This is a genomic window from Pseudomonas sp. MDT1-85, assembly GCF_054898065.1.
Map to the genome: position 1 here is coordinate 115,343 of NZ_CM142715.1, position 115,343 is coordinate 230,685.

The 115,343-nt window shown below is 59.0% G+C and carries 104 protein-coding genes and 1 pseudogene (2 of these 105 running past the window's edge); 54 read left to right on the forward strand and 51 right to left on the reverse strand.

The genetic code is table 11. The features are described 5' to 3' along the window. From ACYZT2_RS00565 to ACYZT2_RS00575, 3 genes are all read right to left on the reverse strand, one after another. Positions 1-224: the 5' portion of an HU family DNA-binding protein gene (locus tag ACYZT2_RS00565; protein ID WP_003213368.1), read on the reverse strand. Its footprint begins 52 nt before the window's first position; the window shows 224 of its 276 coding nt (coding positions 1-224); its start codon is at positions 222-224; its stop codon lies beyond the left edge, outside the window. A 192-nt stretch (positions 225-416) separates the two neighbouring features. Next, a complete protein-coding gene (locus ACYZT2_RS00570; RefSeq protein WP_461969241.1) occupies positions 417-1,565 on the reverse strand; it encodes an NAD(P)/FAD-dependent oxidoreductase in 1,149 nt (382 codons plus the stop codon). An 18-nt stretch (positions 1,566-1,583) separates the two neighbouring features. Continuing rightward, positions 1,584-1,751 (reverse strand): rubredoxin, encoded by a 168-nt coding sequence (locus ACYZT2_RS00575; RefSeq protein WP_007896465.1) that lies wholly within the window; start codon positions 1,749-1,751, stop codon positions 1,584-1,586. Between the two features lie 199 nt (positions 1,752-1,950). Here ACYZT2_RS00575 and ACYZT2_RS00580 point away from each other — a divergent pair, with 199 nt between their 5' ends. After that, the gene (locus ACYZT2_RS00580; RefSeq protein WP_461969244.1) at positions 1,951-2,511 is read left to right on the forward strand and encodes a chorismate--pyruvate lyase family protein; all 561 of its coding nucleotides are present in this window, start codon (positions 1,951-1,953) and stop codon (positions 2,509-2,511) included. Then, positions 2,511-3,401, forward strand: a complete 891-nt coding sequence (gene ubiA, locus ACYZT2_RS00585) for a 4-hydroxybenzoate octaprenyltransferase (protein ID WP_461969246.1) — start codon at positions 2,511-2,513, stop codon at positions 3,399-3,401. The genes ACYZT2_RS00580 and ubiA overlap by 1 nt, the downstream gene beginning before the upstream one ends. Before the next feature lie 66 nt (positions 3,402-3,467). On the opposite strand, the gene ACYZT2_RS00590 is transcribed toward ubiA, so the two are convergent. Beyond that, positions 3,468-3,860 carry a COG4315 family predicted lipoprotein gene (locus ACYZT2_RS00590; RefSeq protein WP_461969248.1) on the reverse strand — a complete coding sequence of 131 codons (393 nt, stop codon included), beginning with the start codon at positions 3,858-3,860 and terminating at the stop codon, positions 3,468-3,470. Positions 3,861-4,012: 152 nt separating this feature from the next. Here ACYZT2_RS00590 and phoB point away from each other — a divergent pair, with 152 nt between their 5' ends. From phoB to ACYZT2_RS00605, 3 genes are all read left to right on the forward strand, one after another. Then, positions 4,013-4,702: a phosphate regulon transcriptional regulator PhoB gene (phoB, locus tag ACYZT2_RS00595; RefSeq protein ID WP_007896474.1), complete on the forward strand. Its 690-nt coding sequence runs from the start codon at positions 4,013-4,015 to the stop codon at positions 4,700-4,702. 74 nt (positions 4,703-4,776) lie between these two features. Beyond that, the gene (gene phoR / locus ACYZT2_RS00600) at positions 4,777-6,063 is read left to right on the forward strand and encodes a phosphate regulon sensor histidine kinase PhoR (protein ID WP_461973296.1); all 1,287 of its coding nucleotides are present in this window, start codon (positions 4,777-4,779) and stop codon (positions 6,061-6,063) included. A 123-nt stretch (positions 6,064-6,186) separates the two neighbouring features. After that, on the forward strand, positions 6,187-7,527 hold the full coding sequence (locus ACYZT2_RS00605) for a hemolysin family protein (RefSeq protein WP_461969250.1): 1,341 nt from the start codon (positions 6,187-6,189) through the stop codon (positions 7,525-7,527). 117 nt (positions 7,528-7,644) lie between these two features. Here the strand turns inward: ACYZT2_RS00605 and ACYZT2_RS00610 are convergent, their stop codons facing one another. From ACYZT2_RS00610 to ACYZT2_RS00645, 8 genes are all read right to left on the reverse strand, one after another. After that, a complete protein-coding gene (locus tag ACYZT2_RS00610) occupies positions 7,645-8,541 on the reverse strand; it encodes a peptidoglycan DD-metalloendopeptidase family protein (protein WP_461969252.1) in 897 nt (298 codons plus the stop codon). A gap of 208 nt (positions 8,542-8,749) precedes the next feature. Then, positions 8,750-9,700 carry a response regulator gene (locus ACYZT2_RS00615; RefSeq protein WP_461969254.1) on the reverse strand — a complete coding sequence of 317 codons (951 nt, stop codon included), beginning with the start codon at positions 9,698-9,700 and terminating at the stop codon, positions 8,750-8,752. Positions 9,701-9,866: 166 nt separating this feature from the next. Further along, on the reverse strand, positions 9,867-10,628 hold the full coding sequence (gene phoU / locus ACYZT2_RS00620; RefSeq protein WP_007896483.1) for a phosphate signaling complex protein PhoU: 762 nt from the start codon (positions 10,626-10,628) through the stop codon (positions 9,867-9,869). A gap of 71 nt (positions 10,629-10,699) precedes the next feature. Beyond that, positions 10,700-11,533, reverse strand: coding sequence for a phosphate ABC transporter ATP-binding protein PstB (gene pstB / locus ACYZT2_RS00625; protein WP_461969256.1), 834 nt, complete (start codon positions 11,531-11,533; stop codon positions 10,700-10,702). A gap of 145 nt (positions 11,534-11,678) precedes the next feature. Then, entirely contained in the window at positions 11,679-13,349 is a 1,671-nt protein-coding gene (gene pstA, locus ACYZT2_RS00630; RefSeq protein WP_461969258.1) for a phosphate ABC transporter permease PstA, read from the reverse strand. Between the two features lie 15 nt (positions 13,350-13,364). Next, positions 13,365-15,398, reverse strand: coding sequence for an ABC transporter permease subunit (locus ACYZT2_RS00635; protein WP_461973298.1), 2,034 nt, complete (start codon positions 15,396-15,398; stop codon positions 13,365-13,367). 501 nt (positions 15,399-15,899) lie between these two features. Continuing rightward, positions 15,900-16,898 carry a phosphate ABC transporter substrate-binding protein PstS gene (locus ACYZT2_RS00640; protein WP_461969260.1) on the reverse strand — a complete coding sequence of 333 codons (999 nt, stop codon included), beginning with the start codon at positions 16,896-16,898 and terminating at the stop codon, positions 15,900-15,902. 233 nt (positions 16,899-17,131) lie between these two features. Further along, positions 17,132-18,430 (reverse strand): MFS transporter, encoded by a 1,299-nt coding sequence (locus tag ACYZT2_RS00645; protein WP_253545932.1) that lies wholly within the window; start codon positions 18,428-18,430, stop codon positions 17,132-17,134. Positions 18,431-18,953: 523 nt separating this feature from the next. Here ACYZT2_RS00645 and ACYZT2_RS00650 point away from each other — a divergent pair. Together ACYZT2_RS00650 and ACYZT2_RS00655 are read left to right on the forward strand one after the other, a co-directional pair. After that, positions 18,954-19,358, forward strand: coding sequence for an acyl-CoA thioesterase (locus ACYZT2_RS00650; protein ID WP_007896491.1), 405 nt, complete (start codon positions 18,954-18,956; stop codon positions 19,356-19,358). Between the two features lie 102 nt (positions 19,359-19,460). Then, positions 19,461-20,360, forward strand: a complete 900-nt coding sequence (locus tag ACYZT2_RS00655; RefSeq protein ID WP_461969263.1) for a D-hexose-6-phosphate mutarotase — start codon at positions 19,461-19,463, stop codon at positions 20,358-20,360. 133 nt (positions 20,361-20,493) lie between these two features. Here ACYZT2_RS00655 and ACYZT2_RS00660 read toward each other — a convergent pair whose 3' ends face one another. The 5 genes from ACYZT2_RS00660 to ACYZT2_RS00680 form a co-directional block, all read right to left on the reverse strand. Further along, positions 20,494-21,030 carry a DUF3299 domain-containing protein gene (locus ACYZT2_RS00660; RefSeq protein ID WP_461969265.1) on the reverse strand — a complete coding sequence of 179 codons (537 nt, stop codon included), beginning with the start codon at positions 21,028-21,030 and terminating at the stop codon, positions 20,494-20,496. Positions 21,031-21,115: 85 nt separating this feature from the next. After that, positions 21,116-21,367, reverse strand: coding sequence for a GlsB/YeaQ/YmgE family stress response membrane protein (locus ACYZT2_RS00665; RefSeq protein ID WP_461969267.1), 252 nt, complete (start codon positions 21,365-21,367; stop codon positions 21,116-21,118). A gap of 106 nt (positions 21,368-21,473) precedes the next feature. Continuing rightward, complete coding sequence (locus ACYZT2_RS00670) at positions 21,474-22,556, reverse strand: 5-(carboxyamino)imidazole ribonucleotide synthase (RefSeq protein ID WP_461969269.1); 1,083 nt, start codon at positions 22,554-22,556, stop codon at positions 21,474-21,476. Positions 22,557-22,567: 11 nt separating this feature from the next. Continuing rightward, positions 22,568-23,059 (reverse strand): 5-(carboxyamino)imidazole ribonucleotide mutase, encoded by a 492-nt coding sequence (gene purE / locus ACYZT2_RS00675; protein WP_008150032.1) that lies wholly within the window; start codon positions 23,057-23,059, stop codon positions 22,568-22,570. A gap of 333 nt (positions 23,060-23,392) precedes the next feature. Continuing rightward, entirely contained in the window at positions 23,393-24,301 is a 909-nt protein-coding gene (locus ACYZT2_RS00680; RefSeq protein ID WP_448725638.1) for a LysR substrate-binding domain-containing protein, read from the reverse strand. A 181-nt stretch (positions 24,302-24,482) separates the two neighbouring features. On the opposite strand from ACYZT2_RS00680, the gene aspA reads away from it, so the two are divergent. The 6 genes from aspA to ACYZT2_RS00710 all read left to right on the forward strand — a co-directional run bounded on the left by aspA (position 24,483) and on the right by ACYZT2_RS00710 (position 32,683). Further along, positions 24,483-25,907: an aspartate ammonia-lyase gene (gene aspA / locus ACYZT2_RS00685; RefSeq protein WP_283182249.1), complete on the forward strand. Its 1,425-nt coding sequence runs from the start codon at positions 24,483-24,485 to the stop codon at positions 25,905-25,907. A 519-nt stretch (positions 25,908-26,426) separates the two neighbouring features. After that, positions 26,427-27,878 (forward strand): alanine/glycine:cation symporter family protein, encoded by a 1,452-nt coding sequence (locus ACYZT2_RS00690; protein WP_461969271.1) that lies wholly within the window; start codon positions 26,427-26,429, stop codon positions 27,876-27,878. Between the two features lie 166 nt (positions 27,879-28,044). Further along, positions 28,045-29,049, forward strand: a complete 1,005-nt coding sequence (locus ACYZT2_RS00695) for an asparaginase (RefSeq protein WP_461969273.1) — start codon at positions 28,045-28,047, stop codon at positions 29,047-29,049. Between the two features lie 151 nt (positions 29,050-29,200). After that, entirely contained in the window at positions 29,201-30,193 is a 993-nt protein-coding gene (locus tag ACYZT2_RS00700) for an AraC family transcriptional regulator (protein WP_461969275.1), read from the forward strand. A gap of 329 nt (positions 30,194-30,522) precedes the next feature. Continuing rightward, positions 30,523-31,554 (forward strand): histone deacetylase family protein, encoded by a 1,032-nt coding sequence (locus ACYZT2_RS00705; protein ID WP_461969277.1) that lies wholly within the window; start codon positions 30,523-30,525, stop codon positions 31,552-31,554. Between the two features lie 13 nt (positions 31,555-31,567). Then, a complete protein-coding gene (locus ACYZT2_RS00710; protein WP_461969279.1) occupies positions 31,568-32,683 on the forward strand; it encodes a polyamine ABC transporter substrate-binding protein in 1,116 nt (371 codons plus the stop codon). A gap of 15 nt (positions 32,684-32,698) precedes the next feature. Here ACYZT2_RS00710 and pdxR read toward each other — a convergent pair whose 3' ends face one another. Beyond that, positions 32,699-34,252 (reverse strand): MocR-like pyridoxine biosynthesis transcription factor PdxR, encoded by a 1,554-nt coding sequence (gene pdxR / locus ACYZT2_RS00715; RefSeq protein ID WP_461969281.1) that lies wholly within the window; start codon positions 34,250-34,252, stop codon positions 32,699-32,701. Between the two features lie 90 nt (positions 34,253-34,342). On the opposite strand from pdxR, the gene ACYZT2_RS00720 reads away from it, so the two are divergent. Genes ACYZT2_RS00720 through ACYZT2_RS00730 form a run of 3 tightly spaced genes read left to right on the forward strand, consistent with a single transcriptional unit; the run spans position 34,343 to position 36,111 of the window. Further along, positions 34,343-34,966 carry an FMN-binding negative transcriptional regulator gene (locus ACYZT2_RS00720; RefSeq protein WP_461969283.1) on the forward strand — a complete coding sequence of 208 codons (624 nt, stop codon included), beginning with the start codon at positions 34,343-34,345 and terminating at the stop codon, positions 34,964-34,966. Positions 34,967-34,975: 9 nt separating this feature from the next. Further along, on the forward strand, positions 34,976-35,422 hold the full coding sequence (locus tag ACYZT2_RS00725) for a GNAT family N-acetyltransferase (RefSeq protein WP_461969285.1): 447 nt from the start codon (positions 34,976-34,978) through the stop codon (positions 35,420-35,422). Positions 35,423-35,439: 17 nt separating this feature from the next. After that, positions 35,440-36,111, forward strand: a complete 672-nt coding sequence (locus ACYZT2_RS00730; RefSeq protein ID WP_461969287.1) for a GNAT family N-acetyltransferase — start codon at positions 35,440-35,442, stop codon at positions 36,109-36,111. 121 nt (positions 36,112-36,232) lie between these two features. On the opposite strand, the gene ACYZT2_RS00735 is transcribed toward ACYZT2_RS00730, so the two are convergent. Next, positions 36,233-37,132 (reverse strand): homocysteine S-methyltransferase family protein, encoded by a 900-nt coding sequence (locus ACYZT2_RS00735; RefSeq protein WP_461973300.1) that lies wholly within the window; start codon positions 37,130-37,132, stop codon positions 36,233-36,235. Positions 37,133-37,243: 111 nt separating this feature from the next. Here ACYZT2_RS00735 and ACYZT2_RS00740 point away from each other — a divergent pair, with 111 nt between their 5' ends. Then, positions 37,244-38,065, forward strand: a complete 822-nt coding sequence (locus ACYZT2_RS00740; protein ID WP_461969289.1) for an ABC transporter substrate-binding protein — start codon at positions 37,244-37,246, stop codon at positions 38,063-38,065. Further along, positions 38,062-38,898, forward strand: coding sequence for an amino acid ABC transporter permease (locus ACYZT2_RS00745; protein ID WP_461969291.1), 837 nt, complete (start codon positions 38,062-38,064; stop codon positions 38,896-38,898). Before ACYZT2_RS00740 ends, ACYZT2_RS00745 begins: the two co-directional genes overlap by 4 nt. A gap of 16 nt (positions 38,899-38,914) precedes the next feature. Here ACYZT2_RS00745 and ACYZT2_RS00750 read toward each other — a convergent pair whose 3' ends face one another. Both ACYZT2_RS00750 and ACYZT2_RS00755 read right to left on the reverse strand, forming a co-directional pair. Continuing rightward, positions 38,915-39,193, reverse strand: coding sequence for a helix-turn-helix domain-containing protein (locus ACYZT2_RS00750; protein WP_461969293.1), 279 nt, complete (start codon positions 39,191-39,193; stop codon positions 38,915-38,917). Further along, on the reverse strand, positions 39,190-40,542 hold the full coding sequence (locus tag ACYZT2_RS00755; RefSeq protein WP_461969295.1) for a HipA domain-containing protein: 1,353 nt from the start codon (positions 40,540-40,542) through the stop codon (positions 39,190-39,192). Before ACYZT2_RS00755 ends, ACYZT2_RS00750 begins: the two co-directional genes overlap by 4 nt. Positions 40,543-41,001: 459 nt before the next feature. On the opposite strand from ACYZT2_RS00755, the gene ACYZT2_RS00760 reads away from it, so the two are divergent. Next, a complete protein-coding gene (locus ACYZT2_RS00760) occupies positions 41,002-43,233 on the forward strand; it encodes an autotransporter outer membrane beta-barrel domain-containing protein (protein WP_461969297.1) in 2,232 nt (743 codons plus the stop codon). Positions 43,234-43,454: 221 nt separating this feature from the next. Here the strand turns inward: ACYZT2_RS00760 and oadA are convergent, their stop codons facing one another. After that, positions 43,455-45,278: a sodium-extruding oxaloacetate decarboxylase subunit alpha gene (gene oadA, locus ACYZT2_RS00765; protein ID WP_461969299.1), complete on the reverse strand. Its 1,824-nt coding sequence runs from the start codon at positions 45,276-45,278 to the stop codon at positions 43,455-43,457. Between the two features lie 11 nt (positions 45,279-45,289). Beyond that, positions 45,290-46,705, reverse strand: coding sequence for an acetyl-CoA carboxylase biotin carboxylase subunit (locus ACYZT2_RS00770; RefSeq protein ID WP_008156643.1), 1,416 nt, complete (start codon positions 46,703-46,705; stop codon positions 45,290-45,292). A gap of 190 nt (positions 46,706-46,895) precedes the next feature. Between ACYZT2_RS00770 and ACYZT2_RS00775 the strand changes: the two genes are divergently transcribed. Then, the gene (locus ACYZT2_RS00775; RefSeq protein ID WP_461969301.1) at positions 46,896-47,858 is read left to right on the forward strand and encodes a LysR family transcriptional regulator; all 963 of its coding nucleotides are present in this window, start codon (positions 46,896-46,898) and stop codon (positions 47,856-47,858) included. Here ACYZT2_RS00775 and ACYZT2_RS00780 read toward each other — a convergent pair. Then, positions 47,800-48,012: a PA3496 family putative envelope integrity protein gene (locus ACYZT2_RS00780; RefSeq protein ID WP_461969303.1), complete on the reverse strand. Its 213-nt coding sequence runs from the start codon at positions 48,010-48,012 to the stop codon at positions 47,800-47,802. The two genes, ACYZT2_RS00775 and ACYZT2_RS00780, sit on opposite strands and share 59 nt — an antisense overlap. A 226-nt stretch (positions 48,013-48,238) precedes the next feature. Beyond that, positions 48,239-49,105: a transcriptional regulator HexR gene (hexR, locus tag ACYZT2_RS00785; protein WP_038980535.1), complete on the reverse strand. Its 867-nt coding sequence runs from the start codon at positions 49,103-49,105 to the stop codon at positions 48,239-48,241. Positions 49,106-49,714: 609 nt separating this feature from the next. On the opposite strand from hexR, the gene ACYZT2_RS00790 reads away from it, so the two are divergent. Further along, positions 49,715-50,098, forward strand: a complete 384-nt coding sequence (locus ACYZT2_RS00790) for a DUF6531 domain-containing protein (protein ID WP_461973301.1) — start codon at positions 49,715-49,717, stop codon at positions 50,096-50,098. A 335-nt stretch (positions 50,099-50,433) separates the two neighbouring features. On the opposite strand, the gene ACYZT2_RS00795 is transcribed toward ACYZT2_RS00790, so the two are convergent. Further along, a complete protein-coding gene (locus ACYZT2_RS00795; RefSeq protein ID WP_461969306.1) occupies positions 50,434-53,325 on the reverse strand; it encodes an EAL domain-containing protein in 2,892 nt (963 codons plus the stop codon). 258 nt (positions 53,326-53,583) lie between these two features. On the opposite strand from ACYZT2_RS00795, the gene uvrD reads away from it, so the two are divergent. From uvrD to ACYZT2_RS00810, 3 genes are all read left to right on the forward strand, one after another. After that, on the forward strand, positions 53,584-55,767 hold the full coding sequence (gene uvrD / locus ACYZT2_RS00800) for a DNA helicase II (protein ID WP_461969308.1): 2,184 nt from the start codon (positions 53,584-53,586) through the stop codon (positions 55,765-55,767). Positions 55,768-56,082: 315 nt separating this feature from the next. Next, positions 56,083-56,958 carry a Tim44 domain-containing protein gene (locus ACYZT2_RS00805; protein ID WP_461969310.1) on the forward strand — a complete coding sequence of 292 codons (876 nt, stop codon included), beginning with the start codon at positions 56,083-56,085 and terminating at the stop codon, positions 56,956-56,958. 136 nt (positions 56,959-57,094) lie between these two features. Continuing rightward, entirely contained in the window at positions 57,095-57,502 is a 408-nt protein-coding gene (locus ACYZT2_RS00810; RefSeq protein ID WP_008007803.1) for an SMI1/KNR4 family protein, read from the forward strand. 18 nt (positions 57,503-57,520) lie between these two features. Here the strand turns inward: ACYZT2_RS00810 and ACYZT2_RS00815 are convergent, their stop codons facing one another. Next, on the reverse strand, positions 57,521-59,278 hold the full coding sequence (locus ACYZT2_RS00815; RefSeq protein WP_461969312.1) for a cation:proton antiporter: 1,758 nt from the start codon (positions 59,276-59,278) through the stop codon (positions 57,521-57,523). A gap of 197 nt (positions 59,279-59,475) precedes the next feature. On the opposite strand from ACYZT2_RS00815, the gene ACYZT2_RS00820 reads away from it, so the two are divergent. Beyond that, positions 59,476-59,958 (forward strand): acyl-CoA thioesterase, encoded by a 483-nt coding sequence (locus ACYZT2_RS00820; RefSeq protein ID WP_007896533.1) that lies wholly within the window; start codon positions 59,476-59,478, stop codon positions 59,956-59,958. 115 nt (positions 59,959-60,073) lie between these two features. Here ACYZT2_RS00820 and pdxY read toward each other — a convergent pair whose 3' ends face one another. Beyond that, positions 60,074-60,946, reverse strand: coding sequence for a pyridoxal kinase PdxY (gene pdxY, locus ACYZT2_RS00825; protein WP_461969314.1), 873 nt, complete (start codon positions 60,944-60,946; stop codon positions 60,074-60,076). A 120-nt stretch (positions 60,947-61,066) separates the two neighbouring features. On the opposite strand from pdxY, the gene ACYZT2_RS00830 reads away from it, so the two are divergent. Further along, entirely contained in the window at positions 61,067-61,480 is a 414-nt protein-coding gene (locus tag ACYZT2_RS00830) for a DUF3301 domain-containing protein (protein ID WP_095052328.1), read from the forward strand. Between the two features lie 72 nt (positions 61,481-61,552). Here the strand turns inward: ACYZT2_RS00830 and ACYZT2_RS00835 are convergent, their stop codons facing one another. Next, positions 61,553-62,518, reverse strand: coding sequence for a CobW family GTP-binding protein (locus tag ACYZT2_RS00835; protein WP_461969317.1), 966 nt, complete (start codon positions 62,516-62,518; stop codon positions 61,553-61,555). 27 nt (positions 62,519-62,545) lie between these two features. Here ACYZT2_RS00835 and ACYZT2_RS00840 point away from each other — a divergent pair, with 27 nt between their 5' ends. Then, the gene (locus ACYZT2_RS00840) at positions 62,546-62,902 is read left to right on the forward strand and encodes an NADH:ubiquinone oxidoreductase (RefSeq protein WP_461969319.1); all 357 of its coding nucleotides are present in this window, start codon (positions 62,546-62,548) and stop codon (positions 62,900-62,902) included. 4 nt (positions 62,903-62,906) lie between these two features. Here the strand turns inward: ACYZT2_RS00840 and ACYZT2_RS00845 are convergent, their stop codons facing one another. The 3 genes from ACYZT2_RS00845 to dksA are packed head-to-tail and all read right to left on the reverse strand — an operon-like array spanning position 62,907 to position 65,198. Beyond that, positions 62,907-63,557 (reverse strand): DUF1826 domain-containing protein, encoded by a 651-nt coding sequence (locus ACYZT2_RS00845; protein ID WP_461969321.1) that lies wholly within the window; start codon positions 63,555-63,557, stop codon positions 62,907-62,909. Further along, positions 63,557-64,765: a zinc metallochaperone GTPase ZigA gene (gene zigA, locus ACYZT2_RS00850; RefSeq protein WP_461969323.1), complete on the reverse strand. Its 1,209-nt coding sequence runs from the start codon at positions 64,763-64,765 to the stop codon at positions 63,557-63,559. Before zigA ends, ACYZT2_RS00845 begins: the two co-directional genes overlap by 1 nt. Positions 64,766-64,793: 28 nt before the next feature. Further along, positions 64,794-65,198, reverse strand: a complete 405-nt coding sequence (dksA, locus tag ACYZT2_RS00855; RefSeq protein WP_448094337.1) for an RNA polymerase-binding protein DksA — start codon at positions 65,196-65,198, stop codon at positions 64,794-64,796. Between the two features lie 123 nt (positions 65,199-65,321). Here dksA and ACYZT2_RS00860 point away from each other — a divergent pair, with 123 nt between their 5' ends. The 8 genes from ACYZT2_RS00860 to ACYZT2_RS00895 all read left to right on the forward strand — a co-directional run bounded on the left by ACYZT2_RS00860 (position 65,322) and on the right by ACYZT2_RS00895 (position 72,012). Continuing rightward, on the forward strand, positions 65,322-65,699 hold the full coding sequence (locus ACYZT2_RS00860; protein WP_461969325.1) for a glutamine synthetase: 378 nt from the start codon (positions 65,322-65,324) through the stop codon (positions 65,697-65,699). 163 nt (positions 65,700-65,862) lie between these two features. After that, the gene (folE2, locus tag ACYZT2_RS00865; RefSeq protein WP_461969327.1) at positions 65,863-66,759 is read left to right on the forward strand and encodes a GTP cyclohydrolase FolE2; all 897 of its coding nucleotides are present in this window, start codon (positions 65,863-65,865) and stop codon (positions 66,757-66,759) included. Then, positions 66,756-67,424: a metal ABC transporter ATP-binding protein gene (locus tag ACYZT2_RS00870; RefSeq protein ID WP_461969329.1), complete on the forward strand. Its 669-nt coding sequence runs from the start codon at positions 66,756-66,758 to the stop codon at positions 67,422-67,424. Before folE2 ends, ACYZT2_RS00870 begins: the two co-directional genes overlap by 4 nt. Further along, entirely contained in the window at positions 67,424-68,290 is an 867-nt protein-coding gene (locus ACYZT2_RS00875; protein WP_305447561.1) for a metal ABC transporter permease, read from the forward strand. Before ACYZT2_RS00870 ends, ACYZT2_RS00875 begins: the two co-directional genes overlap by 1 nt. A gap of 11 nt (positions 68,291-68,301) precedes the next feature. Continuing rightward, positions 68,302-69,177 (forward strand): metal ABC transporter substrate-binding protein, encoded by an 876-nt coding sequence (locus ACYZT2_RS00880; protein ID WP_461969332.1) that lies wholly within the window; start codon positions 68,302-68,304, stop codon positions 69,175-69,177. After that, positions 69,174-69,734, forward strand: coding sequence for a gamma carbonic anhydrase family protein (locus ACYZT2_RS00885; RefSeq protein WP_030132513.1), 561 nt, complete (start codon positions 69,174-69,176; stop codon positions 69,732-69,734). The genes ACYZT2_RS00880 and ACYZT2_RS00885 overlap by 4 nt, the downstream gene beginning before the upstream one ends. Positions 69,735-69,737: 3 nt before the next feature. Then, on the forward strand, positions 69,738-71,075 hold the full coding sequence (locus ACYZT2_RS00890; RefSeq protein WP_461969334.1) for a dihydroorotase: 1,338 nt from the start codon (positions 69,738-69,740) through the stop codon (positions 71,073-71,075). Positions 71,076-71,109: 34 nt separating this feature from the next. Continuing rightward, the gene (locus tag ACYZT2_RS00895; RefSeq protein WP_461969336.1) at positions 71,110-72,012 is read left to right on the forward strand and encodes a His/Gly/Thr/Pro-type tRNA ligase C-terminal domain-containing protein; all 903 of its coding nucleotides are present in this window, start codon (positions 71,110-71,112) and stop codon (positions 72,010-72,012) included. Between the two features lie 78 nt (positions 72,013-72,090). Here ACYZT2_RS00895 and ACYZT2_RS00900 read toward each other — a convergent pair whose 3' ends face one another. Beyond that, positions 72,091-72,612, reverse strand: coding sequence for a DUF3617 domain-containing protein (locus ACYZT2_RS00900; RefSeq protein WP_461969338.1), 522 nt, complete (start codon positions 72,610-72,612; stop codon positions 72,091-72,093). A 131-nt stretch (positions 72,613-72,743) separates the two neighbouring features. Here ACYZT2_RS00900 and cls point away from each other — a divergent pair, with 131 nt between their 5' ends. Further along, on the forward strand, positions 72,744-74,183 hold the full coding sequence (gene cls / locus ACYZT2_RS00905) for a cardiolipin synthase (RefSeq protein WP_461969340.1): 1,440 nt from the start codon (positions 72,744-72,746) through the stop codon (positions 74,181-74,183). On the opposite strand, the gene cfaB is transcribed toward cls, so the two are convergent. From cfaB to ACYZT2_RS00935, 6 genes are all read right to left on the reverse strand, one after another. Beyond that, positions 74,180-75,367, reverse strand: coding sequence for a C17 cyclopropane fatty acid synthase CfaB (gene cfaB / locus ACYZT2_RS00910; protein WP_461969342.1), 1,188 nt, complete (start codon positions 75,365-75,367; stop codon positions 74,180-74,182). The two genes, cls and cfaB, sit on opposite strands and share 4 nt — an antisense overlap. Before the next feature lie 197 nt (positions 75,368-75,564). Then, positions 75,565-77,475 carry a cation-translocating P-type ATPase gene (locus ACYZT2_RS00915; protein ID WP_461969344.1) on the reverse strand — a complete coding sequence of 637 codons (1,911 nt, stop codon included), beginning with the start codon at positions 77,473-77,475 and terminating at the stop codon, positions 75,565-75,567. Beyond that, positions 77,472-78,530 (reverse strand): protease modulator HflK, encoded by a 1,059-nt coding sequence (gene hflK / locus ACYZT2_RS00920; protein WP_461969346.1) that lies wholly within the window; start codon positions 78,528-78,530, stop codon positions 77,472-77,474. Before hflK (ACYZT2_RS00920) ends, ACYZT2_RS00915 begins: the two co-directional genes overlap by 4 nt. Further along, positions 78,527-79,576, reverse strand: coding sequence for a protease modulator HflC (hflC, locus tag ACYZT2_RS00925; RefSeq protein WP_461969348.1), 1,050 nt, complete (start codon positions 79,574-79,576; stop codon positions 78,527-78,529). Before hflC ends, hflK (ACYZT2_RS00920) begins: the two co-directional genes overlap by 4 nt. Beyond that, the gene (hflK, locus tag ACYZT2_RS00930) at positions 79,573-81,528 is read right to left on the reverse strand and encodes a protease modulator HflK (protein ID WP_461973303.1); all 1,956 of its coding nucleotides are present in this window, start codon (positions 81,526-81,528) and stop codon (positions 79,573-79,575) included. The genes hflC and hflK (ACYZT2_RS00930) overlap by 4 nt, the downstream gene beginning before the upstream one ends. Positions 81,529-81,738: 210 nt before the next feature. After that, positions 81,739-82,212: an Lrp/AsnC family transcriptional regulator gene (locus ACYZT2_RS00935; RefSeq protein ID WP_449438355.1), complete on the reverse strand. Its 474-nt coding sequence runs from the start codon at positions 82,210-82,212 to the stop codon at positions 81,739-81,741. A gap of 145 nt (positions 82,213-82,357) precedes the next feature. On the opposite strand from ACYZT2_RS00935, the gene ACYZT2_RS00940 reads away from it, so the two are divergent. Then, complete coding sequence (locus tag ACYZT2_RS00940) at positions 82,358-82,987, forward strand: LysE family translocator (protein ID WP_461969351.1); 630 nt, start codon at positions 82,358-82,360, stop codon at positions 82,985-82,987. Between the two features lie 17 nt (positions 82,988-83,004). Here the strand turns inward: ACYZT2_RS00940 and ACYZT2_RS00945 are convergent, their stop codons facing one another. From ACYZT2_RS00945 to ACYZT2_RS00975, 7 genes are all read right to left on the reverse strand, one after another. Further along, positions 83,005-85,137 carry a hypothetical protein gene (locus ACYZT2_RS00945; protein WP_461969353.1) on the reverse strand — a complete coding sequence of 711 codons (2,133 nt, stop codon included), beginning with the start codon at positions 85,135-85,137 and terminating at the stop codon, positions 83,005-83,007. Then, positions 85,124-86,320, reverse strand: coding sequence for a DUF3142 domain-containing protein (locus ACYZT2_RS00950; protein ID WP_461969355.1), 1,197 nt, complete (start codon positions 86,318-86,320; stop codon positions 85,124-85,126). The genes ACYZT2_RS00945 and ACYZT2_RS00950 overlap by 14 nt, the downstream gene beginning before the upstream one ends. Before the next feature lie 153 nt (positions 86,321-86,473). Then, positions 86,474-87,310, reverse strand: a complete 837-nt coding sequence (locus tag ACYZT2_RS00955) for a class I SAM-dependent methyltransferase (protein ID WP_461969357.1) — start codon at positions 87,308-87,310, stop codon at positions 86,474-86,476. Next, positions 87,304-88,458 (reverse strand): acyltransferase family protein, encoded by a 1,155-nt coding sequence (locus ACYZT2_RS00960; protein WP_461969359.1) that lies wholly within the window; start codon positions 88,456-88,458, stop codon positions 87,304-87,306. Before ACYZT2_RS00960 ends, ACYZT2_RS00955 begins: the two co-directional genes overlap by 7 nt. Further along, entirely contained in the window at positions 88,455-89,348 is an 894-nt protein-coding gene (locus ACYZT2_RS00965) for a class I SAM-dependent methyltransferase (protein ID WP_461969361.1), read from the reverse strand. The genes ACYZT2_RS00960 and ACYZT2_RS00965 overlap by 4 nt, the downstream gene beginning before the upstream one ends. Then, positions 89,345-90,649: a glycosyltransferase gene (locus tag ACYZT2_RS00970; RefSeq protein WP_461969363.1), complete on the reverse strand. Its 1,305-nt coding sequence runs from the start codon at positions 90,647-90,649 to the stop codon at positions 89,345-89,347. The genes ACYZT2_RS00965 and ACYZT2_RS00970 overlap by 4 nt, the downstream gene beginning before the upstream one ends. Beyond that, positions 90,643-92,208: a glycosyltransferase gene (locus ACYZT2_RS00975; RefSeq protein ID WP_461969365.1), complete on the reverse strand. Its 1,566-nt coding sequence runs from the start codon at positions 92,206-92,208 to the stop codon at positions 90,643-90,645. The genes ACYZT2_RS00970 and ACYZT2_RS00975 overlap by 7 nt, the downstream gene beginning before the upstream one ends. Before the next feature lie 427 nt (positions 92,209-92,635). Between ACYZT2_RS00975 and ACYZT2_RS00980 the strand changes: the two genes are divergently transcribed. Genes ACYZT2_RS00980 through ACYZT2_RS01015 form a run of 8 tightly spaced genes read left to right on the forward strand, consistent with a single transcriptional unit; the run spans position 92,636 to position 101,624 of the window. Beyond that, positions 92,636-93,550: a GDP-mannose 4,6-dehydratase gene (locus ACYZT2_RS00980; RefSeq protein ID WP_461969367.1), complete on the forward strand. Its 915-nt coding sequence runs from the start codon at positions 92,636-92,638 to the stop codon at positions 93,548-93,550. Next, on the forward strand, positions 93,547-94,518 hold the full coding sequence (gmd, locus tag ACYZT2_RS00985; protein ID WP_461969369.1) for a GDP-mannose 4,6-dehydratase: 972 nt from the start codon (positions 93,547-93,549) through the stop codon (positions 94,516-94,518). Before ACYZT2_RS00980 ends, gmd begins: the two co-directional genes overlap by 4 nt. A 3-nt stretch (positions 94,519-94,521) precedes the next feature. After that, complete coding sequence (locus ACYZT2_RS00990; RefSeq protein ID WP_461969371.1) at positions 94,522-95,964, forward strand: mannose-1-phosphate guanylyltransferase/mannose-6-phosphate isomerase; 1,443 nt, start codon at positions 94,522-94,524, stop codon at positions 95,962-95,964. Continuing rightward, positions 95,965-96,762 carry an ABC transporter permease gene (locus tag ACYZT2_RS00995; protein WP_461969373.1) on the forward strand — a complete coding sequence of 266 codons (798 nt, stop codon included), beginning with the start codon at positions 95,965-95,967 and terminating at the stop codon, positions 96,760-96,762. It abuts the gene before it with no gap. Further along, entirely contained in the window at positions 96,762-98,015 is a 1,254-nt protein-coding gene (locus tag ACYZT2_RS01000) for an ABC transporter ATP-binding protein (protein ID WP_461969375.1), read from the forward strand. The genes ACYZT2_RS00995 and ACYZT2_RS01000 overlap by 1 nt, the downstream gene beginning before the upstream one ends. Next, positions 98,012-99,379, forward strand: a complete 1,368-nt coding sequence (locus ACYZT2_RS01005; protein WP_461969377.1) for a glycosyltransferase family 4 protein — start codon at positions 98,012-98,014, stop codon at positions 99,377-99,379. Before ACYZT2_RS01000 ends, ACYZT2_RS01005 begins: the two co-directional genes overlap by 4 nt. Beyond that, positions 99,363-100,493 (forward strand): glycosyltransferase family 4 protein, encoded by a 1,131-nt coding sequence (locus tag ACYZT2_RS01010; RefSeq protein WP_461969379.1) that lies wholly within the window; start codon positions 99,363-99,365, stop codon positions 100,491-100,493. Before ACYZT2_RS01005 ends, ACYZT2_RS01010 begins: the two co-directional genes overlap by 17 nt. Further along, the gene (locus tag ACYZT2_RS01015) at positions 100,494-101,624 is read left to right on the forward strand and encodes a glycosyltransferase family 4 protein (protein WP_461969381.1); all 1,131 of its coding nucleotides are present in this window, start codon (positions 100,494-100,496) and stop codon (positions 101,622-101,624) included. 113 nt (positions 101,625-101,737) lie between these two features. Here the strand turns inward: ACYZT2_RS01015 and ACYZT2_RS01020 are convergent, their stop codons facing one another. Further along, positions 101,738-102,115, reverse strand: coding sequence for a DUF6124 family protein (locus ACYZT2_RS01020; protein WP_461969383.1), 378 nt, complete (start codon positions 102,113-102,115; stop codon positions 101,738-101,740). Positions 102,116-102,612: 497 nt separating this feature from the next. Between ACYZT2_RS01020 and ACYZT2_RS01025 the strand changes: the two genes are divergently transcribed. Next, positions 102,613-104,165, forward strand: a protein-coding gene (locus ACYZT2_RS01025) for an IS3 family transposase (RefSeq protein WP_461966318.1) whose coding sequence is annotated in 2 segments (ribosomal slippage) — positions 102,613-103,075 and positions 103,075-104,165 — 1,554 coding nt in all. Because the reading frame shifts where the segments join, the coding sequence is not laid out codon by codon here. Positions 104,166-104,327: 162 nt separating this feature from the next. Here ACYZT2_RS01025 and ACYZT2_RS01030 read toward each other — a convergent pair. The 3 genes and pseudogenes from ACYZT2_RS01030 to ACYZT2_RS01040 all read right to left on the reverse strand — a co-directional run. Next, a pseudogene (locus ACYZT2_RS01030) lies at positions 104,328-105,278 on the reverse strand (pyridoxamine 5'-phosphate oxidase family protein); the annotation flags it as partial. 62 nt (positions 105,279-105,340) lie between these two features. Then, positions 105,341-105,967, reverse strand: coding sequence for a glutathione S-transferase family protein (locus tag ACYZT2_RS01035; RefSeq protein ID WP_461969385.1), 627 nt, complete (start codon positions 105,965-105,967; stop codon positions 105,341-105,343). A gap of 130 nt (positions 105,968-106,097) precedes the next feature. Beyond that, the gene (locus ACYZT2_RS01040; protein ID WP_461969387.1) at positions 106,098-107,000 is read right to left on the reverse strand and encodes a LysR family transcriptional regulator; all 903 of its coding nucleotides are present in this window, start codon (positions 106,998-107,000) and stop codon (positions 106,098-106,100) included. Between the two features lie 435 nt (positions 107,001-107,435). Between ACYZT2_RS01040 and ACYZT2_RS01045 the strand changes: the two genes are divergently transcribed. The 8 genes from ACYZT2_RS01045 to ACYZT2_RS01080 all read left to right on the forward strand — a co-directional run bounded on the left by ACYZT2_RS01045 (position 107,436) and on the right by ACYZT2_RS01080 (position 114,299). After that, positions 107,436-107,612: a hypothetical protein gene (locus ACYZT2_RS01045; protein ID WP_158225654.1), complete on the forward strand. Its 177-nt coding sequence runs from the start codon at positions 107,436-107,438 to the stop codon at positions 107,610-107,612. Between the two features lie 85 nt (positions 107,613-107,697). Further along, on the forward strand, positions 107,698-108,915 hold the full coding sequence (locus ACYZT2_RS01050) for a YcaO-like family protein (protein ID WP_461969390.1): 1,218 nt from the start codon (positions 107,698-107,700) through the stop codon (positions 108,913-108,915). Next, on the forward strand, positions 108,896-109,597 hold the full coding sequence (locus ACYZT2_RS01055) for a TfuA-like protein (protein WP_461969392.1): 702 nt from the start codon (positions 108,896-108,898) through the stop codon (positions 109,595-109,597). The genes ACYZT2_RS01050 and ACYZT2_RS01055 overlap by 20 nt, the downstream gene beginning before the upstream one ends. A 23-nt stretch (positions 109,598-109,620) precedes the next feature. Continuing rightward, positions 109,621-110,337, forward strand: a complete 717-nt coding sequence (locus ACYZT2_RS01060; protein WP_461969394.1) for a hypothetical protein — start codon at positions 109,621-109,623, stop codon at positions 110,335-110,337. A gap of 3 nt (positions 110,338-110,340) precedes the next feature. Then, positions 110,341-110,613: a MoaD/ThiS family protein gene (locus ACYZT2_RS01065; RefSeq protein WP_461969396.1), complete on the forward strand. Its 273-nt coding sequence runs from the start codon at positions 110,341-110,343 to the stop codon at positions 110,611-110,613. A gap of 1 nt (position 110,614) precedes the next feature. Beyond that, the gene (moeB, locus tag ACYZT2_RS01070; RefSeq protein ID WP_461969398.1) at positions 110,615-111,751 is read left to right on the forward strand and encodes a molybdopterin-synthase adenylyltransferase MoeB; all 1,137 of its coding nucleotides are present in this window, start codon (positions 110,615-110,617) and stop codon (positions 111,749-111,751) included. A gap of 35 nt (positions 111,752-111,786) precedes the next feature. Continuing rightward, complete coding sequence (locus tag ACYZT2_RS01075) at positions 111,787-113,091, forward strand: MFS transporter (RefSeq protein ID WP_461969400.1); 1,305 nt, start codon at positions 111,787-111,789, stop codon at positions 113,089-113,091. 47 nt (positions 113,092-113,138) lie between these two features. After that, a complete protein-coding gene (locus tag ACYZT2_RS01080; protein ID WP_461969401.1) occupies positions 113,139-114,299 on the forward strand; it encodes a spermidine synthase in 1,161 nt (386 codons plus the stop codon). A 411-nt stretch (positions 114,300-114,710) separates the two neighbouring features. On the opposite strand, the gene ACYZT2_RS01085 is transcribed toward ACYZT2_RS01080, so the two are convergent. Next, positions 114,711-115,343 carry the 3' portion of an autoinducer binding domain-containing protein gene (locus tag ACYZT2_RS01085; RefSeq protein WP_461969403.1) on the reverse strand. The gene runs 87 nt beyond the window's last position, so the window shows 633 of its 720 coding nt (coding positions 88-720); its start codon lies beyond the right edge, outside the window — the gene reads right to left on this strand; it ends in the stop codon at positions 114,711-114,713.

Sequence of the window (115,343 nt, forward strand, 5' to 3'; positions counted from 1 at the left end):
TTGCTGGCCTTGATTTTGACTGGCTCACCGGTCTGCGGGTTTTTGCCCGTACGTGCACCGCGATGGCGTTGCAGGAAAGTCCCGAAGCCCACCAGCGTGACGCTGTCTTTGCGGTGCAGAGCGCCGGTAATTTCTTCGAGAACGGCGTTGAGAACGCGGTTGGCCTGTTCTTTGGTGAGGTCTGCTTTTTCCGCGATTGCAGCGGCGAGTTCTGGTTTACGCATGAGTGAAGCCCCTTTGACGGTTTTTTGTTGTTATGTCCGTGCTGTTCTCGTTGGAACAGCGCCCAAGGCGCCGCAGGTGCTCTACTCTGCGGCAGACGGGAGTGAGAATGGCACGCGCTTAAGAGCGGCGCCAGTCTCCGCGCGACCTTTGCGGGGGCAAAAGCGGGGTGATTCCGACAGAACGACCGCTATTTACGCCAGCAAGGCTGGAAGCTCTTTGTTCAGAGCGAGTTTTTCCATTACCGCCGCCCCTGTCAGGGCATAGCCCAGCAGTTTGCCGGCGCTGTCGCGGCACAATACCTTGATGTCCGCGCCCTGCCCTTCGACCGTCCAGACGCCCTCCGCGCCCCGTGGCGGCGGCGAAACCACCAATGGGCAGACCGGGGTTTTCACGGTGATCGGCATCGGGCCATAACTCACCGCTGTAGGGTTGCCGGCGAGGGTTTGGGCCAGCGCTCTCGCACAGCTCATGAGGGGCATGACGTACAACAGATTCAGCCCATCGACCTCGGCGCAGTCGCCCAAGGCATAGATGTTGGCGTGAGAAGTTTTCAGATGACGGTCGACCACTACGCCACGGTTGACCTGCAGCCCGGCAGCAGCCGCCAGGTCGATGCGCGGGCGCAGACCGATGGCCGACACCACCACGTCGCACGGGATCACCTGGCCATCGGACAGATGCGCTTCCAACCCGTCTGCCACTCGTTGCAGGCGATGGAGCACCGGCCCGAGGTGGAAGCGCGCGCCCAGGCTTTCCAGGCCGGCCTGGACCGCAGCGGCCGCCGCTGGGTGCAGCAAGGTCGGCATGACCTGTTCGCACGGTGCAACCAGTTGCACCTCGTAACCGCCAAGGATGAGATCGTTGGCGAATTCGCAGCCGATCAAACCGGCGCCCAGCAGCAATACCCGACGCTTGCCGGCCGCAGCCGCGCGAAAGCGTGCGTAGCCTTCAAGATCATTGATCGGGAAAACGGCGTCAGCCGCGTCGCCTTCGATCGGCACCCGCACGGTTTCCGCGCCCCAGGCCAGGATCAGGTCGCGGTAGATCACCGCCTCTTCGCCGATCCACAGTCGTTTATGGCCCGGATCGATACCGCTGATGCGCGTGTGGGTGCGCACTTCGGCCTTCAATTGCTCGGCCATGGCGCCCGGTTCGGCCATGCTCAGGCCGTCGGCGTCTTTGTTCTTGCCGAAGCCGGTGGAGAGCATCGGCTTGGAGTAGGAGCGCCCATCATCGACGGTAATCAGCAGCAGGGGGGTTTCGCCATCGAGTTTGCGAAACTCCCGGGCCAGGTTGTAGCCGGCCAGCCCAGTGCCGACGATCACGACAGGTGCGTTCATTCCTTGCTCCTTTGACTCTTAGTTGATCTCGATCATTTCGAAATCCATCTTGCCCACGCCGCAATCCGGGCACAGCCAATCTTCCGGCACATCCTGCCACGGCGTGCCCGCCGCAATACCGTCGTCCGGCCAGCCCTCGGCTTCGTTATAGATCAGGCCGCAGACCACACATTGCCACTTTTTCATTCAGGTACTTCCTCAGATTCAGGCTTTTGCCGGCGCGAACGGTCGATAGGTGAAGTGTTGCCGTCCGGCTCAGGGGCGTTTTGTACTGATCGGGCCGTGCAGATGCAAGCCTGTTCGGCGTAACGGCGGGCCGGTCAATCAAAATCGGCGCCTGACATGGTAAGCTCGCCGCCTCATTTGCTGCCAATAATGACTCACTGTGCCGCACTCACCCCCCCCCCCAACGCCGGTCTGGCTCCCTCGAAGCCAACTGACGTCCCTCCCCGACACGTCTACGCTCGATTGGCTGTTCGATGAAGGGTCGCTGACTCGGCGTCTGATCCGCCTGTCGAATGATGGCTTCAGCGTCACGCCGCTGTTCGAAGGCTGGCAATCGCTGCGCGCCGACGAATGTGCGGCGCTGGAACTGGCCGAAGGCAGCGAAGGCTGGGTGCGCGAGGTGTATTTGCGCGGCCACGGTGAAGCCTGGGTGTTTGCCCGCAGCGTGGCGGCGCGTAGCGCGCTGCAGGGGGACGGGTTGCATATGGATGAATTGGGCAGCCGCTCGCTGGGCGAATTACTGTTTTGTGATCAGGCATTTCAGCGCCGGGCCATCGAGGTTTGTCACTATCCTCAAGCATGGTTACCAGTGGATGCCCGGGCGCCTGAACTGTGGGCCCGGCGCTCGCGTTTCCAGCGCGGTGCCTTGAGCGTGCTAGTGGCCGAGATTTTCCTGCCGACCTTGTGGAACGCCACCCGCGCCCATCCGGAGAACTGCTGATGTACCAAAGCCTGCTCAAGTCCCTGAACCGCGTGAATCCTCGGGCCTGGGATTTCATTCAGCTGACCCGCATGGATAAGCCGATCGGCATTTATTTGCTGCTGTGGCCAACGTTGTGGGCACTCTGGATTGCCGGTGAAGGCTCGCCGTCATTGGCCAATATCGTGATTTTCGTGCTCGGCGTGGTGCTGACCCGTGCCGGCGGTTGCGTGATCAATGATTGGGCAGACCGTAAGGTCGATGGCCACGTGAAACGCACCGAACAGCGGCCACTGGTAAGCGGCAAGATCAGTTCGAAAGAAGCGCTGGTGTTCTTCGCGATGCTGATGGGCGTGAGTTTCCTGCTGGTGTTGTGCACCAACGCAGCGACTGTCTGGCTGTCGCTGGGCGGTTTGGCCCTGGCCTTCACTTACCCGTTCATGAAGCGCTACACCTATTACCCGCAAGTGGTGCTGGGCGCGGCGTTCTCCTGGGGCATGCCGATGGCGTTCACCGCAGAAACCGGTGAACTGCCGGCGGCGGCCTGGTTGCTGTGGATCGCCAACCTGCTGGTGACCGTGGGCTACGACACCTATTACGCCATGACCGACCGCGACGATGACCTGAAGATCGGGGTGAAATCCACGGCGATTCTGTTTGGCGATGCCGACAGGGCGATCATTCTGACTTTGCAGGGGTTGGCGTTGGGATGCCTGCTGCTGGCGGGTTCGAAGTTCCAGCTCGGCGGCTGGTTCCATCTCGGGCTATTGGCGGCGGCGGGTTGTTTTGCATGGGAGTTCTGGTACACCCGCAGCAAGGACCGGATGCGCTGCTTCCAGGCGTTTTTGCACAATCACTGGGCGGGGTTGGCGATTTTTGTCGGGATTGTGCTGGATTACGCGTTGCGCTGAAGCGACTGACGCCTTCGCGGGCAAGCCTCGCTCCTACAGGAACGAGGCTGTGGCTCCTGAACTCGCTTACTTCTTCGGTCCTGTATTGGTGATGATGTGCCAGACATCTTTCATGCCGTCACCCTTCATTTCTCCAGGTTTTTCGTCCTTCATAAACGTATATAGCGGCTTACCGTCATAAGCCCATTGCATCGTGCCATCATCCCGTTTGATGGTCGTCCATTTGCCTTCGGCCTTGGCGCCCGCCGGGGCCATCATCGGTGGCCAGTTCTTGGCACAATCATCGTTACACATCGACTTGCCGCCCGTGTCCTTGTCGAACGTGTAAACGGTCATACCCTTATGGTCGACCATCATGTCGCCTTTCATCATCGCCGGTTCGGCGGCGAAAGCCATCGTCGGCAAAATCAAGGCAGCGGCCAACATCAGGGTTTTGAAGGAAAAAGTGTGCGGTGCCATGGAAACCTTCCTTTTGTGGTTGTCAGGATTCGGACTTAGAGCTTAGTTCAGGATCACGCCAATCGCAGGACGGCTAAAATACTGTCACACGACTGCAATAATTCCGTTATCTAATGCGGCGCAAGACAGTTAAATGACAAGAGGATTAACGCATGGTTGGCAGGAGCATTCTGATCGTCGACGACGAAGCGCCCATTCGCGAAATGATCGCCGTTGCGTTGGAAATGGCCGGCTATGACTGCCTGGAGGCAGAGAACTCGCAGCAGGCCCATGCCATTATCGTCGACCGCAAACCGGACCTCATCCTGCTCGACTGGATGCTGCCCGGCACTTCCGGCATCGAGTTGGCCCGCCGCCTCAAGCGAGATGAGCTGACCGGGGATATCCCGATCATCATGCTCACCGCCAAGGGCGAAGAGGACAACAAGATCCAGGGCCTGGAAGTCGGCGCTGACGACTACATCACCAAACCGTTTTCCCCCCGCGAACTGGTGGCGCGCCTCAAAGCCGTACTGCGCCGCGCGGGACCGACCGATGGCGAAGCGCCGATCGAAGTCGGTGGACTGCTGCTGGACCCGATCAGCCACCGCGTGACCATCGACGGCAAACCTGCCGAGATGGGCCCGACCGAATACCGTTTGCTGCAATTTTTCATGACCCACCAGGAACGTGCCTATACCCGTGGCCAGTTGCTGGATCAGGTCTGGGGCGGCAATGTCTATGTCGAAGAGCGCACGGTCGATGTGCACATCCGTCGCCTGCGCAAAGCCCTCGGCGATGCCTATGAAAATCTGGTACAAACCGTGCGCGGCACCGGCTACCGGTTTTCCACCAAGGCCTGAGCCGACCGCCAGATTCGCTGACAAGGACGCATTTTTCCGTGAACCAAAACTGGCATGGCACCCTGATTCGCCACATGCTGTTGCTGGTCACCGCCTGCTTGGTGATCGGTCTGATTTCCGGCTACTACGGCTGGAGCCTTGCCGTGGGCCTGGGCCTTTATCTGGCCTGGACCCTCAAGCAACTGCTGCGCCTGCACGAATGGCTGCGCCTGCACAAAGCCGATGAAGCACCGCCCGACGGCTACGGCCTGTGGGGTGAAGTGTTCGACAGCATCTACCACCTGCAACGCCGTGACCAACGGGTGCGCGGGCGCTTGCAAGCGGTGATCGACCGGGTCCAGGAATCCACCGCTGCGCTGAAAGACGCGGTGATCATGCTCGACAGCGACGGCAACCTGGAATGGTGGAACCGCGCCGCCGAAACCCTGCTGGGTCTCAAGACTCCTCAGGACAGTGGCCAGCCCGTGACCAACCTGGTGCGCCATCCGCGCTTCAAGGAATACTTCGAGCAGGACAGCTACGCCGAGCCATTGGAAATCCCCTCGCCGATCAATGATCGCCTGCGCATTCAGCTGTACATCACTCGCTACGGCAACAACGAACACTTGATGCTGGTGCGCGATGTGACGCGTATCCATCAGCTGGAACAGATGCGCAAAGACTTCATCGCCAACGTGTCCCACGAGCTGCGCACGCCTCTAACGGTGATCTGCGGCTATCTGGAAACGCTGCTCGATAACGTCGAAGAAGTGAATCCGCGCTGGACCCGTGCCCTGCAGCAGATGCAGCAGCAAGGCGGGCGCATGCAGACCTTGCTCAACGATTTGCTGCTGCTGGCCAAACTGGAAGCCACCGATTACCCGTCGGACAATCAACCGGTGTCCATCGACGGCCTGTTGCAATCGATCAAGGGCGACGCTCAGCAACTGTCCGGCCAAAAAAACCAGCACATCACCCTGGAAGCCGACCCGACGATTCTGCTCAAAGGCAGCGAAGCCGAATTGCGTAGCGCCTTTTCCAATCTGGTGTTCAACGCAGTGAAGTACACCCCGGCCGAAGGCAATATCCGCATTCGCTGGTGGGGCGACGATCAAGGCGCACACCTGAGCGTGCAGGATTCTGGGATCGGCATCGACAGCAAGCACTTGCCGCGCCTGACTGAACGCTTCTACCGCGTCGACTCCAGCCGCAACTCCAACACCGGCGGCACCGGGCTGGGGCTGGCCATCGTCAAACATGTGTTGCTGCGCCATCGGGCGCGTATGGAAATCAGCAGTGTGCCGGGCCACGGCAGCACGTTTATTTGCCATTTTGCGCCAGCCCAGGTGTCAAAATCCCGCGTCATCAGCGCCGCCGATTAATACCGGCCAGCACTCGCCACTAGGCAAGCCAAGAGTCAGCCGCTACATTGGCTGACTTGTGCCTGCCCTTCAGGCACTGTATTTCCTCCTTTTTTGAATACACGGAACCCGCAAAACTCCATCATGGACCCTTCCCCTGGCTTGACCCTCGCAACAATATTCGCCGATTTCGGCATGATTCTTTTTGCTCTGATCCTGGTTTTGCTCAACGGCTTTTTCGTTGCGGCGGAATTTGCCATGGTCAAATTACGCTCGACCCGGGTCGAAGCCATCGCAGAACAGCACGGCTGGCGCGGACACATCCTGCGCACCGTGCACAGTCAGCTCGATGCTTACCTGTCGGCGTGCCAATTGGGTATCACCCTCGCCTCCCTTGGCTTGGGCTGGGTCGGCGAACCGGCGTTCGCGCACCTTCTGGCACCTGTACTGACTGCCGTAGGCGTCGATTCCGCCGAAGTGGTCAAAGGCGTGTCGTTCTTTACGGCGTTCTTCATCATTTCGTACCTGCACATCGTGGTCGGCGAACTGGCCCCCAAATCCTGGGCCATCCGCAAGCCCGAGTTGCTGTCGCTCTGGACGGCGGTGCCGCTGTACCTGTTCTACTGGGCCATGTACCCGGCCATCTACCTGCTCAACGCCAGCGCCAACCAGATCCTGCGCATCGCAGGACAAGGTGAACCCGGCCCGCACCACGAGCACCATTACAGCCGTGAAGAACTGAAACTGATCCTGCACTCCAGCCGCGGCCAGGACCCGAGCGACCAAGGCATGCGCGTTCTGGCCTCGGCGGTGGAAATGGGCGAGCTGGAAGTGGTCGACTGGGCCAACTCCCGGGAAGACCTCGTGACGCTGGAGTTCAACGCACCGCTCAAGGAAATTCTGGCGATGTTCCGTCGCCACAAGTTCAGCCGCTACCCGGTGTACGACAGCGAGCGCCAGGAGTTCGTCGGCCTGCTGCACATCAAGGACTTGCTGCTGGAACTCGCGGCACTGGATCATATTCCCGAGTCGTTCAACCTCGCCGAACTGACCCGCCCGCTGGAGCGCGTGTCTCGCCACATGCCCCTGTCGCAGTTGCTGGAACAGTTTCGCAAGGGCGGTTCGCATTTCGCCGTGGTCGAGGAAGCCGACGGCAACATCATCGGCTACCTGACCATGGAAGACGTGCTGGAAGTGCTGGTCGGCGACATTCAGGACGAACACCGCAAGGCCGAACGCGGGATCCTCGCGTATCAGCCGGGCAAGCTGCTGGTGCGGGGCGATACGCCGCTGTTCAAGGTGGAACGCCTATTGGGCATCGACCTGGACCACATCGAAGCCGAAACCCTCGCCGGGCTGGTCTACGAAACCCTGAAACGGGTGCCGGAAGAGGAAGAAGTGCTGGAAGTCGAAGGCTTGCGGATCATCATCAAGAAGATGAAAGGGCCGAAGATCATTTTGGCCAAGGTGTTGATGCTGGATTAAGTGCAATGCGGGAAACCGCATTGCCCCTAAAAGATCGCAGCCTTCGGCAGCTCCTACAGGGGATTGGTGTATACCCGTAGGAGCTGCCGAAGGCTGCGATCTTTTGACTTTGATGTTTCACTGCTTGCCCAACGCAAAATTGGGCAACGCGCCTACCGGTTTATTGAACTGGTACGGAATCGATACCAGCCCCAACCCGGTATTGCGCTGCACCACGAAGTGCAGGTGCGGACCGCTGCTGTTGCCGGTATTGCCCGACAGCGCCAGTGCACTGCCCACCACCACTCGCTGACCTTCCCGCACGCTGACCGAACCTTGCTTGAGGTGCAGGTACACGCCCATGGTCCCGTCATCATGTAATACCCGCACGAAATTACCCGACGGATCATTGCCGCGCCCGGTCTGGCGATTCTCGGTTTTCACCACCATCCCGCCACGCGCCGCGATGATCGGCGTGCCTTCGGGCATGGCGATGTCCATCGCATAACGGTTCTTCGGCCCATAGTGGCTGTATTGGCCATTGGCGCCCTGACTCAGCCGAAACGGCCCACCGCGCCAGGGTAATGGATATCGATAGGCCATGGCGGCCCCTGCGGGGTCGCCCAGGGAATATTCGAACCTTGGGGTATACGTCAGCGGCCTTCCGGCCTTCGTCGCCTTGAGCAGCGCCAGACGAATGTTACTGCGCGCCGGCAGAACCCGACGGATCGGCCGGCTCGGCGCGCCGCTGACGTTATTGAGCCCGGCGAAACTCAGCTCGATCTCGACCGGTGCATACAGATCGTTACGCACGAACACACTGTCCATGCCCCTCTGCTTCTTGATATCGAGGTACACCTGCCGCTCGAGGCGTTCGACCATCCGGTCCCGAAAAACGAACACCTTCGCACCTTTGGTGGGGCGGTCGCTGTAAGAGACCACGCCACTGGCGTCGGTGGAGCGGTAAATCGTCATGGCCACAGCCGAGGTGGAGGCCATGAGCAGACCACAGAAAAACAGCAGGCGCGCGAGCATGGGCAAGATTCTGTCGAGTAAGGCCTGGAAAGGAGCCTAGCAGCTGAAATGGACCAGCGTAGTCGGCAGATGTTTCAGAATGGGTGGTTCAGGGGGATGTGTGGTGAATGTGATGGCCCCTTCGCGAGCAAGCCCGCTCCCACATTGGAATGCATTCCAATGTGGGAGCGGGCTTGCTCGCGAAGGCGGACTAACAGGCGACGCTATATCAAGCACCCGGCACAAAATGCTTCTGCGCGGTGCCACGGGCGATCAGGCGGGAAATGTAGTCGAGCTTCTGCGCATCCTGGTCGACAAAACGGAAAGTCAGTTGCAGCCACTCGCTGTCAGGTTTCGGCTCGAAGGCGACGATGGCATGCAGGTAGCCGTTGAGGCGGGCGATTTCGGCGTTATCGCCCTGTTCCAGGTCGAGCACGGCGCTGTCGAGGACTTGTGGCAGTGTGTCGGTGCGTTTCACCACCAGCAGCGCTTCCTTGATGCTCAAGGCCTTGATCACGCATTGCTGAGTGCCGCTCGGCAGGCGCAGTTGGCCTTGGCCACGACCGCCAACTGATGCTGCGGAGGCAGCAGGCGCCTTGACCGGCGGGCTGTTAAGCAGGCCGCGAGACGGTGCGGCAGCCGGGGCTGGCGCGGCGGCGACAGGTTTGGCGAACGGGTTGACCGGTGCTGCCGATGGCGCAGTGATCGCTGCCTTGCCGCCAGTGAGTGCGCTGAGGGAGTCGTTGCCGAACGCCGAGTTCATTTTGGTCGGCGCGCTGTTCATCAAGGTGTCGAGCTTGCCGACCTTGTTCAGCGCCTGCTTGACCTTGGTCAGCAGTTGCTCGTTGGTGAACGGCTTGCTGACGTAGCCGGAAACCCCGGCCTGGATCGCCTGGACGACGTTCTCTTTGTCGCCACGGCTGGTGACCATAACGAACGGCATGGTCTTGAGGTTGTCCTGTTCGCGGCACCAGGTCAGTAGTTCCAGACCGGACATTTCCGGCATTTCCCAGTCGCACAGAACCAGGTCGAACGCTTCTTTGGCCAGCATGGCCTGGGCCTTTTTGCCGTTGACTGCATCTTCGGTCCGGATTCCGGGGAAGTAGTTACGCAGGCACTTCTTCACCAGGTCACGAATGAACGACGCATCGTCCACGACCAACACACTGATCTTGCTCATCCAACCACCCCTTTAAAAATCCCGGCAAGCATAACGCTGGCTGATGGCACTTTGCCAAAACTCTTCAGTCACGCCGGGACTTTTCGTTCGCGGGTGCTGCTTTTAACGTCGACAACCACACACAAAAACGCCCGGCCAAAGGACCGGGCGTTTTTCTTGGGCAGTCTTACTTATCGTCAGCTTTGCCCGGAACATTAGCGGTTTCGGCACTTGTGCCTTCAACTTCTTCCTTCATGCGCTTGAGGCCCAGGTGACGCACGTCGGTGCCACGCACCAGGTAAATCACCAGTTCGGAGATGTTGCGCGCGTGGTCGCCGATTCGCTCCAGCGAGCGCAGCACCCAGATAATGCTCAAGACCCGCGAGATAGAGCGCGGGTCTTCCATCATGTAGGTGGCGAGTTCACGCAGTGCCGTCTTGTATTCGCGGTCGATGATCTTGTCGTACTGCGCCACCGACAACGCCAGGTCAGCGTCGAAGCGGGCAAACGCGTCCAGAGCATCGCGAACCATGTTGCGCACCTGGTCGCCAATGTGGCGAACCTCGACGTAACCGCGTGGCGCTTCGCCTTCTTCGCACAACTGAATGGCACGACGGGCGATCTTGGTGGCTTCGTCGCCGATGCGCTCCAGGTCGATCACCGATTTGGAGATGCTGATGATCAGACGCAAGTCCGACGCTGCCGGCTGACGACGAGCCAGAATGCGCAGGCATTCTTCGTCGATGTTGCGTTCCATCTGGTTGATCTGGTCGTCGATCTCACGCACTTGCTGGGCCAGACCGGAGTCGGCCTCGATCAGCGCGGTGACCGCGTCGTTGACCTGCTTCTCAACCAGCCCGCCCATGGCCAGGAGGTGGCTGCGAACTTCCTCCAGCTCAGCGTTGAACTGCGCGGAGATGTGATGGGTAAGGCCTTCTTTACTAATCATGTTGGCGTCCTTGGAGCGTCCGGTAAGGTGCGGTGAACCGCAGCGTCAGTTCAGTGAGCAACCACGGCTTCCTAGCCATAGCGACCGGTGATGTAGTCTTCGGTCTGCTTCTTCGCCGGATTGGTGAACAGGGTATCGGTGTCGCCGAATTCCACCAGTTTGCCCATGTACATGAACGCCGTGTAGTCGGAAACCCGCGCGGCCTGTTGCATGTTGTGGGTCACGATAACAATGGTGAACTTGGATTTCAGTTCGTAGATCAGCTCTTCGACTTTCAGCGTCGAGATCGGGTCGAGTGCCGAGCACGGTTCGTCGAGCAGCAGCACTTCCGGCTCTACGGCGATGGTGCGGGCAATCACCAGACGTTGCTGCTGACCACCGGACAGACCGAGCGCCGACTCGTGCAAACGGTCTTTGACTTCCTCCCACAGGGCCGCGCCTTTCAACGCCCACTCGACCGCTTCGTCGAGCACGCGCTTCTTGTTGATGCCCTGGATACGCAGGCCGTAAACCACGTTCTCGTAGATGGTTTTCGGGAACGGGTTAGGCTTCTGGAACACCATGCCGACACGACGACGCAGCTCGGCTACGTCTTCGCCCTTGCGGTAGATGTTGTTGCCGTAGAGGTTGATCTCGCCTTCTACGCGGCAGCCGTCCACCAGGTCGTTCATGCGGTTGAAGGTGCGCAGCAGCGTGGACTTGCCACAGCCGGACGGGCCGATGAAGGCGGTCACGCGCTGTTTCGGGATGTTCATGCTGACGTCGAACAGCGCCTGTTTGTCGCCGTAGAACAGATTCAGGCCCGGCACTTCGATGGCCACGGTTTCCTGCTCGAGACTCAGGCTCTGTTTGTCGCGGCCCAGGGCCGACATGTTGATGCCGTGGGTATGTGCTTCGTGCTGCATGGGAGGCTCCCTGTGCTAACAAATTCGGTTCGGTTTTTGTGGGAGCGAGCCTGCTCGCGATTCAGGCGATGCGGTTTAACTTGAAACCGCGGTGATGCCATCGCGAGCAGGCTCGCTCCCACATAGAAATCAGTGCTGCTTCAAATCAGCTATCCAGTGCTTTGTATTTTTCGCGCAGATGGTTACGGATATAAACGGCCGACAAGTTGAGCGTGGCAATCACCAGCACCAGCAGCAATGCAGTGGCGTACACCAGCGGCCGCGCGGCTTCGACGTTCGGGCTCTGGAAGCCAACGTCATAAATGTGGAAGCCCAAGTGCATGATCTTCTGGTCCAGGTGCAAGTACGGGTAGTTGCCGTCCAGCGGCAGCGACGGCGCCAGTTTCACTACGCCCACCAGCATCAGCGGCGCCACTTCCCCGGCGGCACGGGCCACGGCGAGGATCATGCCGGTCATCATCGCCGGGCTGGCCATTGGCAGCACGATCTTCCACAAAGTTTCAGCCTTGGTCGCGCCAAGGGCCAGCGAGCCTTCGCGAACGGTGCGAGGAATCCGCGCCAGGCCTTCTTCGGTGGCCACGATCACCACCGGCACCGCCAGCAGTGCCAGGGTCAGCGACGCCCAGAGCAGGCCCGGCGTACCGAAGGTCGGTGCCGGCAGTGCTTCAGGGAAGAACAACCGGTCGACCGAACCGCCGAGCACGTAAACGAAGAAGCCCAGACCGAACACGCCGTAAACAATGGCCGGAACACCCGCCAGGTTGTTCACCGCGATGCGGATCAGCCGCGTCATCGGCCCTTGCCGCGCATATTCACGCAGGTAAACCGCCGCCAGCACGCCGAACGGCGTCACGATCATCGCCATGATCAACGTCATCATCACGGTGCCGAAAATCGCCGGGAAAATCCCGCCTTCGGTGTTCGCTTCACGCGGGTCATCACTGAGGAATTCCCAGACCTTGCTGAAGTAGAAGCCGATCTTGGTGAGGGTGCCCATGCCGTTCGGCTGGTAGGCGTGAACCACTTTACCGATGCCGATCTCGACCTCTTTACCGTTCGCGTCGCGAGCGGTCAGGCTGTCGCGGTTGAACTGAGCGTGCAGATCATTCAGACGCGCTTCGATGTCCTGATAACGGGCATTCAACTCGGCGCGCTCGGACTCCAGGTCCGCTTGTGCGGCAGCGTCGAGACGGCCGGCCAGTTCCAGTTTGCGACCGTGCAGACGCACACGTTCGAGCCCTGCGTTGATCGCGCCGATGTCGACCTTTTCCAGAGTCTTGAGCTGTGCGGCGAGTTGGTTGACGCGTTCCACGCGTGCCTGCAACTCAGGCCATGCGGCCTCGCCTTCAGCAATGACCTTGCCATCCTGTTTGACGTTGACCAGGTAGCCGTAGAAGTTGCCCCACTCGCGACGCTCGACAGCCATCAGCTCAGGCGGGGTCGTTTGGTTAGTTAGCCACTCGCCGACAATCCAGGTGAAGTCAGTGCCGTTCAGATCACGGTTGCCGACCTTGATCAGCTCGCGCGTCATGAACTCCGGGCCCTGATCGGGCACCGGCAGGCCAGCGCTTTTCAGGCGCTCGCGTGGCACTTCTTCCTTCTGCACCACTTCGCCGATGACGAGGTGGTTGGCTTGACCTGGCACGTCGTAACTGGCGTGGATCAGGTCCGCCGGCCAGAAGTGACCCAGACCGCGCACGGCAATCACTGCCAGCAGGCCAATGGTCATGATGACTGCAATGGACACCGCGCCACCGCTGATCCAGACGCCGGGGGCGCCGCTCTTGAACCATCCATTCAGGGAGTTCTGTTTCACAGACTTCTACCTTTCTTAAAGCGACGAGTATTTCTTGCGCAGACGCTGACGAATCAGTTCCGCGAGGGTGTTCATGACGAAGGTGAACAACAACAGCACCAGCGCCGAGAGGAACAGCACGCGGTAGTGGCTGCCGCCGACTTCCGATTCGGGCATTTCCACTGCGACGTTGGCCGCCAGGGTGCGCAGGCCTTCGAACAGGTTCATTTCCATGACCGGGGTGTTACCAGTGGCCATCAGCACGATCATGGTTTCACCGACCGCGCGGCCCATGCCGATCATCAGCGCCGAGAAGATGCCCGGGCTGGCGGTGAGGATCACCACGCGCGTCATGGTCTGCCATGGCGTGGCACCGAGGGCCAGGGAGCCCAGGGTCAGGCCGCGAGGCACGCTGAACACGGCGTCTTCGGCGATGGAGTAGATGTTCGGAATGACCGCAAAGCCCATGGCCAGACCGACCACCAGAGCGTTGCGCTGGTCGTAGGTGATGCCCAGATCATGGGAGATCCACATGCGCATGTCGCCGCCGAAGAACCAGGTTTCCATGTACGGGCTCATGTACAGCGAGAACCAGCCCACAAACATGATCACCGGAATCAGGATCGCGCTTTCCCAGCCGTCCGGCACTTTCAGCCGAATGGACTCAGGCAGACGACTGAAGACGAACCCCGCCACCAGAATGCCGATCGGCAGGAGAATCAGCAGGCTGAAGATGCCCGGCAAATGCCCTTCCACATAAGGTGCGAGGAACAGGCCGGCGAAGAAACCGAGGATCACCGTCGGCATCGCTTCCATCAACTCGATCACCGGTTTGACCTTGCGGCGCATGCCCGGAGCCATGAAGTACGCGGTGTAGATCGCCGCGGCGACGGCCAGTGGCGCGGCCAGCAGCATGGCGTAGAACGCAGCTTTCAGGGTACCGAAGGTCAGCGGCGAGAGGCTCAGCTTGGGTTCGAAGTCGGTGTTGGCCGCGGTCGATTGCCAGACGTATTTAGGCTCGTCATAGTTTTCGTACCAGACTTTGCTCCACAACGCGCTCCACGAGACTTCCGGGTGCGGGTTGTCGAGCAGCAACGGTTGCAGCTTGCCGCCCTGCTCCACGATCACGCGGTTGGCCCGTGGCGACATGCCGAAAAGGCCTTGGCCGTCGACCACCTGGTCCACCAGCAAAGTGCGGTGAGCGGTGCTGTGGAACACGCCGAGCTTGCCAGATGCATCCAGGGCAACGAAGCCTTTGCGGCGCTCTTCGGCGGTGATTTCAACGATCGGCGTAGTGCCCATCTGGAAGGTACGGATCTGCTTGAGGCGTTGTTCGCCATCCGGATCGCGAGCCATGAACCACTGGGCGAGGCCGCCCTTGGAGTCGCCGACGATCAGCGAGATGCCGCCCAACAATTGAGTGCTGGCGGTCACTTCTGCATCGCCGTTTTCAAGCAACTTGTAGCGACCGTTGAGGCTCTTGTCGCGCAGGCTGAAAACGTCGGCCTGAGCACGGCCGTTGACTACGTACAGCCACTGCTGACGCGGGTCGACGAAGATGTTCTTCACCGGCTCGGCCATTTGCGGCAGGTCAATGCGCTTCTGCTCGCTGGTGATTTCGCCGGTCATCATGTTTTCTTCGCTGGTCAGCGACATAACGTGCAGCTGCGCACCAGAGGAACCGGCCAGCAGCAGGGTCGAATCATTAGCGTTGAGGCTGACATGCTCCAGAGCACCGCCCGCCTCGTTAAGCACAATGGGTGTTTCGCCGTACGGATATTCGATGGCCGGCGAGATGGTTTTCTTGCCTTCCGGATAACTGACTTTGTACGTGTGACGGAACACCAGCGCCTGACCGTTGGACAAACCCACCGCCACCAATGGCTGGCCGGGTTGATCTTCACCGATGGAGGTCACGCTGATGCCAGCCGGGATCGGCAGGTCGACACGGCGCAGCTCAGCGCCAGTGTCGATATCAAAGAACAATGCCTGGCCCTTGTCGGAAACCCGCATGGCGACCTGGTTCTGCTCTTCGAGGGAGATCATCAGCGGCTTGCCGGCGTCTTGCATCCAGGCGGGCGTAATGGCGTCTTTGGCGGTCAGGTCGGCACCCTGGAACAGCGGCGCGACGACGTAACCGAGGAAGAAAAAGATCAGGGTGATCGCGCCAAGAACGGCGAGGCCGCCGACGAGGACGTACCAGCGGGTCAGGCGATCTTTCAGCGCACGAATACGGCGCTTGCGTTGCAGCTCAGGCGTATTGAAGTCAATTCGCTTGGGGGGATTTGTAGTCATGGTGGAGTTGGCCAGATCATTCATGCGCACACCCTAGCGATCCTGTATGACAGAAAGATGACAATGCAGTGACGCAACAAATCCGCCGCCTATGGGAACAGGCAGCGGATCGGAAATTTGGGGGGGCCGGGTTGCCATCGTGGCAACCCTGAGCCTTTGTAGGAGCGAAGCTTGCTCGCGAAGGGATCGCCTCGGTTCTCCCTTGAAAACGCAGCGATCCCTTCGCGGGCAAGCCTCGCTCCTACACAGGTCCGGGTTTAGCCCGGACCTAGGGCTTTACTTTTTTACGACGTTGCCACCTTCCGACAGACCCAGGTCAGCCAATGCTTTGGCAGCAACCTTGGCTGGCAGCGGGATGTAGCCGTCTTTCACAACCACTTCCTGACCCTGTTTGGACAGAATCAGTTTCACGAACTCGGCTTCCAGCGGGGCCAGAGGCTTGTTCGGAGCCTTGTTGACGTAAACATAGAGGAAACGCGACAGCGGATACTTGCCGTTCAGCGCGTTTTCTTCAGTGTCTTCAACGAACTCGGTGCTGCCTTTCTTGGCCAGGGCCACGGTTTTCACGCTGGCGGTCTTGTAGCCGATGCCCGAGTAACCGACGCCGTTCAGCGAGGAGCTGATCGACTGCACGACCGAAGCCGAACCTGGTTGTTCGTTGACGTTTGGCTTGTAGTCGCCTTTGCACAGAGCTTCTTCTTTGAAGTAGCCATAAGTGCCGGATACCGAGTTACGACCGAACAGTTGCATCGGCTTGTTGGCCAGGTCGCCGGTCACACCCAGGTCGCCCCAGGTTTTCACGTCGGTTTTAGCGCCGCACAGACGCGTCGAGGAGAAAATCGCGTCGACCTGTTCCATGGTCAGGTGCTGGATCGGGTTGTCTTTGTGTACGAAGACAGCCAGGGCGTCCACGGCAACCGGAATAGCGGTTGGCTTGTAGCCGTATTTGGTTTCGAAGGCTTGCAGCTCGTTGTCCTTCATCTTGCGGCTCATCGGGCCCAGGTTAGCGGTGCCTTCAGTCAGCGCAGGTGGCGCGGTGGAAGAACCGGCAGCCTGAATCTGGATGTTTACGTTCGGGTATTCTTTTTTGTAGTTCTCAGCCCACAGGGTCATGAGGTTAGCCAGGGTATCGGAGCCGACGCTGGACAGGTTGCCCGACACACCAGTGGTCTTGGTGTAGCTCGGGATAGCAGGGTCAACAGCGGCAACCGCATTGGCAGTCGCAACGCCAGCAGCGACAAAAGTCATTGCCGCCATCAAACGCTTCAGTTTCATGCCTTACTCCTAGCAGATAGGTGTGTTAAGTCGGGGCCAAGTATCAGCAGGCCGTGTGAACACTCTATGGCTGAAATATGACAATTGGATGAAAGGCCAGCATTTGGTTTTTCGCAGGTATACCGCGTTATCGTTCTTCGCGGGCAAGCCTCGCTCCTACAGGTCATGCGCCAATTTTGAAATGACGCTAATCCATGTAGGAGCGAGGCTTGCCCGCGAAGGCGTCGGCCGGCTTACCGCCCCTTCTTCCAGAGATACCCACCCACCACAATCCCGACGCCACAAATAATCGCCACGTAATAAGCCGGCCCCATCGGGCTTTCCTTCAAGAGCAACGTCACCACCATCGGCGTCAGGCCACCGAAAATCGCGTAAGCCAGGTTGTAGGAAAATGACAACCCGCTGAACCGCACCACCGCCGGGAAGGCTTTGACCATCACATACGGCACCGCACCGATGGTCCCGACCAATAAACCGGTCAGCGCATACATCGGGAACAGCCAGTCGGGATGGTTGAACAGGCTGTGATAAAACGTCCAAGAACTGATCAACAGCGCGGTGCTACCGAACACGAATATCCGACCGGCGCCGAAGCGGTCAGCCAATACACCGGAGGCCACACAGCCCAGGCTCAGGAACACGATCGCCAGGCTGTTGGCCTGCAACGCGGTAGTCGGCGAGAAGTGATAGACGGTCTGCAGCACGGTCGGTGTCATCAGGATGATCACGATGATGCCCGCGGACAGCAGCCAGGTCAGCAGCATGGAAATCAGAATCGCTCCACGATGGTCACGTAACACGGCGCGCAGCGGCACTTCCTCGGCCAGGGCCTTGCGCAACTGCAGTTCGGCGAACACCGGAGTTTCGTGGAGCCAGCGACGCAGATAGACCGAGAACAAGCCAAACACACCGCCCAGCAGGAACGGAATCCGCCAGGCGTAATCCGAGACTTCAACCGGCGTGTAAATGCTGTTGATTGCGGTAGCGACCAAGGAGCCCAAAAGAATACCGGCGGTCAGACCGCAGGTCAGCGTGCCGCAGGCATAACCGATGTGCCGCTGCGGCACGTGTTCGGAAACGAATACCCAGGCCCCAGGCACTTCACCGCCAATCGCCGCGCCCTGAATCACCCGCATCAGCAGCAACAGGATCGGCGCCCACATGCCAATCTGCGCATAGGTCGGTAGCAAGCCCATGATCAGGGTCGGCACTGCCATCATGAAAATGCTCAAGGTGAACATCTTCTTGCGTCCCAGCAGATCACCGAAGTGCGCCATGACGATGCCGCCCAGCGGCCGCGCCAGGTAGCCGGCGGCGAAGATGCCGAACGTCTGCATCAGGCGCAGCCATTCGGGCATGTCAGCGGGGAAAAACAGTTTGCCGACCACCGTGGCGAAGAAAACGAAAATGATGAAGTCGTAAAACTCCAGCGCGCCGCCCAGGGCAGACAGCGATAACGTCTTATAGTCGTTGCGGGTCAGCGGACGTGCGGATTGGGTGGGCTGCGCGATGCTCGAGGGCGCTGTGGTCATGGCAAGGGCTTCTCTTATAGTCGGATCTGCAACCTCGACAACGCTGGCAGAGGCTTGGGCAGGTTCGGCACGATAGCAAATTGTTCGAAAAAGCACATAGAGGCGCGTATTTGACGGTCAAAATGAGAACCGGACGGTCGTCTCGGAGTCTACCGATCGATATACTCGTAACATTGCAACGGCTTGTAAGGGGTTGCTGTGCGAAACCGTCGTTGGCACCTGTCAGCCGATTTCGCAGAGTTTCCCTTTAGGCGCCTTACGAAAAACGTGACGAACGTAGTATGTTCGGGGCTGAATCGTTTTTCCAAGGCTCCAGTGCGCAAAGTCGCCGAGCGAAGGTCAGGCAAGGCAAAAACAGGCGAGGACCGGCTGGGGTCGCACCCGACTTTACTGCTGTAAATGAGCGTCCGAGCCTGTTTTTAACGCAGCATGACCGAGCGCAGGCACTTTGCGCGCGGAGCCGTAAGACGGCTATTCAACCTGAAGTACAAATGAAGAGTCACGGGTCAGAGGCCCCCCCGGCATGATAGAGCTCGAACAAGAAGATCCAATCCCGCAAGGCGACCTGGCCCTGCAAATCACCGCGCTTCCGCGTGAAACCAATGGTTTTGGCGATATTTTCGGCGGCTGGCTGGTGGCGCAGATGGATTTGGCTGGCACTGCGATGGCCAGCAAGGTGGCTGGTGGCCGCGTGGCCACCGTGGCGATCGATCGAATGGCATTCCTGGTGCCGGTAGCGGTGGGGGCTCAGCTCTCCTTCTATACCCAGGCCCTGGAAATCGGCCGCAGCTCGATTCAGATGATGGTCGAAGTCTGGAGCGACGATCCACTGTCCAGCGAATGGCGTAAAGTCACCGAAGCCGTCTTCGTGTTCGTCGCCATCGACGGCAGCGGCCGCACTCGCTCGGTTCCGCCTAGAGCTCGTTAAAACGGAGCTCGTAAAAACCGGAGCCCGTAAAAAAGATGGGCGTTAAACCCGGCGACCGTTTTGCGGTCCATTGCAGTCCTGTTCCTGATCGAGAGTTGCCCCATGAGCACGCCCAACGTTGAAGCCGTGAAACTGGATGAACTGAACTGCTGGCGCATCCGCCACGGTCAGGCCGAATTACTGGTGGCCCAGCAAGGCGCGCACATCCTCAGTTATCAACTGGCCGGCGAGCCGCCGCTGATCTGGCTCAACGACGAAGCGGTGTTCAAGGCCGGCAAGAGCATCCGCGCCGGCGTGCCGGTGTGCTGGCCGTGGTTCGGCAACCTGCCGCGCAACCCGCAAAGTGTCCAGGCCATGCGCGTCGGCAATGAACCGCCAACGGCTCACGGGCTGGTGCGAGCGATGGATTGGGAATTGCTCGGCATCGAAACCGAGGGCGAAAGCCTGAAGGTGGAGTTCGTCCTGCCCTACCCAGAAGAAGGTCTGCCGGGATGGCCGCATCAGGTGGACTTGAAACTGAGCATTCGTCTGGATGAGCAGTTGCATATCAGCCTGACGAGCGAAAACAAGGGCGCTGAACACGTCACGATCAGCCAGGCGCTGCACAGCTATTTCGCGATCAGCGATGTGCGCAACGTGCATGTCGAAGGGCTGGATGGCTTGAGCTATATCGAAACCCTGAACGACTGGAAAACCGTCACCCAGACCGGTGATCTGCGTTTTACCGGCGAGACCGACCGCATCTATCTGAGTACCCCGCCGACGCTGAGCATCGTTGATCCGCACTGGGAGCGACGCATCGAACTGACCAGCAGCGGTTCGCGCTCTGCGGTGATCTGGAACCCTTGGATCGACCGCGCCGCAGCGTTCAGCGACATGGCTGACGATGGCTGGCAGCGCATGCTGTGCATTGAAACGGCGAATGTGATGGGTGATGTGGTGACGCTGGCAGCGGGCGCCAGCCACACCCTCGGCGTCAGCATCGGCAGCAAACCTTTATAGCAACACCGTAACCAATGTGGGAGCGAGCCTGCTCGCGATGAGGCCATAACATCCAACATCAATGTTGACTGTTAAACCGCCATCGCGAGCAGGCTCGCTCCCACAGTTGGTTTATATCGACCTGACCTACGCGTTACAAATCCGACTCTTTCACAACCCGCACCTTCGCCGCATCCAGCGCATACGCCGCATCGGCCAGGTCGTTGTTGACCTTTTCGATCTTCAGCGTGCCGGTCACCCACAGCGGCGTGTAGATATCGTTCAGCTTCAAGCCTTTTGGATAACGTACCAGCACCAACTGGTTAGGTGGCGGTGGCGGCACGTGGATGCAAGCGCCTGGATACGGCACAAGAAAGAACAGCGTGCTGTGGCCCTTGGCGTCGGATTCCAGCGGTACCGGATAGCCGCCAATGCGAATGTGCTTGTCGTTCATCGACGGCACGGTTTTGGTCGAGTACATCACCGCCGGCAAGCCCTTGCTCTGCTTCATGCCACCTTTTTGGGTAAAGGTGCCGTTGGCTTCGGGGGAGTTGTGGTCGAGTTCGGGCATGGCCTCGAGGGCTTTCTGGTCTGACTTGGGCATCAGTTCGAGCCAGTCGGTTTCCGGCAGTTCGCCGGCATGGGCCAAACCACTGCCCAGGAAGAGAAGAGTCAACAGAAGACGGCGCATGAAAGTGCTCGGCAAAGGAAAGGAACGATGTAAAGCCGAGCATTCTAGCCCTCTCCGGCGATGGCGCAGAGAGGGCTTTGTCGCTTCAATTAGTTCTTTTTTTGATCAGGCCGTAGATCACCAGCAATACCACCGCGCCCACCAGCGCACCGATGAAACCTGCGCCTTCGCCAGCGCGGTAAATGCCCAGGGCCTGGCCGCCGTAAGTGGCCGCCAGCGAACCGCAGATACCGAGCAGGATAGTCATGATCCAGCCCATGCTGTCATCACCCGGTTTCAAAAACCGAGCTAGCAGGCCGACGATCAAGCCGATAAAGATGGTTCCGATAATTCCCATGGCATTTCCCTCTGATTGAATGGCAATGCCCAAAGCCTAGTCAGACTTTGGCATCCTGCCATCAGAGAACGGCGGTCCCTGAAGGTTCCGCCGCCGCCACATGAAACTATTCGGCGATGAGCGCTTCGACCTTGAGGATCTGCGCAGCCAACGTATCACGGTCTGCACAGCGCAGATTGGCGTGACCGACCTTGCGGCCGACCTTGAAGGCCTTGCCGTAGTGATGCAAATGGCAATCGTCGACCGCGATCACTTTCTCTACCGGTGGTACAACACCGATGAAGTTGAGCATCGCGCTCTCACCGACCTTGGCCGTCGAACCCAGCGGCAGACCGGCGACGGCCCGCAGGTGGTTTTCGAACTGGCTGCACTCGGCGCCTTCGGTGGTCCAGTGCCCGGAGTTGTGTACGCGCGGGGCGATTTCGTTGGCCTTGAGGCCGCCGTCGACTTCGAAGAACTCGAACGCCATCACGCCGACGTACTCCAGTTGCTTGAGTACCCGGCTGGAATAATCTTCAGCCAACGCCTGCAGCGGGTGATCGGTACTGGCCACGGACAGTTTGAGAATGCCGCTGTCGTGGGTGTTGTGAACCAGCGGATAGAACCTGGTTTCGCCATCGCGAGCACGCACGGCAATCAGCGAGACTTCGCCAGTGAACGGCACAAACCCTTCCAGCAAGCAGGCAACGCTGCCCAGCTCGGCGAACGTGCCGGCCACGTCTTCAGGCTTGCGCAGGACTTTCTGGCCCTTGCCGTCGTAACCCAGGGTGCGGGTTTTCAGCACGGCCGGCAGGCCGATGGAAGCCACGGCGGCGTCCAGATCGGCTTGCGACTGGATGTCGGCGAACGCGGGAGTCGGAATCCCCAGGTCCTTGAACATGCTCTTTTCGAACCAGCGATCGCGAGCGATGCGCAGCGCTTCGGCGCTCGGGTACACCGGGACGAATTGCGACAGGAATGCCACGGTTTCGGCCGGGACGCTTTCGAACTCGAAGGTCACCAGATCGACTTCATCGGCCAACTGACGCAGGTGATCCTGATCGCCGTAATCGGCCCGCAGATGCTCCCCCAACGCGGCTGCGCAAGCATCCGGCGCCGGGTCGAGGAAAGCGAAATTCATGCCCAGCGGAGTGCCCGCCAGCGCCAACATGCGACCCAACTGGCCGCCACCGATTACACCGATCTTCATCGTCAACAACCTCAGGCGATGCGTGGGTCTGGATTTTCCAGGACGCTGTCTGTCTGCTCAGCGCGGAATTTTTTCAGCACCGCGTGGAACTGCGGGTGCTTGGCGCCGAGGATGCTCGCCGAGAGCAGCGCTGCGTTGATCGCGCCGGCCTTGCCAATGGCCAGGGTGGCGACCGGAATGCCCGCGGGCATCTGCACGATAGACAGCAGCGAATCGACGCCCGAGAGCATCGACGACTGCACCGGCACGCCCAGTACCGGCAGGTGGGTCTTGGCCGCACACATGCCTGGCAGGTGGGCCGCGCCACCGGCACCGGCGATGATCACCTCGATGCCACGGGCCTCGGCCTCTTCGGCATACTGGAACAGCAGGTCCGGGGTGCGGTGGGCAGAGACCACTTTCACCTCGTAAGGAATGCCGAGCTTTTCCAGCATATCGGCGGTGTGGCTAAGGGTGGACCAATCGGACTTGGAGCCCATGATCACGCCAACCAGTGCACTCATCGTCGTGCCTCTTCTCTCTGGGCGCCCGCAGGCGCGTCAAAAAACAACAAGCCACGCAGAAATGCGTGGCTTGATTGTACGAAAAATGGCCGGGCGAACCGGCCGAAGGCCGCGCAGTATACCTCAATGAAGCAGATAAACAGCCCCCGATACGACCATCTGTCATACGGCGCAAAGTGCCGGTTTTATTGACCCGAAGGTCAGCTGAAACGCATCACAAATCCCCTTGTGGGAGCGAGCCTGCTCGCGATGGCGTCGGCCCGGTCGACATTTGTGTTGAATATTAGTCCGCTATCGCGAGCAGGCTCGCTCCCACAGGGTTAGTCGACATGTTCAAGAACTCTGCGCCGCACCGCCTTCAAGCTTGCGCCAAAGTAACCGCACGTTGGCCTTGCGCACCAGCGCGCAGCGATACAGACGAATTTCCAGTGGCACATGCCATTGCGGGCCGCCGCAGACCACCAACTCACCGCGAGCCAGTTCGGCGCGCACGCTCAGTTGCGGTACCCAGGCGATGCCAAGGCCTTCCAGCGCCATGCTTTTCAGGCTGTCGGCCATGGCGGTTTCGTAAATGGTGGTGAACCTCAGGGCACGCTGGCGCAGCAACATATTGACCGAGCGCCCGAGGAACGCGCCGGCGCTGTACGCCAATAGCGGCACACTGGCCTCGCCTTCCAGGTCGAACAACGGTTTGCCATCAGCATCAGCGGCGCAGACCGGGAGCATTTCGGTGTCCCCCAAGTGCAGCGACGGGAAAATCTCCGGGTCCATTTGCATGGCCGCATCCGGGTCGTAAAACGCCAGCATCAGATCGCAGCCGCCTTCGCGCAATGCATGCACCGCATCACCAACGTTTGTCGCCACCAGCCGCGTGGCGATATTCAGCCCTTCATTGCGCAACTGCGCGATCCAGCGCGGGAAGAAACCCAGTGCCAGGGAGTGAGCAGCGGCAACCTGCATCACCTCGCCCTGCCCACCTTCCAGGTGATGAAGGTGGCGCAGCACTTCGCCCAACTGCTCGACCACGGTTCGCGCGGTGACAAGGAATAGCTGTCCCGCCGCCGTCAGCTCGACCGGCGTGCGGGAGCGATTGACCAGGGTCAGCCCCAGCGCCGCTTCGAGGCTGCGGATCCGCCGGCTGAATGCGGGCTGGGTCACGAAGCGTCGTTCAGCCGCCTGGGAGAAGCTGCGGGTGGCGGCCAGAGCACTAAAGTCCTCGAGCCATTTACTTTCCAGATTCATTACGCCCTCCCGGGGCACGCACCAATTTAGGTCACACGCTCGCCGCACACGCGGCGTCACACGGACATTATGCCGAATGTGCATAGGCTAGTGTTTAACAGCATTGGCCCAAAATTCTTCACAAGCCTAGCATTTGCAGTGTTCCGGCGCAGACCGGGTCCCTATCGAGATGATTTCTATCATGTCTTCCGCTGCATCTTTCCGCACAGAAAAAGACCTGCTTGGCGTACTCGAAGTACCTGCTCAAGCGTATTACGGCATCCAGACCCTGCGAGCGGTGAACAACTTCCGTCTCTCCGGTGTTCCGATTTCGCATTACCCGAAACTGGTTGTCGGCCTGGCAATGGTCAAACAGGCCGCCGCAGACGCCAACCGCGAACTGGGTCACCTGAGCGAAGCCAAGCACGCTGCTATCAGCGAAGCCTGTGCCCGATTGATCCGCGGCGATTTCCACGAAGAGTTCGTGGTGGACATGATTCAAGGCGGCGCTGGCACTTCGACCAACATGAATGCCAACGAAGTCATCGCCAACATCGCGCTGGAGGCTATGGGCCACCAGAAGGGCGAATACCAATACCTGCACCCGAACAACGACGTGAACATGGCGCAGTCGACCAACGACGCCTACCCGACCGCGATCCGTCTGGGTCTGCTGCTGGGTCACGACGCGCTGCTGGCCAGCCTTGACAGCCTGATCCAGGCGTTCGCCGCCAAGGGCCAGGAATTCAGCCACGTATTGAAGATGGGCCGTACCCAGCTGCAAGACGCCGTGCCGATGACCCTGGGTCAAGAATTCCGTGCCTTCGCCACCACATTGAGCGAAGACCTGGCACGTCTGAAAACACTGGCACCTGAACTGCTGACCGAAGTGAACCTGGGCGGCACCGCGATCGGTACCGGCATCAACGCCGACCCGCGTTACCAGCTTCTGGCCGTTCAGCGTCTGGCGCTGATCAGCGGTCAACCGCTGGTTCCGGCCGCCGACCTGATCGAAGCCACCTCCGACATGGGCGCCTTCGTGCTGTTCTCCGGCATGCTCAAGCGCACCGCCGTCAAGCTGTCGAAGATCTGCAACGACCTGCGTCTGCTGTCCAGCGGCCCACGCACCGGCATCAACGAAATTAACCTGCCAGCACGTCAGCCAGGCAGCTCGATCATGCCAGGCAAGGTCAACCCGGTTATCCCGGAAGCCGTGAACCAGGTTGCTTTCCAGATCATCGGCAACGACCTGGCCCTGACCATCGCTGCCGAAGGCGGCCAGCTGCAACTGAACGTGATGGAGCCGCTGATCGCCTTCAAGATCTTCGACTCGATCCGTCTGCTGCAGCGCGCCATGGACATGCTGCGCGAGCACTGCATCGTGGGCATCACCGCCAACGAAGAGCGCTGCCGTGAACTGGTCGAACACTCGATCGGCCTGGTCACCGCGCTGAACCCCTACATCGGCTATGAAAATGCCACCCGCATTGCCCGTATCGCGCTCGAAAGCGGCCGCGGCGTGCTGGAACTGGTGCGCGAAGAAGGCTTGCTCGACGACGAAATGCTCGCCGACATCCTGCGCCCGGAAAACATGATTGCTCCGCGTCTGGTGCCTCTGAAGGCTTGACCAAACGCCGGCTCCTTCTCTTTTAACGAAGAGCATGAAGAGCCACGCTCACCAGGTCGAGGGACTAGACACCTCTCACCTTTTGAGGGCTTGGGGATTTATTCCCTCAAGCCCTTTTTTTTAACTATCTGACAGGACAAACGTCTTCTGTGGGAGCGAGCCTGCTCGCGATGAACGATAACGCGGTGCCTTTGATGGACCGCGGCGCCTGCATCGCGAGCAGGCTCGCTCCCACATGAGCCTGACTCAAAAAAGTCAGGTGTTTCAAAGCTTCGTTTCGTCGCTTGCACCACAATCGTGCAGACGGACGGCACTCTCCTAGGTATAGTGCCGGCCCTCTTCGCGTGAGCGGTCGTCGTTAACGAGGCCCAAACCCATGCGAAACCCGAACTAATAACAACCCGCGATATGGAACCGGAACGAGCCTCGATCCACCGTTATGCCACGCGAAAGCCGGTGTAACGCGATGTGTCGGACCCTCCAGTATCTGCACACACAAAAAATAGCGAGGAATACTCCATGCTCGAAGTCATCAACGACTTCCTCTCAGGGAAAGTACTGATCGTGCTCATTGTCGGGCTCGGTAGCTACTTCACGATCCGCTCGCGTTTCGTTCAGTTCCGCCACTTCTTTCACATGTTCGCGGTGTTCCGTGACAGCCTCAAAAGCAGCGCCGGCCAACTCAGTTCGTTCCAGGCCCTGATGCTCAGCCTCGCCGGCCGCGTCGGTGCGGGCAACATCGCGGGTGTCGGCATCGCCGTGACCCTGGGTGGCCCCGGTGCCGTGTTCTGGATGTGGGTGACCGCGCTGGTCGGCATGTCCAGCAGCTTCTTCGAATGCTCCCTCGGCCAGCTCTACAAGCGCTGCGACTCCGAAGGCCAGTTCCGTGGTGGCCCGTCCTTTTACATTCAGCACGGCCTGCAGAAACGCTGGTTGGGGATGATCATGGCGTTCCTGCTGCTGATCACCTTTGGCTTTGCCTTCAACGGCCTGCAAGCCCACGCTGTAACCCACTCGCTGAACAATGCCTTCGGCCTCGACACCACGTACACCGGCCTTGGCCTGGCGGTATTGCTGGGCCTGGTGTTCATCGGCGGTATCAAGCGGATCGCCAAGGTCGCTGACCTGCTGGTGCCGGTGAAAACCCTGGTGTACATCGGCGTGACCATCTACGTGATCGTGCTGCAGTTCGACCACGTTCCGGGCATGTTGATGACCATCGTTAAAAGCGCCTTCGGTCTGGACCAGGCCTTCGGCGGCCTGATCGGCAGCGCCATCGTCATGGGCGTGAAACGCGGCGTGTTCGCCAACGAAGCAGGCCTTGGCAGTGCGCCAAACGTGGCTGCGGTCGCGTCGGTCGAGCACCCGGTTTCGCAAGGTGTGGTTCAGGCGTTCAGCGTATTCCTCGACACCTTCGTGATCTGCACCTGCACCGCATTGCTGATCCTGCTGTCGGGCTTCTACACCCCGGGCTTCGAAGGCGACGGCATTGCCCTGACCCAGAACTCCCTGGCTGCCGTGGTCGGCGAATGGGGCCGGATGTTCATCTCCGTGGCCCTGGCGTTGTTTGTGTTCACCTCGATCCTCTACAACTACTACTTGGGCGAGAACAACCTGCGCTTCATGATCGGCGAAAACCGCAAGGCGCTGATCGGCTATCGCGCGCTGGTATTGGTGTTGATCTTCTGGGGTGCCATCGAAAACCTCGGCACCGTGTTCGCCTTCGCCGACATCACCATGACCCTGCTGGCGTTCGTGAACCTGATCGCGCTGTTCCTGCTGTTCAAGGTCGGCATGCGTATCATGCGTGACTACGATGACCAGCGCGCTGCCGGCATCAAGACTCCAGTGTTCGATTCGAGCAAGTTCCCGGATCTGGACCTGGACCTGAAAGCGTGGCCGGCTAATCCGCCAGCAGCCGCTGGCAAGACCGAAGCAGAGCCGCAAGGCGTACCTGCAGCGCAACGCTGACCGGTAAAAGACGGGCGCACCCCCTGCGCCCGTCAGTTAAAGTGAATCACCTGTGGGAGCGAGCCTGCTCGCGAAAGCGGTGTATCAGCCAACATCAATGTTGAATGATTGACCGCTTTCGCGAGCAGGCTCGCTCCCACATGTCATCTCTTGTGGAGACCTCCAGATGATCCCCAATAGTTACCCAGCCGCCCAGCTCGTCATGGTGCTCTACACCGGTGGCACCATCGGTATGCAAGCCAGTGCTCACGGCCTGGCGCCAGCGTCCGGATTCGAAGCAAGGATGCGCGAGTATCTGCACAGCCAGCCTGAGCTGGTAGTGCCGCAGTGGCGCTTTCGCGAGATGTCGCCGCTGATCGACAGCGCCAACATGACGCCCGCCTACTGGCAGCAATTGCGTGAAGCGGTGGTCGACGCCGTTGATCTCCAGGGCTGCGACAGCGTGTTGATCCTGCATGGCACCGACACCCTGGCCTACAGCGCCGCAGCCATGAGCTTTCAGTTACTCGGTTTGCATGCCCGCGTGTGTTTCACCGGCTCCATGCTGCCGGCCGGTGTGACCGACAGTGATGCCTGGGAGAACCTCGGCGGTGCGTTGGTTGCTCTTGGTCAGGGCCAGGCGCCGGGGGTTCATCTGTACTTCCACGGCGAACTGCTCGACCCGACCCGTTGCGCCAAGGTTCGCAGTTTCGGTCGTCATCCGTTCAAGCGGCTGGAGCGTCAGGGCGGCGGCGTGAAGGCGACTTCCGTGCCGGCGCAGCTGAACTACAACCAGCCTAAACAGCTGGCGAAGGTCGCGGCGCTGCCGCTGTTCCCGGGCATCGGTGCTGATCAGCTGGATGGTCTGCTCAACAGCGGTATTCAGGGTCTGGTGCTGGAATGTTATGGCAGCGGTACCGGGCCAAGCGACAACCCCGAGTTTCTCGCCAGCCTGGAACGGGCGCGGGACAAAGGTGTGGTGATGGTGGCGGTGACGCAATGTCATGAAGGTGGTGTGCAGCTCGATGTGTACGAGGCGGGCAGCCGCTTGCGTGACGCCGGGGTGTTGTCCGGTGGCGGCATGACTCGCGAGGCGGCATTCGGCAAATTGCATGGGCTACTGGGTGCAGGGATTGAGACGGCTGAAGTTCGGCGGTTGGTTGAACTCGATCTGTGCGGCGAGCTTATCTGACACAACACAAAACCTTGTAGGAGCGAGGCTTGCCCGCGAAGGCGTCCTCAAGTGCGCCAAAAGCTTCGCGGGCAAGCCTCGCTCCTACAGGGTTGGTCACAACCGGCATATAACTTGCTCCCGTTCCAGCATCCCAATGCTGGAACACTCCATGCTCCACTCCCACCTCACCACCCTTAACGCCGTCTCCTTGGTGCTCAACACCTTCAAAGCCGACGGTCTGTCGAGCGAGGCGTTATTGGCCGGCAGCGGCATCAGCGCGGCGGATCTGAGCCGGGCGGACACGCGCATCACTACCAACCAGGAGATGCTGGTTTGCGCCAACGCCGTCGCGTTACGCCGCGATATCGGCCTGGAGTTGGGCCGGCGGATGCACGTTTCTTCCTACGGCCTGCTCGGGTACGCCTTACTCACCAGCGCCACTTTCGGTGACGCCTTGCGGTTGGCGCTGCACTATCCGGCGCTATTGGGAACACTGTTCGAGTTGAGCCTGGAGGACGATGGCGAGCGCATCTGGCTCACCGCCGGCGACTATCGGGAAAATCCGGCGCTGGCGCCGTTCAATGTCGAGTTTTGCCTGGTCTCGATGAAAGTCACCTGCGAAGACTTGCTTGGCCATCCTCTGCCTCTGCTCGGCGCCCGCTTCGAACACCCGGCGCCGGACTATCAGGCGCGCTACGCCGAGCGTTTCGACTGCCCCTTGCTGTTCGATGCTGTGTCCAATGCCTTTGCCTTCGACAAATACTGGCTTGAACAACCTTTGCCTCTGGCCGATGCCATCACTCACCAAGCCATGGCTGAACGCTGCCGCAAGCAAAATACCGAGTTCACCGGGCGTCAGGCCTGGCTCGGACGTATCCGCCAACTGCTCGCCGCGCAGCTCAACGCGGCGCCGGGCCTGGAGGGGCTGGCCGAACAGCTGAACTGCTCGGCGCGCACCTTGCGGCGACATCTGAAGGACCTGGGCTGCGGCTACCAGGAACTGCTTGATGAGTTGCGCTTCGAGCAGGCCAAGCGAATGCTCTGTGAAGATCAACTGCCTGTCTACCGGATTGCCGAGGCATTGGGGTTCAGCGAGACCGCGAGCTTCCGCCATGCGTTTGTGCGCTGGAGTGGTGTGGCGCCGAGTCAGTTCAGGCCTTGAGGATGGCGGCGTCCTGAATGCCGCCATCGCGAGCAGGCTCGCTCCCACAGTGGTTTTGCGTCGGACGTAAATACGGGATTCTCTGAAGATCCGAGGTGGGAGCGAGCCTGCTCGCGATGGCATCCTCAAGAACGCCAAAAGCTTCGCAGGCAAGCCTCGCTCCTACAGGGTCGGATGCGTCATTCGAGGGCGCCGGCGTGCCATTAAGGGGCGAATTTCGGTCAAATCTTTTGGCCATATCGATCCCCTTTTGGCCTTTCCTGCCGTTCTCCCAAACGGCCCCCCGCCGCAAGACTGTGTGCAACCGAATCAGCCTGCGGAGAACAAGAATGCTGACGATCTACTCGGACGATCACCACCTGCATCACGGCCGTTGTGAATTGATGGACGGGCAATTGATGCCCTGCTTCGAAATGCCCTCCCGGGCCGACCATGTGCTGGCACGCGTACAGTCCCGCCATCTGGGCCCGGTCGAGGCGCCGCAGGATTTCGGGCTCGGACCGATCGAGCGCATTCACAGCCGCGACTATCTCGACTTCTTCAAAGGGGCCTGGGCGCGCTGGACCGAATTCAATACCGACGGCGACTTGCTGCCCTACACCTGGCCGGCCCGCACCTTGCGTCGGATAATGCCCACCAGCCTGCACGGCCAGCTCGGCTATTACAGCTTCGACGGCGGCGCACCGATTACCGCCGGCACCTGGCAAGCGGCGTATAGCGCGGCGCAAGTGGCATTGACCGCGCAGGCGGAAATCCAGCGCGGAGCCCGCAGTGCTTTCGCCTTGTGCCGTCCACCGGGACACCATGCCGCCAGCGACTTGATGGGCGGTTATTGCTACCTCAACAACGCCGCCATCGCCGCTCAGGCATTCCTCGATCAAGGCCACAAAAAGGTCGCGATCCTCGACGTCGATTACCACCACGGCAACGGCACCCAATCGATTTTCTACGAGCGCAGCGACGTGCTGTTCACCTCGATCCATGGCCATCCGGAAGCCGAGTTTCCGTTCTTCCTCGGCTACGAAGACGAACACGGTGAAGGCCCCGGCGAAGGGTTCAACTTCAACTACCCTTTGCCCGCCGGTTCAGGCTGGGACCGTTGGAGCGCGGCGCTGGAGCAGGCCTGCAAGGAGATCGAAAAGTACGGCGCCGACATCGTCGTCGTGTCCTTGGGTGTGGATACGTTCAAGGACGACCCGATCTCCCAGTTCAAACTCGACAGCCCGGATTACCTGGCGATGGGCGCGCGCATCGCGGGCCTCGGCAAGCCGACGCTGTTCGTGATGGAAGGCGGTTACGCGGTAGAAGAAATCGGCATCAATGCCGTGAACGTTCTCGAAGGTTTTGAAAGCGCCCAATGAGGAATTAGAACAAATGAACCGACTCAAGCGTCTGATCGCGCCAACGCTCTTCCCCACAGTGCTATGCGCCACATTGCTCAGTGGTGCCGTTCACGCTGAAGAACGCACATTGCGGGTATACAACTGGTTCGACTACATCACCCCCAAAGCGCTGGAAGATTTCAAGACCCAGAACACCCAGACCAAACTGGTCTACGACATCTTCGACACCAACGAAGCGCTGGAGGCCAAGCTGCTGACCGGCAACTCCGGTTACGACGTGGTGGTGCCGTCCAACGTGTTTCTCGCCAAGCAGATCGAAGCCGGGGTGTTCCAGCCGCTGGACCGCAGCAAACTGCCGAACTGGAATCACCTGGATCCGAAGCTGATGAAGCTGATCGAAGCCAACGATCCGGATAACAAATTCGCCGTGCCGTACATGTACGGGACCATCCTGATCGGCTTTAACCCGGACAAGGTCAAGGCAGCTTTGGGCGACAACGCACCGGTGGACAGCTGGGACCTGATCTTCAAGGAAGAGAACATCAGCAAGCTCAAGCAGTGCGGCGTGGCGCTGCTCGACTCGCCGTCAGAGATCCTGCCGCTGGCCCTGCAACACCTGGGCCTGGACCCCAACAGCCAGAAACCGGCGGACTACGCCAAGGCTGAAGCGCTGCTGATGAAGATTCGCCCCTACATCACCTACTTCCATTCTTCCAAGTACATGGCCGACATTGCCAACGGTGACATCTGCGTCGCAGTCGGTTACTCCGGCAGCTTCTCCCAGGCCGCCAACCGCGCCAAGGAAGCCAAGAATGGCGTGATCGTCGACATGCGCCTGCCCAAAGAAGGCGCGCCGATCTGGTTCGACATGCTGGCGATCCCCAAAGGCGCGAAAAACCCGCAAGACGCCTACACCTTCATCAACTATTTGCTGCAACCCCAGGTGATCGCACCGGTCAGCGATTTCGTCGGCTACCCGAACCCGAACAAGGACGCCACGGAAATGGTCGACCCGACGATCCGCAACAACCCGAACCTGTACCCGACCGAAGCGGCGATGAGCACGCTCTACACCCTGCAACCGTTGCCTCGCGATGCCGAACGGGCACGGACCCGCGCCTGGACCAAGATAAAGTCCGGCACCTGATCCGGGCGGCGCAGCTCACACTGGGTTCCAGATCTCTTTGAGCCTCGCCAGTGCCGATTCGATAGCCGTCTCCGGCACTGCGGCGAACCCCAGGACCAGCCCCGCTCGCTGGTCCTCGGGGAGCGTCGTGTCTGGCAGCCAATAACTGCTCAAACCGTTGATCTCCACCCCGACGCTGGTGGCTTGTTCGATCAATTCGCGCTCACGGGCCACGCTGTCGACACGTACCGTCAGGTGCAAACCGGCCGCCACACTGGGCAGCTTGCCGACGCCCGGGATATCCACAGGCCAGCCATTGAGCAGGACGTTACGCCGACTCAACGCAGCACGGCGCATACGCCGGATGTGTCGCTGGAAGTGCCCGGCCGCCATGAACTCAGCCATTACCGCTTGAGTGCTGACCTCCGAATGCCGCACGTCCACCGCACGACGCTGGGAGAACGCCTCAACCAATCCGGGCGGCAACACCAGATAACCCAGTCTTAATGCCGGGAATGCGACCTTGCCGAAGGTGCCGACATACAGCACCCGCCCCTGCCGATCGAGTGCCGCCAACGGCGCCAATGGCGCGCCGCTGTAACGGTATTCGCCATCGTAGTCATCCTCGACGATCCAGCCTTGGGTGCGTTCAGCCCAGGCCAACAATTCAAGACGTCGCGCCAGACTCATGACCACCCCGGTCGGGTACTGATGCGACGGCGTGACGTAAGCCAATCGACAATCGCTGAGCCCCGCCAATTCGGTGCAATCAATGCCCTCACTGTCCACCGCTATCCCGTGCAATCGCGCGCCGGCTACAGCGAACGCATGACCCGCTGCTCGATACCCCGGATTTTCAATGCCCACCCCATCGCCAGGCTCCACCAGCAACTGTGCACAAAGGCTAATCCCCTGTTGCGCGCCACTGGTGATCACTATTTGCTCAGCCGAGCACTGCATGCCCCTCGAACTGCGCAAGTACGCAGCAATCAGCCCACGCAATCGTGCATCACCCGCAGGGTCGCCGTAACACAGTTGCTGTAAATCCGGCTTACGCCAGAAAGCCGCGTTCAGCTTGGCCCAGACCTCGAAAGGAAATAGATCAAAGGCTGGAACGCCGACACGAAATGCCCGAGGTGGACCACTGGGAGGCAAGGCCAAATGGTTCTTTTCAACCCGGGCCAAAGCACCGCTGTGGATAACTTTACTGGACGAAACCACAGGTAAATCCAGCCAATTTGTGGATAAGGTTGTGGGTAACCCTGTTGAAAACCTTGTGGATACTTTTGTGGATAATTTTTTTACCGACACCGCGGCTTGAGGCAATTGCGCGACATAAGTCCCGTCGCCAACACGCCCTTCGATGAAGCCCTCAGCGTAAAGCTGATCGTAGGCACGGACCACGCTGTTACGGGAAATCGATAACGCCGCCGCCAGATCGCGACTGGCCGGCAGTCGCGTGCCGCTGGCCAATCGTCCGTCGAGCACTCGCACCCGCAACGCTTGATAGAGCTGACGACTCAGGCCTTGGCGGCGGTCGAGTTCGATACCCGCCGGATTGAACGACGAGGGAAGCGGCGGATTCGGCATGATAATGGACCTATGAAATTGGTCATTAATGGCTCTTACAACAGACCAATAGCCTGCCTAGGATGAACGCATTCGCCAAGGAAAATTTCCATGTACACGCCCAGCAATTTCGCCATCGATGATTTGAATGAACTGCATCAGCAGATACTCGACACTCGTCTCGCTGTCTTGGTCACCCACGGTGAACAGGGCCTGCAAGCCAGTCATCTGCCGCTGCTGCTGAATGTTGACCAAGGCCCGAACGGCACCCTCTACGGCCACCTCGCCCGGGCCAATCCACAATGGCGGGAATTGCAGAACGGCGCCGAGGCGCTGGTGATTTTTGCCGGTGCCGATGCCTACGTCAGCCCAGGGTTTTACCCGAGCAAAGCCGAGCACGGCAAAGTTGTACCAACCTGGAACTACGTCGCCGTGCACGCTTACGGTGCCGCCGAAGTTTTCAGCGACGCTGACCGCTTGCGCAATGTGGTCAGCGGCCTGACTGACCGTCATGAGTCAGGCCGCCCTAACCCATGGAAAGTCGCCGACGCTCCAGCCAACTACATTGATGGCATGCTCAAGGCCATCGTCGGTTTTGCCTTGCCGATCCAGCGTCTGGAGGGCAAACGCAAGCTCAGCCAGAACCGCAATGCTGCAGACATCGCTGGTGTGCGCGAGGGGCTGGCCGCCAGCCCTGATGTGCACGACCAGGCCCTCGCCCACTTGATGCGTTAAGGAACCCACATGAGTCAGATCGACATCCGCCAGGTCACCGCCGACGATCACGCTGCCTGGTTGCCGTTGTGGCAAGCCTACTTGCGCTTCTACAACACTGAATTGCCCGACGCAGTCACCCAGAGCACCTGGCAGCGCCTGCTCGATCCGAGCGAACCGACCCATGGAGCGCTGGCCCGGGCCGAGGGCAAAGCAGTGGGCATGGTGCATTTCATCTACCACCGCTCGAACTGGAGCATCGAAAACTCCTGCTACCTGCAAGACTTGCTGGTGACGCCGGAAACTCGCGGCACTGGTGTCGGTCGGCAATTGACTGAATTCGTCTACACCACGGCCAAGGCCGATGGGTGCTGCAAGGTCCATTGGCTGACCCACGAAACCAACGCCACCGCGATCCAGCTCTATGAGCGCATCGCCGAGCGCCCCGGTTTCATCCAGTTTCGCAAAGCCCTTTAAGGTTCAAGGAGAGCAGCATGTCGACTTCACTCGCGGACTGGAAAGGTGTTCCGCCGCCCTCGGTTCAACTGATCGAAGGGCGTTTCATCCGTTTGGAAAAACTTGACCCGGCGCGTCACGCCGACGGCTTATGGAAAGCCCTCGAAGGCCCGGGCTCGGATCCGAAACTCTGGGACTATTTGCCCTATGGTCCTTTCCCGGAGCGCAGCGCTTTCAACGATTGGCTGAACAACCATGCGGCCAACAGCGACCCGTATTTCCTCACGGTGATCGACCGCGCCAGCGGCGACGTGCAGGGTATTCTCAGCCTGATGTCGATTGTCCCTTCGCAGGGCCGCATCGAAATCGGCCATGTGACCTTTGGCGCACCGATGCAACGTTCACCAAAAAGTACCGAGGCCGTTTACCTGCTGGCCAGGGAATCCTTTGCGTTGGGTTACCGGCGTCTGGAGTGGAAGTGCAACAACGGCAATGCCCGTTCCAAGTATGCGGCGGAGCGGTTGGGATTCAGTTTTGAAGGGGTTTTCCGGCAGCACATGGTGGTCAAGGGTCAGAACCGAGACACGGCGTGGTATTCGATTCTGGATTCGGAATGGCCGGCGATTGGCGCGGGGTTTGAGCGGTGGCTGTCCGATGAGAATCAGACGGAATCGGGGCAGGTGAAAACTCTGGTTGAGTGCCGCCAGTAATCTTCGGCGCCCGGACGGACGCTATCGCGAGCAGGCTCGCTCCCACCTTGGATCGTTGTCGAACACAATATACGTGTCCACTGAAGATCTATTGTGGGAGCGAGCCTGCTCGCGATTGGCGTCACGCCAATTTCTGGGCCAACACCGCAATATGCTCCGGCCCGATCCCACAACACCCGCCCAAATGGCTGGCCCCGCGCTTCTGCCAATCGGCCGCCCATTGTAGATAACCCGGTGGGTCGAGATCGTCGCGCAACGGGTCCAGACCGTCATTGGCCGTGGCCTCTTTCGGCTGCGGCGGGAAGGCATTGGCGTACGCGCCGATGTGAATCTTCACCCCCAAACGTTCGAAAGTTTCCCGCGCCGCATCAATTGCAGCGCCGATCACCTCTGGCTGGCTGCAGTTGAACAGCAAGGTCTCGACGCCCAACTCAGCCGCCACCGCGGCAGCCTCAGCCACCGGCTCACCGGAACGCAGACGCGGCACTTCGTCGGTGTCTTCATCCTTCAAGGTAAACGACAGCCAGAACGGCTTGCCGTCCTTCGGCAGACCGGCATGGATCGCCCGTGCCTCGATAATCGAGCTCTGGGTTTCGGCCAGCCACAGGTCGACATGCGGCGCCAGTCCCTTGACCAGGGGTGCCAGCAGTTCAGTCACCCGCGCGGCGTCAAACAGGTCCGGGCGATAGGAGCCAAACAACGGCGGCAATGAACCGGCCACGCGCACCGGTTTACCCGCCGCATCGACGGCACGACGGGCCAGCTCACCGGCCAATGCCGCGAGCGCCTGACCCTCAGCGGCAAAACGCTCTTCGCCAATGTGGAATGGCACCACCGCGTAACTGTTGCTGGTGATCACGTCGGCACCGCTTTCGATATAAGCCGCGTGCACCGCCTCCACCGCTTGCGGCGCTTCGCTCAAGGCCAATGCCGACCACTCGGGCTGTCTGAACGGCGCCCCTCGGCGTTGCAGCTCACGACCCATGCCGCCATCCAAAATTACCGTGCTGCCTGCGCCCATATGCTTTTCACTCATAAGCTTATGAAAATAACTCACTACCAGAGTCGTTCTTATAACTATTTAATACGCACCACCCGGTTAATAACAACCTCTTTTTTTCAGGGATCAACTGTGAAATTTCAACCACTGCTGGCCCTGGGCCTGACGATTTTGGCTGCCTCTACCCAAGCCTTTGCGGGCGCCACCCTGGATCGCATCGAGCAAAAGAAAGAACTGGTAGGCGTGTTGATGGAAAGCTATCCGCCCTTCTCATTCCTCAACGATCAAAACCAGCTCGACGGTTTCGACGTCGATGTGGCCAAGGCCGTTGCGGACAAACTGGGCGTCAAGCTGCGCCTCGAAACACCGTCCTGGGACGTGATCGCCGCCGGTCGCTGGAGCGGGCGTTACGACATCTGCATCTGCTCCATGACCCCGAGCAAGGCCCGCGCCGAAGTCTTCGACTTCCCGGTCGAGTACTACGCCTCCCCAGCGGTGATTGTGGTCAACGCCAAGGACGACAGCATTCACAGCGCCAAGGACCTGAGCGGCAAGAAAGTCGGCCTCACCAGCGCCTCCAGCTATGAAAGCTACCTGAACAAAAACCTGGTGATCGAAGGCGCCGAAGACACCCAATTGCAGTACCCGTTCGAAGACGTGCAGATCGCCCCGTATGACACCGACAACGTCGCGTTCCAGGATTTGGGCCTGGGTGCTGGCGTACGACTGGACGCGATTCTCACTAACCTTGTCACCGCCCAACCGCGCCTGACCGAAGACAAACGCTTCAAGCTCGCCGGCGAACCGCTGTACTCGGAACCGAACTCGGTGGCCATCGAAAAAGGCGACGCCCAGTGGGACGCCAAAGTGCGTGATGTGTTTGCCGAGCTGAAACAGGACGGCACCTTGAGCAAGCTGTCGCAAAAATGGATCGGCGCCGACATCAGCAAATGACTTCTTTCCCCAAACCACCTCAGCCACCGCAGCCGGTGGCTGAGTCGTTGCTGCAACGGATCTTCGGCTTCCGCACCCGCCTGTACCTGACCTGGGCAGCGATGTTCGGCTTGTTCGCGAGTTTCTTCCTGAGCTTCGACCTGAAGTTCTCGATCATCCTCGACAAACTGCCGAACCTGATCGGCCTGCACCTGGCACCCAACGGCTTTCTGCAAGGCGCGGCGCTGACGTTGTTCTTGTGCGTGTGCTCAATCGTGACGTCATCGCTGCTGGGCTTCATCACGGCTTTGGCGCGCCTGTCGAAAAGTGCGGTGGCGTTCGGTATCGCGAGCTTCTATGCCTCGTTCTTTCGCGGCACACCGCTACTGATTCAGATTCTACTGATCTACCTCGGCTTGCCGCAATTGGGCATCGTACCGGGCGCCATCGCCGCCGGCATCATCGCGCTGTCGCTGAACTACGGCGCCTACCTGAGCGAAATCTTCCGCGCCGGCATCCTCGGCGTCCCCCATGGCCAACGCGAAGCGTCGCTGGCTCTGGGCATGCGCGAAACCGTGATCTTCTGGCGCGTCACCCTGCCCCAGGCCATGCGCACCATCATCCCGCCCACCACCAACCAGTTCATCTCCATGCTCAAGGACTCGTCACTGATTTCGGTGATGGGGGTTTGGGAAGTGATGTTCCTGGCACAATCGTATGGGCGCTCGAGCTATCGCTATATTGAAATGCTGACCACGGCTGCGGTGATCTACTGGGTGATGTCGATTGGGCTGGAGCTGATTCAGGCGCGGATGGAGCGGCATTATGGGAAGGCGTATTTGAAGCGCGGTTAGCAAAAAGATCGCAGCCTTAGCTGAAATCACGTCGAATCCTGACAACGCCCATCTTCAACCCAAACGGCTTGAATACGGCATTCAACGATTTCAGCGTCTGATTTCCTTCCCCATGTTCCATATGCACCAACGTGCGCACCGAGATTTTGCACATCTTTGCAAATTGGGTTTGATGCAAACCGGTGACTTCCACACGCAAACGGCGAACAGCCTCGCCTATTTCAAGAGTGCCTTGGGCCAGTGCCTCTTGAATGCTTTCTATGAGCACAGTGCGCTCGGCAACGGTCATGCTCATTTCAGATTCCACTCTTTCAAGCGCTGCTCCAGATTTTTCAAAGCTATTCGCGGGTGATTCATCGTTACGTCGGGCAATCCGCCGTCAGCCAGAATGTCTGGAAGTGTCATCAAGCGTTTGGCATCCTCGCGCAGGCGTTCAAAAGAGTCCGGCGAGTCAATCAACGCTGCCAGCGGATCATTCGGATCAGCAACATCGGCCAGTGCCTGGCACACACCAAGCCAATTTACATCCCCGGCTCTTTCCAACTCCTTTGGCCACTTGGTGGTTCTTGTTACGCCTTCGTCGTCCATCACCATTGGCGCCAAGTCATAGATCGGTGCCAGACGAAAGGAGGCCGTATCGCGGATAATTGCGGTGTTGCGCCCATGGTTATCCGAGTTGCCGAGGATTTTATTTAGCAGATCCCGACGCAAATAGTCAGCAACTAGATCCGGGATCTGGTCCGACTGCCCCGCATCACGCCAGAGTCCGGCGAGCAGCCGAATAACTTCCATATGGTTCATCGGGCTACCGGGCGTGGTTATTTGCGCCAGTGAGTAGATCGACTCCACAGCAAAACGCTCGACACCCTGAAGGGTTACCTGACGGTCAAAGCGCTGCATCCACAAGCTGGGTTTGGTCGCTTCTTCCAAGGCCAAGCCCTGTGCTGCCACCGTTTCGATGCCTAGTGTTTGTAGTGCCTTGTAGTAGTGGTACTCGCTTCTGAGGATGTCCTGATCGTTCCTGGTTCCTTTGTTGCGAGAGAACTTCACGAACCAGTGCTGGGTAACGTTTGCGTCGTCCAGTACTGCATCGGGGTATAGATTTCCGTCCTTAGCCTGAGCCAGCAAGAGTTTCGGCGCCTCGCCACCTGCCCCCATTGCCCCGCCAATCGCAGCGCCCTGCTCATAGGCATACTCGAGAAACCGGTTATCGCGACTAATGACGTCCTGACGCTCAAACCCCATCGCCTCACGTTGACCGACTACATCGACAGATTCCTTTATCCGCATATTGCCAATCGGCGCCGGAGTGCTTCTGGCCAGAAGAAAAAGATCCTCACTGATGCCAGCTGGCTTTTCTCGGCCTACCCGTTGCAGAAGAAATCGTTTTGCCGCGCCAGCAGGCGCAATGTCATGCAGGAACGCAGGAGCATTGGATCGCTTTCCTTCCCACTCCAATGGAAACCTGGCACTCACTGCCTTCGCAAAAGGAGTTGGAATGTCCGCATAGTTATCGACCAGATAGGTCTGTTCATAGCCGAAGCTGCATCGACTTTCGAAGCCCTTTTCAGGACTGTCGAAGCTCAAAACCATGGCGTCATGCCATTTCCCACCCGTATAAATCTGTAAAGTCAGGTCGTACATATGTCATTACCTGCATTTAAATGCATTTCTTGAAGGCCGCCTCACCTCGATAATGCAATATAGTGCATATTCGTTGATGTAGTCGCACCAAAAAACGCAATAAAATGCATATGACACTATTAGGACAGTATGTTGCTGGAGGCTGAATTGGGCTGGGTATCTCGGCGCGCCATACCCTCGGCGTTGGCTACAGCGGTGAGATCGGCAGCAACAGCCGCAGTCATGCGGTTGATTAGGCAATGGGCAGATGAGTTTTTGATATTTCGCCAATGGAAGTTTCCGGGATTGCTGTAAGGAAAAACGTCTGATGACAGGGTGAAACCGGACGCGGCCGAAGCGCACCGGTGATTCGGCTACAAGCGACGTCTCTGCGCCTTGCGCAACACTCGGAAATGCCCGGCATCCGGGCATTGGCATCGATTTTAGAGTTTGGTCTCCCTTTACGAGAGGCTGAACCCGATGTCCATCCGACACACTTTTCGACCGCCCTACATGACTCTGGCGATTTCCATCGCCCTCGGCCACGCCGCTTCCGCGAATGCTCAACAGCCAACCACCATCCTGCCGTCACTCGCCGATCACATGGCTCGGATCGAGACACTCATCAATGATCCAGTCACCGTTAAAACACCGGTAATCAAGACAGAATCAGGTTCTGACGGTGTTGCATTAAAACTGGGTGATTCCAATGATCTGGTCACCGTCAGCAGACGCGGACGCTTCAATGGGGTGGTCGATGGGGGCGGCGGCACCAACGCATTGCAACTCGATGTCGTGAGCGGCGGCGAACTGGGGGAAAGCCGGAATTTTAACTACCTGCACGTCAATCGAGGCGAGTGGACTCTGACAGGGACAGGTGACTTCTCCGAAGGCGCCATAGTGAAGGAAAAAGCTGCGTTAACTAATCGCGGGCACATTTTCGGCCAAGTGTCGGTTGATAAAAAAGCGACTTTTCGAGGCAATGGGCAAGTCGGTCACTTGCTGGTCGCAGGTCGGCTTGAGGTCAATGCAATGCACGGCGCACCGCGGATAAGTGGCAACCTCGAACTACAGAACACTGCCGAACTGGCCTACGAGGTGAATGCCGATGGTCGCAGCGAAACAATCCAGGTCGACGGCACCGCCAAACTTGGCAACGCCACACTGAAAATCATCGCTGTACCGGGTGAATACCCATTGAGTAGCCAGTACATCATTATTAAGGCCGGCAAAATCGAAGGCGAATTTGGCAAGGTTCTCAACGACCTGGCCTTCATGGCCCCAGACTTTCAATACGAAAAAAAGACTGTTGGCTTTATCCTCACTCGCAATGATGTGCCGCTTGAAAGCGCCGCCAGAACCGAAAACGGACGGGAATTCGCCAACAGCGTTGATGAGCCAAAAGAGATTCCACAAGCAGAGTTGTCATCTGACACGATAAACAACCTCAGCACTGCTCCGAATCTGATCCCGACTCCACCATCTGGCATTGAAACGGCAGCCACTGTTCCAGCTCCAACTCCTGCTACCGAAACTGCCGTCACTCACCTGAACGTCGCGCAAACGTCCACCGCAGCTTCGCTTGCACCGCCTGCCAGCGAAACATCCGGCACTATTCAGGCGCAATCCCCTGCCCCCCAACCAACTGTTGCAGCTGTCTTGCCATCCACCTCGACGAACGCCGCTATCAATGCCCTGCTTGGCGCCAACAAAGCCACTGCCGCCCGGGCCATTGAACAATTGGCCGCAGGCAGCAACGCCAATCTGGCCAACGCCACGTTAAGCAGTGTCCATCCGGTCAGCGCCAGCATGCTGGCAGCCATGCGCCAACTGGATAATCCCGATGGTCTGAGCGCTCTGGTGCCGCGTGTTGCGGCAGACAGCGAAACCAGCGGCAGGCTCTGGGTTCAAGCTCTGGGCAGCGGAGGCACTCTGGACCGCAACCGGGGCAGCAGCACTCTGCAACACTCCACCAAAGGCCTGGTGCTGGGCGCGGATTGGGCGCTCGATGAGCAATGGCGTGTGGGCGTCATAGGTGGTAAATCGCAGACGCGTCTGGACGGCAGCCAACTGGACGGCGATCTGGACAGTTGGCACTTGGGGGCCTACGCCCTGCGCCAAAGCGGTCCGCTGGCATTGCGCCTGGGCGCGACTCACAGCAACCATAATGGCAGCACCAAACGACGAGTAGCTTTCAACGGTTTCAGCGATCGCCCAAAAGGCAGTTACGACGCCAACACTCAACAAGCCTTTGCAGAGCTCGGTTACAACCTGGGCAGCGGAACTATCAGCGCCGAGCCTTTTGCCAATCTCGGATACCAGCGTTATCAGCGCGACAGCTATACCGAGAAAGGTGGCGCGGCGACATTGCAGGTCCATGGGCAAACGCAGAACAATTTCAGCAGCACCTTCGGCCTGCGCCTGGCACAGCTCAATACGCTGGACAACGGTATGCAACTGACGCCACGATTCAGCGCTGGCTGGAAACACACCTACGGGGATCTCGACAGCAGGACTCATCAACGACTGGCAACCGGCGGCAGGACTTATAGCGTCGAAGGCGCCGCGCTGGATCGTGACAGCCTGATGCTCGATGCGGGGCTGGATCTGGCAATTTCGACTCGGCATATGTTGGGATTTGGTTACAACGGCGAGGTCGGCAATGACAGCCGCAGTCATGGCGTGATGGGGCAGTGGCGGATTGCTTTCTGATAAAGCCGTCCCACCCTCACTGACTTGATGCAGAACCTGTGGGAGTGAGCCTGCTCCGGGCGGCGTTCCGACGAATGCGGTGTGACATTCAGCATCATGGTTGGCTGGTACTCCGCTATCGCGAGCAGGCTCTCCCACATTTTGCAGGTGGAATATCGGGCAAAAAAAAAGGGGAGCACATGCCCCCCCGAGGTTTAAAGCGGTATATCGAGGCTGTTAACTCAGCCTTCGATCTCGATCAGAATCTCGCCCGGATTCACCCGGTCGCCCTTGGCCACGTGGATGGCGGTGACTTTGCCGGCGATGGCCGATTGGACTTCGGTTTCCATCTTCATCGCTTCGGTGATCAGCACGGCCTGGCCAGCTTTCACAGTGTCGCCTTCCTTGACCAGCACATCGACGATGTTGCCCGGCATGGTGGTGCTGACGTGGCCCGGTGCAGTGGCTTGCTTGCGCTTGCTGCTGCCGCCACTGACAAATTCGTTGAGCGGTTCGAACACCACTTCTTCCGGCATGCCGTCGATGGACAGATAGAAGTGGCGCTTGCCTTCCGACTTGACGCCGACACCGGTGATGTCGACGCGGTAGGTTTCGCCGTGAACGTCGATGACGAACTCGGTCGGTACGCCTTCGCCGCCGGCCGACGCCACGCCGCCCGCTTCCGGAATCGGCAACAGCACTTCTGGTGTGAGGGTGCCGGCTGCACGTTCTTCGAGGAACTTGCGGCCGATGTCCGGGAACATGGCGTAGGTCAGCACGTCTTCTTCAGACTTGGCCACGGTGCCGATTTCGGCACGCAGCTTGGTCATTTCCGGCTTGAGCAGGTCAGCCGGACGCACGTCGATCACCTCTTCGCTGCCGATCGCCTGGCGACGCAGTTTTTCGTTCACGGTGCCCGGCGCTTTGCCGTAGCCGCCTTGCAGGTAGAGCTTCACTTCGTTGGTGATGGTCTTGTAGCGCTCGCCGGCCAGCACGTTGAAGAACGCCTGGGTGCCAACAATCTGCGAGGTCGGCGTCACCAGAGGGGGGAAGCCGAGGTCTTCGCGAACGCGCGGGATTTCCGCCAGCACTTCGCTCATGCGGTTCAAGGCGCCCTGCTCTTTCAACTGGTTGGCCAGGTTGGAAATCATCCCGCCCGGTACCTGGTTGACTTGAACGCGGGTGTCGACGGCGGTGAATTCGCTTTCGAACTGGTGGTACTTCTTGCGCACGGCGTAGAAGTACAAGCCGATTTCCTGCAACAGCTCCAGGTTCAGGCCGGTGTCGTATTCGCTGCCTTTAAGGGCGGCGACCATCGATTCGGTGCCTGGATGGCTGGTACCGGAAGCGAAGCTGGAGATCGCGGTGTCAATGTGATCGGCGCCGTTTTCGATGGCCTTGAGTTGGCACATGGTGGCCATGCCAGCGGTGTCGTGCGAGTGAATGAACACGGGCAGCGATTGCTCGGATTTCAATGCCTTGACCAGTTCGCCAGTGGCGTACGGGGTCAACAGGCCGGCCATGTCCTTGATCGCCACGGAATCACATCCCATGGCTTCCATTTGTCTGGCTTGTGCCACGAACGCGTCAATGGTGTGCACTGGGCTGGTGGTATAGGCGATAGTGCCTTGAGCGTGTTTGCCGGCAGCTTTCACCGCTTCGATGGCGACTCGCAGGTTACGCACGTCGTTCATCGCGTCGAAAATGCGGAACACGTCGATGCCGTTGACTGCAGCCTTGGCAACGAAGGCTTTGACCACATCGTCGCTGTAGTGGCGGTAGCCCAGCAGGTTCTGGCCACGCAGAAGCATTTGCAGACGCGTGTTAGGCAGGGCCGCGCGCAGTTGGCGCAGACGCTCCCACGGGTCTTCTTTCAGGAAGCGTACGCAGGCGTCGAAGGTTGCGCCGCCCCAGCATTCCAGCGACCAGTAGCCGACTTTGTCGAGCTTGTCGCAGATCGGCAGCATGTCTTCGGTGCGCATGCGGGTGGCGAGCAGCGATTGGTGGGCGTCGCGCAGGATTGTGTCGGTAACGTGTATCTTTTTAGAAACTGGGGTCTTGCTCATTGTTATATTCCTCACAGGCCTGCGTGGGCGGCGATGGCGGCGGCGATGGCCAGGGCCAGCTCTTCGGGTTTGCGCTTGATCGAGTAGTTGGTCAATTCAGGGTGGCTTTCAACGAAGCTGGTGTTGAACTGGCCGCTACGGAATTCCGGGTTACGCAGGATTTCCTGGTAATACGCGGCGGTGGTCTTGACCCCTTGCAGACGCATGTCGTCCAGAGCTCGCAAGCCACGGTCCATCGCCTCTTCCCAGGTCAGCGCCCAGACCACCAGTTTCAGGCACATGGAATCGTAGAACGGCGGAATGGTGTAGCCGGTATAGATCGCTGTGTCGGTGCGCACGCCGGGACCGCCGGGCGCGTAGTAACGGGTGATCTTGCCGAAGCTCGGCAGGAAGTTGTTTTTCGGGTCTTCGGCGTTGATCCGGAACTGCAGCGCGAATCCACGGTGCTGGATGTCTTCCTGTTTCACCGAAAGCGGCAGGCCGGACGCGATACGAATCTGCTCGCGGACGATATCGATGCCGGTGATTTCTTCGGTGATGGTGTGTTCCACCTGCACCCGGGTGTTCATCTCCATGAAGTACACCTCGCCCTCGGCGAGCAGGAACTCCACGGTGCCGGCATTCTCGTAACCCACAGCCTTGGCCGCACGCACCGACAGGTCGCCGATGTAGGCGCGCTGTTCCGGGGTCAGTTGCGGGCTCGGGGCGATCTCGATCAGCTTCTGGTTGCGCCGCTGGATCGAGCAGTCACGCTCGAAAAGGTGCACCACGTTGCCAAAGCTGTCGCCGAGAATCTGTGCTTCGATGTGTTTCGGATTAACGATGCATTTTTCCAGGAACACTTCCGCCGAACCAAAAGCCTTGGTGGCTTCGGAAATGACCCGAGGGAATGCTTGTTCAAGTTCTTCCCGGCTGTCGCAGCGACGGATACCACGGCCACCACCACCGGAAGTCGCCTTGAGCATCACCGGATAACCGATGCGGTCGCCTTCGATCAAGGCTTCCGCGATATCCGCGACGTTGCCTTCGGTCCCCGGGGTGACGGGTACGCCAGCCTTGATCATGCTGCGACGGGCTTCGGTCTTGTCGCCCATGCGGCGAATCACTTCAGCCGATGGACCGATGAACTTGATGCCGCGCTCCGCGCAGATATCAGCCAGTTCAGCGTTTTCCGAGAGGAAACCGTAGCCGGGGTGCAGCGCATCGCAACCGGTTTCTACCGCCAGATTCACCAGCTTGCGCGCATTCAGGTAACCGGCCAGTGGCTCGGCACCGATGCTGTGGGCCTCGTCCGCACGCTTCACATGCAAGGCATGGCGGTCGGCGTCGGAATAGATCGCGACCGAGCGAATGCCCATTTCGGCGCAGGCACGCACGATTCGTACGGCAATCTCACCACGGTTGGCGATCAGGATCTTTTTTATCACTTGGAGGTTCCCTTGAGCCGGTGGTACCCACGACCTGTCAAACCAGGTCGGCGCGTGACTAAATGTTTCAATTCAGTCGCAGCTCCACACTAGCCTTCGCAAGGGATTAACAAAAATGAATAATAATTGGGTTACTCATAAGCAAAGACTTATAGTTGAAGCATCAGCCTCCGTTCAGGGTCTCTAGAAAATGCGTAAGTCATTGATGCGTATGACATTGCGTCAATTGCAGATCTTCAATGAGGTGTGCGACTTGAGGTCATACAGCCGCGCTGCCGACGAAATGTCTCTCACACAACCTGCCGTGAGCTTACAGATTCGTCAACTCGAAGAGCTGATCGGCCAACCTTTGTTCGATTACGTCGGCAAAAAACTCTACATGACCGAGGCGGCCGAAGCACTGCAGCGCGCCAGCCGGGACATTTTCGGGCGACTGGAAAACCTCGATATGCAGCTGTCGGACATGCAAGGCTCATTGCAGGGTCAGCTGAAACTGGCGGTGGAATCCAGCGCCAAGTATTTCGTACCGCACCTGTTTGCCGCCTTCAAGCGCCAACACCCGGAAGTGAACCTGCACCTGACGGTGGTCAACCGTGGCCAGGTCATCCGGCGCCTGTCGGACAACCGTGATGATTTGGTGATCATGTCGATGGTCCCACAGGACATGGGGCTGGAATTCCTGCCGTTCCTCAACAATCCGATTGTCGCTGTAGCACCGCCGGATCATCCGCTGTGCCATATGGGGCCGCTGCGCTTGCAGGATCTGGAGCCTTACACGCTGCTGTTGCGCGAACCCGGTTCCGGTACGCGATTGGCGTGCGAAGAGTACTTCAAAGAGAAGCGCGTGCACTTCACCCAGACCCAGGAGGTGGCCTCGGCGGAAGCTCAGCGTGAATGCGTATTGGCGGGTCTGGGCCTGGCGCTGTTGACGCGCCACGCCCTGAACCTTGAGTTGGCGACCGGCGCCCTGATTGAGCTGCCGGTCGAAGAGCTGCCGCTGTTCCGTAGCTGGTGCCTGGTGCAGGCCAAGGCCAAACGGCTATCGCCGGTGGCCCACGCATTCCTTGCATTTATCCGCAGCGAACGGGCGCAGATCAGCGCGCTGGTTGAGCGTTTCGACGGGAAGCTGCCGGTGCTGCCTGCCAGTAGTTGAGTTCGAGGTTGTCAGGAAAATCGCCAATTTCGGCCAGTAGCTGGCGGCGTTCGCTGCGATCTTCGATCGCGCGGCGAAATTCCATGCGGCGCTGATCTTCTTGCTGACGACGGGTTTTGACGGCGCTGTTGCGTTCTTCGTAGGGCTGAGCCATTTCGAGTCTCCCAAGGCGAGTACGGGAGTTACAAGATAGGTGCGAGGGATGACGGTTTGGCGGCGGGAGGGTTACAGGGAGATGAAAATTGCCGTATTCGAAAACGCCATCGCGAGCAGGCTCGCTCCCACAGGTTCCGTGGTGCATACACAATTCGTGCAGCACCGATGATCAAAGTGGGAGCGAGCCTGCTCGCGATTAAGGTCGGAACGACCTTGCAGAAGCATCAATCATCCAGCGCTTTCACTGACTTGGGCGACAACCGCAAGCTGCGAAGGCTGCGTTTGACGCTTTTCAGGTGATTGACCAGGCTCGGACCGCGGGCCATGGCCACGCCCATCGCCAACACATCGATCACCACCAGGTGCGCAATGCGCGACGTCAGCGGCGTATAGATTTCGGTGTCTTCATGCACGTCGATCGCCAGGTTGACAGTCGACAGCTCGGCCAACGGTGTCTGGCTCGGGCACAACGTGATCAACGAAGCGCCGCTCTCGCGCACCAGGTTGGCAGTGATCAACAGATCCTTGGAACGCCCCGACTGGGAAATGCAGATCGCCACGTCGCTAGGCTTCAGGGTAACCGCCGACATCGCCTGCATGTGCGGGTCGGAATACGCCGCCGCAGTCAGCAGTAAACGGAAGAACTTGTGCTGGGCATCCGCCGCCACTGCGCCCGAAGCACCGAATCCATAGAACTCGACACGTTGGGCCTGAGACATGAGCGACACCGCCCTCTGCAACTCCACCGGATCGAGTTTCTCGCGAACCTCCATCAGGGTGTGCAGGGTGGTGTCGAAGATTTTCAGGCTGTAGTCGGCGACCGAATCGTCTTCATGGATCGCGAACTGCCCGAAGCTCGCGCCAGCCGCCAGGCTTTGCGCCAGTTTCAGCTTCAAATCCTGAAACCCGGAGCAACCGATGGCGCGGCAAAACCGCACGATGGTCGGCTCGCTGATGCCCACGTTGTGGGCCAGGTCGGCCATGGAGCTGTGCATCACCGCCGCAGGGTCAAGCAGCACATGGTCGGCGACCTTGAGCTCCGACTTGCGTAACAGGTGGCGTGACTGGGCGATGTGTTGCAGCAGATTCAAAGGGGCGGACTCTTTGTTATTGGCAGGTGCCGGGGATGTAGCACGCTTGTAGTTATACTACATGAATCGGCTTTTTGCCTGCTCAATGCGTAACTGAATTGTCTTGTTGCCCCCGGTTTTGGCGGGGAGCGTTCTATGTAGCCATTGCGGAGGCTGTGACGAAGAGGGCAAAAAACCCTAATCCTTGATCTCCAGAAGCTTCTTCGACCACATCGCCCCCTCCGCAAGCGACTGGTTCGCTAAATAATTCGCACATTACAAACACATCAACTTACAAACACAATCTATATGTATCGTTTTAACAGCAGTCCACCACGCGATCATTAAGGAGATTAAAGACCATAAACGCCAGAAGGATTTTCAATGCAACCCAAACGATTTTTTTCATATTCGTCGTTATTCTTATGCCTCACCATAATTCTCGACACATCAGCAGAGGAATTTTATTGGCATATTCAACCCGAAGCTTATGATTGGCCAGAACCTCAGAAACAACACGCATCTCCTGAGTTGGCCTGCCGCTTTCTTCATGAAAACACCGAGTATGAATATTATGAATACGATTCTGCCAGTGCGACATCCAGTGAGAACCAATGGACCTGCAACCTTATGTATGGCTCAGACCCCGAGGACAACTTATATATATCGATACACAGATATGGTAACTCATGCACAAACGATAAAATATTCAACAAACTTACTAGGCAATGCGAGACTCAAAGTATTGATACGACATGCCCTTTAAATACCGCTGGAAACCCAATCAACTTTGTAACAGGTTACAAAATACAGTCAGAGCAAGACCTTCCCGCCCTAGCGAAATCCCCGAACACCCATAAATTAAAGCTCTCAAAATACTACAGCAGCGCTGATGGTATCTGGAGCCACTCCTACTCGGCGAGACTCCGATTTGAATCTGATTCGGTTACGTTAATTCACGCCAAGAGTAACCACTCAGTCGAGAGTCCAACAACGATGGAGATAGCGGTATAGATGTCGTTTACATAGTTACACATGCACATGAGCTACCTGACGGACTGGAAGATATAAAATTCATCGGTGTATACGTCTTAGGGAGTCGGCTGAAAACGCGGTAAAAAGAACAAGTCAAAAAGCAGGCTTTCTCGAAACTACAGAAGGCTTTTTTATTCAAGAGTATCAGTTGGGAAAAGATCATTGGAAGGAAGGTTTTTTCATCTATGTTCCGGATTAGGACGATGAATAAAGCAAATGTATTAATTTAGTGGCAACAGTGGGTTAGGGTGACGATTATCGGTCGAGCACTGCAGGATTTCCCATCAGACCATCTCTGTCTGATGGGGAATTCTTTACGGGTTTTGCAACCCGTCCTCAGCTTTACCTTGCGCCCGAAGCAGGCCCGCCAGCCCATCTGCTTCCGCTGGACGGCTGATCAGATAACCCTGCACCTCATCGCAACGCTCGGCTTTCAGAAACTCCAGCTGCTCCGGCCGCTCGACGCCTTCTGCCACCACTTTCAACGACAAGCCATGCGCCATGGCGATGATCGCCCGGGTGATCGCCGCATCCTCGCTGCTCTCCCCCAGGCCACGGATAAATGCCTGATCGATTTTCACGTAGTCCACGGGGATGCGCTTGAGGTAGCTCAGAGACGAATAGCCGGTGCCGAAATCGTCGATGGCCAGCTTCACCCCCAGATCACGCAACTGCTGGAAGGTCGCAATGATGTGCTCGACGCTGTCCAGCAACTGGCTTTCAGTGAGTTCAAGTTCCAGGTAGTGCGGCGCCAGGCCGGTTTCCTCCAGCACCTGACGCACCAGGCTAACCAGTTTTCCCTGACGCAGTTGATGCACCGACAGGTTGACCGACACCCGAATCGGCTCCAGGCCCTGACGCTGCCACTCACACGCTTGCCAGCAGGCCTGGCGCAAAACGAACTCGCCGATAGCGCCGATCAGCCCGGTTTCCTCGGCCAGACCGATGAAGCTCCCCGGCGGTACCTGGCCCAGGGTCGGGTGACTCCAGCGTACCAACGCTTCGGCGGCATTCAGCCGGCCGGTGACGAGGCAGAGTTTCGGTTGATAAAACACGTTCAGCTGCTTTTCTTCGATGGCTTTGCGCAATTGGTTCTCGAGCTGCAAACGCTCGAGCGTGCTGGCTTGCAGGCTGTCGGTGTAAAACTGGAAGTTGTTGCCACCCAAATGTTTGGCATGCTGCATGGCCATGTTCGACTGGCTGACCAGCGCGGAAAGCTCCCGTGCGGTGTCCGGCATCAGGCTGATGCCCATCGACACGCTCACCACCAATTCATGGCCCTCGACGGTGATCGGCAATCGCAGCTTGGTCGACAAGCGGGTCGCCACACGGGCCAGGCTCGACAAGTTGCCGTAAGCATCGAACAGCACCGCAAATTCATCGCCGGACAAGCGAGCGATGGTTTCTGCTTCCGGTAATGCATTGACCAGTCTTCGGGCCATTTTCTGTAACAGCTGATCGGCGATTTCGTGACCGAGGCTGTCGTTGAGCAGTTTGAAGCGATCCAGATTGATGTGCAGCAATGCCAGATTTCGCCGACCGCCCTGGCGCAACCGCTGATGAGCCTCACGCAGCCGTTCGTGGAACAATGAACGATTGGCCAACCCCGTAAGTTCATCGTAATGAGCGAGGTAGCGCATACGTTCTTCGGATTCACGCCGAGCGGACAGATCGGCGAAGAAGCCGACAATATGACTGACATTGCCCCGCGCATCGCGTACAGCATTCAGTTGCAGCCATTGTGGATACAACTCACCGTTCTTGCGCGTTTCTACCAGCTCGCCTTGCCAGCTACCTTCTTGCTCCAACGCCTGACGAATCGCCGCGTAATGCCGGCGGGCATCACGGCTGCAGGGCAACTCGACCACGTTGCGTCCGAGCATGTCATCGATGTCATAGCCGGTAACCCGACTGAATGCCTGATTGACGGCAATCAGCGCGTAATTCGGGTCCAGAATTACAATGCCTTCGCTGGCGGCCTCAAACACCGTCGCCGCCAGTTGGCGCTGTTCTTCCAGGCCCTTGCTGGCGCTGATATCGCGGCGGGTGCCGACCATGCGGATCACCCGGCCATTCTCGGCGCGCTCAACCGCTCGACCACGATCCTCGATCCAGACCCAATGGCCATCGCCATGCCGTACCCGATACTCGATCTGGTAATCCTCGCTGCGGCCTTTCAGATGCTCGACCAGCGCCCGCTTCAGCGATGGCAAGTCGTCGGGGTGCAGCCTGGGCTTGAGGTGGCGGAGCATCGCTGTCACGTATTCCGGCTCCAGGCCGAACAGCTCTTGCAGTTGGGTGTGATGGACTTCGTCTGTCTGCAGGTTCCAGTCCCACAACCCGAGTTCGCTCGCCTTCAACGCCAGCGCCAGCCGCGCTTCGCTCTTGCTCAAAGCCTGGTTGGCGGCGTCCAGCTCCAGACTGCGTTGGGCGACTCGATTTTCGAGGTCGACCTGAGTTTCGCGCAATTCGTCTTCGGCACGGCGCCGCTGGTCGATTTCCTTGGCCAGTTCGTGGTTGAGTTGGTCGCTGCGACTTTGCGCCTGCTGCAAGTGCTCGATCAGGGCCTGATTTTGAAAGCGCCGCAGCAATCCCTGGTTGATCAGCCGATTGACCTGCCAGGCGACCACGCTCAACGAACCCAGCAAAATCAGCCCAAACCAGCCCCAGCCCTGTTCCTGTTCATCCCCGCCCCAGAACAGATAGCCGATGGCCGGCAACAGACAGGGCAAGGTAAAGGACAGAAACGCCGGCAGGCTGACGGCATAAGCAACGCTGGCCGAGAGTGCCGCGGCGCCGATCAGGCCGAACACCCAGGCTTGTTGCATGAAATTGTCCGCGGGCACCAACGCGATGCCGGCACCGGCCAGAGTCAGGCCAGTCATGGCAGAGCCAAGCATGAACATACGACGCCAGACCGGATGGGCCTGACGGTGGGGAATCGCCGAATCGAAGGCAGCGACCTGAATCACTCGCAATGCCACCAGCGACAACAACCAGATCAGCCAGACGCTGACCACGAAGTAACGCTGCGGGCTCCAGAGCAACCCGGCGCACACCAGACCGTTGATCAGCATGAACAGCGTAGGCAACAGCGAGCCCTGGTACAGCAGGCGCGTGCGTTCGACCGCCATTTCCATGGCGTACTGTTTGCGGATAACCCGGGGCTCCACAGAGGGGCCCGACAGGTCGGAGCTGAGGGTCATAGGCAATGTTCTTGTTCTTATTAGTGAGCATGCGAGCCCGAATTGTGGACGGAGCATACACAAGCAAATGCCCGGACCAAACAGTCCAAGGTCATAAAACAGACGAAAGTTTGAGTCGCCTGCCCCAGTACAAAAGCGGCCAGACGAGCCCCGCCAACGCTTGCAGCCGGTGACCGACCGGTCGTCATCCGTGCTTCTTTCATCGGCTAATGCAAAGCTCGGTTTGCCCGGTGTGACGGCGCACCCTAGAATGCCCCGATGCGCGATGATCTCTCCCTTCTGCTGAACTCCCTCAACGATGCCCAACGCCAGGCCGTAGCTGCCCGCGTGGGTCGTCAGTTGGTCCTGGCCGGTGCTGGTTCCGGTAAAACCCGAGTGCTGGTGCACCGTATCGCCTGGTTGATCCAGGTCGAAAACGCCTCGCCCCACTCCATCCTGTCGGTGACCTTCACCAATAAGGCCGCTGCCGAGATGCGTCATCGCATCGAGCAGCTGATGGGTATCAGCCCGGCCGGCATGTGGGTGGGCACCTTCCACGGCCTGGCGCACCGCTTGCTGCGGGCGCACTGGCAGGAAGCCGGCCTGAGCCAGACTTTCCAGATTCTCGACAGCGACGACCAGCAACGACTGGTCAAGCGGGTGATCCGCGAGCTGGGCCTGGACGAGCAACGCTGGCCGGTCCGGCAGGCCCAGTGGTTCATCAACGGGCAGAAAGACGAAGGTCTGCGTCCGCAACACATTCAAGCCAGCGGCGATCTGTTTCTGGCAACCATGCGCAGCATTTATGAAGCCTATGAGGCTGCGTGCCTGCGCGCTGGCGTGATCGACTTCTCCGAATTGCTGCTGCGCGCCCTCGATCTGTGGCGCGATCATCCGGGCCTGCTGGCGCACTATCAGAAGCGCTTCCGGCACATTTTGGTAGACGAATTCCAGGACACCAACGCCGTGCAGTACGCCTGGTTGCGACTGCTGGCCAAGGGCGGCGACAGCCTGATGGTGGTCGGCGACGACGATCAGTCGATCTACGGCTGGCGTGGCGCGAAAATCGAGAACATTTATCAGTATTCCGACGACTTTCCGGATGCCCAGATCATTCGTCTGGAGCAAAACTACCGCTCCACAGCCGGGATCCTCAAAGCCGCCAACGCCCTGATCGCCAACAATACCGGGCGCATGGGCAAAGAGTTGTGGACCGATGGCGGCGAAGGCGAAGCGATCAATCTGTACGCCGCCTTCAACGAGCATGACGAAGCACGCTACGTGGTTGAAACCATCGAAAGCGCGCTGAAAACCGGCTTGGCTCGTAGCGATATCGCGATTTTGTATCGCTCCAACGCCCAATCGCGCGTTTTGGAAGAAGCTTTGCTGCGTGAGCGCATTCCATACCGCATTTATGGCGGCCAGCGCTTCTTCGAACGGGCAGAAATCAAGAACGCCATGGCGTATCTGCGTTTGCTGGAAGGCCGTGGCAACGATGCGGCGCTGGAGCGGGTGATTAACGTTCCGGCCCGTGGCATCGGCGAAAAAACCGTCGAAGCGATCCGCGATCATGCGCGCCACAGCGATGTATCAATGTGGGAAGCCATGCGTCAGCTGGTGGCCAACAAGGGTCTGACCGGTCGCGCTGCCGGTGCTCTTGGCGCGTTTATCGAGCTGATCGAAGACCTCGCTGCCAAGTGCCTGGAAATGCCGTTGCACTTGATGACCCAAACGGTGATCGAGCAGTCGGGACTGATTGCCTACCACCAGGCGGAAAAAGGCGAGAAAGGCCAGGCCCGGGTGGAAAACCTTGAGGAACTGGTTAGCGCTGCGCGTAACTTCGAAAACCCGGAAGAGGATGAAGAGCAGTCGCCATTGGCGGCGTTCCTCGGTCACGCCTCGCTGGAGGCCGGAGACACCCAGGCCGACGAGCACGAAGACAGCATTCAGTTGATGACCCTGCACAGCGCCAAGGGCCTGGAATTCCCTTACGTGTTCCTGGTGGGCATGGAAGAAGGCCTGTTTCCGCACAAGATGAGCCTGGAAGAGCCCGGCCGTCTTGAAGAGGAACGCCGTCTGGCCTACGTCGGTATCACCCGGGCGATGCAGAATCTGGTGCTGACCTATGCAGAAACCCGACGCCTGTACGGCAGCGAGACCTACAACAAGGTGTCGCGTTTCGTACGTGAAGTGCCGAAAGGCCTGATCCAGGAAGTGCGCCTGTCCAACAGCGTCAGCCGTCCGTTCGGCGGTGGCCAGCAGCAGAGCTCCAGCAGCCTGTTTGGCGGCAGCGAGATCCCGGACACCGGGTTCAGCCTCGGCCAAGCGGTACGGCATTCGGTGTTTGGTGATGGCGTGATCCTGAATTTCGAAGGTGCCGGTGCTCAGGCTCGGGTGCAGGTGAACTTCGGTGAAGGCAGCAAGTGGCTGATGCTTGGATACGCGAAGCTGGAAGCGATCTAAAGCCCGCCAGTGATTCAATGTGGGAGCGAGCCTGCTCGCGAAGAACGATAATGCGGTGTTTCTGACAAACCGCGGTGCTGCCTTCGTCGGAACGCCGCCCGGAGCCGGCTCGCTCCCACAAGGTTTATCCGACCGGACACCCTTCCTACAGAACTTATCCACTCCTCCTACAGACCAAAGTTAACAGGCCTTATTGCGCTGACTGAAGCTGAACACAACCTGTCAGGCAAAAGCCCGAAACACTCTGCCGCTAGCCAGCAACACTTCAGCTGTGCAACATGGCGCGCGTGCCTTCCACAAATGGGAATTCCCTATATGAAACGTTTTCTTAGCATCGCCATGGCGTTGTGCATTGGCCTGACGATGAGCCTCGACGCCAATGCCGCCAAGCGCTTTGGTGGCGGCAAGAGCTCCGGCGCTGCGCCGACTCACCAGACCAGCCAAATGGCTCCTTCTTCTGCTGCAGGCGGCGCTGCTGCCACTGCGGGCGCGGCCGGTGCTGCTGGCGCCGCTACCAAGGCTAGCGGTGCTTCGCGCTGGCTCGGCCCTCTGGCCGGTATCGCTGCCGGTGGCCTGCTGGCCTCCATGTTCATGGGCGACGGCTTCCAGGGCATGCAAATCTTCGACATCCTGATCATGGCGGTCATCGCCTTCCTGGTCTTCCGCTTCATCGCCGCTCGTCGTCGCAAGCAGCAGGAGCACATGGCTCCAGCCGGCGCGCCGATGCAGCGAGAAGTGTTCGAACAGAAACCAACAGCCATGGGTTCGATCTTCGGCGGTTCGGCTGCACCGGTTGCCGCTCGTCCGGTGATCAACGCGCCAGCCTGGTTCAATGAAAACAACTTCATTGAAGCGGCCCGCAACCACTTCCAGTCCCTGCAGCAACACTGGGACGCCAACGAAATGGACAAGATCGCCGAGTTCGTGACTCCGCAACTGCTGGAGTTCCTCAAGCGCGAACGTGCCGACCTGGGCGACGGCTTCCAGTCGACCTACATCGATAACCTCCAGGTACAACTGGACGGCGTCGATGACCGTGCGGACAAGACCATCGCCACCCTGACCTTCAGCGGCGTGTCGAAGTCCTCGCGTTTCGACCAGGGCGAAGTGTTCAGCGAAAGCTGGAACATGGAACGTCCACAGGGCGAAAACCAGCCTTGGCTGGTGGCCGGTATCCGCCAGAACGGCTGATCACTTCCCGCGGTTCACCTGTTGTAATAAAACCCCGGCCTCGGCCGGGGTTTTCTATTTCGCGGTTGCATCTATAGCGAGCTACTGTATAAACCGCCCCAACTAAACCGCGCCATCAAGCAAGAGGATCCCGGACGTGGAAGAAATCATCGAACAACTGCGTGAAGCCAACGAACCGGTACCGGTCCCCTTGGAATTGCCTGACGAAGATCAGATTGTGGAAATCGAAGAACAACTGTTCATCGATATCCCGTTCGTCTTCAGAGAATTTTTGCTGACTGTCAGCGATGTGGTCTACGGCAGCCTGGAACCAGTGACCGTCACCGATCCGCAGTCCCACACCTACCTGCCGGACGTTGCCGCCAACGCCTGGGACGCTGGCGTCGATCGCAGCATGATTCCGATCTGCCAGGACGGTGACAATTACTACCTGGTAGAAGAAGACGGCACCGTGGTGCTGTGGCTGGCTGAAGAAGAGCTGATCGCCGAAGAAACCTGGGAATCGGTATGGCACTGGGCGCGGGACGTCTGGCTGGAAAGCTGAGCCGTCTGCCTGCTGTAATCAATGCCCGGCCGCATCCTTGTGATTGTCCAGCGTTTCCAGCAAGGCCACCTGCATCCGCGTATGCACGCGGATGAACCAGCGCCAGAGCAGCGCCGCGGCCGCGACCACGACGATCAGCACCAGCAACTTGTTGGTCGGCAGACTACTGGCCGACAAGGCTGCCAGCAGCAGGAAAATCACCAACAGCGAGAGGATCGGGATCACTTCGGCGATCACCCGACGCACTCGCTGTGTGTGGCGGCCGGCCATTTCCGGCTTCACGCCCATCTCTGCCAGCAGCATCGACAGCGCCTTGAGCTTGCGATAAGCGGCGATCAGGAACGGCAGTGACAACAGCAACGCCCCGCCCAAAATCAACGCTTTCTGCCCGCTCGAGTCGCTGATCCAGGCTTGCAGGTAAACGGACATGCGCTCGGCGAAGAACGCGCCCGAGAAAAAGATCGCAATCACCAACGCCAGATTCACCCCTACCTGCAACAGAATCCGCCGAATCATCGACGCCAACAGTGCGCCCTCGCCCTGAGGCTGAATACTCCGCAGCCATTCGCCATACATCCCCAGCACACGCCCCAGACGCTGCGGCATCACTGCAGCAAGCTTGATCGACAGCGGATCAGCCGCGCGAATCAGATACGGCGTCAACAGCGTGGTGATCACCGAGACGGCCACCGCCACCGGATAGAGAAAGTTGCTGGTGACCTGCAGCGTCATACCCAGCGCCGCGATGATGAAGGAGAATTCGCCAATCTGTGAAAGCCCCATCCCCACGCGCAGTGAGGTGCGTCCGTCATTGCCGGCGATAAAGGCACCGAGGCCACAGGACAACATCTTTCCCAGCACCACAGCCATGGTGATCACGGCGATCGGCCAGGCGTATTGCAGCAGGATCATCGGGTCGAGCATCAGGCCGATAGCGACGAAGAAAATGGCACTGAACAGGTCGCGAACCGGCTCGATCAACTGCTCGATTTTCAGCAATTGCCGCGACTCAGCCATGATCGCGCCAATCAGGAACGCGCCGAGGACCATGCTGTATTCAAGTTTGACCACCAGCAGGCAGAAGCCGAAACACAGGCCCAGCACGGTGATCAGCAGCATCTCGTTGCTGTCGAATTTCGCCACGTAGGCCAGCAGTCGGGGCACCAGCAGAATGCCTATAACCAGTGCGACAATCATGAAAAGTGATAGCTTGCCGACCGTGGAAAACACTTCGCCAGAGCTGACCGTGCCGCTGACCGCGATGCTCGACAGCAACGCGATGATGCCAATGCCTAGGATGTCCTCGACGATCAGCACGCCGAAGATCAGCTGCGCAAACCGCTCGTTCTTTATCTTCAGGTCGTTGAGCGCCTTGACGATGATGGTGGTCGAGGAAATTGCCAGGATCGCGCCGAGGAACAGCGAGTCCATGGTATTCCAGTCGAACCAGCGGCCGATTTCATAGCCGATCCAGATCATCAGGACGATTTCCAGGAAGGCCGCGATGAACGCCGTCGCACCGACCTTGAACAGCTTGCGCAGGCTGAACTCCAGGCCCAGGCAGAACATCAGGAAAATCACCCCGAGCTCGGCGAGGGTTTTGATGGTTGCTTCATCGTGGATCAGGCTGAACGGCGGCGTGTGCGGGCCGATGATGAAACCGGCGACGATGTAGCCGAGCACCACCGGCTGTTTGAGACGATGAAAGAGCACGGTCACCACACCCGCGATCAACATGATCACTGCCAGATCCTGAATGAAACTGATGGCGTGCATGGTGGGTGGCTCCTTGGGGTGGGCTTTTGAAGGGTAACATCGCGACTTCCGGCGGGAAGAGAGTGCAATATATGGAAACAGATAGATTCCGGCGTGACGGCGGCCCCCCGCTCGACGTCCCGATAACTGTTGGTTTGAAAAGCCAAGCACCCACAGAGGTGTAACCCCGAATCCTGCCTTGAACCCGTGAGTACGTTATGGAACCCGGAAACGCCCAGCTGTCGATGACGGTATTGATGACCCCCGACATGGCCAACTTCTCTGGCAATGTCCACGGTGGCACCCTGCTCAAATACCTCGATGAAGTGGCCTACGCCTGCGCCAGCCGCTATGCCGGCCGCTATGTGGTGACCCTGTCGGTGGATCAGGTGATTTTCCGCGAGCCGATTCACGTCGGCGAACTGGTGACCTTTCTGGCGTCGGTCAACTACACCGGCAACACCTCGATGGAGGTGGGCATCAAAGTCGTGACCGAGAACATCCGCGAGCGCTCGGTGCGTCACACCAACAGCTGTTTCTTCACCATGGTCGCGGTGGATGACCAGCGCAAACCAGCCGCAGTCCCACCGCTGCAACCGCAGAACAGTGAAGACAAGCGTCGGTACATGCAGGCCCAGCAGCGTCGGCAGATTCGTCAGGAGCTGGAAAAGCGTTATCAGGACATCAAGGGCGACGCCTGACGCGTTCGATTTTTAGATCGCTTTCGCGGGCAAGCCTCGCTCCTACAGGTTCGGGTCGTACACATAATGTGTGATCAACCGGAACCTGTAGGAGCGAGGCTTGCCCGCGAAGCTTTTAAAGACTGATCGCTGTCGCCTCGAACCGCACCCGAGGATGGGCGATCCGGTCCTGCGCTCGCACCAGTTCCAGCTCATAGCTGGCGCAGGCCTGGGTTTCCAGCATCACTTCATGCACCGCCGCCGCAGTGAATTCGAAGGCACTCACCAGATTGTCACCCTGCAGCACACGCGCCAGGAACAACCCGGCAGTCAGATCGCCAACGCCCACTGGCTGACGCGGAAACGCCAGCAGCGGCCGACGCAGGTGCCAGCTGCCTTCAGCGGTCACCAGTAACATCTCAAAGCCATCCGCCAGTTTGCCGGGATAGTCCAGATGCTTGACCAGCACCGCCTTCGGACCGCGCGCCAGCAGCGCCCGCGCCATGGCCAGGCAATCGAACAAAGACTGCGCCTTGCGCCCCGAGAAGCTGTTGAGCTCCAACTGGTTCGGGCACATGAAGTCGGCCACCGCTGCCGCCTCTTCCAACAGAAAATCGCTGACTTCGGCTGGAACGGTACAGCCCTTCTCCGGATGGCCCATTACCGGGTCGCAGAGGTACAGTGCTTTGGGATTGATCGATTTGATTCGTTCCACGCCCGCGAGAATCGCCCGGCCCTGGGCCGCGCTACCGAGGTAGCCAGACAATACGGCATCGCAATTACCCAACTCTCCAATCGCGGCGATTCCTTCCACCAGTTCCGGAATCTGATGCGGGGCCAGCACTTCTCCGGCCCACTGGCCATATTGCGTGTGGTTGGAGAATTGCACGGTATTGAGCGGCCACACGTTCACCCCGACCCGCTGCATCGGGAAAACCGCGGCGCTGTTGCCGGCGTGGCCGAACACCACGTGGGACTGGATGGCGAGCACATGGGGCGTACGTTTCATGCGGTGAGTTTTCCGTCAAACGATTGAAATTCAAGCCGCGCAGTATGCGACTAAACGCAGCCTGTACGACAGACCGGCGACGCAGTTAAGCTGGCACTATCTTGTTGGAGCACCCTGTTGATGCTGACCCTCGGAAATATCCTCGTGCTGATGCTGCTCGCCACTGGTGGCGCGTGGTTGTGGCACAACCATGGCTTGCGCGAACGTGCGCTGGAGCGGGTTATGCAGCATTGCGCCAAGCTGCGGATCGAGCTGCTGGACGGCAACGTAGCCTTGAAGAAGATCGCCTTCATTAAAGACGCCAATGGCCGTCGGCGCCTGGCCCGTGTGTATAACTTCGAATTCACCGTGACCGGCGAGACCCGCCACACCGGCACCATCACCCAGTTCGGCGCCCATAGCGCACAGATCGAGCTCGCGCCTTACCCGATGCCGTTCGATGACACACCGCCGGTAGTCGATATCGCAAAGCCCAGAGCCGAGGTGATTGAACTGAGCCAGTGGCGGCAAGAACACACTAAGTGGCGTCCATAAATCAAAAGATCGCAGCCTTCGGCAGCGCCCACAGGCGCGTAGGAGCTGCCGAAGGCTGCGATCTTTTGATCTTCAACCCGACCGGCAGCCGGCCAGATCTCTTTGCAGCGATTCAACCGCCTGCGCCTCACTGAAAATCAACTCAATACGCGAATCCCGACGCCATTCACTGATCTGCCAATTCAATAACGAATTATCCAGCGCATTCGCCGACACCCACCCCTTGACGCTGTGGATAACCAGCTTCGCCCGCCACCATTCAAGGCGCTCAAGCCATTTCCCGATCAATACGGCATCGAATATCTGACTCGGATGCCACCGCCATCCAACGCTCCAGCCACCCTCTTGCGCCTGACTCAAGCAAATCGGCAGCGTGGGGTCAGTCCAGATGGCTGGCATCTGCGCCAATCCCTTGGGCACGACAAAGTTATCCACACCCGCGACAGCCTGAGCCCCCAACCCCGGTAACTCGCTCAACGGCAAGACGGCTTGCTGCGTCCAGTACAATGGACGCATCGGCAACTGTGCGGCGATTCGTTGGCGATCACTGTCGTCGAGGCCTTCTGCCTTGTTCAGCAACAGCAACCCGGCACTGTCCAACGCCTGCTGTTGCGCCTCAGGCAACGGTTTTCCGGCCGCAAGCGCCTGGGCATCCAGCACCAACACGCACTGCTGCACCGCCAGGACGCCTTGCCACGGGGCCTCATTCAATTGCCTGAGTAACTGCGCCGGATGCCCCAGCCCGGAGGGCTCGATGAACAGTCGATCCGGTCGTGCCTTGCGCAGCAACCGCCCGAGACCGATCTGAAACGGTGCACCATTGATGCAACACAAACAGCCCCCGGCCACTTCCCCCAGTGCGATACCATCGGCGTCCTGGGTCAACAGCGCGGCATCCAGACCGATCTGGCCGAACTCGTTGATCAGCACCGCCCAGCGCTCACCAACGGGCCGTTGCGCCAGCAGGTGCTTGATCAGGCTGGTCTTGCCGGCCCCCAGCGGGCCAGCAATGACGTGGGTTGGAATGTTCTGCAACATGGTCGAGGTTTTCTGAGGAGGTAAAGGATGCGGTTGATGGGATGTTCGTTGCTTCTGGCGCTCACGTCGGGCGAAGCGCTGGCTCAGGCCTGCGTGGTGCACAGCACGGCTGAGCGGCTCGACGTGAAGGTTTGCCAGCAAAACCGCAGCATCCCGGAAAAACTGTTCGCCGACGGATTCTGCCAGCCGAATCTGCCCGGGCAGAAAGTCGAGGTGCAGTACGTCGACCAATGCCCTACCGGCGGGTTTGGAGTGTGCAGCAACGCTCAAGTCGCCAATATGCCTTACCGGCAGGATATTCACTATTACGGCGTGCCCACCGACGCGGCGTATTTAAAGCCGTTTTGCGAAACCCAGAGCCAGGGAACCTGGCTCAAGCCTTGAGCGGCTAGCTCAGCCAGTCGAGGGTCAGGATCAAACGACGCTCGCCCGGCGCCGGCTGCGGCGAGCGGTGGATCAAACCGAAGCCTTCGTTGCCGTGCCACTTCTCTCCTTTAAGCAGCGCCACTTCGCCGCTGGTGATTTGCTGGATCAGCGAATCGTCCTGCGGTTCGGGGTCAGGTTTGCCTAATTGCCGGCGATCCATCGCCCCTTCTTTCAGCCATTGGCTGCCGATACCTGCGTAGGTGGTGATCAACCGCACCGGCACATGATCGACATGGAAACGCGGGCACATGGCTGTGTCCAGAACCCGCAGGCGCAGGCCGATACGCCGGGCGCCCAACAAGCAGGCGAAAGCGCTGACCAGCCAGGAAACGTCAGCGATAAAGCCTTCGTAGCCTTCAAGGTCGCTGAAACCTGAGGCTAAACCGTGGAGATTGGGTTCGGCGTCATCATTGGGCATTTCCAGGGACAGCGACTCGGCTAGCGGCTCGTTCAGGGACAACAACAAACGACCGAAATCGACAATGTGCGCCGGGAGTTGGCGTTGCCAGAGGGCGAGGTTCACGCCGTCGTCCAGAATCCCGGTCAGCGCTTTTGGCGTATCACCTTGAACCTGGCTAATGACCGGTCGCAGCTTCAGACTAGGCGCCAACATCAGGCGGCCGCCTCTTCGTGCCAAGGACCGAACGGATCGGGCAGTAACTGCCAGCCCTCGACACCCAAGGCCATTTCAGCATCCGTCAGCAGGCAGTTATCGAGTTCGACGGCGAGTTGCGCGAAGTCGATATTCTGGCCGATGAACACCAGTTCCTGGCGGCAATCACCGGTGGCTGCCGTCCAGTTTTCCATGATCCCGGCGGTGCTCTCTTCGTCTTGCGGCCACTGGTTTTTCGGCACGAAACGCCACCAGCGTCCGGCAAAACCGTGACGCATCAAGCCGCCAGCCTGGGACCAGCTACCAGCGTCCCGGTGTTTGCTGGCCAACCAGAAAAAGCCTTTGGAACGCAACAATTTGCCGTTCACCCACGGACGGTCGATGAAGCTGAAGAAGCGTTGCGGATGAAACGGGCGCCGCGCGCGATAAGCCGTGGAGGCGATGCCGTATTCCTCGGTTTCCGGCACGTGCTCACCGCGCAACTCCTGCAACCATCCCGGCGCCTGAGCGGCTTTTTCGAAGTCGAAGCGCCCGGTGTTGAGGACTTTCTTGAGCGGCACTTCGCCCATGACCATCGGAATGATTTCAGCCTGGGAATTGAGCCGTTCGAGGATAGCGATCAACTCTTGGCGCTCGCTACTGCTGATTAAATCGATCTTGCTGATCAGGATCACGTCGGCGAATTCGATCTGCTCGATCAACAGGTCGGTGATCGAGCGTTCGTCCTCCTCCCCTAACGTTTCCCCACGAGAAGCGAGGCTTTCGGCGGCCTGATAGTCGAGCAGGAAGTTCATGCCGTCGACCACGGTGACCATCGTGTCGAGCCGCGCGATGTCCGCCAGACTCTGCCCTTCTTCATCGCGAAACGTGAAGGTTTCCGCCACGGGCAGCGGCTCGGAGATCCCCGTGGATTCGATCAACAGGTAATCGAAACGACCGTCCTTGGCGAGTTTACTGACTTCTTCGAGCAAGTCTTCGCGCAAGGTGCAGCAGATGCAGCCGTTACTCATTTCCACGAGTTTTTCTTCGGCACGGTTCAGGCTCACATCGCGCTGAACTTCAGTGCCATCAATATTGATCTCACTCATGTCATTGACGATCACCGCGACCCGCAAATTTTCGCGATTACGTAGTACGTAATTAAGAAGTGTACTTTTTCCGGCGCCGAGAAAGCCCGACAGGACGGTCACGGGGAGACGATTGGGCATCAGGTATTCCTCATCAGGATGTGGCCGGTCAAATCGCCCGTTGATGGCGTTCGCGCAGCTCTTCACGTTCTTTGGCTTCAATACACAGAGTGGCGGTGGGCCGCAGCAGCAGGCGCTTGAGGCCGATCGGCTCACCGGTTTCGCGACACCAGCCGTACTCGCCGCGAGCCAGGTGTTCGAGGGCTTCGTCGATCTTGTCCAGCAGCTTCTTTTCCCTCTCCAGCAGGCGCAGTTGCCACTGGCGCTGTTCTTCGGCGCTGCCGATGTCGGCGGGATCGCTGTGGGGTTCCTGCTCGCGCAACGCGTCGAACTCGCCGGCAATGCGCTCCTGCAGCTCGCTGCGCTGAGCCAGTAGCAGGTCGCGAAAGAAGCCTTGCTGGGCGTCGTTCATGTAATCGGCGGCGGGTTGAGCGAGGAGTTCTTGTTCAGTCATGGCGATGGATCATCAGAGCGGGTGTATTTCATGTTATAGTATAACAATGCAAATAAGCCACTCCCCTCTTGCTCGCGACAAAGCGCACGATGCTTTAGCCCGTCTGCCCCCTTGAGAAATGCCATGGGAAACGCCCTGAAATTCTCGCTATTGAGCCTTTCGTTGCTGATGGCGGTCGGTGCCTGGGGACAAGTCCCGAGCCTGGCCAACTGCACTCGCAGCGCCAATCTGCTGGCCTGCGTGGATGCCGACGGCAATGCCTATAGCGTTAACACCGTCGGCAGCACGATCTATCTGCGCGGCTTCGAAGTGGCCGGCAAACGCTATTGGGCGCAAACCAACAGCCGCTACGGGCAACTGACGTTCTTCACAGGCATCGCGTCCGATGGCGAAGCCTGGGTCGGCTACAACCGCCGGGTTGGCTGGACAACCATCAATCGGTTTTCCAGCTCCGGCGGCAGCAGCGGCAAGTTCACGTGCAGCCGGCTGACCGGCTGCTAGGCCTGCGCCTTTTTCTGTTCCGGCTGCCAGGCGATGTAGCTGTTCATCGGTGGGTTCTTCTGAAAATAGCTGTGCATGGTGAAAGCCCGCCCACGAAAAAGGCATCGTCGATTTGACTGTTATAATGTAACATGCCAAATCAACTCCCACGATGGACCTGCTCATGAATGCGCTGACTCTGCCGGATATCGCCGCGCAGGCCTCACGCCAAGCCCTGCCACTCGATTGGGTGGGCATGTGCGGCATTGCTCTTCCTGTTTTATTCGATGGCCAGCGACTGAGTGCCAAGGTCGACGCTGGCGTTAGCCTCGACGATGGAGAGGCGCGCGGCATCCATATGTCGCGGCTGTATTTGTCGCTGGAAATGCTTGAGCAGGAAAACCTTTCACCGGCGTTGTTACGGCGAGTCTTGCAGAATTTTCTCGAGACCCATGAAGGACTTTCCCACAACGCTTACCTAAAAATTCACACCGAACTATTGCTCAAAAGACCCGCACTCATTAGTCCACTAGCCGGTTGGAAAACTTATCCGGTGAGCATCGAAGCGAGTTTGAAAAACGCGATGTTCCACGTGGAACTAAAAATCGACGTTCCTTATTCCTCAACCTGCCCGTGCTCAGCAGCGCTTTCGCGGCAGTTGATTCAGCAACAATTCGTTGATGACTTTGCCAATCAGGCATTGCAACACGCTGACGTTCTGGCTTGGCTCGGCTCTACGAAAGGCATCGTCGCCACGCCGCATAGCCAACGCAGCAATGCGCAATTGCAGCTGCGTCTGGACGACTACCTGGATGACCTGCCGCTGATCGCCGCGATCAACGATGCGGAAGCAGCCTTGGGCACCGCGGTGCAAACCGCCGTGAAACGCGCCGACGAACAAGCCTTCGCCCTCGCCAACGGCCAGAACTTGATGTTCTGCGAAGACGCCGCCCGACGCTTGAATTTGGCCCTGAAACGTTCCCCGGGCATCAACGCCTTTCACGTGCGAGTCGTTCACGCAGAAAGTCTTCACGCCCACGACGCTGTCGCTGAAAGTCGCTGGAATTGGGAGGCCGCATGATCCAATGCCAAGCCATGCGCTGGGGCGCTCCCGGTCAACCACTCACTCCGCCGATGGACTTCCAGTTACCCAAAGCAAGTCTGACCGCTGTCATCGGTGCCAACGGTTCGGGTAAGAGCAGCCTGCTAAAAGTCATCGCCGGTCTGCAAAAGCCACTGACCGGAAAAGTCATCATTGATGTTCCACGCAAAGGCGGCCTTTCGTTCCTCCCTCAGCAACAACACCTGGACCGGCAATTCCCCATCAGTCTGCAAGAGTTGGTGGCCGCCGGCTTCTGGGGTAGCAAGCAAACTCCGGAAATTCGCAGCCAGCGCCTCAAGTCTGCGCTGGAAGACTGGTGCCTGACCGGCCTGGAACATCGCCCATTGATGGCCCTCTCCGGGGGTGAATTGCAGCGTGCCCTACTCGCCCGGTTGAGTCTCGCCGAAGCTCCCTTGTTATTGCTCGACGAACCCCACGCCGCACTCGACGAACTCGGCCAGGCGCTGCTCTGGAAACACATCCACGCTTGGCATGCGGAAGGCCGAACCCTGGTCGTTGTGTGTCATGACCTGGCCGCCGTGCGCCAACACATCCCACAAGCCCTATTGATCAAAAGCAGCGGCTGCGCCCTCGGCCTCAGTACCGATCTGATTCGCCAACAACCCCAGACGCAGGTGGCTTGATGATCGCTGCCGCTCAGCTTTGGCAACCGTTCCACGAATTCGTATTCATGCGCCGGGCGTTGCTTGGTGGGCTCGTTCTGGCGTGCAGCACCGCTCCGCTTGGGGTGTTTCTGATCCTGCGGCGCATGAGCCTGATCGGCGACGCGGTGGCTCACGGCATCTTGCCGGGCGCCGCATTGGGCTTCTGGTTTGCCGGGTTGAGTCTGCCCGCGTTGACCATCGGTGGCCTCGGCGCCGGCCTGAGCATGGCCGGACTGGCCGCGTGGATCACCCGCCGCACCGGCCTGCGAGAGGACGCGAGCCTGGCCGCGATCTACCCAATATCGCTGGCCAGCGGCGTGCTGATCCTCGGCATCGCCGGCAAGCGTCTGGACTTGTTGCACCTGTTGTTTGGCTCGGCGCTCGCGGTCGATGGGCCGACTTTGACCGGCATGATTTGGGTCTCGGGCTTCAGCCTGATCGCCATGGCCCTTATCTACAAACCCCTGTTGCTGGACACCCTCGATCCACTCTTTCTGCAAACCGTCAGCCGCCTCGGGCCATTGGCTCATGGGGTATTTCTGACCCTGGTGGTGCTGAATCTGGTGATCGGTTTCCAGGCCATCGGCGCCCTGATGGTGGTTGGTTTGATGATGTTGCCGGCCGCCGCTTCTCGCTTCTGGAGTCGTCGCTTGCCGGTACTGATCGCCATCGCCGCGCTGCTCGGCTGCCTCTCGGTCTGGTTCGGCTTGTTGCTGTCGTTTTATTACTCACTGCCCAGCGGCCCGGCGATCGTGCTGGTGGCTGGCGCTTTGTATCTGCTGTCCGTGGTGTTCGGTCCGGTGCACGGTTTGCTGCGCCGCCCGCCTTTGCTCACATCCCAATGAGGTGTTGCCCGATGCGCGCTTTACTCGTGCTGTTCAGTTTGATGCTGTCGATGTCGTTGTCTGCCACGGAAAAACTCCAGGTAGTCACCAGCTTCAGCATCCTCGCCGACATGACCCATCAGGTCGGCGGCGACCATATTCAAATCACCAACATGGTCGGCCCGGACGCCGATGCCCATACCTACGAGCCGACCCCGGACGATGCCAAGGCATTGCTCAAGGCCAAACTGATCATCAAGAACGGGCTAGGTTTCGAGCCATGGCTGGACCGCCTGGTGACCAGCACCGATACCAAAGCTGCGGTCATCAGTGCCAGCCACGGTGTCATTCCACGCTCGCTGGATGAAGATGGCGAAACCATTCCCGACCCACACGCCTGGCACAATCTGGCGAACACCGAGCTGTACATCAGCAACATCACCAAAGCGCTGATCGCCGCCGACCCTGCGAACAAAGCCGACTACGAACACAACAGCCAGGCCTACCTGAAAAAGATCTACGCCTTGCTCGCCGAGGCCAAAGCCAAGCTCGGTTCTTTGCCGCCGGGTAATCGCAAAATCGTGACATCCCATGACGCCTTCGGCTATCTCGGTCAGGCTTACGGCATCGACTTCATGGCGCCACAAGGGCTGTCCACCGAGCTCGAACCTTCGGCCGCCGAAGTCGCTGCGCTGATCACGCAGATCCGTCAGGCCAAGGTCAAAGCGGTGTTCATGGAAAACATCAAGGACGCGCGTCTGCTCAAGCAAATCGCCGATGAAAGCGGCGCGCATATCGGCGGCACGCTGTACTCCGATGCCCTTGCGGCGACCGGCCCGGCCAGCACGTTCGCCGGGTTGTTCGAATGTAACCTCAACACCTTGTACGAGGCGTTGAGCAAGCCATGATCCGCAAGAATCCTTCGGGTGATCTGCCGTCGATTGCGGAGTCCGCGTACGTGGATAAAACCGCCATCATCTGCGGCAAAGTGGTGATTGGCGAGAACGTGTTCGTCGGTCCTTACGCGGTGATTCGCGCCGATGAAGTGGATGACTCAGGCGAGATGGAGCCAATCACCATCGGCGCCAATTCGAACATTCAGGACGGCGTGGTGATCCACTCCAAGTCCGGCGCGGCGGTGACCATCGGCGAGTTCAGCTCCATCGCCCACCGCTCCATCGTGCATGGCCCCTGCACCGTCGGTAACCGAGTGTTCATCGGGTTCAACAGCGTGCTGTTCAACTGCGCGGTGGGCGACGGTTGCGTGGTGCGGCACAACTCGGTGGTCGACGGTCGTGACTTGCCTGAAGACTTCTACGTGCCCTCCACCACACGCATCGGCCCCAATACCGACCTGTCGCAGTTCCCACCGGTGAGCGTCAGCGCCTCGGAGTTTTCCGAAGACGTGGCGCGCACCAACGTCGATCTGGTGCGGGGCTACAAAGCCCTGCAGAACGAGTTCTGACCCATGAGCAGCGTGCTGATTCGCAATGCCCGGCTGGTCAACGAAGGTCGTGAGTTCGACGGTGATTTGCTGGTAAGCCACGGTCGTATCGTCAAGATCGCCAGCAGTATCGAAGGTGAAACGGCTGCCGTGGAAATCGACGCCGACGGCCAATGGCTGCTGCCGGGCATGATCGATGACCAGGTGCATTTCCGCGATCCCGGAGCGCCGGACAAAGGTAGTTTCCATACCGAATCGAGGGCAGCTGTAGCCGGCGGCATCACCAGTTTCATGGACATGCCCAACACTTCCCCGGCCACCCTGACCCTCGCCGCGCTGGCCGACAAGAAGCGTCGAGCGGCGACCGACTCAGTGGCCAATTACGGTTTTCATTTCGGCGTGAGTAACGACAATCTCGACACGGTTGCCGCGCTCAATCCTTGCGAGGTGGCCGGGGTCAAAGTGTTCATGGGCGCCTCCACCGGCAACATGCTGGTGGACGATCCACGAATTCTCGAGCGGCTCTTCGCCGAGGTGCCGACGATTTTGTTGGCCCACTGCGAACACACACCCAGCATCGAAGCCAACGCCGCGAACCTGCGAGAACTGTTCGGCGAGCACCTTTCGCCCGCCGCTCACCCGCTGATCCGCAACGCCGACGCGTGCTTTCGCTCCTCCTCAATGGCCGTTGATCTGGCCAGGCAACACGGCACCCGACTGCACGTTTTACACTTGACCACTGCCCGTGAGCTGGCGCTGTTCGAAGACCAGCCGCTGGCGCAAAAACGCATCACCGCCGAGGTCTGTCTGCACCACTTGCTGTTCGACGATCGCGACTACCCGAGCCTTGGCAACCTGATCAAGTGCAACCCGGCGATCAAGACCCAGGCCGACCGCGACGCCTTGCGCAAAGCATTGTTGAGCAATCGACTGGACGTGATCGGTAGCGATCACGCGCCTCACACCTGGGCCGAGAAACAGCGACCCTACAGCCAGGCGCCGTCCGGTTTGCCGTTGGTGCAACACGCCCTGCCCGCGCTGCTGGAACTGGTGGCCGATGAAGTTTTGCCGATCACCACCCTCGTGGCCAAGACCAGCCACCGGGTCGCCGATCTGTTTGCCATCCCCGACCGCGGCTACCTGCGTGAAGGCTACTGGGCAGACCTGGTGTTGATCAAACCCGAGCCCGACGGCCTTGCCGTTTCCCGGCAACCGATCCTCTCGCAATGCGGCTGGACGCCCTTCACCCACCATCGTTTTCGCCACAGCGTCAGTACCACGGTCGTGTCGGGGCAAATTGCCTGGCACGACCAACGTCTTAATGACAGCTGCCAGGGTTTAGCCCTACGGTTTATGCGCTAGCGCGCGTTATCGAAAACATTCGAGAACACCGATCATGATCCACATCACCCTGCCCGATGGTTCATTGCGTGAGTACGATCAGCCGCTGTCTGTGTATGAAGTCGCTGCAAGTATCAGTCTCGGGTTGGCCAACGCGGCGGTGGCCGGTCGGGTCGACGGCGTGTTGGTGGACTGTGGATTCCTGATCGAGGGCGATGCCCGGGTCAGTATCGTCACGCCCCAGGAACCCGATGGCCTGGAGATCCTTCGCCGTTCCTGCACGCTGATGCTGGCCATGGCCGTCAAACAGCTCCATCCGAATGCACAGTTGCGAGCCGGATCGTCACTGGGTGATGGTTTCTTTTATGAGTTTGCTTTCCAGCGCTCTTTAACCCTGGCCGAGCTGCCCCTGATTGAAGCGCGCATGCGTGCACTGGCGGCGACCAACCATTCGATCCGCCAGGAAACAGCTCCCCAGGGGACGTCAACCGAACGGTTATCGCTGTATCGCTTGGGGGATTTTGAAAGTTTTGCCACAGGCCCGCATGTTCCCACCACCAAGGTGTTGCAGGCCTTCGCGCTGGATCATATTGGCGGCACCTCTGAGCAACGGATCTACGGCACGTGCTGGTCCAGCCAACAGGAGCTGGACACCTGGCGAGCGCCGCCGCAGGTGATGGTCGTGAACATTGATGAACGTCAGAGCGCTTATGCGCACTCGGTGACCCAGGCACTGCGCCGCCGCGAACTGAGGGCCAACTCGGATCTGCGTAACGAGAAAATCAGCCACAAGATTCGCCAGCACAGCCAGAAAGTGCCGTATCTGTTGGTGGTGGGAGAGAAGGAAAAGCACGGTGGATTTGTCAGCATGCGCAGCGGCAGCGGAGAGGACTTCGGGGAGAAAGGGATTGAGGCGGTGTGTGAGTTGTTGAATCCGTCCAAGACTGGAGGTGCCTGAGCGGACGCCATCGCGGGCAAGCCCGCTCCCACAAAGGAAATGTATTCCCTGTGGGAGCGAGGCTTGCCCGCGAAGCTTTTAAGCTCTGGGTTTAACAGTCCCGCAATCCTGGCCCAACCACACAGCGCGAGTATCGAGGCTACCCTTCTGCTGAATGCCGGTAGCGTTGAAGGTGCCGTTGACCTTGGTGGTGAACTCACGATCACTGAGGAATGTGGCAACACCCGCACCTTGCGCTTTCGGACAGCTGAAACGGAATTTCCACTGGTTACCGGTACGCTCGGTGATTTCCTGCTTGCAGCCCGATTGTGGGTCCGTCAGTGGAATGTTGTCGGTCTTCACCTGCTCAGGCGTCAGGCACGCCCGAATCCCTTTGCCGCCCATGGTGATGCCCTGCTTCTCCAGCTGCGCACGCTGTTCAGGGGTCATCTGGCTCTGTATCTGGCCGAGGATCAGTTGCAGATCGGGCAGGTTCTGGTCATCGACCTTCATGTTGCTTGAAGTCATTTCCCACAAGCCCGGCTGCAACATCTGCGCCTGAGCAGCCACAGGAAGTGTCAAACCAAACGCAATGGCCAAACCCAGCAGACGAACGTTCATCGAGTAACTCCTGATCATTAGTGGCCGTTAGACGTCAGCCACGGGCTTCGGTTCATGGGCCAATTAAATAGCGACATTCTGCCCGGAACATGGTCTGTTAAGCATTGAATCTTCAGGAGCAAGGCTGCCCCATGGATTATTTTGGACCGCATGTTTTCGGTTACCTCATCGCTCTGCTGCACGCGCTGGGCTCGATTGCCGCCATCCATGCCGTATTGACCGTTCGGACCGCCCAAGGCTCGATCGCCTGGGCTCTGTCACTGCTGTTCATTCCCTACCTCACACTTATTCCTTATCTGGTCTTCGGCCGTAGCACCTTCGATGGCTACATCAAGGCCCGACGGCAAGCCAACGAGGAAATGCGCAAGGCCATCTCTGAGCTGAACTGGCGCCCCTGGGTAGAAGAGGCACTGGCAGCGCGTGCCTCCAGCGCCTACGCGTCTTTGAGGGCCATGCCAAAACTGGGACGCATGCCGTGTCTGGCCAATAACGAAGTGCGCTTGCTGATCGATGGCCAAGCCACCTTCGATGCGATTTTCGACGCCATCAGCAACGCCCGGCAAGCGGTATTGATCCAGTTCTTCATCATCCACGATGACCGCCTCGGCCAACGCCTGCACACCTTGCTGACGAAGAAAGCTGCAGAGGGCGTGGCGATTTACTTGCTCTACGACCGCATCGGCAGCCACTCCCTGCCCCACGGTTATGTGCAACCGTTGCGAGATGCCGGTATCGAGGTCAAAGCCTTCGCCACCCGCAGTGGCTGGCTCAACCGCTTTCAGGTCAATTTCCGCAACCACCGCAAGATCGTCGTGGTCGACGGGATTGTCGGTTTTGTCGGCGGGCTCAACGTCGGCGACGAATACATGGGCGAGAAACCACCCCTGGCGCCATGGCGTGACACCCACGTGCAAGTACGCGGGCCGGTGGTGGCCTGCATGCAGGAGTCCTTTGCCGAAGACTGGTTCTGGGCAGCCCGTGCGCTTCCACCCTTGATACTGCCGGAGGTTTATCCGGATGATGGCGTGCTCTGCCAATTGCTGGCCACCGGCCCGGCGGATTCCTACGAAACCTGTTCGCTATTCTTCGTCGAAGCCATCCATGCGGCGACGGAACGGGTGTGGATCACCACCCCTTACTTCATCCCCGACGAAGCGGTCTTCGCCGCGTTACGACTGGCCGTATTGCGTGGTGTGGATGTACGGATTCTGTTGCCATCGCGAGCGGATCACCGGATCGTTTACGCCGCTTCGAGCCTTTACGCCTTCGAAGCGGTACGTGCCGGCGTGCGCTTGTTCCGATACCAGCCGGGGTTCATGCATCAGAAAGTGGTGCTGATCGACAACGAAATCAGCGCCATTGGCAGCGCCAACATGGACAACCGTTCGTTCCGGCTGAATTTCGAAGTGATGTTATTAACGGTCGACAGCGTATTTGCCGCCGAAGTGGAACAGATGCTCAGCGATGACTTCGCCCAGGCTCACGAAATCGCCAAAGAAGAAAGCCGGGAGACTCACCGCCTGCAACAGATCGGCATGCGGATCGCTCGGCTTATTTCACCGATCCTTTAAGGGTTGTAAATGTCGTCGCGGGTCCAGGGCAGTTCATGGCTGCCATCGGGATGGGCTTTCACCGCGAGGATTTGATGCAGGTTGATCCAGCCTCTGGCGAAGGCATAAGCGCATCCCGCCAGGTACAACCGCCAGATGCGTAGAGCCTGTTCTGGCACCAGTTTGCCGGCAGCCTCCAGATTGTCCTCCAGGCGTTCGCTCCAGTGGTCCAGAGTTCGCGCGTAATGCAGGCGCAGACTCTCGACATCGACGATCTCCAGCCCCGCTTCGCTGATCTCGGCCGAGATCATCGCCAAGTGCGGCAGCTCGCCGTTGGGGAACACATACTTCTCGATGAATTCACCGGCGCCGCGCCCAACCGGCCGGCCGTCGGTGTGCTTGGCGGTGATCCCATGGTTCATCACCAGACCGCCCTCTTTCACCGCACCGAACAAGATTTTGCAGTACTCGGCCAGATTGGCGTGGCCGACGTGTTCGAACATGCCCACGCTGACCACCTTGTCGAAGCGCCCGTCCTGCGGCAAATCGCGGTAGTCGAGCAGCTGCAGTTCGATCTGATCCTCCAGGCCTTCGGCTTTCACCCGTTCGCGGGCCAGCGCCAATTGCTCTTTACTCAGCGTGATTCCAAACACTTTTGCGCCGAACTCTCGAGCCGCATACCGCGCCAAACCGCCCCATCCGCAACCGACATCCAGCAGATATTCGCCTGGCTGCAACCGCAGCTTGCGGCACAGGTGGCGAAACTTGGCTTGTTGGGCTTGCTCGAGGGTTTCACTGCCGGTCTCGAAGTAGGCACAGGAATACGCCATGTCGCTGTCGAGCCACAGTTGGTAGAACGCGTTGGAGAGGTCGTAGTGGTAGGAAATGGCTTTGGCGTCGGTTTCCTTGTCGTGAACCGCGCGTACCGGTTGCGCAGCTTCGTCTTCGTTGAGCAGCGCCTGACTCCATTCATCGGCGAGACGAATCACGTCGCTGATGGAGCCTTCCAGCTCCAGTTTGCCTTCGACAAACGCCACCCCCAGCGCATGGAGGCTGGGATGGGTGAACTGGGAAACCATGTGGGGGTCCTTGACCACAATGGTGACGCTGGGCGTCGGCCCCAGATTGAACTCATGGCCGTCCCAGAGACGCAAGCGAAGCGGCAAATGCAGATTCTGTAAGGCCGGTGGAAGTTGCGCGAGCATGAAAAGCCCCCCGTTTTCAGACGACAATCTGAGGGTAGACCATCCTTGAAAAATAGCAGGCTATCGAATTAATAGCCTTTTTCTATTCCCGGTATTGCTTCCAACAGTGAGGCCAGCCAGCGGGCGACCGTTGAAAATGACCGCCTTACCCTAGATGACTACAAATCCGGCACACAGTTCTGAAAAGTTGTAGACGCTCACACCTCATCCTTAAGCTTGAGCAGGGGTTCCTGAAAGCGTAGCAAACGCCCCGCATTACCGAGCACCAATAACGTGCTCAAGTTGTGCAACAGCGCGGCAATCATCGCGCCTGCCGCGCCGAGCCAGCCGAATGCGGCGAACGCGACGATGGCCAGGGTCCAGCCCAAACCGATAATCACGTTGACCTGCAAGGTCTGCCGACATTGGCGACTCAAGCGCACACAGGTTCCGAGCCGGCGCAGGTCGCTGCCGATCAATACGATATCGGCCGAAGCCAGCGCGATGTCCGCACCGCCCGCGCCCATGGCCACCCCGACCACACCGGCCTTGAGCGCCAGGGAATCGTTGATGCCGTCTCCCACTACCATTGGCCGGAATCCGCTGCCGATTTCTTTCAGCACACGATTGAGTTTGTCCTCGGGCAAAGCCTGGGCCTCGACATCGCTGATGCCCACATCCCGGGCCAGCGTGTGCGCAACGCTCTGCCGATCCCCGGTGAGCAACAACTGACGACCCAAACCCAGTTCACGCAATTCGCTCAGGGCAAACCGCGCCTCGGGTTTGATACTGTCGGCGAGCAACAGCCAGGCGAGAAACTCACCGTTGAGTGCCAGCCCGGCAATCGGGCCGTCGTGTTCGGGAACAGTTGAAGTGTCGATGCCCAATTGCGCGAACAGCTCCGGACGACCGAGGGCCGCTTCGCCCTGCTCGGTCATCGCCACTACGCCCAGCCCCTGACGCTCATGAATGTCAGAGAGCAGCAGAAAGTGTTCCTGAGAGACCAACCCGGCCAATGCACGGCTGACCGGGTGGCTGCTGGCGGAACCGAGGCTGGCGGCGAGTTTCAGTACGTGACTGCGATCCTCCAGCGGACTGTCGATGGATTGCAGGCGCAAGGTGCCGAACGTCAGGGTTCCGGTCTTGTCGACCACCAACGATGTCAAGTCAGCCAACTCTTCGAGGAACGCCGAGCTGCGAATCAGAATCCCGTGCCGAGCCGCCACCGCCACCCCGGCAATCGCCGTGGCCGGTGCCGACAACACCAATGCACAAGGGCAAGCCGCGACCAACACCGCGAGCATCGCTTGGGCATCGTTGGTCACGAACCAGGTCACGGCGGCCAGCAACAACACCAGCACCATGTAGCTGCCGGCGTAGCGTTCGAGCAAACGGGTGATCGGCGGCTTGGAACGTTCGGCGCTTTGCATCAGCGCGATGACTTTACCCAGGGTCGATTCGTTACCGGTGCGGGTCACTTCAATGCGCAGCAGGCCATCCAGATTGATCGCCCCGCCGAACACCGGCATGCCCACGCCAGCTTCTATTGGCACCGACTCACCGGTAATCGAGGCGGTGTCGAGGCTTGCCTGACCGGACAACACCCGGCCATCCGCCGGCACTCGATCACCGGCGCGCACCTCGACGAGGTCACCGGCCTTGAGTGTGCCGTTGTCGACTTCTACAACGGAACCGTCAGCCTGAATCTTGCGCGCATGGCTGCGAGTCAGTTTGCCGAGCGCATGAATCGCTTCCTGGGAACCGATCACGCTGCGCTCTTCCAGCACGTGACCGAAGATCATGATGATCGGTAGCAGTGCCGCAGTGAGCAAATCACCAGTGGCCCAAGCACCGAGCATGGCCAGGGCGATCAGTTGATCGGTGATCCCGTGCAGGCTCGGATAACGCAAGCTGTACCACGCCGAGCGCATGACCGGCACGGCCACCAGCAAGGAAGCGAAACCCAGCAGCAATTGACTCACACCGGTCTGCTCCGGCGACAACCAGCGCCAGAGCAGGCCCAGCGCAAGCAACCCAAGCGCAAGCATGGCCAGGGTCAGCTGGCGCGCGGCACTACGTTGTTCAGCCGAGGACAACATGCTCGGCGCGGCGGCGGTTTGGGCAGTCATTGCGTAGCTCCCTGAATGATCAGGCGGGAATCGTCTTTCGGATCAACTGTGGTCACCGAGCCGGCCTGCCCGAGAATCTTCGGCATCCGCTCACGGTAAATACGCAGCAGCATTTGCGGATCGGTGCCTTGCGGTTGCGCCTTGGCCAAACTCAGCACCGTGGCGGTGTCGGCAGAAGCTTTTGCCAGGCGTTCGCTGGCTTGGGCGTGAGCCACTTGCAGCGTGCGGTCGGCTTGTTCGTTGGCGCTCTGAGTCAGCTTCTCGGCTTCAGTGCGCGCGTTGGCCACGGCTTTGTCGGCCTGCTGGCTGGCGGTTAATACCGCGTTGAACGCGTTCACCGCCGGGCCGGGCAGACTCGATTGCACATCGACCCGCGCCACTTCGATGCCCATCCCCTGCCCCGTCGCCGTCAGTTCGGCCAAGCGCTGATTGATGCCCCGCACCAGATCGCCACGTAGACGTTCGCGGCGCTCGGCGGCCTGATTGTCGGCACCGATCAGTTCCGGTCGAGCCACCAGAATGGTGTCCAGATCTCGTGCGGCAGTGAGCGCCACAGCACTGCGCGTCACCAGCCGATCCAGCGCCGGCAGCACATGTTCACCCTGAAGAACGAAGGCATAGGGCTCGGTGACTTTATAGAACACCCGCACATCCAGTTGCACGACGCCTGCATCACCGGTCAACAAATAACCAGAGCCGGCGAGCGCATCGCTGATGGGCGTGGCGAAACTCGCGACTCTATCCGCCTGCAATGCAGCATCGGTGCGCAGCAGATTTTCCACCCGGCGCTCGATCACCCGATCCGCTGCCGGCAACAAGATTACCTGCTCGAACGGGCGCGGCCATGCCAACAACAAACCGGCATTTTGAATGCGATCCAATGCGCCGAAGTGCAGCACCGCGGCACGATTTTGCGGGTCGATTTGCCGCACATTGGAGAATGCCCACGCCAGCGCAGCCAGCACAGTCACGGCGTAAAGCGCCAGAAAAGCCAAGCGCCCGGCCTGTATCCAGGGGCTGCTCAACTCATTTGTTCCACGTGGAACTAAACTCATGGCGGCGACCCGGACTTGTTATCCAGCGTCGGCGGGCCGTCAACCAACACCCGAAACGGCGCGGCATCGGTGCGTAAAATCAGTTTGGTGCTTGGCGTGACGATGGTGCCCAAGGTGTCGAGAGAGCGCAGCAAGTTGTAGAGCTGCGGCGAACCGGCGTAAGCACGGCCGTAAATTTGCGCGGCTTCGACGCGGGATTGGGCTTCGATGTCCGCAGCTTTCACTGTCGCATCAGCTTGCACGATTCGCGCATCACGCTCGGCCGCAGAGCGAATTTGCGCAGCTTCACGCTTGCCGATGGCCGTGCGTTCAGTGGCGATGGTTTCACGCTCGGCGCGCATACGATCGACAGTCGCGGTGAGCGTCACCGACGGCAACGTCAGACGTTCGATGCCCACTTGCAGCACTCGCACGCCATAGGTGGTGAGCAACTGCTGATCAATCTGTTGACGCAGCTGCGCTTCAAAATCGGCGATGCGTACCTGGTTGGCATCGGTGTTCACCAGGTTGGCCAGATCGAAACTGCTGGCGGTGGTTTCCAGCGCCGAGCCGACAAAGGTGCGGATCTGCCGCGCGGCTTCGTCCGGCTGGTTCTGTACGGCGCGCATAAAACGTTGCACGTTGTCCGGATCACCCTGCACCTGCCAGGCCACGTAGGCTTGCACGATGATGCGCAGGCCATCGCGCGTGCCCACATCCTGCAAACCGCTGGAGGTGGTGCGCAGGCGCAGGTCCACCGGGATCGCTGCCTCGAACGGTGCCGGCCAGCGCCAGCCAAGACCCGGTTGCAGCAACACCCGCGATGGATTGCCGAAGCGCGTGATGACCGTGGCCTCTCCCGAACGCACTTGCACCAGGCTCGCCGCCGCGATGGCAAACGCCACCAGCAACGCCGCCCAACCCATTCGCCGCCACGGGAAAGGGCCAGCTTCGTGTGGATCGCCGTGGTGATGATGGTGATGGCCGTGGGGATGCCCGCCATGGCCGTGATCGTGGCCGGCGTGATCATCGTGATCGCGATTGTGTGTAGGCGTCGGCTGGCTCAATGGATGGCTCCTGGCTGAGCGGAATTACGCGGCGGCGCAGGGTCAGCCGGCAGCGTGAATGTGCGTAGGTCGATGGTCGGCGCATTACCGCTGCCGCCCAGACGATGATCGAGAACCAGTAGCTTGGCGTTGGCCAAACCTTGGGTCAGTTGGCTGAGGTATTGCTCCAGTACAAAGGCCTGGCCGGCGCTGGAAAACGCCTTTCGCTCGGCGGCAAATTTCAGGTCGGCGGCCTGAGCGGTCGAGTTGATTTCATGAGCACTGGCCGTGGCTTGATCGTGAGCGATGCTGGCTTGCAATCGCGCCTGGTTGGTCGCCTCCGCCGCAGCGCCGCGCTCACGGGAAATCAATGCCTGAGCACCAATCTGCGCCGCTTGCACGCCGTGATAAGCATTGGCCGCCCCCGCTGGCGGGTGGATGGCCTCGACCACCGTGGCAAGAATTTCCACGCCGCTGTCGAGTTTTTGCAGGTCAGCCTGCACGGCGCGGCCGATCTCTTCGGCGAGCCCTACCCTGTCCTCGCCGAGCAAACCATCGAGGGTTCGCGAGGCGAAATCGTGAACCAGAATCCGGCTGGCGGTGCTGCGGATCAGCGTCGGTACATCGGCGCTGTTGTAGGTCGCGGCCAGCGCCGCCTGATCGCTCAGGCCGATTCGATAGACGAAGCGCACATCCATGTTGACGATCTGAAAGCTCTGTTTGTCGGCGCGGCTGCTGGCGATGACCTGCGATTTGTCGTTCACATGGCTGGCGTCCCACAAGCGATTGGCAATCGCCGGTGCCGGTCCTTCGGCCGGTTCGGCTTTGACCGGTGCCGACGTTTCGCCCACGCTGGTGGCCAACTCATGGACTACGCCGTTCTCGACACTCAGCACGCGACCCAACGGCCACGGAAGACCGGCATGCAAACCGGGACCGAAAACTTCCACCGGTTTGCCAAAGCGCTCATAGATACCGCGCCCCTGCAGCGGTATTTCGTGAATGCCGGTGAGCGACCAACCGACGATTGTCACCACCGCCAGCACCGGCAAAAACGCCCGACGCATATAGGTGAAGGCCCAGATTTGTCGCAGGTCGATACCGAAGCGGTTGTGCAATTCGTGCTGCAATGCGAGCAAAGGTTGCGGCGGCCAGCGCAGCATGTCGGCGACAAAACTTCGCGCCAGCAAGGCCGGTTCCAGCTGTTCACGACGAGGGCTGAACAGCGACAACACGGCGCGCAGTAGCAACTCGACGGCGACCAGCCCTGGCAGCAAGCCGATCAGCACCGCCAGACGCACCGGCCAGACCGATGTTTCGCTGCCGAACAACAAACACAGTGCGCTGAGCACCAGGCAAATAATCGCGACCCGCGTCAGCTGCGCCAACGACCCGGCTTCGGGCCACTGAGCGACGTTTTCCTGCGCCAGTTGCCGCTCCAGCACCAGCAAACCGAAAGCCAGCAACAACGATAGCGCGGCGCCGACACTGGCCGACAACCCCAACGTAGCGGGCGGCAAGGTCAGATTCCAGACTTGCTCGATGCTGTACAACGTCAAAAACGCCCAGCCGCCAAGCCAAAGCGTCGGTGCCCCGATCTGCCCCAGCAAACGCAACCAGCGCTGACTGATCCGGTCCAGCAACCGCTCGTACCAGCCTTCGGCGGCAATGGGTTCTTCAGTGACGACCAGCACCGTCGGGTTCATCACTTGTGCGCGCCATTGCGCCACCCACCAGGCCGATTGCAGGCCGCCGACCAGCACCAGCAAACCGGCGCTCTGATTGACCAACAATGCTGACCAGAGCGACTGCGGCGCAAACAGTCCGACAAAAAACGCCAGCACCAAGCCTGATGCCGACAAGGCCCCTAAACCGATTGCCAATTGCCGCAATCGACGTCCTTGAAGGACCGCCTGCTGAAAGCGCGGCAGCCCTGCTATCTGTGCTCCATCGCCATCGAGATCGACTTGCATATCACCCCAGACATTGCTCACGTCACAAAGCGTTACGATATAACGAATAGGGTGAAATTTTCATTCTGAATCGAGGGTATGGCGATGCAGAGGTAGGAAAATCAAAAGATCGCAGCCTTCGGCAGCTCCTACAGGGACCCTGTGACTCTCCATTCCGTGGATGTACACAACCTCTGTAGGAGCTGCCGCAGGCTGCGATCTTTTCGCTTTTCAGGTGGGCAAATGCTCCAACGGCAATGCCCCCGGCGTCTTTACCGTGTGAATCGCAAAGTTGCTGCGGATGTCGCTCACGCCCGGCAATTTCAGCAGTCGCCCGGTGAGAAAACGGTCATAGGCGCGCAAATCCGGCACCACCACTTGCAGCAGAAAATCCGATTCCCCAGACACCAGGAACGCCGAAATCACCTCAGGCAATGCCGTCACGGCCAGGCGAAACGCTTCGGCCTGTTCATCGTTGTGTCGTTCGACTTTGACCCCGACAAACACCGTCAGCCCAAGGCCCACTTCATCTCGATCCAGATTGGCCTGATAGCCGCGAATCACTCCCGCCTCCTCCAGCATCCGTACCCGACGCAAACAGGGTGAGGCGGACAAACCGATTTCGTCAGCCAATTGCACGTTGCTCAGGCGACCGTCCCGTTGCAGCGCGGCGAGAATCTTGCGGTCGTAAGCGTCCAGTTTCATGGTTTGGCAGATCCCGATGGTTCGATCATCATAAAATGGCAGGTTATGCCAAATATCGAAGCTTTAGAAGCTGACTACGCAACCACCTGCCCAGCCCTCCAGCCATAGACTGATCCCACCAAATCGACAACGAATGGGGTGCAACATGGCAGGACTCTGGCTGTTTTTCATGGCACTGGCGGTGGTGTACCTGTTGCCCGGCCCGGACATGATTCTGCTGTTGCAGACCGGCGCGCGTCAGGGCAAAGGCGCGGCGCTGGCCACGGCGTTGGGGCTGGGCATAGCGCGTGGTTGTCATGTAGCCTTGGCCGCGTTGGGTTTGGCGGCGCTGTTCAAGACGGCACCCTGGACCTTCGACGTGGTGCGCCTGGTCGGGGCTGCGTACCTGCTGTGGATCGGCATTCAGTGCCTGCGCACCACGATGCTGCCGAGCTTGAACAGTGCAGGTTCCACATCTGAAAAACCGCATTGGAGCGAGGCGATCCAGCGCGGTTTGCTGACCAACCTGCTCAACCCCAAGGCGCTGCTGTTCTGCTCGGTGCTGTTGCCGCAGTTCATTGATCCGCACGCCGGGCCGGTGCTCATGCAATTTGCGACGCTGGGCATGATGCTGGTGGGTGTCGGGTTGTTGTTCGACAGCGCCTACGCGCTGGTCGGCGCCGCACTGGGTCGCTGGCTGCAACGCAGTCCATCGGCCCAGCGGATGCAGCAGTGGTTGTTCGGCAGCCTGCTGATCGGCTTCGCGGTGCGGCTGACCTTTGTGCAGCAGGCTTGAGGCTTGAAGGTTGAGGGTTATCGCGCTCTACGGCGGCGGCGACTGATCAGTAACAGCGCCGCTGCCGTGATCGCTAACACACCGCCGATCTGCAATGGTTTCTTGTAGGGCCGCAGAACAGATCGCGCAGCGTCGGTGACCTGAGTCACATAACGCTTATCAGCGCTCTGGAAGTCTGGATCCTGGCATTGATGACCGAAATCACCGGCCCAGATCACATACGGTCCCTCCTCTACGTAACGACGGTAGAACGCGCTTTGCTCTTGCAGGCTGGTACCCCACGTTGAAGCCTTGCACAGCACTGAAGCAAACGCCTGACTGGTGTGGGGAAGGTGATCAGCGGCCTTACTCGCCAAGGCTGTGGCGATATAACGGTAATGGAAGCGTTCATCCGGTTGCGCCACCGTGGCTTGCCGACGCTGCACCTCACCTTCGGCTATCAGCGGCCCAACCTTGAGATCGGGAGCCTCCAGGCTGTAATTGCCGCCGAAGGTCGCGTAATCCGGGGACATTTCGTAGCCCAACAACTCCATCCCATCGTAACGGGCCACTGTCGCGGCGTAGTAGTAAGCGAATGCCCGTTTGGTCGGCCACCATTTTGATTCGGCGTCGTGGCGCAACTCACCGTACCACTTGGCCTTGGCCTGCAAGACAGCATTGTCGAAATACCCTGGTGCTTCGCCATAACGCCCTTCACGCAACAACCGTCGTCCCAGCAGATTGCGCAGGCTGGCGGCTACCGACAACGGCACATAATTGTCGCGATCCTGTTGACTGAGCGGCGGCGGTGCGGGCACCTGGGTGTCGACGTACTGCTTGAGTTCATCGAGGGTCAGCACCCGCTCGGCAACGGTGGCCGCGTCGTACCAGTAAATGTTTTGGCTGCGATATAGCTGATCAAAGGCTTGCAGATAATCCCCGCGTTGCAGGGCCAGGATCGCGCTTTCGCCGTCGACCCGGCACTTGGGCTGCACCGTTTCGTAATCCCAGTCCGGGGTCCGTCGTTCGCCCCAGGACTCATTTTGCGGGAAGGCCTGGGCTGCCTTGGCATACGCCGCGGCGGCAGCGCCTTTGTCGCCATCACGCAACGCCAGTTTCGCCCGCAGCCACCACGCGAGGCCACCGTCACCGGCGTGTTCGAGGAAGGCTTTGGCACTGGCGTAATCGCCCTGTTGATAATTCATCGCCGCCAGGCGATCCGCGTTATCCAGACTGCCACGGGTGCTGTTTTGCAGCAGTTTGATCAGTTTTTGTTCGTTCGGCGGTTGATCACCGAATGACCAGCCCAGTCGACTGATCAACGACGCCGTCACCAGTTGCTGCACCGCTTTGCCCTTGAGCAACCCGGCCAGTTGATCGTCTGGCATCGCCGCCAGATCGGCCATCAACAACTTCAACGAGCTGTAGCCCACCGCCGAACCGTGGAGGTTCTGCGTCGCGTAGAGTTCGATAGCACTGTCCCAGTCCCCAGCGGTGCGGGCCACTCGCGCTTCTTCGCCGAGGCTGGCAACACCCAGCTCCAACGGGTCGCTGAAGCCCGCGATGCTCAATTGACGAGTCTGCTCGAAGGCCTTTCGGGATTGAGCCAACAGGTCGGGACCGGCGTCCGCCTCTGAACTCATGGCAAACAATGCCCGCCCCAACGAGTAAGCCGCCCAGGTACTGCGCAACGCGCGTTGATCCCCCGGCAGCGCCAGCACTTTCTGAAAGTATTCGGCGGCCAAACCGTGATCACCGGCGTTGACCGCCACCGCGCCCGCCAGATAGAACCTATGCTCGGCCGGCAGGCTCGCGCCTTGCTCTTCAACCTGATGGGCATCGGTGAGGCTACGCAGCTGTTGCACCAGCGCTTTCTGCCCGGGCGTCAGACCAGCCTGTTCGGCGATGTTGCGCTGACCCGCGTAATCCGGCGCATCGCCGTAACCGTCCCCCGGAATATTGGTGGCAGCCGTGACGTTTTTCAGTCCCGCGATGGCATTCCCGAGGCGGTTGATCTCAAGGTTGAAGTTGCCTTCCGGCAGCTCCGCCAGCGACTGGCCACGGTTGTCCAGCAGGCGCATGGGGAAGTCCGGCCCGCAGGCCAGCGCCGAACCCAACGGCAGGCTGAGGCTCAGGCAAAGCACATGGCGGGGCCAGTTACGGGTGAACATTCGAACCTCCTTGATCAATATGTGCGCAGCGTGCCCAACCGATGGCGCGCTGCCCGCCGGCCGGGATTCGACCCTCGCGCAGGCGGGTGAAGGTAAGCAGATCCGGGCGCTGCTGCAATGCATAACCGGCCAGTGCATCGGCGCCCTCGCAGCCCTGCACCGCCAGAGTCAGGTGTTCGGGCCAGGCGCTGTCGAGATTGCCTTGGTTGTTGACGCTGATGTCGTAGAGGCCGTCCTGCGCCGAGAGCTTCAGCCCCACGCGGCTGTCGAGCGTATCGCCACGCGCCACAGCGACCAGTGTCGTCAGGCTCCAGGCCCTGCGATCATTGGCCAGCGGCAGGCGAAACCAGATCAGCCCGGCCAGATGAGCCGGTGGATCGACGCGCAACTCGGCACCGAGTTTGCTCAGTTGCCGCGGATCCGCCAGTAACTCCCGGCGTTCGCCGCCCCGCTCGATGGGCACTTCACTTTCCACGATCGGTGCGCCACTGACCCCTGGCAACAACGCTACGCCATAAGCCGGCAGCGCCAGATAAAACGGTTTCGGGGTAATGCGGCTCCAGGCCTTGGCCCATTGCCGGGCCTGATCCGGGTCGAACAGCCCACGCCGTGGATCGCTCACCGCATGCACCTGCAATACGTTGCTGTCGACTGTCGCCAGCAGCGCCGGCAATTCGGGGCTGTCGAGCCAGGCCGGCAATGCGGTGATGCTCAGTGGCAAGGAGGCCGGCAGAACAGCGCGTAGATGCGTGAGGAATTCGCGATAGGCCGGTAGCCGGGCGTTGCCCGCATCGTGGTCGATTTCCACGCCGGAGAGGATCAGCCCCTGCCCTTGCCAATCGCTGAGCACCTGCTGGATGTGCGCCGTGACCTCGTCCTGATCCAGTCCCTGGAGCTGGCCATCCAGACGAACCACTGCAATCAGCGGTCGACCATCACGCTTGAGCAGCGCCGAATCGATCCGCGCCCGGCTCCAGCCGGCCTGTGGAAACGCCTGCAAGGCCAGTACGCGCAAGGTCGAGAAGTCGGGGCGGCTATCGCGCAAAGCGGCATCATGGGCCGGCGTCCATTGCCGTTGCCAGACGTAGAGTTGCTGATCGAGTGGCGGTGCGTCCGGTCGCTCGCAACCGTTGAGCAACAGCAATGCGGCGAGCAAGGCCGAAAGACGAATGAAAAACGACATGACTTCCCTGATCTCTAAACACAGGGCTATAGGGTAATGCAGTCTCTCGCCACACAGATACCTGTGGCGAGGGCGAGTGAACCGTTTTTCCGTAGGAGCCAGGCTTGCCGGCGAAGGCGCACTTGAGGACGCTTTCGCCGGCAAGCCTGGCTCCTACATAACAGGCTTGCGGGCAATGATCACCTGACTTTTCGCCACCACTGCGTCCAGCGCCTGTTTGATCTGCGCACCCCGTGGCGAGGACAGCACGGCTTGCCAGGTGTCGGCCCAATGGTTGAGCAACGGGTGGTCGGCATTGCTGAAATCGACCTTGGCTTCCCAGAACAACAGCATCCACATCGACCAATAAAATCCGTACTGGCTGTGGCTGATGACTTCCAGGCCAGCGTCGCTGACCATCGCCTTGAACTGCTCTTCGCTGATGATGCGAATGTGGTTGGGCTTCTGGAAATACTCCGGCGCGGCGATGTCTTTTTGCAGGTCTTCGGAACTCGGGTGTGGAACGCTGAGCAAATACAGCGCCCCGGGCTTGCCGACCCGCACCAGTTCGGCGAGGAACTGCGCAGGATCGTCCACGTGTTCGATGACTTCGGTGGACACCACCCGGGTCGCGGTGGCGTCGGCAATCGGCAGCGGGTTGCAGTCCGTGACATGGCACTCGACGCCCCGCGCCGGCGTATCGCTCAGGCGCTGACGAGTCGCTTCGACCTTGGCGGCGTCGATGTCGGCAATGATGATCTTCGCCCCGCGCATGCCGCAGAAATGAACGTTGCCACCGTCACCGCAGCCCACATCCAGCAGCGTGTCTTCGGGGCTGACCGGGAATCCGCTGAACAGCTCGCCGGTTTGCTGATTGAACCAGCCACTGAGCATCGCATCGTGCAGGCCGAGCATGTACGGGTCGACCTTGTCGGCAACCGAGGGCGCGGGCGTCAGCGGCTTCGCGGCAACGGACGTGCCCGTCGTGAGTTTCTTCAAAAGGCTCAGCATGAGGTGGCTCCAGAGGATGGAAGGGCTGATCGGGACATACGCAAGCGTTGCACCAGATGGGCACCCCGGTTGCGCATGGGCAGCTCGATGAATCGGTAGTTGAGTTCGCTCAGCAGCACGATCAGGGTCATGGCGAAAAACAGCGCCAGTGCCGGCTGCATCGCCACGTCCTGCGAACCGGCAGGCGCGAAACGAAACCAGCCTTCGCGTACGACAAAAAACGCGGGGATGTGTATCAGGTAAATCCCGTAGGAGCGGGCACCCAACCAGACCAATATTTGTTTGAGCTTGCCCTTGGGCAGCAAGTAATCGCGATTGTAGGAAGCAATCCAGACCAGCGCCGCGCACAGCAAGGCATGCGCTCCTGTCCGATAACTCGCCAGATTGAACAGGGGACCCGCCAGAACGCTCAATCCCGCCGCCACACCGATCAGCATCAACGGGCCTGACCAAGGGCGGCGCAACAACTGCGGCTCCCAGGCCAAATAGCTCGGCCTTGAGCTCCACATCGCCAGCAATACGCCCAATGCCAGGGCATCGGTCCTGATGCTCATCAACAGCGCTGAACGCCAAGTGAACAGCTGCACGGCAATCAAGGCCAGCAACACCCACACCAGACGCTTGCGGCAAATGAGGATCAGTAACGGCAGCAACAGGTAGAACTGCTCTTCAAGGGACAGGCTCCAGTAAACGAAACTGGCACCGTATTCGAAGCGCATGAAGCTTTCGGCAAAGCGGAAATTGGCAAACTGCAGGAAACCCGCCAGCGTGGCCTGCAGATTGGCCTGCACCGTGCCAAAGGCACCCGAATGATTGAAAAACAGTGCGCCCGACAACATCAGCAGCAGCCACAACCAGGCGGATGGCAACAGACGAAAGGCCCGGCGAATCCAGAAATCGCGGGTTTCCTGCCAGAAGGCGTGCGGTGTCTGGCATTCACGCAGCAGCGGAATCAGGCCACGGGCGATCACAAACCCCGAGATGACGAAAAACAGGTCCACACCCCACCAGAATTGCCCGTGGGCCGTGCCCGATTCGAAACCCGGCAGCCCTCCCGGAAACGGCATGGTTTGCAGGTGATGCACCAGCACACCAAGCACGGCGATCCCGCGCAACAACTCGATGTCGAGAATCCGTCGACTGCTCATGGCGCAGTCCCGGCCTTTGAGTCGGTCGCCATCGGTTTGCGTGCAATGATCACCTGGCTCTTGGGCATGAACTGATCGAGCATCTGCTTGATCGCCAGCCCATTGGGTTGCGCCAGCAAGTCTTGCCAGGTTTTCGCCCAGCTCTCCATCAGTGGCGGATACGGCGCCTGAATCCGGTCACGTACCGCGCCGCCCAAGTCGCGCCCGGCTGCGCGCTCGCTGGCCCAGAAGAAAATCATGCCCATCACCCAGAAAAACCCGGTGGCCTGACGATGCTCGATCACCAGACCGGCGTCCTCCACCAGCGCGGCGAAGCGTTCCGGGGTAAAAATCTGTACGTGATTGGGCGACTGAAAATAGCTGGCCGGGGCGATGCCCTGTTGCAAATGCTCGCCCACGTGCGCCGGCACGCTCAGCAGGTACTGCGCGCCCGGACGGCCCATGCGCACCAACTCGGCCATGAACGGCTCGGGCTGGTCGATGTGTTCGAGCACTTCCATGCACACGACTTTGCTCGCGCAGCCATCAGCCAGCGGCAACGGCAGGCTATTGCTGACCAGCCCCAGGCTTGGCTTGTCCGTCTGCGCTTCCACTTGCCGGGCCAGGTCTCGGACCTTGTCGTGTTCACTGTCAGTGAAAATCACTGAGGCGCCCTGACGCACCGCAAACAACGTCGCAACGCCCTCACCGCAACCGACATCCAGCAAAGTGTCGTCCGCGGTGATCGCAAAGCCCTTGAGCAATTCGCCGCTTTCGTTCAAAAACCAGCCATCGAGGATGGCGTCATGCAAGCCGACATCGCGCGGTGACACGTTGCCTTGCGCAACCGGTGCAGGCACAGGTTTGGGTTCCGCCACTGGACGCAGCCGCCTCATCAATGCGCGGATCATGCCTCGGGGGTTTCCACGGCAGCCGCAGCGCGGGTTTCGAATAACCGGGCAAGGAATTCTTTCAGACGCTGTTCAGCGGTTGCCTGGCTGCAGAAGTTTTGCAGGCTGGTCACCGCGTGGGCGGACATTTTTGCGTAGCGTTGCGGGTCGTTTTTGGCCACGTCATAGCTGGCCCGATAGGCCGTGCATAACGAGGCCCAGTTGGTGATGTAGCGCAGAGTGCGAAACGCCTTGCGCGGGTCGTGGGGCCAGGCCGTCAGCTCATCCGTGGAGTCGATGAGGAAAGCATTGTCCGCGTCCAGATAATCGATCATCGCCGTGGTGCGCGGCGCCACTGCCGGCTTGCCGCATGACATGAATTCCATCAGTGGCAGGCACTGGCCTTCGCCGTAGGACGTATTCACCACGTAACTCGTGGCCTGCACCAGACGTTCGTAGTCCGCATCCGCGAGGTAGCCATAAATCAACACGATACGGCAGCGGTAGGACTGGTTTTTGTACAAGTGATGAAGGATATCGGTCAGCGCTTCTTCGGCATCGTGATGCGTCAGCTTGAGCACTAGCGTCGCGTCTTCTACCTCGCGGAAGGTCACGCAAAATGCACTCAGCATGTCTTCCCAATTCTTGCGCCCGTCGCCGGGGTTGAACACCGAGGTGTAGATCACACCGTCGAGCACCAGCTCCCGTTCACCAGCGGGCGCCTGAAAGTCGATGCCCTTGCCGGCACGCAAATGCGCAGGACCAAAGGCCCGCAGATCAAGTTGACGACTGTCCGCCAGCAAGCCTTTGATCTTCAATCGCACCTGACGGGCCAATGGCTGATGCTGCAATTGCGCACCGCGTGCGGCAAAGCGATCCCACACCGGTGCCGGTACCGCGACGATCGGATAGTCGGCGCCCATGGCTTCGCGCACGGCATTGACGGTGTAGCTGGAATGGGTGATGGCCGCACCGCTCGCGCGCAATACCGTGCGCCAGTCATTACGCGGTTCACCGGCGAACGGCTCGTTGGGAATGGTGCTGAATTCCCACGCGAACACTGCCAGGGTCGGACAGGCAAAATGAACCGGCGTGCGATGCGGCGGCGAGAACGACAGGAACACGCAGTCTTCGCCACGGGACAGACAGTCGAGGTACAGGGCGTCGACTTCGCTCTGCGGATCGCTGACCTCCACTACCCGCCCCAGTCGCTCCAGCACCGGTCGATACTCTTTGAGCACGAAGTAATAGCTGTACTCCGAACGGCCCAGGTTCCGGGCAATGGTGTGCTGGTTGGTTTCTGAATAAATGATGATCAGCATGAGGCGTTATCCGTGACGGTCGCTGCCGACACACCGTGTGGCGCCAGCCCGAAAAAGTCCGCCAAGCGATGTTGCACCGCAGCGAATGCGCAGTAATCGTGCATGCGCTCGACCGCGGCGTGAGACATCTGCTGATACTCCAGCGGCTGTTCCTTGGCGATCCGATAGCTGTTTTCGTAGGCCGTTTTCAACGACCCCCAGTCCGGTCGATAACGCAGGGTGCGGTAGATGATGCGGGTGTCCTGAGGCCAGATGGTCAGCTCTTCGCTGGACTTGACCACAAACGCCACGCGTTCATCGATGTAATCCTCCATGGCCGTGTGATCCGGGGCGATCACCGGTTTGCCGCTGGCCATGAACTCCATCAGCGGCAGACACAACCCTTCGCAGCGCGAGGCGTTGACGTAATAACTCGCCGCCTCATAGAGACGGGCATATTGCGGATCGTCCAGGTAGCCGTGCATCACCACCACCCGACAGGCGAACGGTGACAGTTGCGCCAGCAAGGTCATCAGCTCGGTGTAATAGGACGACAGGTCGCTCTGGGTAATCTTCAGCACCAGCGTGGCGTCCGCGGTGTCCCGGAACGCCCAGCAGAATGCGCTGATCAGTTGATGCCAATTCTTGCGCCCGTCCCTGGGGTTGAACACAGTGACGTAGACCACGCCGTCGACCCGGGCTTCGACCTGGGCGCTGGTGTCCGGCAAATCCAGCGACACAGGCTCGGGCGCGGCGATTGTCTGTGGACCTGCAATCTTCGGCAGGTAGCCAGCGAGCCGCGCATGAGCAGCGTCCGACAGCAGGTCACGAATCCCCTCCCAGTACCACTGGCTTAAAAAATGAGTGCGGTGAACCGGGATCGGTTGCGCTTTGCCCAGGTCCAGCGCCCACAGGCGCAAGTAGTGCCTGGCGATGACGAAACGCCGTTTCAGCGTCAGCGGCGGCGGCTTCAAAGCCTCCAGCGCGGCTAACTCCTCGGCGGTCGGCGGGACCGGAATCAGCGCATCGGCGCTAAGCCCGAGCGTGCGCGTGTCAAAAATGCAACCCTTGATGTCCAGCGTTGAACCGGCATTGACCGGCACACTGGTATGGCGGCTACGAATGGCTGCGAAGTTTTCCCACAACGGGGTCGGCAAGACCAACACCGGAAAGTCTTCGCCCATGGCCCGACGGATCGCCCGGGCGGTATGGCTGGAAAGCGTGATCACCCGGCCCTGGCGCGCCAACATGCGGGTCCAGTCCTGCCGGGGATCGTTGTCCCACTGCTCATCGGGAATCGAATCGAACTCCCAGGCCACCACACAAATTGTCGGGCACTCAAGGTCGTTCGGGGTTTTCTGCGGCGGGGTGAAAGACAGGAACAGGCTGTCTTCGCCGGCGGCAAGCAGTTGCCTGTAAAGGGGGTCGACCTCAGCGGGGGAGGACACCACATGCACCCGCCCAAGGCTTTCGAGCACTGGGCGATAAGCCTTGAGCACGAAGTAATAACTGTATTCGGGGCGACCGAGGCTCTGGCTGATGGAGCTGTCGTTGACGTCCGAGTAAAGAATAAAATTCATGGCATCCCACGATGAAGCCGCCATCCCGGCAACCTCACTCTATGACGGCGAAGCCACGGATCGAGTCGGCGTGTACCCGCCCTCGTCTATAGTCTTCGTGTCCGTCTACGTTCTTGTTTTAGTGGTCAGTTTCGCGGAGTTTCAAAACAACCCTGCCGAACCCTGGTCGATCGTGACGAGGGGCATTCTAAACACATCCGTTAAGGGTTCGTGAACCGCTCGGCGAGAATAAATAGGCCTGCAAAACGAGAACTGACCAGTCACGGCAGGACCTGTTGAAATTGCTGCGCAATTGGCACAGATTGGCTACCAAACAACTACAACAACGACTTCTCCAGTTTTCCTACGAAAGATTTTCTTTCGTCTGACAGACTTTCCGTAAAGTCTGTGGGAAATGGCAGAAGTTTAGAATTGAGGGGACCGCGGCTTGAAAAAGCGTCTGTTCGTCACGGGTCTGACCGGATTCGTAGGACAACACATTCAGTTTCGTCTGAAGGCTGATGCTTCGGAATGGGAGCTGCTGCCTGCCCCCTCCCCGTACGATCTCGCATCCCCGAAGAGCCTTGAAGACCTGTGGCCGGAGACGCCCGATGCGGTCATTCACCTGGCCGGCCAGACCTTCGTCCCCGAAGCCTTCCGTGATCCGGCACGTACGCTGAATATCAACCTGCTCGGCACCCTCAACCTGCTTCAAGCCCTCAAGGCCCGAGGCTTCAATGGTACGTTCCTGTACGTAAGCTCCGGTGACGTCTATGGCCAGGTCAACGAAACCGATCTACCCATCACCGAACTCCAGCCACCCTGCCCGCGCAATCCTTATGCCGTGAGCAAACTGTCGGCGGAGTTCCTGAGCCTGCAATGGGGCCTGAGCGAGGGTTGGCCAGTATTGGTCGCGCGCCCGTTCAACCACATCGGCACCGGGCAGAAGGACAGCTTCGTCATCGCCAGCGCTGCGCGGCAGATCAGCCGGATCAAGCAAGGCCTGCAGGCACCCCAACTGGAAGTCGGTGACATCGACGTCACTCGCGACTTCCTCGATGTGGGCGACGTGGTGTCGGCCTACTTCGCATTGCTGGAAAAAGGCACGCCGGGGCAGGTCTACAACATTTGCTCGGGGCGCGAGCAAAGCATTCGCAGTTTGATCGAACAGCTGGGGGACCTCGCCCAGGTCAGTATGCAACTGATTCAGGATCCGGCGCGTCTTCGCCGCGCGGATCAGCGTCGCGTTTGTGGCAGCCATGCCAAGCTTGCCCAGACCACAGGATGGACGCCTGAAATCACAACACAACAATCCCTGCGGGCGATCCTGTCCGACTGGGAGAAGCGAGTACGACAAGAATGACAAAAAGTGCATTGATCACAGGGATCACCGGTCAGGACGGCGCGTATCTGGCCAAACTACTGCTCGACAAGGGTTACAAAGTCTTCGGCCTGGTGGCGCGGCGCAGCAGCGATTCCCGTTGGCGACTGCGTGAGACGGGGATCGAGGGCGATATTGTCTATCTGGATGGCGATATGGCCGATGCCTGCTCGGTGCAGCGCGCGGTCATCAAATCGGCGCCGGACGAGGTTTACAACCTGGCGGCGCAAAGCTTTGTCGCCGCCTCCTGGGATCAACCGGTGACCACCGGCATCGTCGACGGCCTGGGCGTGACCCACCTGCTCGAAGCGATCCGCCAGTTCAGTCCGCACACTCGCTTCTATCAAGCGTCCACCAGCGAAATGTTCGGCTTGATTCAGGCCGAGCAGCAAGACGAAAACACACCGTTTTACCCGCGCAGCCCTTACGGCGTGGCCAAGCTCTATGGCCACTGGATCACGGTGAACTATCGCGAAAGCTTCAACCTGCACGCCAGCAGCGGGATTCTGTTCAACCACGAATCACCGCTGCGCGGCATCGAGTTCGTGACCCGCAAAGTCACCGACGCCGCTGCTCGTATCAAACAGGGCAAACAGCAGGAGCTGCGCCTGGGCAACATCGACGCAAAACGCGATTGGGGATTTGCCGGCGACTACGTTGAAGCCATGTGGCTGATGCTGCAACAAGACAAGCCTGATGATTACGTGGTCGCCACCGGCGTGACCACCACCGTGCGCGAAATGTGCCGCATCGCCTTTGATCACATCGGCCTCAACTACCGCGACTACGTGAAGATCGACCCGGCGTTTTTCCGCCCGGCCGAGGTAGAAGTGCTGCTGGGTAACCCGGCCAAGGCCCAGCGCGTACTGGGATGGAAGCCAAAAACCGATCTGGACACCTTGATCCGCATGATGATGGATGCGGACATGAAACGCGTTGCCAAGGAGTAGGCCATGCTGATTCCCGTGATTCTCTCCGGCGGTGCCGGGACCCGTTTGTGGCCGGTGTCCCGCGAAGGCCATCCCAAGCCGTTCATGACCCTGCCCGACGGTCAGTCGCTGCTGAGCAAGACCTATCGGCGTGCGGCCGGTTTGCTCGATGGCTGGGGCGATATCGTCACGGTGACCAACCGCGACTATTACTTCCAGAGCAAGGATCACTATCAGGACGCGCGCCTGGAGCGCCATCGCGGGCATTTTCTGCTTGAGCCGACGGGCCGCAATACGGCCCCGGCCATCGCGGCGGCCGCCCTTTCGCTACAAGCCCTGCACGGCGACGAAGCGATCATGGTGGTGATGCCTGCCGACCATCTGATTCTCAACGAAGACGCCTTGAAAAGCGCGGTCGAGCACGCCGTGACGCTGGCCAAGGCGGGTCATCTAGTAACCTTCGGCGTCGTGCCGACAGCGCCGGAAACCGGCTTCGGCTACATCGAAACCGGTGCGCCGCTGGATGACAAAGGCGCCGCCAAGGTGCAGCGCTTCGTCGAGAAACCCGACCTGCAAACCGCCACGCATTATCTGGAGAGCGGTAATTTCCTGTGGAATTCGGGGATGTTCTGCTTCTCGATTGCTACGCTGCTGGCTGAGTTGCACCTTCACGCACCCGCATTGCTGGAACAGGCTCGAGCCTGCATGGCGGCCAGTGCACCGGTGGAAACCGCTGGCTGCCTGCAACAGGAATTGTCGCCAACGCACTTCGCCGAAATCACCGACATCTCCATCGACTACGCCTTGATGGAGCGCTCCGACAAAGTGGTCGTGGTGCCTGCCTCTTTCGACTGGAGCGACATCGGTTCCTGGGGCGCCGTGGCGGCACTGGTGCCGGCCGATGCACAGAATAATCGCGCCAGTGGCGATGCGATCTTCATCGACAGCCACAATAACTTCATCCAGAGCGAAGACCGGTTGGTCGCCGCAGTGGGTGTGGATAACCTGATCATCATCGACACCGCCGACGCGCTGCTGGTGGCCCACGCCGACCGCGCCCAGGATGTGCGCCGGGTAGCCCGGCAGCTCAAGGACGAAAAACACGAAGCCTATCGCCTGCACCGCACGGTCACCCGACCTTGGGGCACCTACACCGTGCTCGAGGAAGGTCCGCGCTTCAAGATCAAACGCATCGTGGTCAAACCCGGCGCAAAGTTGTCGCTGCAGATGCACCACCACCGCAATGAACACTGGGTGGTGGTCGAAGGCATGGCCAAGGTCACCAACAACGGTTCCGGGTCGCACCTGGTGGCCAAGAACGAGTCGACGTTCATTGCCGCCGGGCACAGGCACCGCTTGGAAAATCCCGGCGTGATCGACCTCGTGATCATCGAAGTGCAAAGCGGCGAATACTTGGGGGAGGACGATATCGTTCGCTTCGAAGACCAATACGGCAGGACGGTTTGAATGCTGCTTTCCCTGTATCGATCGCTGTGGGGCTATCGAGGTTTCATCCTCGGTAGCGTCAAGCGAGAGTTTCAAGCGCGTTATCGCAATTCGCTGTTCGGTGCCCTGTGGACCGTGCTCAACCCGCTGTCGATGATTGTCGTCTACACGGTGATTTTTTCCCACATCATGCGCGCCCGCTTGCCGGGTGTGGACGACGGGATGGCCTACAGCATCTACCTCTGCGCCGGGTTGCTGACCTGGGGTCTGTTCGCGGAAATCACCCTGCGCAGCCAGAACATGTTTCTGGAAAACGCCAACCTGCTGAAGAAAATCAGCTTCCCGAGAATCTGCCTGCCGGTGATCGTGCTGTTCAATGCCGGCATCAACTTCGCCATCATCATCGGGCTGTTCCTGGGCTTTCTGCTGATCACCGGACGCCTGCCGGGCATGGCTTTGTTGGCGCTGCTCCCGCTGATGGCGTTGCAAGTGATGTTCTGCGCCGGGCTGGGGATGATCCTCGGCGTGCTGAACGTGTTCTTTCGCGATGTCGGGCAATTCTTCGGCATCTGCCTGCAATTCTGGTTCTGGCTCACGCCGATCGTGTACCCGATGAGCATCCTGCCGGAGTGGGTGCAACGGCTGTTGCAACTCAACCCCATGACTAACCTGATCAGCAGCTACCAGAACCTGTTCCTCTACGGCCAATGGCCGGTCTGGAGTTCGCTGCTGCCGGTCTTCGTGATTGGTCTGTTGTTCTGCGTGATCGGGCTGCGACTGTTTCGTCAGCGGGTCGGCGAAATGGTGGATGAACTCTGATGGGACACATACGCGTGACTGGCCTGGGCAAGGCCTACAAGCAATACCCCACGCGCTGGAGCCGACTGGCCGAGTGGCTGATCCCGTTTTCGCCGATCCGCCATCGCCAGCACTGGGTGCTGCAAGACGTGGCATTCGAAATCGCTCCCGGTGAAGCGGTGGGCATCGTCGGGGTCAACGGTGCCGGCAAAAGTACCTTGCTGAAGATGATCACCGGCACCACCCAACCCACCTGTGGGCAGATCCAGCTTGAAGGCCGCGTCGCCGCCCTGCTGGAACTGGGCATGGGCTTTCACCCGGATTTCACCGGCCGGCAAAACGCGGTCATGGCCGGGCAACTGCTGGGCATGCAGGTCGAAGAAATCGAAACCCTGATGCCGCAAATAGAACACTTCGCGGAAATCGGCGAAGCCATCGACCACCCGGTGCGCACCTACTCCAGCGGCATGCAGATGCGCCTGGCGTTCAGCGTAGCCACCGCGCGGCGCCCGGATATTCTGATCGTCGACGAAGCGTTGTCGGTGGGCGACGCCTACTTCCAGCACAAAAGCTTCGACCGTATCCGCAGCTTCCGCAAGGCCGGCACCACGTTGCTGATCGTGTCCCACGACCGCTCGGCGATTCAGTCGATCTGCGACTCGGCGATCCTTCTGGAAAGCGGTCGCATGGCCATGCACGGCAAACCCGAAGCCGTCATGGATTACTACAACGCCCTGCTCGCCGAGCGTGAAGGCCAGACGGTGCGTCAGGAAATGCTCGCAGGCGGCCAGGTGCAAACCGTTTCCGGTACTGGTGAAGCCGGGATCCTCAGCGTGCGTCTGCTGGATGAACGCGAACGCGCCATCGATGCCGCCGAAGTCGGCCAGTCGGTGGTGCTTGAGGTGCAGGTCGAAGTGCGCCAGGACATCGAACGCCTGGTGCTGGGTTTCATGATCAAGGATCGCCTGGGCCAGGCCATGTATGGCATCAACACCCATCGTCAGGACCTCGCCCTCACCGACCTGCGGGCCGGCGAGCGGGTGACGTACCGCTTTGCCTTCGTCATGGGCCTGGGCAAAGGCAACTACTCCGTGGCCCTGAGCCTGTCGCGGCTGGACTCGCACCTGGACCGCAATTTCGAGTGGCGCGATTACGGTCTGGTGTTCCACGTGATCAACAACCGACACGAAGACTTCGTCGGCTGCTCGTGGCTGGGGGCGAAAACCACCATCACGCGCACAGCCGAATCGATTGTCCCGGAGAACACGCCATGACGCGTCTTCTGGTGGAATGCACCCACGTGTTCCTGCACCCCAAGATCAATTCGGGCATTCAACGGGTAGTGCGTAACGTCGTCAATGAACTGCCGGAAAACGTCGACGGCACACCGTGCATTCCTGTGGTGATGCTCAAGGGCAAACTCTACCGCGTGCTGCAGCTAGGCCCTTTGAACATACCGTTTTTTGATGGATTGATGACCTTCGGTGGGCGCCTGGAGCGATTGGGCCATCGTTTCTGGCAACTGCACCAACGCCTCGACAAACGCTGCACATCGCGATGGACCCGGCGTGCGCTGTACGCGGCTTATCGCCTCACGGCGCTGGCGGGTTTCAGCGTTCCCTTGCGCCTGATCGACCGGATCAACCAATATCAACTGCCCAAACGCTGCTCGCCGCTGCAGCATCAACCGGGCGATCAATTAGTGTTGCTGGATTCGTCCTGGCACGCCGATTTCTTCCCGTTGGCCGAACAACTCAAACGCGAAGGTGTGGGCATTGTCTCGGTGATCTACGACCTGATTCCCCTGACCCACCCGCAGTTCTACGACACGCGACTGGTGCAGATTTTCAACGAATGGTTCGACTGGATCGTCAACACCGCCGACGGCTACGTGGCGATTTCCGCCACGGTGCGCGATCAGGTACGCGAGGAATTGCATCGTCGCGTCGGTCCTGCCATGGCCGACACCTTGTGGTTCGACTATTTCCACCTGGGCTCCGAGCTGGACCTGCGCGAAGATACCGCCGCCGTCGAAACTCGTCTGACACGGCTGTTCGATACCCCGGAACCGGTGTTTCTGATGGTCAGCACCATCGAGCCGCGCAAGAACCATGACTATTTGCTGGACGCCTTCGAACTCGCCTGGGCCGCAGGTTCCACCGCCCGTCTGTGCATCGCCGGGCGCATTGGCTGGAAGTGTGATGCCCTGCTCGCCCGGGTGCGCAATCACCCGCTGCTGAATACGCGACTGTTCATGTTTAACGACCTGAGCGACACCAGCCTCGAACACGCCTATTCCCACGCCAGTGCGCTGGTGTTCCCGTCCTGCGTCGAAGGCTTTGGCCTGCCACTGGTGGAAGCCATGCAGCGCGGCTTGCCGGCCATGGGCAGTGACATCCCGGTTTTCCGCGAAATAGGCGGCGAGTTCATGGCGTACTTTGACCTGGCCGAACCACAAAGCCTGGCCGATCTGGTCGCTCGATTCGAGAGCAGCAAACTATTCCCGGCCGCCCGCGATGTGGCGGACTGGCGCTGGATCGGCTGGCGTGAAGCCAGTGCGCAACTGGCCGAACGAACCCTGCGCAACCTTGGGAAAACACCCGTGGAGCAAGAGAGGCAACATGCGAATTGCCCTTAATGCCCGAATCCTCCAGGCCCCGCGCACCGGCATCGGTCATTACGTCGCCGAATTGGTGAATGCCCTGGCTGGTGAGCCAGACGTCGAGTTGTCGCTGTTCCATGGCTGGGGCTGGAGTTCTTCGCTACCCGATGCAGCCATGCCCGGCTACTCGCGACTGACGCCGTTGCTGCGGCAAATACCCGGGGCGTATCAAGCTCGACGCTGGCTGGCGCAGAAACGCTTTGATCAAGGCCGCGCCCAGGCGATCGACCTTTATCACGAACCCAGTCTGTGGCCGTTGTCGTTCGACGGCCCGACGGTCATCACCCTGCATGACCTGACGCACTTGCACTATCCCGAGACGCAACCACCGGCACGCCTGAGAGAAATCGAGCGGCGACTGGCCGATGGCGTGCAACGGGCGCAGCTGATTCTCACCGACTCGCAGTACATCGCCGACGAGGCTCAAGCCTATTTCGCACTGCCGGCCGAGCGTTTTGTGGTCGCCCCACTGGGCGTGGCGGCACGTTTCCACCCACGCGAACCCGAGGCCATTGATGCGGTGCTCAAGGCCCACGGGGTCGAGATGCGGGATTATTTTCTCTGCGTCGGCACCCTGGAGCCACGCAAGAACCTGACCTTGGCCCTGCGCGCCCACGCCCAACTTCCGGAAGCATTGCGTCAGCGCTTTCCGCTGTTGATCGTCGGCATGGCCGGCTGGCAGCGCGAGCAATTCAGCGATGAGCTGCGCCAGGCATTGGCCAATGGTCATGTGTGTTTGCTCGGCTATCTGCCCGACGAGCAGGTCGCGCAGCTGTTGGCGGGCGCCCGGGCGCTGATTTTCCCGTCGCTCTATGAAGGCTTCGGCCTACCAGTACTGGAAGCCATGGCCAGCGGCACGCCGGTGATCCTGACCCGACGTTCGGCCATGCCCGAAGTCGCAGGCGTTGCGGGCAACTATATTGAACCTGACGATCCAGACGGCCTGCGCGATGCCATGCGCCAACTGATCGATGATCACGCACATTGGCAGGCATGCTCGAACGCCGGATTGCAGCAGGCAAGACTATTTTCCTGGGAGCGTTGCGCGAAGATCACCGCCCGCGCCTACCGCCAGGCTATGGGAGGTTGAATGCGAGTTCTTCATTTTTTCAAGACGTACCTGCCTGACTCGGTCGGCGGGATTGAGCAAGTGATCTTCCAGTTGTGCGAAAGCGGCGCCCAACATGGCATTGAAAGCCAGGTGTTGACCCTCAGTGCCGATCCGACACCGCCGGTGGTGCAACTCGGGCAGCACGAAGTTCATCGGGCCAAACTCGACATTCAGTTCGCTTCCACAGGCTTTTCTTACAGCGTCTTCAAGCAATTTCGCGAAATGGCCGCTGAGGCGGACGTGGTCAATTACCACTTCCCGTGGCCTTTCATGGACCTGGTGCATTTTTTCAGCGGCATGAACAAACCCAGCGTAGTGACCTACCACTCGGACATCATTCGCCAGAAGCACCTGCTCAAACTTTACCGGCCACTGATGAACCGCTTTCTCGCCAACGCTGACCGGATCGTCGCCGCGTCTCCCAACTATCTGCACACCAGTGACGTACTGCAGCAGTTCCAGGACAAGACCCGAGTCATCCCCTATGGCTTGAACAAGGCCGGTTATCCACAGGCTGATCACGAACGCATGGACCATTGGCGGCAAAAGCTTGGGGATAAGTTTTTCCTGTTTGTAGGCGTGATGCGCTATTACAAAGGCCTGCACATTCTGCTCGACGCCTTGAAAGACGTGGATTACCCAGTGGTAATCGTTGGCGCCGGGCCGCTGGAAGCCGAGCTGCACGCCCAGGCCGCAGCGTTGGGTTTGCGCAATATTCACTTTCTCGGGCGTCTTGGCGACGAAGACAAAGTCGCGCTGCTGCAACTGAGTTACGCGATCGTATTTCCGTCACACCTGCGCTCCGAAGCGTTCGGCATCTCGCTGCTCGAAGGCGCGATGTACGGCAAACCGATGATCTCCAGCGAAATCGGCACCGGCACCAGCTACATCAACATCCACAACGAAACCGGGCTGGTAGTGCCGCCGAGTCATCCACAAGCGTTCCGTGAAGCCATGCGCACACTATGGGAAAACCCGACGCTTGCGGCCGAAATGGGCGTGAAGGCTGAGGCACGCTATCGGCAGTTGTTCACGGCTGACGAAATGGGTCGCAAGTGGACGGAGTTGTACGAAGAACTACTGGAAGAAAAATCCCTGTCCTATGCATAACTCTGTAGGAGCGAGGCTTGCCTGCGAAGGCGGCCTGACATTCAACATTGATGTCGACTGATACGCCGCCTTCGCGGGCAAGTCGGATCGCCGCACCGCTCGCTCCTTGGGGATCAGCTGTGTGGCGCAGGTTTGGGTACGCCCACGTTATCCAGCATCCGGTTCACCGCCAGTTCGGCCAGCATGACGATCTGTTGAATCGCCATCGCCGTATGCCGGTGCGGCCCTTCCAGATACCCCGCAAAATCACTCGCCATCACACTGGCCTGGGCCAACGATTCACAGGTGTGGGCCAACAGGTCTTCGTCTTTGATATCCGGCGCAACCCTATACATCGTGCTCGGCTTGCGGGTCACGGGGGATTTGAGGGCGGATGGGTTGAGGTAGTGATCGAGCGCGCGCTCGGCGGCTTCGTTGAGTTTTCTGGAATCGAGGGATTCGTAGGGGGAAACGTCGTCAGTTTCGGGGGGATTCGGTGTGGCTTTGAACATGGTGAAACTCCATTCGAGGACTGGAGTTCGCCAACACTGCGACCAAGCAGAAGGGTGGCGAACCGTACGCGGGTTGGTCGACCAGGGAATGGAACCCGGCAGGGCCTAAGCCCTCCCACGCACAGCTCGCCATGAAGCAAGCATAAAAGTGCGCCATTCTAAACCTGGGCGACCAAACCCGATCACTGAATTTGCAGCGACCCCCAAAGCCTATCCACCCCATTTCCGACCGACAACCGTCAAAACTTGTCGGAAACATCCCCAAAAATCACTCGGTCTGTAGGACGACCACGATCAATGTGGGAGTGAGCCTGCTCGCGATAGCGGTGTGTCAGGCAACTTAGATGTTGAAGGCCAGAACGCCATCGCGAGCAGGCTCGCTCCCACAGTGGATTTTCTGTGTTTCCCGCATGGGTTACAGACCCCCGGTGTCAGGATAGTTGTCGCCTCTCCGGTTTTTCCTGAAAAAGCATATCGGGGGCGGAAAGAGACTGTTCGTGCCGTACTATTCATCTGAACGCAAAGCCGCATTACTCAAGATGCTGCTTCCCCCGCTGAACCTATCGATGGCCGAGGTTTCCCGCCGCGAAGGAGTCAGCGAAATGTCTTTGTCCAACTGGCGCAAGAAGGTCAGTTCTGAAGGAAGCACAGTGCCTGAAGACAAGTCACTCCCGCAGACCTGGTCTGCTGAAGCCCGGTTCGCTGTAGTCCTCGAAACCGCCGGTCTGTCGCAGCTCGAACTGGGTGAGTATTGCCGACGAAAAGGTCTGTACCCCGAACACGTCAGCGCTTGGCGTCAAGCCTGTATCACGGGGCAGCAGGGCGTTCAGAACCAACAAAAGGTTGACCGCGAACAGTCTCGCAAGGACAAGAAACGTATCCAGGAACTTGAGCGAGAACTACGCCGCAAAGACAAGGCGCTGGCTGAAACCGCCGCGTTGTTGGTGCTGCGAAAAAAGCTCAACGACTACTGGGGGATCGACAACGAGGACAGCTAACCTCTTTGCCGCAACGGCAGTTACTGGTGGCCTGGTTGATCGAAGCGATCATGGCCGGGGCCCGAAAAAACAGGGCGTGTCAGGAAATCGGGCTCTCGCTCAGGACCTTGCAGCGCTGGACCGAGACTGAAGATGTTCAAGCCGATGCCCGCACGACTACCGTGCGGCCTACGCCGCGTAATGCCTTGAGCGAGATCGAACGGCAAGCCATCGTGACGCTGTGCAATAGCCCGGCATACGCCCATCTGCCGCCGAGTCAGATCGTTCCGCGTCTGGCTGACGAGGCGCGTTATCTGGCGTCGGAGTCCACGTTTTATCGCGTCCTGCGTGCGGCAGGCCAGCAGCAGCACCGTGGCCGTAGCCAGCGGCCCAGACGGCACGCGGCTCCGACGACGCATGCCGCCAACGCGCCTAACCAGGTGTGGTCCTGGGACATCACGTATATGGCGTCGCCGATACGCGGCAAGTATTACTACCTGTATTTGATCGAAGACATTTATAGCCGCAAGGCGGTGGGGTGGGAGGTTTACGAAGAAGAAAGCGGCGAAAAGGCGGCGGCCCTGCTGCAGCACAGCGTGATCAGCGAGCAGTGTTTACGCGAGCCGCTGGTACTGCACTCGGACAACGGAGCGCCGATGAAATCGGTGACGCTGTTGAGCAAGATGTACGACCTGGGCATCACGCCGTCCCGCGGTCGCCCGCGTGTGAGCAATGATAATCCCTACTCGGAGTCGCTGTTTAGAACGCTGAAATATTGCCCGCAATGGCCAGTGAATGGTTTTGCCAGTTTGGACGCCGCACGGGCCTGGGTGAGGGATTTCATGCGTTGGTACAACAACGAGCACCGGCATAGCCGCATCCGCTTCGTCACACCGGCTGAGCGGCATCGAGGACTGGACCATCAGATCCTGGCGCAGCGCCATGAGCTGTACAAACGAGCCAAGGAGAAAACCCCGGAGCGCTGGTCAGGTCGGACGCGTAACTGGGAACCGATCGGCACGGTGATGTTGAACCCGGATCGGGAGCAGCAGGCCGAGAAAAGAGCGGCATAGTAGGACGGTTGACGCGACAAGTACCTTGAAAAACGCCGCAGATCCAACACCACCAGCTGCAAACCCTGAGCCGGAATCGCGCAACAAATCAGCACCTGTCCGGTATCCGACCTTGCCGCCGGCAGCTGTGGATAACTCACCTGACCGCTAATCAACCGGGTCCCGGGCGTGCAGGCGAGCATTCGCCTGCGCCCAAGTACCGGTCAGCAAACTGGTGGGTGACACGCCGTCAAAGCGCCAGCGCAAGGCCAGTGCCGCGGGCCGACGCACCACGCGCTCCACCTCGAATGTCCACAGCCGCTCGGCCCCTTGAAAGGCTTCGACCTGCGGGCCTTCGAGGATGACTTGGGTGCGACCGCTGAGGTGCAGCAGGTCGCCCGAATCGAAATCGATGAACAGCAAACCGGCTCGAGGATTGATCAGCAGGTTGCCCAACGTGTTGAAGAACATATTGCCGGCAAAGTCCGGGATGGTCAGGCGATTGCCCTCTACCTGCACGAACCCGGCCTGACCACCCCGATGAGAAACATCCACCGAACGTTGGCCATCGACGTCCACATAACTGGCGACAAAGAAGGTATCGGCGCCGGTGATCATGGCTTTGGTCGTGTCATCCAGCCCATTGAGATGCTGCGCGATACGGGTCGCCGGATCCGCCAAGGGCACCGAGCGAAACTGGCGCAATTGAATGTATTTCGGGCAATTGCCGAAAGACTGCTCCACCTTCACCTCAAAGCCGCTCGCCGTTACAGCGCCGACTCGACCATTGAGACGATTTCGACGTCGGGTGTGCAACTCGATACCGAGCAGACCAATCGCCGCCCCGTCTTGCAATTGCGCCGGGTCGTCGCGGCCAGGCAGGCTGGCGAACTGCAACAGCGTTGGTTCTGGAGAATGGGCAAAGCCCGGCGCGCCTTCAAGAATGCTGGCCCAAGGGCTGCCGTCAGCATCCACCGCGCCGTACAGCATGAATGGCAGTTGCTGATAGAAGGTGCTGTGCTGATCCGGCATCTCGCTGCGAATCACCCTACGACCTAACGAGTCCATTCGTTCGTCGACACCTACGTGAGCCTGCAACTGTTTCTCGCCTGCGTGCCACGGTGAATGTTCCATAGCGGCTTCCCCCCTGCGCTCCTCGCCAATAAGAACGGCCCGACTGAATCGGGCCGTGAGCATCAGGCAGTTTTTTGCAAACCGGCGAGGGTGCGCGGCATGCCGACAAACCCTGGCAAGGCTTCAATCCGCGCCAGCCAGGCGCGGATGTTGGCGTAGTCGTCCAGCGACACATTGCCTTCCGGTGCGTGGGCGATGTAGCTGTACGCGGCGATGTCAGCGATGGTCGGCTCGCTACCGACCAGATAGGGCGTTGCGCCCAGTTCCTGATCGATGATTTTGAGCCAACTGTGGGCATAAGCGATCACCTCTTCAGCATTAAAAGGCGCACCAAACACCGTGATCAGCCTTGCTCTGCCCGGGCCAAAGGCTATTGGCCCGGCGGCGACCGACAACCAGCGCTGAACCTTGGCTGCACCGACCGGATCGGTTGGCAGCCAGCGACCGTTGCCGTATTTCTGCGCAAGGTAGACCAGGATCGCGTTGGAGTCGGCCAGCACCACGCCTTGATCATCAATCACCGGAACCTGACCAAACGGGTTGAGCGCAAGAAAATCCGCTTGCTTGTGGGCGCCCTTGGCCAGATCGACGAAGATCAGCTCGGTCGGCAGTTGCAGCAGCGACAGCATCAGCTCTACACGGTGAGCGTGGCCAGAACGTGGGAAGTTGTAGAGTTTGATGGCTTGCATGGTCGACTCCGCTAGGTGGTGGCGCCGTCCAGGAAGATCAGCGCCTATAGAGGGCTATCTTCCATCCGCAACCAAAACAACAGAATAACCAGCAAACGCAATCCATTATTTCAGCCAGTGCAATAACCCTTCAGCCATGCAGGGCCGGGTGTTCGCGCAGTACGTTCACCGCGAAGTCCACAAAACTACGGACCCGCACCGGGGCTTTGCGCCCACCCTGATAGACCACATGAATGGGCAATGGCGGCAATTCGAAGTCAGCCAGAACAATTTCCAGCTCACCGGCGGCGACCTTGCTCGCCACTTGATACGACAGCACTCGGGTCAGTCCCAGCCCCATGGCGGCGGCCGTGATAGCCGCCTGATTGGCGGTGACCACAAGGCGCGGTTCCAGACGAATGCTGATCGGCTCTCCCCCGTCAAGGAACGGCCAGCTTCTGTGCTGCCCAATGGACGAGGTGGCGATGATCGGGGCTGCGCTCAAATCTGCCGGATGCCGAGGCCTACCATGGTCGGTCAGGAATCCAGGGGATGCGCAGATCACCCGCCGCACTTCACCCACGCGAATTGCATGCTGATTGCTGTCAGGCAACTCACCGATGCGCACAGCCACATCAATGCCCTCCTCGACCATGCTCACCACCCGGTCGACCAGTAGAGCGTTGATGCTGACGTCAGGGAATTGAGTCAGGTAACCGACCATGACCGGGGCAACGAACAAATCACCGAACAACACCGGCGCCGTAATCGTCAGTTGCCCACGGGGTTGGGCGTGGCTCCCGGCCGCCGAATCCTCTGCTTCCTGCACCTCGGTGAGAATTCTCCGACAGTCCTCCAGATAACGCTGACCCGCCTCGCTCAAATGCACGCTGCGGGTGGTACGCGTCAGCAACTGAGTGCCAATGCGTTTCTCCAGCGCTGCCACTGCCCGAGTGACACTGGCCGCCGACATCCCCAAACGCCGCGCCGCCGCCGAGAAGCCTTGCTCTTGGGCGACGGTGGCGAAGACTTGCATTTCCTGAAATCGGTCCATCGGACATGTCCTCATTAAAAATCAAAAGATCGCAGCCGCGGCAGCTTCTCGTAGTCTATTGCGAAAAAAATAAGTAGTTTAGCTTCTTCATACCGAAGCGACTTTAAGGAGAAAAACCAAAAAAATGAAATATATTAATAAACCACATCAATAATCCTAAACGATATTATTTACCATTATTAATCATGAACCTATACAACAACACTATTTTTCGGCTGACAAAAAACATAATTAAAACTTCCTACAACCTACCCGTCCCCTGTACGAATATTCTCTAATTCGTGTAGGCGCCGCCCGAAAAACAATTACAGTTAAAACCAGACCCGGTCGCGGATATAAATTATTAGCTTGACATCCCCACCTTCATCTGCAAAAAATTTAGGTGTTGCGCAACAGACCTTCTCAAACGCAATACTAAGGATGGAGTAACAGCTAATGGATTCCACAATTAATGATGTAACCTTCGAGCTTCAACTGGACACAGAAACTGCGGAGAAGTTCTCCGTCATTCTGAACGATGAAAGCCTCATGCACGCTGGTTTTGTGGCACATCAGTCGAACAACAACGTATTGACGCTGGCTCTGGCTGAAGACGTAAAAATCGCAGCCTGAAAAAACGGGAGGGAAGTAATTCCCTCCCGTTTTCTATAGTGTCGAACATGATGCTTGTTGATCAATCCCTAAAAGGTGACCACTTATGCAAAGGCTTAGTTCGAGCCTTCGTCGCCGCAGTGCCGAAGAAACATTAAAAATTATCGTCAAAGATATAGCCCCGCGCTTGGGCATTACCCGAGTGACCGACACAACCTGGCTGGACCGTATTGGCATTCCGGTGTTTGCCAGTATACGACCCGATGCTTTGAAGGGTTCGCTGTGCGTAAACGCTGGCAAAGGCCTCAGATCATCAGAAGCCAAAATAGGCGCGTACATGGAAGCCATCGAGTTCAGCCTTGCGCAATACAACACCGCGCAACTGAAACTGTTAAAGACCACGCCGAGACAGCTCATTGAAAGCCACGAAGGACGAATAGCATTCAATCAGTTCTGCATGTTGTATGGCTTCTCTGCCAACGCCGATTCGCTCATCATGGCCGTCGAAGTTGAAGATGTATTGCGCAAGCAAAAGGTGCTTGCACCCGCCGAACTGGTGTTCATTCCCTACCCCGAAAACCCCGGGCAACGACTCTTCGGGGAAAGCTCCAGTGGTCTGGCTTCAGGTAATGACTTGGTGGAAGCCTCGGTACATGCTGTTTGCGAACTCATGGAGCGTGATGTCCAAGCTTTCAATCACCTGCATGACCGCTCCTGCATCGTCAATCTGGACCGCTACAGCACAGAAACCGACGCCCTGATCAATAAAATCAATGACGCGGGACTAAGCTTGTCGGTTCGTTACACCGAGAACTGTTTTGGCGTGGCCTACTTTCAGGCTTTTATTATGGAAGAGTCTTCCCAGGCGCCCATCTCTGTGGCGACCGGCTCAGGGTTGCATCCCATCAAGGAAATCGCCTTGATCCGGGCCATCTGCGAGGCGGCCCAAAGCCGTTTAAGCCACATCCACGGAGGCCGGGACGACATCATCGAGCGCGTCAAATACTTCGAAAAAAAGGGCCGTTCGGTCGAGCTTCAGGCCATCTCACGCTTGCGTGCCGTGGCCACCTCCCGGAACCAGATGATCGATTACTCCTCCATCGATTGCCAAGAAGCCGCGATACCCACAATCGAATCAGCTTGGGAGTTGCTCATTGAGCGGTTGCAAAATATCGGGCTCGGTACTGTGCTGAGGATCTTGCTAAGTAAAACGACGAATGACATCACTGTGGTCAGAATCATTATTCCGGGGCTTGAAGCCTTTGAACCCGGTTTGAAAAGGGTCGGTCCGAGGTTACTTACGTATGTCAAACAAAGCGCTTGAGATATGCACGCTCTTTGCGGGCCCCTCCCTGCAAGGAATAGACAATCAATTACTGTGCGATGGCGGCCTGGTATTACGCCCGCCTGTCAAACGCGGCGATATCGAACGCCTGGTGGCGCAATCGCCCCCCTCGAACCTCGCCATTGTCGATGGCGTGTTTCATGCTCACCCTGCCGTCGGCCATGCCGAGATACTCGACGCCCTAAGCGCGGGTTGGCGCATTTGGGGATTGTCGTCCATGGGGGCCATTCGAGCCTGTGAAATGGATACGCTGGGAATGACAGGCTTTGGTGAAGTGTATCGACAATTCGCCAGTGATCCGGACATGTCCGATGACGAAGTGACCCTGATACATCAAACACAAGAGCCTTTTCTTTCTCTCAGTGAACCGCTTATTCATATCAGGCAATTTTTAAGGCAGTGGACGACTGAACAGATCATTACGCCACCACAAGAACAACACCTACTTCACTATCTGAAAAACATGTGGTACGGACATCGAACACTAAATTGTTTGAAAGAAGCCTTGCTGACACTCCCTGTCGCGGAGCAACAAATAGATAGCGCCTTAGCCAATTTTTCTGTCTACAGAATAAAGAACCTGGATTTGATCGATTTTCTCAAACTGCAACCATGGACGCGGAAAACAGAATGTCGCCATCAGAGATACTGTGTGAAATAAATGGCTTGCCCTTTGTGCACCCCATGTTCAATAGCATCAAACTTTTAACGCTCGTCGCCGTTGTACGTAAAAATATCGAGGGAGGCGAGTTACCTTTAACTTCCTATTTGCAACCAGACTTTGCCACCACCCTATATAGTCGGCACGTCGAAGGTGCGCCCGCGTTTCCGCCCCATCAAGCGCTCGGTAACGCCGAGCAGATCATGGTGGCTGAAGCGAAGAGCAACCTCAAAGCCTTGCTGCCGGAATGGGCCAAGTTATTGGACTTGCCGGTTAAAATACATAAGTTGCTGACTCAACAAGTCAGCCTGACCAATCCCGTGCTGCCGCAACAAATGTTTCTGGGCGAAGCCGCGTTTACCAGCATGACAGACCTCGAAGAGTTGCTGGTGCATGAACTGTCCCATATCTGGTCCAGTTTGATCGCTGAGATTTACGACTTCCAGCTCAAGGACAGTTCGAACAACTACATACTGCCATCAGGAACCGGCGGAAAGAACCCTAGGGGTGTCTTGTTGGCTTGCCTGTTTGCGGTCAGCGCCGTGAACTACCACCAGCGGTTGTTGGCCAGCGGTTCCGTGCGAGCTCGACCCGAACGACTCGAATACTTGCACCAGTACTTTCTCAAAAGTCTGGCCACTCTCCAAACGTCGGCCGAACTGTCCGAAATCGGAAAACTGATCACCTCCAGGCTGGATGCGTTTTCCAGCGACCTGACAACTGACACCGTTCAAGGATGACCCATGGCCGTCGTACACTTTCCCCGGCAGTTCATGTCCTACACCGATCAGCATAAAACATACGCCGCTGAGGGCTTGTGTATTAGCGATGTACTGAACAATCTGACCGTTCGGTTTCCCGACCTAATTGGCCCAGTCTTCTCTGAGGACCTGTACCCGCTGCCGTTCGTGGGGTTGTTCGTCGACGGCATGCCCGTGACCAGTGAGCAAGACCGCCGTTGTCCCCTGGACAGTAACGCGCAATTGATTCTGATCAACGCAGTGGCAGGTGGCTGACATGCAATGCAATCTGAAGATGGATACATCCCGTTATGCCCGCCAAATCATCCTCAGCGAGGTCGGCGTTCAGGGGCAGCAGCGCCTCAAAGACAGCAAGGTGCTGGTGGTCGGCGCCGGGGGGCTGGGTTGCCCGGTACTCTTGTACTTGGCAGGTGCTGGCATCGGGACGATCGGCATTGTTGATAACGACATCGTCGACGTGAGCAATCTGCACCGACAAATTCTCTATGCGATTGCCGATGTAGGCGACCTGAAAGTATTGGCAGCCAAGCGCCGCATCAACCAATTGAACCCCGACATCGTCGTCCACACCGTTGCCACGACGCTGAACCCGGACAACGTCCTGTCGCTGCTGGCGGAATACGACATCATCGTCGACGCCACTGATAACTTCGGCGCCAAATACCTTATCAGTGACGCCTGTATTGAGTGTGAAAAACCGATGGTCTATGCCTCTATCAGTCAGTTCGAGGGGCAGGTGTCGGTATTTAACTATTACAACCGGCACACCCAACAATGGGGGCCATGCTTCCGGGATCTGTTCGAAACACCGCCGCCACCGTACTTGACACAAAACTGCTCGGAAGCGGGAGTTCTTGGCGTCATACCTGGCTTGCTCGGATGCTTTCAAGCCAATGAGGTACTCAAGCTTATCCTCCGTGCCGGGGAACCCTTGAGCGGGCAATTGTTGTCTATCGACTGCTTGGACAACACTTTCCACCTATTGAACATCAACAAAAAAACACGGGACCGGCCCCCTGCGAGAACGCTTGGCGCTACGACCACGCCTGCGTGGCGCGACAGCGACTGGCTGTCACCCGGCACACTGCATGACTGGATAGCGACACAAGCGCCATTTCAGTTGGTCGATGTACGCGACGTCAGCGAGCATCAGCAAGGTTCGCTGGGCGGCAGACTGATTCCACTTAAAGACATCATCAAGCGCCAGGAAGAACTCGATACCACTCACCGTATCGTTTTCTATTGCAGATCAGGCGTCAGGAGCAAGGCGGCCCTGCTGGCAGTTCGCAGCGTCAGCCAGGAAGCGGAACTCTATAGCCTTGAGGGTGGCATCGAGGGATATCTGGCGATTTACCCTGATGAACGTTACCCCGTCCTACTTGAACGCCCCTGATTGCGCAATCACCTATCTGGATCAAAGGTACGTCAATGAGTGCAAATTTTTCAGGCATTACGTGGGGCTTTCCCGGAATCGACCGGCGTCTACTGAAAGTGCAATTCAGCTTTTTGCTGATGGTTCTGGGGGGACGATGCAATCAACTGGCGGTGGCTTGGTGGGCCTTGCAGGAAACTGGCTCTGCGCTCTATTTCGCCAACATGATTGCCTGTTCCATCGCAGCGGAGGTGTTAGCTAAACCCCTGCTGGGATGGCTGGGGGACAAGTACAACAAAATCCTGATCATCAAGCTGGCCTCATGGATCAGCCTGCTGACAGCGCTATTGATGGTGATGCTGTCCGCCACGGGGTCGTTCAACCCCTGGACGGTGGGCGCGCTAATGATGATAAGCAGTGCGATCGTCGGCGTGCGCGACCCTCTCCAGGCGTCGATCATTCCTTTGTTTGCAGACGACGATAAAGTCTCCCTGGCCTTTCGGACCAAAAGCGTAATGTCGTCCTTTTCCATTCTGCTGGGGCCGGTACTGGCCAGCGGATTGATTTACGGGTTCGGTATCTCGTTCGCCTTTGCAGTCGATTTTTTTGCGATTCTCATCGCCGGGGCGTTGATCGCGACCATCCCGAGCCACATCGGTTCCAGTGACCAAGGCGAAAAAGCCCCGGGCGCCAGCGGCTTCAGAATGATCTATTCCGGCTTCAAAGTGGTTTACGGAGTGAAAGTCGAATTTTACCTGGCCATTATTGCAATGTTGATCAACTTTGCCTTGTTTCCGTTCTTCACCATTCTGATCCCACTGTACGTAAAAGACGTCATCCAGTACCCGGTCACTTACATTGGTCTTCTGGATTCGTGCTTCGGGCTGGGCATTCTGGCGGGCAGTTACAAGATCATCGGCTGGCTATCCGACCGGGTCCCCCGTGACATGTGTGTGTCCGCAGGTTTTGCATTACTGGGGTGCAACTTAGTGGTGGTCGGGACCGTTTCATCGTCGTTCATCGTGCCAGCGGCCTTTTTCTGCGGCGGTGTCGGCCTGATGTTGATCAACATCCCCACCTCCGCTGTGAGGTTACTGGCGACGCCCAAGCTCCATCGCAACCGCATATTTGCCACGGTTTCATTTCTGTCTGCGGCGGCCAGCCCCTTGGGCAGTTTCGCAATGAACACCTTGATTGCCTATCTGGGGGTCGCACTGACAATCACGCTGCTGGGCGTCATGGTGCTGTTGTTGTCTCTGTTGGTCTTTCTGGTACCCGATTTCAAAACTTTCATGCGTTCCCAGGATACGCAGCTCAATGATGCCTACCTGGACAAATACCCTGAAGCATTTGCGCACTGACGTGCCTCGCCGTACCCCGCCTCTTACCAACGGAGTTGCCTTTCACCATGCCGGACTTCAAGGATCGACCTGAATCTGCTCGACATGAACAGATCTTCTGCGGCCAATATTATGACGACATGGGCTGTACCGGTTTCCTGGGGGATCCGTCCAAGGATCGGATCTCGGTTCTGATGCTGGGGCTTTCGGACGGTGTGGCTCTGGCGCCGATCGCAGCCAGCACCAGAGTGGCCAGTCTATTGGCTGTTGATCTGGACGAGACTGCACTCGTGCGCAGCCTCGACAACCGGAACCGACTTGCAGCGCATATCGACTTTGACAGCGTGGTCGCCGATGCCGCGCACTTCCTGGTCGTCACCCCCGACCGGTACGACGTCATTATTGTCGATCTCTACACCCAGAGCGCTTATGCCCCGATCGTGTTTGATCACGGATTCCACCAACTATTGAAGAGCCGCCTCAATCCCCTCGGTCACGTGGTGTTCAACGGTTTTGGCGTTCCCATGAACCTAGACCCGTTCAACGGCCATACGCCCCAGGCTTGGCTCGCCCACTGCCTGAACGACAGCTGGGGCGACATTCATCACCTGCCTCATCGACGCAATGCGACGTTCATTATCGGCCCTCCGCCATCAACCATACTGGGCACCGCATCTGCCGTGGAGTTTCTATGCGCCAGTGACCGGCTCTTTATGGACATCATGAGCCTTCGCCTGCGCCACCTGACACCCACGGTTATACGTCACGCGCCGCTTGTGCCCCCGGCGCTGGACTTCGTCGGGATTGATCTGGAGGTGCAAAAACGCTGGATGGACTCGTTACCGGCGTTGTCTGCGCTGCTTCCGGCCTCGCTGAAGCTGAGCAAGCCCAACGATCTTCGCGTGTTACTGGATGACTCGGACGCTTGCCAAGCACTTCAAGAACAATTATTGAAGGACAGGTCTTCGTTGCGTACCACGCTGGCGTTGCTTATCGCAGGCGAAGTCAACTTCTCGGACCGCGATGTATCGTGGCTCCCAGACTGGGTCGTGTCGACCTTGGAGAACAGTGTAGAAATCCACCCCCGAGATTGGCTGGAAGGTTTACTCCCTTATGCCTATGGCGCCATTACCCACAGAACTCGAGGAGATCCAGCCAAAGTGGAAAGTTTCCGACGGGCGCTAGAGCGACTATCGCCAAGTGTTCCCGTCACGCCCTCGCGAAAATGAAACCTATATCAGGATAATTCAGCGTGCCGCTTCCGAACTAAGCGCTCATGAAGCTTCCAGAATCGCGGATTTTTTAGCAGATTCAAGACTACCTTCAAAGCCCCTATTTGCCTTGACTTTGGTGTTTTTTGATTTTGTTTTTTAGGGTGTTTTGTACGAGTTTTTTTAGGGGGTTTTTTCTGACAGCATTTTGAGCATCGTCTGGCAGTGCTTTGGTAAAATCGTGACGTTAACGGGGTCTGTATAACTTTTTTGACGAAGATCACCGCTCAAAATATTTATTTTTTGGGCATAAGGTTATTCAATTATTAAATAACTGCTAAAAATGTCCTCGTCGGACACAACCCGGCCTAATGCTCACTAGTTGGTTAACGAAATAGTCCAAAATCGGACTTGGTCACCCACGGTAATTTATTTCCAGAGCAGGCCCATGAGGGAGGCTTTGACCGCGGCGGCGATCTTGTTTTGACAACCCAGTTTTTTGAGGCAATGGTTTATATGGAAATTGACCGTTCTCTTGGTAATGCCCAAGATGACGGAAATATCGTCCGATGTTTTTCCGTCAGCGGTCCATTGCAGAATTTCCTTTTCCCGTTGGGACAACTCTACGGGCACCGGTAGAACAGACCCTATCCCCCGCAGCCGTAACCGAGTCATGCCCAAATGGGTGATCTGTGCAAGCCAGGAGAGCTCAGCCTGTTTTGTCTCGAGTTCCAGGGCCGTGATCGGGTCGCCGCCCCGGGCGAACGTCACCAGCCCCTGTGCTTCGCTATTGAGCAGCGTTTGCCCCCATCCCTCCGAGAGTCCATGGGATTGCGCCTCCAACCAGAAATCAGGAGCCAGGGCTTTGAGTTCAGCGTCCCATAGCACGGGTTTTACGCTTCTCAGTGCTCGAAAAACGTAGGGGTCGATTTCCAGGTAGCGATTGACCGCGTAGGCCGTCTGCCAGGCAGGCGAGTAATTGTTTATGAGGAACAAGCAAGGCTTAGTGAGAGGGAAAAGTGTTCTTGAACCATAAGCCACATAGTCAAACTCCAACTGTCG

Coding starts and splice junctions, on each gene's coding strand:
- pdxY (WP_461969314.1), bottom strand. CDS start 60,946: ATGAAACGTACGCCCCATGTGCTCGCCATCCAGTCCCACGTGGTGTTC.
- ACYZT2_RS00720 (WP_461969283.1), top strand. CDS start 34,343: ATGTACACGCCCAGCAATTTCGCCATCGATGATTTGAATGAACTGCAT.
- ACYZT2_RS00755 (WP_461969295.1), bottom strand. CDS start 40,542: ATGTACGACCTGACTTTACAGATTTATACGGGTGGGAAATGGCATGAC.
- ACYZT2_RS00615 (WP_461969254.1), bottom strand. CDS start 9,700: ATGAGCAAGATCAGTGTGTTGGTCGTGGACGATGCGTCGTTCATTCGT.
- uvrD (WP_461969308.1), top strand. CDS start 53,584: ATGCGCGATGATCTCTCCCTTCTGCTGAACTCCCTCAACGATGCCCAA.
- ACYZT2_RS00795 (WP_461969306.1), bottom strand. CDS start 53,325: ATGACCCTCAGCTCCGACCTGTCGGGCCCCTCTGTGGAGCCCCGGGTT.
- ACYZT2_RS00835 (WP_461969317.1), bottom strand. CDS start 62,518: ATGTTGCAGAACATTCCAACCCACGTCATTGCTGGCCCGCTGGGGGCC.
- ACYZT2_RS00700 (WP_461969275.1), top strand. CDS start 29,201: ATGCTCCACTCCCACCTCACCACCCTTAACGCCGTCTCCTTGGTGCTC.
- ACYZT2_RS01035 (WP_461969385.1), bottom strand. CDS start 105,967: ATGCAAGCCATCAAACTCTACAACTTCCCACGTTCTGGCCACGCTCAC.
- ACYZT2_RS00915 (WP_461969344.1), bottom strand. CDS start 77,475: ATGACTGCCCAAACCGCCGCCGCGCCGAGCATGTTGTCCTCGGCTGAA.
- ACYZT2_RS01055 (WP_461969392.1), top strand. CDS start 108,896: ATGTCAAACAAAGCGCTTGAGATATGCACGCTCTTTGCGGGCCCCTCC.
- ACYZT2_RS00880 (WP_461969332.1), top strand. CDS start 68,302: ATGCGCGCTTTACTCGTGCTGTTCAGTTTGATGCTGTCGATGTCGTTG.
- ACYZT2_RS00775 (WP_461969301.1), top strand. CDS start 46,896: ATGCGTAAGTCATTGATGCGTATGACATTGCGTCAATTGCAGATCTTC.
- ACYZT2_RS00610 (WP_461969252.1), bottom strand. CDS start 8,541: ATGCTCGCGCGCCTGCTGTTTTTCTGTGGTCTGCTCATGGCCTCCACC.
- ACYZT2_RS00955 (WP_461969357.1), bottom strand. CDS start 87,310: ATGCTGAGCCTTTTGAAGAAACTCACGACGGGCACGTCCGTTGCCGCG.
- ACYZT2_RS00680 (WP_448725638.1), bottom strand. CDS start 24,301: ATGAATCTGGAAAGTAAATGGCTCGAGGACTTTAGTGCTCTGGCCGCC.
- ACYZT2_RS00790 (WP_461973301.1), top strand. CDS start 49,715: ATGTATGGCTCAGACCCCGAGGACAACTTATATATATCGATACACAGA.
- ACYZT2_RS00725 (WP_461969285.1), top strand. CDS start 34,976: ATGAGTCAGATCGACATCCGCCAGGTCACCGCCGACGATCACGCTGCC.
- ACYZT2_RS00670 (WP_461969269.1), bottom strand. CDS start 22,556: ATGAAGATCGGTGTAATCGGTGGCGGCCAGTTGGGTCGCATGTTGGCG.
- ACYZT2_RS00990 (WP_461969371.1), top strand. CDS start 94,522: ATGCTGATTCCCGTGATTCTCTCCGGCGGTGCCGGGACCCGTTTGTGG.
- ACYZT2_RS00705 (WP_461969277.1), top strand. CDS start 30,523: ATGCTGACGATCTACTCGGACGATCACCACCTGCATCACGGCCGTTGT.
- ACYZT2_RS00935 (WP_449438355.1), bottom strand. CDS start 82,212: ATGAAACTGGACGCTTACGACCGCAAGATTCTCGCCGCGCTGCAACGG.
- ACYZT2_RS00890 (WP_461969334.1), top strand. CDS start 69,738: ATGAGCAGCGTGCTGATTCGCAATGCCCGGCTGGTCAACGAAGGTCGT.
- ACYZT2_RS00845 (WP_461969321.1), bottom strand. CDS start 63,557: ATGTTGGCGCCTAGTCTGAAGCTGCGACCGGTCATTAGCCAGGTTCAA.
- ACYZT2_RS01065 (WP_461969396.1), top strand. CDS start 110,341: ATGGCCGTCGTACACTTTCCCCGGCAGTTCATGTCCTACACCGATCAG.
- ACYZT2_RS00640 (WP_461969260.1), bottom strand. CDS start 16,898: ATGAAACTGAAGCGTTTGATGGCGGCAATGACTTTTGTCGCTGCTGGC.
- ACYZT2_RS00970 (WP_461969363.1), bottom strand. CDS start 90,649: ATGCTGATCATCATTTATTCAGAAACCAACCAGCACACCATTGCCCGG.
- dksA (WP_448094337.1), bottom strand. CDS start 65,198: ATGACTGAACAAGAACTCCTCGCTCAACCCGCCGCCGATTACATGAAC.
- ACYZT2_RS00645 (WP_253545932.1), bottom strand. CDS start 18,430: ATGACCACAGCGCCCTCGAGCATCGCGCAGCCCACCCAATCCGCACGT.
- ACYZT2_RS00575 (WP_007896465.1), bottom strand. CDS start 1,751: ATGAAAAAGTGGCAATGTGTGGTCTGCGGCCTGATCTATAACGAAGCC.
- ACYZT2_RS00655 (WP_461969263.1), top strand. CDS start 19,461: ATGAGCACGCCCAACGTTGAAGCCGTGAAACTGGATGAACTGAACTGC.
- phoB (WP_007896474.1), top strand. CDS start 4,013: ATGGTTGGCAGGAGCATTCTGATCGTCGACGACGAAGCGCCCATTCGC.
- ACYZT2_RS00945 (WP_461969353.1), bottom strand. CDS start 85,137: ATGTTCACCCGTAACTGGCCCCGCCATGTGCTTTGCCTGAGCCTCAGC.
- ACYZT2_RS01040 (WP_461969387.1), bottom strand. CDS start 107,000: ATGGACCGATTTCAGGAAATGCAAGTCTTCGCCACCGTCGCCCAAGAG.
- ACYZT2_RS00665 (WP_461969267.1), bottom strand. CDS start 21,367: ATGGGAATTATCGGAACCATCTTTATCGGCTTGATCGTCGGCCTGCTA.
- ACYZT2_RS00885 (WP_030132513.1), top strand. CDS start 69,174: ATGATCCGCAAGAATCCTTCGGGTGATCTGCCGTCGATTGCGGAGTCC.
- zigA (WP_461969323.1), bottom strand. CDS start 64,765: ATGCCCAATCGTCTCCCCGTGACCGTCCTGTCGGGCTTTCTCGGCGCC.
- ACYZT2_RS00660 (WP_461969265.1), bottom strand. CDS start 21,030: ATGCGCCGTCTTCTGTTGACTCTTCTCTTCCTGGGCAGTGGTTTGGCC.
- ACYZT2_RS00870 (WP_461969329.1), top strand. CDS start 66,756: ATGATCCAATGCCAAGCCATGCGCTGGGGCGCTCCCGGTCAACCACTC.
- folE2 (WP_461969327.1), top strand. CDS start 65,863: ATGAATGCGCTGACTCTGCCGGATATCGCCGCGCAGGCCTCACGCCAA.
- ACYZT2_RS01015 (WP_461969381.1), top strand. CDS start 100,494: ATGCGAGTTCTTCATTTTTTCAAGACGTACCTGCCTGACTCGGTCGGC.
- ACYZT2_RS00950 (WP_461969355.1), bottom strand. CDS start 86,320: ATGTCGTTTTTCATTCGTCTTTCGGCCTTGCTCGCCGCATTGCTGTTG.
- ACYZT2_RS00695 (WP_461969273.1), top strand. CDS start 28,045: ATGATCCCCAATAGTTACCCAGCCGCCCAGCTCGTCATGGTGCTCTAC.
- phoR (WP_461973296.1), top strand. CDS start 4,777: ATGCTGTTGCTGGTCACCGCCTGCTTGGTGATCGGTCTGATTTCCGGC.
- ACYZT2_RS00995 (WP_461969373.1), top strand. CDS start 95,965: ATGCTGCTTTCCCTGTATCGATCGCTGTGGGGCTATCGAGGTTTCATC.
- ACYZT2_RS00590 (WP_461969248.1), bottom strand. CDS start 3,860: ATGGCACCGCACACTTTTTCCTTCAAAACCCTGATGTTGGCCGCTGCC.
- cls (WP_461969340.1), top strand. CDS start 72,744: ATGGATTATTTTGGACCGCATGTTTTCGGTTACCTCATCGCTCTGCTG.
- ACYZT2_RS00830 (WP_095052328.1), top strand. CDS start 61,067: ATGCTGACCCTCGGAAATATCCTCGTGCTGATGCTGCTCGCCACTGGT.
- ACYZT2_RS00895 (WP_461969336.1), top strand. CDS start 71,110: ATGATCCACATCACCCTGCCCGATGGTTCATTGCGTGAGTACGATCAG.
- ACYZT2_RS00605 (WP_461969250.1), top strand. CDS start 6,187: ATGGACCCTTCCCCTGGCTTGACCCTCGCAACAATATTCGCCGATTTC.
- aspA (WP_283182249.1), top strand. CDS start 24,483: ATGTCTTCCGCTGCATCTTTCCGCACAGAAAAAGACCTGCTTGGCGTA.
- ACYZT2_RS01045 (WP_158225654.1), top strand. CDS start 107,436: ATGGATTCCACAATTAATGATGTAACCTTCGAGCTTCAACTGGACACA.
- ACYZT2_RS00840 (WP_461969319.1), top strand. CDS start 62,546: ATGCGGTTGATGGGATGTTCGTTGCTTCTGGCGCTCACGTCGGGCGAA.
- ACYZT2_RS01005 (WP_461969377.1), top strand. CDS start 98,012: ATGACGCGTCTTCTGGTGGAATGCACCCACGTGTTCCTGCACCCCAAG.
- ACYZT2_RS01060 (WP_461969394.1), top strand. CDS start 109,621: ATGTTCAATAGCATCAAACTTTTAACGCTCGTCGCCGTTGTACGTAAA.
- pdxR (WP_461969281.1), bottom strand. CDS start 34,252: ATGCCGAATCCGCCGCTTCCCTCGTCGTTCAATCCGGCGGGTATCGAA.
- hflK (WP_461969346.1), bottom strand. CDS start 78,530: ATGAGTTTAGTTCCACGTGGAACAAATGAGTTGAGCAGCCCCTGGATA.
- ACYZT2_RS00875 (WP_305447561.1), top strand. CDS start 67,424: ATGATCGCTGCCGCTCAGCTTTGGCAACCGTTCCACGAATTCGTATTC.
- ACYZT2_RS00730 (WP_461969287.1), top strand. CDS start 35,440: ATGTCGACTTCACTCGCGGACTGGAAAGGTGTTCCGCCGCCCTCGGTT.
- moeB (WP_461969398.1), top strand. CDS start 110,615: ATGCAATGCAATCTGAAGATGGATACATCCCGTTATGCCCGCCAAATC.
- gmd (WP_461969369.1), top strand. CDS start 93,547: ATGACAAAAAGTGCATTGATCACAGGGATCACCGGTCAGGACGGCGCG.
- ACYZT2_RS01050 (WP_461969390.1), top strand. CDS start 107,698: ATGCAAAGGCTTAGTTCGAGCCTTCGTCGCCGCAGTGCCGAAGAAACA.
- ACYZT2_RS00710 (WP_461969279.1), top strand. CDS start 31,568: ATGAACCGACTCAAGCGTCTGATCGCGCCAACGCTCTTCCCCACAGTG.
- ACYZT2_RS01020 (WP_461969383.1), bottom strand. CDS start 102,115: ATGTTCAAAGCCACACCGAATCCCCCCGAAACTGACGACGTTTCCCCC.
- ubiA (WP_461969246.1), top strand. CDS start 2,511: ATGTACCAAAGCCTGCTCAAGTCCCTGAACCGCGTGAATCCTCGGGCC.
- ACYZT2_RS00805 (WP_461969310.1), top strand. CDS start 56,083: ATGAAACGTTTTCTTAGCATCGCCATGGCGTTGTGCATTGGCCTGACG.
- ACYZT2_RS00960 (WP_461969359.1), bottom strand. CDS start 88,458: ATGAGCAGTCGACGGATTCTCGACATCGAGTTGTTGCGCGGGATCGCC.
- ACYZT2_RS00780 (WP_461969303.1), bottom strand. CDS start 48,012: ATGGCTCAGCCCTACGAAGAACGCAACAGCGCCGTCAAAACCCGTCGT.
- ACYZT2_RS01000 (WP_461969375.1), top strand. CDS start 96,762: ATGGGACACATACGCGTGACTGGCCTGGGCAAGGCCTACAAGCAATAC.
- ACYZT2_RS00900 (WP_461969338.1), bottom strand. CDS start 72,612: ATGAACGTTCGTCTGCTGGGTTTGGCCATTGCGTTTGGTTTGACACTT.
- ACYZT2_RS00815 (WP_461969312.1), bottom strand. CDS start 59,278: ATGCACGCCATCAGTTTCATTCAGGATCTGGCAGTGATCATGTTGATC.
- ACYZT2_RS00635 (WP_461973298.1), bottom strand. CDS start 15,398: ATGCAAGACGCCGGCAAGCCGCTGATGATCTCCCTCGAAGAGCAGAAC.
- cfaB (WP_461969342.1), bottom strand. CDS start 75,367: ATGCTCGCGCAACTTCCACCGGCCTTACAGAATCTGCATTTGCCGCTT.
- ACYZT2_RS00745 (WP_461969291.1), top strand. CDS start 38,062: ATGACTTCTTTCCCCAAACCACCTCAGCCACCGCAGCCGGTGGCTGAG.
- ACYZT2_RS00690 (WP_461969271.1), top strand. CDS start 26,427: ATGCTCGAAGTCATCAACGACTTCCTCTCAGGGAAAGTACTGATCGTG.
- ACYZT2_RS00940 (WP_461969351.1), top strand. CDS start 82,358: ATGGCAGGACTCTGGCTGTTTTTCATGGCACTGGCGGTGGTGTACCTG.
- ACYZT2_RS00975 (WP_461969365.1), bottom strand. CDS start 92,208: ATGAATTTTATTCTTTACTCGGACGTCAACGACAGCTCCATCAGCCAG.
- ACYZT2_RS00965 (WP_461969361.1), bottom strand. CDS start 89,348: ATGATCCGCGCATTGATGAGGCGGCTGCGTCCAGTGGCGGAACCCAAA.
- ACYZT2_RS00750 (WP_461969293.1), bottom strand. CDS start 39,193: ATGAGCATGACCGTTGCCGAGCGCACTGTGCTCATAGAAAGCATTCAA.
- ACYZT2_RS00570 (WP_461969241.1), bottom strand. CDS start 1,565: ATGAACGCACCTGTCGTGATCGTCGGCACTGGGCTGGCCGGCTACAAC.
- pstB (WP_461969256.1), bottom strand. CDS start 11,533: ATGCAGCACGAAGCACATACCCACGGCATCAACATGTCGGCCCTGGGC.
- phoU (WP_007896483.1), bottom strand. CDS start 10,628: ATGATTAGTAAAGAAGGCCTTACCCATCACATCTCCGCGCAGTTCAAC.
- ACYZT2_RS01010 (WP_461969379.1), top strand. CDS start 99,363: ATGCGAATTGCCCTTAATGCCCGAATCCTCCAGGCCCCGCGCACCGGC.
- oadA (WP_461969299.1), bottom strand. CDS start 45,278: ATGAGCAAGACCCCAGTTTCTAAAAAGATACACGTTACCGACACAATC.
- ACYZT2_RS01080 (WP_461969401.1), top strand. CDS start 113,139: ATGCCGGACTTCAAGGATCGACCTGAATCTGCTCGACATGAACAGATC.
- ACYZT2_RS00760 (WP_461969297.1), top strand. CDS start 41,002: ATGTCCATCCGACACACTTTTCGACCGCCCTACATGACTCTGGCGATT.
- purE (WP_008150032.1), bottom strand. CDS start 23,059: ATGAGTGCACTGGTTGGCGTGATCATGGGCTCCAAGTCCGATTGGTCC.
- ACYZT2_RS00650 (WP_007896491.1), top strand. CDS start 18,954: ATGATAGAGCTCGAACAAGAAGATCCAATCCCGCAAGGCGACCTGGCC.
- ACYZT2_RS01075 (WP_461969400.1), top strand. CDS start 111,787: ATGAGTGCAAATTTTTCAGGCATTACGTGGGGCTTTCCCGGAATCGAC.
- hflK (WP_461973303.1), bottom strand. CDS start 81,528: ATGCAAGTCGATCTCGATGGCGATGGAGCACAGATAGCAGGGCTGCCG.
- ACYZT2_RS00820 (WP_007896533.1), top strand. CDS start 59,476: ATGGAACCCGGAAACGCCCAGCTGTCGATGACGGTATTGATGACCCCC.
- ACYZT2_RS00735 (WP_461973300.1), bottom strand. CDS start 37,132: ATGGGCGCAGGCAGCACGGTAATTTTGGATGGCGGCATGGGTCGTGAG.
- ACYZT2_RS00860 (WP_461969325.1), top strand. CDS start 65,322: ATGGGAAACGCCCTGAAATTCTCGCTATTGAGCCTTTCGTTGCTGATG.